The organism is Mesoflavibacter sp. CH_XMU1422-2 (assembly GCF_037029245.1).
Classification (GTDB): domain Bacteria; phylum Bacteroidota; class Bacteroidia; order Flavobacteriales; family Flavobacteriaceae; genus Mesoflavibacter; species Mesoflavibacter zeaxanthinifaciens.
In genome coordinates, this window is record NZ_JAYMEE010000062.1 from 173,015 (window position 1) to 288,357 (window position 115,343).

Sequence of the window (115,343 nt, forward strand, 5' to 3'; positions counted from 1 at the left end):
GCTACAGACGCAGGTGCAGGCGCACAAGGTCAAGCAGCAGACTCTGGTAGTGACGTTGAAGACGTAGACTTCGAAGAAGTGAAATAAGCATAAAGCATAATTATCATAACATTTGAAAAAGCGCAATCAGTCATGGTTGCGCTTTTTTATCCCAAAAAAATATGAAAACACAAATTCCTTATTCTATATTAGAATTGGCTACTGTAGCAGAAAATACTACCATTCAAGATACTTTTGCTAACAGTTTAGATTTAGCACAACAAGCTGAAAAAATGGGATATCATCGTTTTTGGCTTGCCGAACATCATAATATGAAAAGTATTGCAAGTTCAGCAACTTCAGTGTTAATTGCTCACATTGCAGGAGGTACAGAAAAAATACGTGTTGGTTCTGGTGGTATTATGTTGCCTAATCATTCGCCACTAATTGTTGCAGAACAGTTTGGTACTTTAGGTAACTTATATCCTAATCGAATTGATTTGGGTTTAGGTCGTGCTCCAGGAACCGATCAGGAAACAGCTCAAGCTATCAGGTCTGATAGAATGACAGCTGTATATCAATTTCCTGATGAAGTGAGTCGAATTCAGAATTTTTTCACAAGTTCTTACAGAGGTAAAGTTCGTTCATATGTTTCGGAAGGTGTACATGTGCCGTTATATATATTGGGTTCTAGTACAGATAGTGCTTATGTTGCTGCAAAAAAAGGACTGCCTTATGTGTTTGCTAGTCACTTTGCACCAGCACAGTTAAAAGAAGCTCTAAACATTTATCGTCAAAACTTTAAGCCTTCTGCATATTTAAAAACACCCTATACTATGGCAGGAATTGGTGTAATTGCAGCCGAAACTAATGAGATGGCAGATACGTTATCGTCATCAATGTATCAAATGATTTTGGGTGTACTTACAGGAAATATCGATTATGTAAAAGCTCCAAGTCTTATAACACCAGAAATGCGAGATGTTATTAACCATCCTAAAGTACAGCAAATGACACATTATAGCTTTATAGGAGATAAGGATACAGTAAAATCTAAAACAAAGCAATTTTTAGAAGATACCAAAGTAGATGAGTTAATTGCTGTTTCGCATATTTACGACCATCAAGATAGGGTTGCGTCATATCGTATTTTTTCTGAAATCATGCAGGAGTTATAAGGTTTTTATTTTCTGTGTTTATCTATTGAATTTTACGAAACTCAACACATATTATGTAAAAAACAATCATCTGCTTGATTGTTTTTTTTATTTTCAAACACTTACTTTTATATAAAAATTATATATGCCATTTTCACCCAAAATTCAATCAACGTATCAACCTAAACGCCTTGCTGTAAAATTAAATGCAAGAGGAGAACAGTTTGTGGTAAAAGGTCATCCTTGGGTATTTTCTAACAGTATTGTTAAGATTAATGAAGATGCTAAAACTGGTGATTTAGCCATTATATTCAGTAAAAACAAAAACAAAGTTATTGCATTAGGTTTGTTTGATGCTAATTCGCCTATACGTATTAAAATCATTCATAATTCTCAAGAAAAGATTGAAGTCAACTCAGCTTTTTTTCATCATAAAATAGAAAACGCATTTGCATTAAGGCAACCGTTATTGCAAACCAATACTAATAGTTACCGCTTATTGTTTGGCGAAAATGATGGATTTCCTGGGTTAATTGCAGATGTGTATGACAAAGTCTTGGTCGTTAAATTATATTCTGAAATCTGGCTACCTTACATAGAAACTATTATTCCAAGTTTACAACAAATTTCTAATGCAGAAATTGTAGTTGTTAGATTAAGCCGAAGTCTGGAAAATTCATCTAATCACCAATTAAAAGATGGCGATGTTATTTATGGCGAATTACATAATGAAGTGGTAGAATTTGTTGAACACGACGTAAAATTTTCAGCTCACGTTATTAAAGGTCACAAAACAGGTTATTTTTTAGATCATCGTGCTAATAGAAAACAAGTAGGCGAGTGGAGTAAAAACAAAACCGTTTTGGATGTGTTTAGTTATGCTGGCGGATTTTCGGTACATGCATTGTATAATGGCGCAAAAGAAGTAACCAGTTTAGATATAAGTAAACAAGCGCTGGAAGTTGCTGTTCAAAACGGAAAATTAAACGATTATATTGGTACACATAAAACCATTGCAGGTGATGCTTTTGAAGCGCTTAAACAACTTATTAAAGACAAGAAAACGTTTGACGTAGTTGTTATAGATCCTCCAAGTTTTGCAAAACAAGCGTCAGAAATAGATTTAGCTAAAAAGAAATACGCACAATTAGCCCAATTAGGAGAACAACTTACTGCTAAAAAAGGACTATTAGTTTTAGCCTCATGCTCTTCTAGAGTTGTTCCTCAAGCGTTTTTCGATATAAATAAACAAGTGTTATTAGACAGTAATAGAATTTTCAACCTAATTTTAAAAACTGGACATGACATTGATCATCCTGTAACCTTTCCAGAAGGAGAATACCTAAAATGTGGTTACTATAGATTTCAAAACTAAAAAGTGTTATGCGTGCATAATATTTTTGTATATTTAGACTTTCTAAATTATAACAAAATGCAAACTAAACTAACAGAACTACTTAATATAAAACATCCTATTATTATGGCGCCAATGTTTTTGGTGTCTAACGTTGCAATGGTTAAAGAAGCAATGAATTCTGGTATTGCTGGATGTATACCAGCATTAAACTATCGTACTTTAGAGGAATTAAGAGCAGCAATAAAAGAACTTAAAGCTAGTAAGCCTGAAGGTGGCGCATTTGGTTTTAACTTAATTGTAAACAAGTCAAACCCTAAAGCTAAAGCTCAATTAGATGTATTATGCGAAGAAGGTTGTGATTTTATTTTAACGTCTTTAGGTAACCCAAAAGAAACGATAGAACATGCTCACAAAGTCGGTATAAAAGTCTTTTGTGATATTACCGATTTACGTTTTGCCCAAAAAGTAGAAAGTTTAGGTGCAGATGCTGTTGTTGCAGTAAATAATGAAGCTGGCGGACATAGAGGAAATATTTCACCAGAAGAATTAATTTCAACTTTAAAAAATAATTTAAATATACCTGTAATCTCTGCTGGTGGCGTTGGCTGTAAGGCAGATATTGATAAAATGTTAAGTTATGGTGCTGTTGGCGTATCAGTTGGAAGTCCGTTTATAGCCTCAGTAGAAGCTGGTGTTACAGATGAATATAAACAAGCTTGCGTAGATTATGGCGCAAAAGACATAGTAATGACCGAGCGTATTTCAGGTACACCATGTACCGTCATTAATACACCTTATGTTAAAAAGATTGGTACAAAAGCTACTTGGATAGAAAACCTGTTAAACAAGAATAAAAAATTGAAAAAATGGGTAAAAATGATTCGTTTTTCAATAGGAATGAAAGCTACCGAAAAAGCAGCTAAAAAAGCAACTTACAAAACGGTTTGGGTTGCAGGTCCAAGTATAGAACACACAAAAGAAATTTTGCCTGTAAAAGACATTATTGCAAATTTAGTTTAAGATGAAATACTTATGCTTAATCCTAGTTTTAATAGTCTCTTGTGCAAAAAAAGAGACTATAAAAACTGGTGATGTTATTTTTAGAGAACCTATTTCAATTAGTCAACTTTCTGAAGCTATAAATGAAGTCACCCAAACTCAAAAAGTGACTAATTATACGCATATGGGTATTTGTTTTATTGAAAATGATTCGGTAAAAGTCATTCATTCTGATGCCGATTTAGGTGTTGTAATTCAATCGTTACAAGTGTTTTTACAACCAGAAGATTCTACAACGTATTTTGCAGATGTTTACCGTATAAATCAGCTTGAATCTGCTGAAGCTTCAAAAGCTATTAGTAACGCAAAAGCATTGCTTGGTCAGCCATACAATACCACTTACATTTTTGAAGATGAAGGTTATTATTGTTCAGAATTTGTCTACGAAGCTTTCAAGGATCATCAAGTATTTCAACTAGAACCAATGACGTTTAAAGATCCAAAAACCAATAAATTTCACGAAGGTTGGATTAGTCATTATAAAGCATTAAATATCGAAATTCCTGAAGGTAAGTTAGGTTGTAATCCAAACGGAATGGCTAATAACAACCAACTAACTTTGGTAGAAAGTTTTAGAGACTAGTTAATAAAATATTAATTTTCTTGATAGATTCTTTAAGGATTTTTAAGTTTTGTAACTTGTAGAAAACCAACTAAAAATCTTAATGAAACGCTTTTTCTATCTTCTTATCATTGTACTTATAATCTTTATAGGCTTATTGTATTGGTCAACATCTTCTACAGATCAAGTCTTTGAAAAATCAGAATTAATTAATATTAAAAATATCAATTCAGTAGATTTTAAAACTAAAGATTCTGTGTTAGTAGCAGCAAGTGATTTGTATCAAGCAGATAAGGTTAAAAAACTAATGCAAGGCGAGCAATACCGTAAAGCTTGGTCAACACCTGTAAAAGTGCCAGTTATGTATTTAGATACATTATTTGGTGGCGTTACTATAGAAAAAGAAGGTGGCGGTAAGCAAACCCATTCTTTAAAATTAAAAACCAAAAATGATATCGAATTAACGTTACGTAGCGTTAATAAAGATCCAGAAGCATTAATTCCGGAATTTGCAAAAACTTTAGGATTAGAAAATATTGTGGTAGATGGTATTTCGGCACAACATCCTTACGCAGCTATTTTGGTGGCAAAATTAGCAGAACACGCCAAAGTACATCACACAAAACCTAAATTAGTTTTTGTTCCTAAACAGAAAACACTAGATAATTATAATGATAAATACGGAAATAGATTATTCCTTTTAGAATATGAAACCGAAAGCAAAACCAATTGGACAAAAGAAAATAATGTAATTGAAATATTAGATACAGACGATTTACAAGAGCTAAAATTAGAACAACCAGAACAACTTACTGTAGATAAAAAAGCATTGATTCGTGTCCGTCTTTTTGATTTATTAATTGGCGATTGGGACAGACATACCAAACAATGGGGCTGGATTGTAAAACAAGAAAAAAAAGTGCTAAAAGCTATTCCAATTGCAGGAGATAGGGACAATGCTTTTTTTAGTGTAGATGGCGTTTTACCAACCATACTTTCAGATAAAAATGTAGTTCCAGAATTAAGACCATTTACATCAGAAATAAATTTTATGCCAGGATTAGTCTATCCTTTTGATCAATATTTTCTTATAAATACGTCCGAAGAATTATTTGTTGAGCAAGCAAAACAGCTTCAAAAATTATTAACCGATGAGGTTTTAGAACAATCGTTGTCTGTTTGGCCAAAACAAATAGCAGAAATAGATGGAGAAGAAATCATCTCGAAAATAAAATCAAGACGTAACCATTTAATAGAATATGCCAAGCAATTTAAAGCCGAAATTGATAAAAAAGGTTTGGTAAATCAACCATTAAAAGGCTCGGAAGACATTAATTTGCCTGAAAAATTATTACAGTGTTTTGACTGTAATAATTAAAATTCTTCTAAAATAGTTAGTAAATTTACAACTCAAAATTATAACAATGCAATACACAAAAGAAGAAGTGCTAGCACAAGCCAATAAAGCTAGTAAAAATACATTAATGGAAACTTTAGAAATAGAAATGGTAGATTTTGGACCAGATTATTTAGTTGCCAGAATGCCAGTTACTTCAAAGGTACATCAACCAGATGGTGTGTTACATGGTGGCGCAACAGCAGCATTGGCAGAAAGTGTTGGTAGTTTTGCATCGGTTATTTTTACAGACTCTAATTTAATGGTTAGAGGCTTAGAAATTACTGCAAATCACGTGAAAAGTATTAGAGAAGGATTTGTGTTTGCAAAAGCAACATTTTTACACAAAGGTCGTACCACGCAATTGTTGGATATTAGAGTTACCGATCAAGATGAAAACCTAATATCTATCTGTAAATTGTCAACTATTTCTTTACCAAAAAAGAAGTAATTAATGCAGCAATCGTTTTTCAATCAATTACAAAATCGTTTAGAAAATCAGTTACCATTTGTAGCGTATCGTAAGCCAAATGAGACTAGCGTTTATGCTATTTTACAAAAGAATGATGCTTTAAATTATTGTCAAGATTTTACTAATTCTGGTTTTGTGTTTTCACCATTTGAAAATATTGAAAACGCCATTATTTTACCTTTAAATGAAAGTGAAATTATTGAATTTAAAGATGAAATAATTTTAGATGAAACGGAACATTCTCAACCCAATCTCAATCTAGAAAATAGAGAGGAAGCAAAGCAATTTCATATTAATTTAGTTGAAACTGCTGTAAAAGCAATTAAAAACGAAAGTTTTAAAAAAGTAGTCGCTTCCAGAGTTGAAGAATCGCCATTTAATAGTTTAGAAACTATTTCATTATTTAAAAGGTTGCTAAATAACTATAAGACTGCAATGGTGTATTGTTGGTACCATCCAAAAGTAGGTTTATGGTTAGGCGCAACACCAGAAACGTTATTGAAAATTGAAGGTAACCGATTACAAACAATGTCTTTAGCAGGTACACAACCGTATGTAAATACAACCGATGTAACTTGGCAAAATAAAGAAATTGAAGAGCAGCAATTTGTTACCGATTTTATTGTAGATAGCCTAAAACCATTAGTAAATAGTGTAAGCACGACAAAACGACAAACGGTAAAAGCTGGTCAATTATTACACTTACAAACAAAAATTTCGGCAGTTTTTGATAAAGCTAATTTCAACTTTAAAAATGTTTTAAAAGCGTTACATCCAACGCCAGCCGTTTGTGGATTACCAAAAGCACCAGCAAAAGATTTCATTTTAAAAAATGAAAATTATAATCGTGAGTTTTATACCGGTTTTTTAGGCGAACTTAATTTTACGCAAACAAAATCAAGAAATACTAACCGTAAAAATGTAGAAAATAATGCCTACCAAAGCATTAAAACTGTCACTAATTTATTTGTTAATTTACGTTGTCTTCAACTAAAAAATAATCAAGCATTAATCTACGTTGGTGGCGGAATTACCAAAGATTCTAATCCAGAAAAAGAATGGGAAGAAACCGTTGCTAAAAGCTTAACCATAAAAAGCTTACTTTAAGCTAGATTTCTTTTAAAATCAAATTCATTTAGACTTAAAAATTGCGTATTTTTGTAAGTAGAATGAAGTACCCAAAAATTCCTTTAGCACAGACCGTTGTTCAGCTTTGTAAAGCTAAACAGATTCAACATATTATTTTATCACCAGGTAGTCGTAATGCGCCGTTAACCATAGGTTTTACGCATGACGACTATTTTAAATGCTATAGCATTGTAGACGAGCGTTGTGCGGCATTTTTTGCTCTTGGTATTGCACAACAAATTAATGCGCCAGTTGCGGTTGTTTGTACGTCTGGTAGTGCTTTATTAAATTATTATCCAGCAGTTTCAGAAGCTTTTTACAGTCATATTCCTTTAGTGGTTTTAAGTGCAGATCGACCAAAATATTTGGTTGGTATTGGTGACGGACAGACGATTAATCAAGAAGATGTCTATAAAAATCACATTCAATATTCGGCAAACTTAAAATTAGATTTAGACGAAAAAAAATCTAATACACAAGACGATTTACCAATCATGAAAAGTATTGAAAATAGGATAGAAAACTTTTTAGGATTACAACAAAGTATTCAAGACTATAATGAATTGGAAATTAATAAAGCCATAAATATTGCTGTAGAAAATGAAGGTCCAGTACACATTAATATTCCGTTTGACGAGCCACTTTATGATAGAGTAGACGCACTTACGGTTAATCCAAAAGTGATACAACCTAATGTTGAAGATGAAATTGAAAGCGATTACCAAACATTTGCTGAAATTTGGAATAAAGCAGATCGAAAACTGGTTTTAGTAGGTGTTTTAAGCCCAAATTCTGTAGAGCAAAAATTTATCAACCAATTGGCAGAAGATGATAGTGTTTTGATTATGACAGAAACTACATCAAACCTTCATCATTCTAAGATTGTACCAAATATAGATAAATTAATAGCAGCGTTAACACCTGAAGAATTTCAAGTTTTAAAACCAGAAATTGTGTTAACATTTGGCGGTTTAATAGTTTCAAAAAAAATAAAACGCTTTTTAAGAGATTATCAACCAAAACACCATTGGCATGTTGGTAAAAATAAAGCTAACGATACATTTTTTGTTCTAGATAAAGTCTTTAAACAAAATATAAATTCATTTTTTAATGCTTTTTTACCACTAACTATTGCTAATCAAAGTAAATATGCTTCATTTTGGTTATCACAATTAGAAAATCGTAGAAAAAATCATATTGATTACTTAAATAAAATAGAATTTACAGATTTTAAAGCATTTCATTCTATTTTAAATACTGTACCAAATAATTGGCAACTTCAAGTAAGTAACAGCTCTACAATTAGATATTTACAGTTATTTGATGTCAATCCTACTTTAGAAGTATTTTGTAATAGAGGAACAAGTGGTATAGACGGTAGTACAAGTACAGCAATTGGAGCAGCGATAGGTAATACAAAACCAACACTTTTTATTACAGGAGATTTATCTTTCTTTTATGATAGTAATGCCTTGTGGAACAACTACATCCCAAAAAACTTCAGGATTATTGTTATAAATAATGAAGGTGGTGGAATTTTTAGAATTCTTCCAGGTCATAAAAACACTGCTAATTTTGATTATTATTTTGAAACCAAACATCATTTAACAGCAGAACATCTTTGTAAAATGTACAATTTTGAATATGAAAGAACTAAAGATGAATTTGAGTTAAATGAAGCTTTATCAAAATTTTATGAACCATCAAACAAACCAAAGTTGTTAGAAATTTTTACACCATCTACCCAAAATGATGATGTTTTACTTAATTACTTTAAAGCTGTAAAATAATTTTATCGTAAAAAAACACCTTTTATCGTATTTGTTATATTTATTAATAGTAAGTAATTATAGTAAATCAAAAAATTGTACCTTTAAAGTAGCTAAAAACATTAATCTATAAAAAGTTATTATTATGAGTAAACGCGATGAATTAATTACTAAATATGCAGCAGATTTAAAAGATAAATGTGGTGTAAATCCTGATATGGATTTGTTAACAAAAGTAACGATAGGTTGCGGACCATCAATTTACAATGCAGATGCAGCAACTGTTTCTGGATCTGATCAATCTGAATTAGATACAGTAAAAAACAATTTTTTAATTAAAAAATTAGGTTTAAATGATGGGCCAGAATTAGATAAAGCAATAGATGCTGTTATGGAAACTTACGGTAAATCTAACAGAAATAAATATAGAGCTGTTGTATACTACTTATTAACTAAACATTTTAATAAAGAATCTGTATACTAATAGATAAAAAATATTAAAAAAAGCGTTACACATTTCTGTAACGCTTTTTTTATATGCTTACATTTGCAAAATGATACAAATAGGAGAATATAATACACTTGAAATTTTAAGAGACACACAACCAGGATTATTTCTTGGTGATAGTGAAGGTAACGAAGTATTGTTGCCAAACAGATACGTACCAGAACACTTTGAAATAGGAGATAAGATTGAAGTATTTGTTTATCTAGATAATGAAGAACGTATCATAGCAACAACAACAAAACCTTACATTAAAAACGGAGAGTTTGCAATGCTACGTTGTAATGAGGTTTCTAAATATGGTGCTTTTTTAGACTTTGGTTTAGTAAAAGAATTATTCTGTCCGTTTAAAGAACAAGCTTTCCCGATGAAAAAAGGAGGTTGGTATTTAGTAAGGTGTTATATAGATGAAAAAACAGAACGTCTAGTAGCTTCAAGTAAAACCAATAGGTTTTTAGATAATACTAATCTAACGGTAGAACAGTTTGAAGAAGTAGATTTAATAGCATCACATCCGAGTGATATTGGTATGAATGTTATTGTAAATAATATACACTCAGGATTAATTTATAAAGACAATATTTATCAAGATATAAGCGTAGGAGACAAACTAAAAGGAATAGTTAAAAAAATTAGACCAGGTAATAAATTAGATATAGCTTTAGGTCAAATAGGTTACAGAAGTATAGAGCCTAATGCAGACAAAATTTTAGAAGAATTAAAAGATAACTCTGGTTTTTTACCTTATAATGATAAATCTAATCCAGAAGATATTAAAGATGCTTTAGAGATGAGTAAAAAAAGCTTTAAAAAGGCAATAGGAACACTTTATAAGCAAAAACTAATATTAATTAAAGAAGATGGTATATATCTTAACCAACATTAAACTGTCTATACTTACTTTGGTTTCTTAATCTACACCAATTTATAGCTTCATATAAATCATTAAATCTTTCCATCTTAAACCTAAAGAAAAATTTTTCCATTAAAGCACTTTGCCAACTACTTTCAAATTCTGTAACTATAGCATAACCATTTAATTTTAAATTTGCTTTTTGAAATTTTAACCAATCTTGTGGTTTAACAGAGTATTTGTTAACTCTATTAGATATGTAACAAATCTGTTTTCCAGAAGGATAATGTTTTAAAGCTTCATGTATAATTTCTTGGGCTTCGTCCCATGTATAGGTAACACCTTCATTAATTTCAGAAATTATAATTCCGTCTAAAAAATAAAAGATACCACTATCAGATACATAAACATCTTTTATTTGATTGGCTAAGTTTGTGTTTTCAACTTTCATAAAAATTAATAGCGTTAAATTCTTTACGAATCAAAAATATTTCATTGGTAATTAAAACCTTAAATTCAGGGTCACTTAAAATAAACTTTCGATAAAATTCACTTTTATAACGACAAACAAAATTAAAATGAAGAATAAATTATGTGTCTATAACTGTTTGAAAATTAGTTTATTTAACACCTAAAACGTTTTAGATTTGTAAGAATTAAGCAAATTACTTACAAGTTATTTCTTGGTAAAACACACTAAAATTATATAATTACTTATTTTTACATTATAAAAAATAACATCATGAGCCAAATTAATTGGGAAACAGCCAAAGAATATCAAGATATAACTTATAGAAAATGTAATGGTGTTGCACGTATTGCATTTAACAGACCAGATGTACGTAACGCGTTTAGACCGCAAACAACAAAAGAATTATACGACGCTTTTTATGATGCAAATGAAGACACATCAATAGGTGTAGTTCTTTTATCTGCAGAAGGACCATCTTCTAAAGATGGAATTTACAGTTTTTGCTCCGGTGGCGATCAAAAAGCTAGAGGACATCAAGGTTATGTAGGAGAAGATGGTTACCATAGGTTAAATATTTTAGAGGTACAACGTTTAATTAGATTTATGCCAAAAGCTGTAATAGCTGTAGTCCCAGGATGGGCTGTTGGTGGCGGACACAGTTTGCACGTAGTTTGCGACCTTACTTTGGCAAGTAAAGAACATGCCATTTTTAAACAAACCGATGCTGATGTTACTAGTTTTGATGGTGGTTATGGATCTGCATATTTGGCAAAAATGGTAGGACAAAAAAAAGCACGCGAAATTTTCTTTTTAGGAAGAAATTATTCGGCACAAGAAGCATATGAAATGGGAATGGTAAATGCAGTTATACCACATGCAGATTTAGAGGACACTGCTTACGAATGGGCACAAGAAATCTTAGCTAAATCGCCAACATCTATCAAAATGCTAAAGTTTGCAATGAACTTAACAGACGATGGTATGGTTGGACAACAAGTTTTTGCAGGTGAAGCAACACGTTTAGCTTATATGACTGACGAAGCAAAAGAAGGTCGTGATGCCTTTTTGGAAAAACGTAAGCCTAATTTCCCTAAAAAATGGATTCCTTAAGATGAAAAACACTTTAAAATGGATATCTGCAATGCGCTTGCGTACGCTACCATTATCAATATCAGGAATAATTATAGCGTCTTGTTTTGCAGAATATAATGGTGTTTTTGATATAAAAATATTTGTATTAGCTATTTTAACAACACTTAGTTATCAAATCCTATCCAATTTAGCTAACGATTATGGAGATGGTGTAAAAGGCACTGATAATGATGATCGTATTGGACCACAAAGAGCATTACAAAGCGGTGCTATCACTAAGGAAGAAATGTTTAATGCAATAAGAATAAACATATTAATATCTATAGTTTTAATTGTGGGATTGGTCTATTATTCTTTTGGATCGGATAATCTTCTATTAGCTTTACTTTTTTTTGGTTTAGCAGGACTGGCAGTTAGAGCTGCTGTTAAATATACTGTTGGTAAGTCAGCGTATGGCTATCGAGGAAAAGGAGATATTTACGTATTTATATTTTTTGGTTTAGTAAGTGTTATAGGTTGTTATGTGCTTTATGCAAAGCAGATAGACCATGTAGTAATTTTACCAGCTATTAGTGTTGGTATGTTAAGTACAGCAGTATTAAATCTTAATAATATGAGAGATATAATCTCTGATACAAAATCAAATAAAATTACATTAGCGGTCAAATTAGGTAAAGAAAAAGCAAAAAACTACCATTACTTTTTAGTTGGAGGCGCTATGATTTGTGCTCTCGTTTTTAGTGTTTTATATTATACTTCTTCACCTTTTAGTTTATTATTTATCATTTCTTACATACCATTACTTATACATTTGTCTAAGGTAAATAAGGTGTTAAATCCAAAAGACTTTGATCCTGAATTAAAAAAACTTGCTCTTTCAACAGTTTTATTTAGTGTGCTGTTAGGTATAGGTTATTTATTATAAACTACTTTAAATGAAATTATTAAAACTTATTTTCTTAGCATTGTTACTTAGTAGCTGCCAATTCAATCAGTCAGTAAATAAAGACTTTAACACTGATACCTACACCAGAGGAAAAGGTCTTACATGTAACGATGTTTATATGACTATTAATGATGAAAAGGATAATAGAAATGAAATTATTTACGGAGAAAAAATAAAGTTTGTTTTTGATAATATATCAGGATTTAAAGTGGTCGAAGAGAAAGCATATCCTGCTATGTCAATTTATGTTGTTAAAAACCAAAAGGATACAGTTTTAAATATTCCAAATACGATTAAAGATATATCTGTTAATGGTACAGACTTAAAACCATTGCAATTACAAGCTCATATAACTGCAGGATTACCTTATTCTAAAAATGAGACATATAAAGTTTTTGTAGATATATGGGATACAAAAGGTAATGGCACTTACAATCTAGAAATGCCTTTTACGGTTAAAGAAAATGACCTTTTAAGGGTAAAGACTGAAGGGCTAGAATATTCTAATGTTTATTTATGGGACCAAAGCAAAGAGCAAGTATTGACAAGCAAAGATAATTTTAAATTTGGTAAAGAGTATTTATTATTTATTGAAGGTTTAGATGGATTATCAGTTAAGGACAGTCTTGTATATCCAATGTTTTCTTTAGATATTATTGATAATGATAAAGAGGAAATCTTATCAAGCAGTAATTTGTTTAATGTTAGTGAAACTAAAGGAGTATCTTACAATGATATAAAAGAAAAATTTTATGTAAATTTTAGTTTTACAGAAGGTTACTTGTCTAATCCTTGTAAATTAAAATCTGTTGTTAAAGATTTATATTCAGAAAAAGAAATAAGAATCTTAACAGAAATTAATATAGAAACTCAAGAATAACTATTTACCTGACATCACTTTTAATAACTAAACGGTGTAATAGTTTAGGGAAAAATCGTTTTAAATAAACTCCAAAAATTTCCTTTTTACCAATATATACTTCAAATTTTTCCTTTTGTATCGCTTTAATCATACGTTTACTGAATTCAGAAACTGTTAATCCTTTTTCAGTTGCTTGATCTTGTTTATTTTGTAAACTTCCATCACCTATTAAAGCATTTTTTGCAATATTAGTATTGACAAAACCAGGACAAACAATAGTTACTTTTATATTGTCTTTTTGATGTTCCATACGTAAAGCATCAAAAAAACCGTGTAAAGCATGTTTTGCGCCACAATATCCAGATCTGTAAGGAGAACTAAATTTACCCATCAGACTTGTAACCACTGCAAAATGCCCATTTTTATTTTTGATAAAATGTGGTAGTAAAGCTTTACTTAAAGCAACAGTACCTAAATAATCAACGTCTATCAATTTTTTGTCTACACTAATATCTGTATCCATAATTAATGATCGTTGACTAATACCACCATTATTAATTAAAATATCAATATTTCCAAAGCAGTTAACTGCGGTTTCAACAACAGTTTTCATGTTATTAATTTCGGCTAAATCAAAAGGAATAACAGCTACATTTTCAGGCGTTTTACAGGTTAGTTTTATAGCTTCTAATTTGGCTTTATTTCTTGCAGAAATAATTAACTTACAATCCATATTAGATAAATGTTCAACAAGACCTTTTCCTATTCCACTAGAGGCACCAGTTATCCAAACAACTTTATTGTTGAAGTTCATTCTGTCTATTTTTTAACCATTCATTTCTTAAATCATCGCTTAGTTTTCCTGTACCATCATGTTTCCAACCTGGTGGTTTTATTAGATAATTAATTCTATTTTTTAAAGAAATTTTATGTTTAAAAGTATCTTTAAACATAAAAAACCATTCTATAAAAGCAACTTTTACAGGATTATAAGTTTTAATGTTGCTAACTAATCCATAGATCACCTTTTCATCATCTAATTCTTCTTGAAATGTTCCAAAAAGTTTATCCCAAATAATTAAAATACCAGCATGGTTTCTGTCTAAATAAATAGGATTGCTTCCATGATGTACTCTATGATGCGATGGTGTATTAAATATAGCTTCAAACCATTTAGGCATTTTGTTAATAGCTTCTGTATGTATCCAAAATTGATACAGTAAACTTATTGACATTTGAAGTAAAATCATACCAGGATGAAATCCAACTAGAGGTAACCATAACCAAAAAATAAAGGTGTAAAAACCACCAGACCACGTTTGCCTTAAAGCTGTACTTAGGTTATAATGTTGAGAAGAATGATGAACAACATGCGAAGCCCAAAATAAACGACATTGATGAGATATCCTATGAAACCAGTAATAACTAAAATCGTCAGCAAAAAAGATTAAAACAAAACTCCACCAAGTTACAGGAATTGTAAAAAATCTAAAATTATCATACACAAAATAAAAGGCTGCTATAACAATAGCTTTACTTATAAACCCAAGTAAGACATTGCCAATGCCCATACTTAAAGACGTTACAGAGTCTTTAGTTTGATAAGATTTTAAATTTAATCTAACAGTATAGACCACTTCTACAACCATAGCTATTATAAAAAAAGGAATAGCATATAGTATAATATTAGGAAATTGATGCATTATAATTTGGGTTATATATGCACTAAAAATACAAAAATAATTACCTATTTTTGAAACTAACTTTATGAAAGCAACCTACAAAAAACATATTTTAAACTTTAAAGTGCCTAGCGGTACATCTAGAGGTATATTAAAAACCAAAGAAACTTGGTTTATAATCATTGAAAATGAAGATAAAAGAGGTATTGGAGAATGCGGAATTTTAAGAGGCTTAAGTACAGACGATAGACCAGATTACGAAGCACAATTACAATACACTTGCAATAATATTGAAAAAGGTTTAGATGTTCTTTATGCTGAAAATGAAGAATTTCCTAGCATTCAAATTGGATTAGAAATGGCTTTTAAAAGCTTAGAAGCTAAAGACCCTTTTATCTTGTTTCCATCTAATTTTTCAAAAGGTAATGACTCTATTCCGATCAACGGATTAATTTGGATGGGAGATAAGTCTTTTATGAATCAACAAATCCAACAAAAAATAGCAGATGGTTTTGATTGTATAAAGTTGAAAATTGGCGCTATAGATTTTCAAACAGAACTTGATATTTTAAAAGGGATTAGGCAAAATTTCAGCGAAAGCGATATAGAAATAAGAGTAGATGCTAATGGAGCTTTTAATATTGATTCTGCTTTAGAAAAACTTAAACGCTTATCTGACTATAAATTACATTCTATTGAGCAGCCAATAAAACCAAAACAATGGGAAGACATGGCAAAACTTTGTGAAAAAACACCTTTGGCGATAGCTTTAGATGAAGAATTAATAGGTGTTTTTAATGAAGAAAATAAGCAAGAATTATTAAGCACTATCAATCCACAATATATCATCTTAAAACCAAGTTTTATAGGCGGTTTTAAAGGTAGCAACACATGGATTACCCTTGCCGAAAAACAAAATATTGGCTGGTGGATTACCAGTGCTTTAGAAAGTAACGTTGGACTTAACGCTATTGCACAATACACCTATTTAAAAGAAGTCACAATGCCTCAAGGTTTAGGTACAGGTAGCTTATTTACCAACAATATTTCTTCACCATTAACAGTAAAAAATGGTACATTGCAATACAATACAAATTTAAATTGGGATTTTAATTTTTAACCTATGGATTATATAAAACAAGCCTTTTACGCTAAGCATGATGTATGGCGTTATATTGTTGGATTATTAATAATACTAGTTGCTTGGCAGTTTGTTGGCGCTATACCTTTAATGATTGCTTTAGTATTAGCAGTCGTTAAACAAGGAGGCAATTTAAATAATACGCCTACAGATATAGCAGGGTTGGTAGATCTTTTAGGTCAAAATAGCTTTTTGGTATTAATGTTAATCTCGTTTTTAATTGGTCTTATAAGTTTATTTTTAGTTGTTAAATTTATTCATAAACAATCCTTTACTTCATTAACAACAGCTAGAGCAAAAGTAGATTGGAAGCGTGTATTCTTTTCGTTTTTCTTTTGGGGAATTATATCATCTGCTATGGTGATTTTAGATTATCAATTAACACCAGAAGATTATGTGTGGAATTTCGATTTACAAAAATTCTTAGTTTTAGCAGTTATCGGTATCGTGTTGCTACCATTTCAAACCAGTTTTGAAGAATATTTATTTAGAGGCTATTTAATGCAAGGTATTGGTGTTGTTGCAAGAAATAGATGGTTACCACTTGTAATTACTTCAGTAATTTTCGGTGTAATGCACATTGCTAATCCAGAAGTAGAAAAACTAGGTTATGTTATTATGGTATATTATATAGGTACAGGGTTTTTCTTAGGAATCATAACTTTAATGGACGAAGGTATGGAGCTTGCACTTGGTTTTCACGCAGCAAATAACTTGTTTACAGCATTACTGGTAACTGCAGATTGGACAGCTTTACAAACAGATTCTATTTTAAAAGACATTTCAGAACCTGGTGAAATGGCTTTAGGAGAAATCTTTGTTCCGGTGTTTATAGTGTTCCCAATTCTATTATTTATTTTTTCTAAAATGTATAAATGGAATAACTGGAACGAAAGACTATTTGGTAAAGTTGAAGCTCCAGAATTAGATATAACTACAGATATTGGAAATGACACCAACGTATAAAAACATTCATAATCGTTTTAAATTAAACGGTACTCATTACAATTTTGAAGATTTAAAAGAAGTCGCTTATAGTTTTATTAAAGAAGGCTTAGATTTTGAAAAGCAAATAGGAGACTTTTTAAATCATTGGCAAGATGATAGCGAGTTTATCGATGTAAAAACTTCAGGATCTACAGGTCAGCCAAAAACCATTAGTTTAAGTAAGCAAGCTATGGTTAACTCTGCGATAGCTACAGGAGATTATTTTGGGTTAGAACCAGGTAATACAGCCTTAATGTGTCTTCCTGCAAATTATATAGCAGGAAAAATGATGTTAGTCCGTGCACTAATTTTAGGTTTAGAAATTGAAGTAATCGAACCAAAAACAAATCCAGTTTTTGATAACGAAGTGCACTACGATTTTTGTGCAATGATACCTATTCAAGTACAAAAAGCAATACAAAGATTAGATCATATTAACACGTTAATAATTGGTGGCGCTTCGGTAAATTATCAATTAAAAGAAAAGCTTCAAAATTTAAAAGTGAATGCTTATGAAACTTATGGAATGACCGAAACCATTACTCACGTTGCTGTAAAAAAGCTAAATAACTTCAATACAGATAAGGATTATAATACTGTTGAAGCGTCTTATTTTGAGACCTTACCAAATATCAAAATATCGCAAAACAAATCGCAATGTTTAGTTATTGATGCACCAAATATTTTAGAGGAAACAATAGAAACAAACGATGTTGTAAAATTACATTCTGCAACTAGCTTTGAATGGTTAGGACGCAAAGACAATGTGATTAATTCTGGTGGAGTAAAACTGTTTCCAGAACAAATTGAAGCCAAATTACAGTCTCAAATAGCTTCACGATTTTTTATTTCAAAAGAAAATAATGATAAGTTTGGAGAGCAAGTTATACTTGTTGTAGAAGATAAAGATTTCAACTTAAAATCTTCAGATTTAAAAGATTTATCTAAGTTAGAAGTGCCTAAAAATATCTACACTGTAGATAAATTTATAGAAACATCTTCAGGAAAAATAAACAGAGGTAAAACATTACAACTACTTCAAAAGTAGACTTCACTCAACAAAAAACACACTTTACTCAATAGTAGTTTTATAAGTATTGGTTTGATTATAGTTTAGTTTTAAACTTTAAAACCAAGGATTATGAAAACAATTCTATCATTAGTATTATTTCTGTTTTTAACGGTCATTAATGCACAAGAAACAACGCTCACAACTAAATCTTTAAAACTTGATAATCTAATTTCATTTGTAGCAGACAATTTTCCTTTGCAATCAGAAAATAATAACGAAGATGACGAAGATTATGAAGAAGAACAAATCCAATTAAACTATCAAGTCACTTTTTTATTAGAAACAACGACTTCAAATTTTTCTGATGAAGATGAAATTATATTAAAGCAAGCCTTTAAATTTTTATCAAATAGATTAAGTAAAGAAGATAAGCTTTCAATAGTCGTTTATTCTGGTCAAAACGGATTATTATTAGACAACCAATCACCAAAATCACTTAAAAAAATTCTTCATGCATTAAGTGATGTAAAAAAGAATATAATCGAAGAGTATGATGATGGAATTGAAGACGCTTATTCTCATGCAAACTCAAATTTCAACACAGAATCTCATAATATTTTAGTTATGGTAAGAAATCCAGATGCTAAAGTAGAAACTAGTGAAACAGAAGAAATTGTTGAAACCTTAAAAGCAAACGGAGCAAAAACTAAGGATAATAGTATCGTGCTTTTAACAGCTATTTCATTACTACCAGAATTAATCGAAGTTATTAAAAAATAAAACCATCAATTATGAAACTATTTTTAAAATCAATTTTAGTACTTTTTACAATAGTACAAATACAAGCACAAGAAAAAGTAATAAGCGGTGTTGTCTCTGATGAGAATGGGTTACCATTACCATCTGCAACCGTTTTAGTTAAAGGAACATCAAATGGCATTCAAACCGATTTTGACGGAAAATACACTATAAAAGCACAACTTGGAGATTTATTAGTATTTAGTTACGTTGGTTACAATACAAAAGAAGTTACAGTAGGATCTTCTAATACAATAAATGTTAGTATGGTACCAGATAATAATTTAGACGAAGTTATCGTAGTTGGTTATGGTACAACTAGACATCGTGTAAAAAAAGAAAGAATAAAAAATGCTAGTCAATTAGTAAGTAACAAACAGCAAGAACATTCTAATGTCACTCAAGCTTTAACCGGTCAAGTAGCAGGTGTAGCTGTAATAAATTCTTCTGGACAACCTGGTAATACAGCTAATATTAGAATTAGAGGCTATAATTCAATTAATGATAACGAACCTTTATACATAATTGACGGAAAAATTTCTAGCAAAGACGATTTAAATACTATTAAAGCAAGAAAAGTATCAGAAGTTAAAGTTGCTAAAAATTTTGTTGGACAAGCACTTTATGGAGACAAAGGAAAATACGGAGTGGTTTTTGTAAAAACTAAAAATAGCAATTATGTACTACCAGATATAGAAAGTATTGAAAACGAATCTTACACAAAAATTCACGAGAACAAGTTTAAAACTGTAAGTGCATCACCATTATCAACATTTTCAATAGATGTAGATAAAGCAGGTTATAGCAATGTAAGACGCTTAATTAATAACGGTCAATTTGTACCAGCAAATGCTGTGAAAATTGAAGAAATGGTTAATTATTTCAATTATAATTATCCGCAACCAAAAGACGAGCATCCATTTTCTATCCATACAGAAGTCGCAAAAACACCATGGAATCAAGACACAAAATTGGTTAAAATTGGATTACAAGGTAAAATTTATGAAAATGAAAATTTACCAGCAGCCAATCTTACATTTTTAATTGATGTATCTGGTTCTATGGGAAGTCCAAATAAGCTAGGATTATTAAAACAAGCATTTAAATTATTAGTAAATCAGCTTAGAGAAAAAGACAAAGTATCTATCGTGGTTTATGCAGGAGCAGCAGGAGTTGTTTTAAAACCAACATCTGGTAAACATAAAGATATAATTATTGAGGCTTTAGATAATTTAGAATCCGGCGGTTCTACAGCTGGTGGCGCAGGTATACAATTAGCATACAAATTAGCACAAGAAAACTTTAATAAAAAAGGCAATAACAGAGTGATTTTAGCAACCGATGGTGATTTCAATGTTGGCGCATCTTCAGATCAAGATATGGAAGATTTAATTACTGAAAAACGTAAATCTGGCGTATTTCTTTCGGTTTTAGGTTTTGGTTATGGAAATTACAAAGATTCTAAATTAGAAACTTTAGCCGATAAAGGTAACGGTAATCACGCTTACATAGATACAATGCAAGAAGCTAGACGTATTTTTGAAAGTGAATTTGGCGGAACGTTATTTACCATTGCAAAAGATGTAAAATTACAAGTAGAATTTAACCCAAATAAAGTACAAGCTTACCGATTAATTGGTTACGAAAATAGATTGTTAGCAGACGAAGATTTTATTGATGATACTAAAGATGCTGGCGAATTAGGTGCAGGACATACCGTAACAGCACTTTATGAAGTGATTCCTGTTGGTGTAAAAAGCGAATTTATTAAAGATGAAATAGATTTAAAATACACAGACAAAAAAGCAAATAACAATTATTCTGATGAGTTGTTTACAGTAAAATTCAGATACAAAAAACCAGACGAAGATACGAGCATAGAAATGGTTCATGTTCAAAAAGATGAAACAACAGAAGCTTCCGAAAACATGAATTTTGCTAGCGCAGTTGCTTTATTTGGTATGCAATTAAGACAATCTCAGTTTTATAATAACGCATCTCAAGATTTAGTGATACAATTAGCAGAAAAGGGAAGAGGAGAAGATAAAAACGGTTATCGTGCAGAATTTATTAGACTCGCAAAAACACAAACATTTTAATTAATTGTTAATGAATTTAGAACTAGATTGTATTTTTAATTTTTAATCATTTATTTTTACGGTCTAACTTAAAATACAATCTATGAGTTCTAAATTTTACGATTTTAAAAACTTAAAAGGAGATTTAACTGGCGGATTAGTAGCTGGTGTAGTTGCTTTACCTTTAGCATTAGCATTTGGTGTACAATCTGGTTTAGGTGCAATTGCAGGACTTTATGGCGCAATAGCGGTTGGTATTTTTGCTGCTATTTTTGGTGGTACAGCAACACAAGCAAGTGGACCAACTGGTCCAATGACGGTTGTTTCTGCAGCATTAGTTGCTGCTTCCATAGAAATTACCGGTAGTTTGGAAGCTGCAATGCCAATCATAATTCTTACGTTTTTATTAGGTGGAATTTTTCAGATTGTTTTTGGGTTTTTAAACATTGCAGGTTACGTTAAATACTTTCCTTATCCCGTAGTTTCTGGATTTATGAGTGGCGTAGGATTAATAATAATTATCCTTCAGTTGTTTCCATTTGTAGGATTAAGTTCGGCTAAATCTACATGGTTAGTGATGCAGGATTTACCTAGACTGTTTTCAGATTTTAACTGGCAAGCTTTAGTTTTAGGTGTCATAACAATTATTGTTTATTTTGTTTTTCCGTATATAACAAAAGCGATTCCTAGTGCTTTGGTTGCTTTAATTTTTTCATCTGTATTATCATTTTTGTTAAAATGGGACGTACCAATTATTGGCGAAATTCCTTCAGGTTTACCAAGTTTACAAGTTTCTGGACTATTTTCAATAGATGCCAGTGCTTACGCTTTAGTGTTAGAATACGCTCTCGTTTTAGCTGTTTTAGGCTCGATAGATTCGTTATTAACTTCAGTTATTGCAGATAATATGACCAAAACAAAACACAATAGTAATCGCGAATTAATTGGTCAAGGAATTGGTAACTCAATTGCTGCAATTTTTGGTGGTATTCCTGGTGCTGGCGCAACCAAAGGAACAGTGATAAACATAAATTCTGGCGGACGTACAAGATTATCTGGCGCAACACACGGTTTGTTTTTATTAGCGGTTTTATTAGGTTTAGGTAAGTTAGCAGCATTTATTCCGTTATCGGTTTTAGCTGGATTATTAATTCCAATTGCGTTTAAAATTATTGATGTTAAAGGCTTAAAACATTTACTAGTTGTACCAAGAGCAGATGCTGTAGTTTTAATAATTGTTTTATTAATTACAACATTCGGTAGTTTAATACAAGCAGTAGGAATTGGGTTATTATTAGCCTCTTTATTATTTATGAAACGCGCTAGTGACATAGGTGAAAAAGGCATGGAAGTTGGTACTTTGGCTGGTTTTGATGGTGAAAAACCTTGGCAAGACGAAAAAGAATTTTACGAAGCGCATAAGGACAAAGTATACATTAAACACCTTTACGGACCGTTATTTTTTGGATTTACCTCTCATTTTCAAGATGAAATCGCAAACATTCCAGAGCAAGTAAAGGCGTTAATTATTAGATTAGATCGTGTACCATACATTGATCAATCTGGTTTATATGCTTTAGAAAATGCAGTGTTAGAATTAGAACAACGTGGTATACAAGTACTTTTAACAGCTGTACAAGAACAACCAAAAGACAAATTAATATCTATAGATATTGTACCAGATTTAATATCTGAAGAACATATTTTTGAAACTATAGAAGATGCTTACGCGTATTTAAGAACACATTTTAAATTATAGCAGTTACAGTCTGTCTTTGTATACCAAATCTTCGTTTAGGTTATAGGCTTTCCAAAGTCCAATTGGTTTGTCTTTACGGTATTTACCGCTAATTTTTAAAATACCATTTGGATAAAATTCTTGGTATTTACCGTGTTTTAAACCGTCCTTAAGTTCGACTATAATATGAGGTTTTCCGTTAGCGTAGTTTTTGGTGGATGTTTTTGCAGTTAAGTCTGTTGGATATAATTCAGCAACATTAAATACTGTGTTTTTATCTAAATTTTCTTTGGTAATTTCTATAGAATAAGATGAAGTATATTGCTTTTCTTCTTTAAAGGTGAAATTGTTTTTAACAGATTCTAAATCATTGTATTGCATAACAATTTTACTGCTAAAAAACTTGTTTTCTGGTGTTAATTGTAATCCAATTTGAGGAAAACAAATAAAGTAATCTTTGTTAGCTTTTAGTTGTTTTTTGGTATCATTATCTACAAATTGGTAAGCCGAATTATATAAACTTGGCGTGTTAATGTAGGCAAAAACACTTGATCTATTTTCAAATCTATCTTCAAAATCTTTAAAAGCTTCAAAATTAGTAAGCGTTTCTTTGTCAATGTAAGTGTTTATAATACTTTTAAGCGTGTTTGGATGATTGCTAAACACCACATAATCATCAATTATAGTGAAGTAAGGCTTTTCAATATCTTCAAATAATCCGCCTAAAAACAGTTTAAAAAAGCCTTTAATTTGCATGAAATTAATAGCGTAACCTTTGTAGTTTATTTCTTTGAATTTTACAGGACTTCGTTTTCTAATTTGTTCTAAAACAAAACCCAAATTTTCTTTAGCATCATCTTTATGTTTTGCTTTTAAAACTAAAGCGACATCTTGTTTAGATTGCGAAACCGACGAATGTAATTGAAGCAAAGCCACTTCGTCATCAACCCAATTTATAAAGTGTCTTTTTATATTTATTTTAAGGAAACTTTCGACTTGCTCGATACCTTTGCTATAAGATTTAAATTGTTCTGGATTTTCTTTTTGAAGCGTCTCAAAATTTTCATAAAATTCAGAAAAACGACTGAAACCAAAGCTAAGATATAACGCGGTTTGTTTTGGTGCTATTTCGGTAATACTACGTCCGCCTTTACCTGATTTTTGTAAGGCTTTAAGGTAGATACCAGCATTTGGATTAACATTTGTAATTCCATTTGCGGTAATGATATTTTTATTTAAATCGAAACTAAAGCCACTAAACGCTAAACTTTTACTAATTGATGTGGTTAGTGTGTTTGGTTTATTGGAGAATACTTTGACAAATTCATCTAAATAATCATATTGAAAATATAGACGAAACATATCATCACCGTCGACTTCTTTTTTAACCTCTAAAAAATTAAGATTCCTACCAATTTCTGGTTCTAAATATTGATCAATAGAGGCTTCTACTAACGTGTGCACGTAGGACGCAATCATTTGATTTTTAATAAAACTTATGTATAGCGTTTCGTGTGTTTTGTTATCGTAAACTTCAGTGATTTCATGAGTTTTATAATCTCGTTTACTCACTTTGTAATTGTTGTTTACAACAGTATTTAAATGCGACTTTAATACATTTAACCGAGATAGTTTTTGTAGGTCGACTACATAAAAAAAGCCATATTTTTTTGGCGCATACACGTGAGCAGAAACTAAAACATCTCTGTTACCAATACGATTAAAAACCGATTCTTTTTCTTTAAAAATAGAATCGAGTTTATTTAGATTTTTAGCAAGCGTATTAAAATAGTCGTTAGTGTTTAGATGTTGCCAAATTTCACTTTCACTAATGGTAGCCCAATTATCTACAGGTTGATCGGTTTTGATAACATAAACCGCATCTTTTGGTACTAAATATATGGATTGAATGTTATCGTTTGTAGCAAAGTAAAACACATAAACTTGATACAAACAAAAAGCTATAAACAATACTCCTAAAGCAGATAAAATGGGGCGTTTTTTCATTAATTACACTTGTAAAACACCCATATTAAAAGGTTTTTCGATAGGCGAGTGGTTAGCTGCTTCTATACCCATACTTATCCATGTTCTTGTATCTAACGGATCTATAACTGCATCTGTCCAAATACGTGCTGCAGCGTAATAAGGTGATACTTGATTGTCGTATCTCGCTTTTATTTTATTAAATAATTCTTCTTCTTTTTCTTTAGTAATGTCTTCACCTTTTTTCTTTAAAGAAGCAGTTTCTATTTGTAATAAAACTTTTGCAGCACTATTACCACTCATAACTGCTAACTCTGCACTTGGCCAAGCAGCTATTAAAGTAGGGTCATAAGCTTTTCCGCACATAGCGTAGTTACCAGCACCATAACTATTACCAACTACAATTGTAAATTTTGGAACAACGCTGTTACTAACTGCATTAACCATTTTGGCACCATCTTTTATGATACCGCCATGTTCACTTTTGCTACCAACCATAAAACCGGTAACATCTTGTAAAAACACTAACGGAATTTTTTTCTGGTTACAATTAGCAATAAATCTGGTTGCTTTATCTGCGCTATCATTATAGATTACTCCACCAAATTGCATTTCGGTTGGTTTGGTTTTAGAGCCTTTAGTTTTTACCAATGTACGTTGGTTGGCTACAATACCTACAGCCCAACCATCAATACGCGCGTAGGCAGTTATAATGGTTTGTCCGTAACCTTCTTTATATTCATCAAATTCAGAATTATCTACTAATCGTTTGATAATTTCTTTCATATCATATTGATCGGCGCGAGATCTTGGTAAAATCCCATAAATATCTTCTGGATTATCTTTAGGTTTTTTAGCATCTATACGATTATAACCAGCTTTATCATAATCGCCAATTTTATCTACAATTCGCTTAATTTTATCTAAAGCATCTTTATCGTCTGCAGCTTTATAGTCTGTAACGCCACTAATTTCGCAATGCGTAGTTGCGCCGCCAAGAGTTTCGTTATCTATACTTTCGCCAATTGCAGCTTTTACTAAATAACTACCAGCAAGAAATATACTTCCGGTTTTGTCTACAATTAAAGCTTCATCACTCATAATAGGTAAGTAAGCGCCACCAGCAACACAACTTCCCATAACAGCAGCAATTTGTGTAATTCCCATACTACTCATTACCGCGTTGTTTCTAAAGATGCGTCCAAAATGTTCTTTATCTGGGAAAATTTCGTCTTGCATTGGTAAATAAACACCAGCAGAATCTACAAGGTAGATAATTGGTAATCGGTTTTCTATAGCAATTTCTTGCGCACGTAAGTTTTTCTTTCCTGTAATCGGGAACCATGCACCAGCTTTAACTGTAGCATCGTTAGCAACAACAATACATTGTTTACCACTTATGTAACCTATTTTTACAACAACGCCACCAGAAGGACAACCACCATGTTCTTCGTACATGTCTTCTCCTGCAAATGCTCCAATTTCAATAGATTTTCTTTTACTATCTAAAAGATAATCAATACGTTCTCTTGCTGTAAGTTTACCTTTTTCATGATGTTTAGCAATACGCTTTTCTCCGCCACCAAGCTTTACTTTAGCTAATTTTTTCTTTAGTTCTGAGACTAATAATTTATTGTGATCTTCGTTTTTATTGAAGTTTAAATCCATAGAATGTCATTTTTTCACGAATTTACAAAAAGTAAATGCTTTTTAATACAAAAAATGTAATACGTTAATTAATTCATAAAATGTTACCATTGTAAATATATTCCTTGGAATATAAATTTATATTTCCTAATTTTGTATTAACAAACAAAAAGATATTTACAATGAAAAAAATAATAGCTTTTGCAGGAAGTGATAGTAAAACATCTATTAATAAGCAATTAGTAACATATGCTTCTAATCTAATCAATGGTTTTGAGGTTGAAATTTTAGACCTTAATGACTATCCATTACCAACATATAGTGTAAATATTGAAAAGGATTCTGGTTTTCCTGAAAACGCGAAGTTGTTTTTAGAAAAGTTAAAGACTGCAGATGCTTTTATAATTTCTCTTGCAGAGCATAATAACGCTTATACAGCAGTTTTTAAGAGTTTAATGGATTGGTTATCTAGAATAGAGTTAAATTTCTTTTTTAACAAACCTTTACTTTTAATGAGTACTTCACCAGGAGCAAGAGCTGCAATTTCGTCTTTTAGTATGGGTGAAGAAAGGTTTCCAAGACATTCAGCAGAGATTGTTTCAACATTTAATTTACCATCTTTCAATGATAATTTTAAAGATGAAAAAATTATTGATCATGCATTAAATGAAGAATTAAAGCAGGCGGTAGATAAATTAACATCAGTTTTAAATAAATAATATTATGTCAAGTTTTTCAGAAGCTATAAATTCATCTTTTAAAGATAATAGAGTTAAGGCTATGCTTAATATTCTATATACTGCAAATTGGATTTCTAGTCATCAAAATGAATTTTTTAAGCAGTTTGGGTTGTCTCCACAACAATATAATATTTTAAGAATTTTAAGAGGCGCTAAAGAACCAATTAAGGTACAAACTATTAAAGAACGTATGGTAGAACGTGCACCTAACTTAACACGACTTACCGATAAATTATGTGATAAAAATTTAATAGAACGCATTCCTTTTGAAGGTGATAGACGTGTTGTTTTGATTGGTATTACTAAACAAGGATTAGAATTATTAGAAAAAATAGATCCGCAAAGTCCACAATTAAATTTATTAAAAAATTTAAACGAAGAAGAAGCTAACCAACTTAGTGACTTATTAGATAAAATGAGGAATTAATATTGGGAAAATATTGCTAAAAGAAAAGAAAAAAATGAAAACAATTGTACACAAAGCAGAAGATCGTGGATATGCAAACCACGGATGGTTACAAGCTAATCATAGTTTTAGTTTTGCTAATTTTTTTAACCCAGAAAAAGTTCAATTTGGAGCTTTAAGAGTCTTAAATGACGACATTATAGCTCCAAGTATGGGATTTAGTACGCATCCACATGATAATATGGAAATTATTACAATTCCTTTAAAAGGAACTTTAAAACATAAAGATTCTATGGGTAACACATGGGAAATGGTAGAAGCAGGAGAAGTACAAGTAATGAGCGCTGGAAGTGGCGTACAACATTCTGAAATGAATGCAAAAACAGACGAGTATTTAAATTTATTTCAAATTTGGATATTTCCTGATAAAAAAAATGTAAATCCACGTTATGATCAAAAACATTTTAATGCAGAAGATAGGCAAGGTAAATTACAAACCTTAGTATCTTCTATAGATAATAATGATGAAGGTTTAAAAATTCATCAAAATGCCAAATTATCAAGAATTGATTTGTCAAAAGATGAGTCTCTTACTTATAATTTGATAAGTGAAAATCATGGTGTTTACATTATGACCATTTCTGGAAGTTTTTCAGTAGAAAATAATGAATTAGAAACCAGAGATGCAATAGGTGTTTATGAAACTAAAGATTTTTCCTTAAAGACTAAGGAAGACACTCAGCTTCTGTTCATAGAAGTACCGATGAGCTAATACATTTTTAAAGTATAATTTATAAAAAAAGCACTCTAAAAAGAGTGCTTTTTTTATTTAATGTTTTCTAATTAGAATAATGATTCCCGCAAGAATAATTCCTGTACCAGCCATAGCAGCTCCAACCCAATCTGCAGAGGTATAACCGTAACCCATTGCAATTGGTAGTCCTGCAAAATACGCACCAGATGCATTACCAATATTAAATGCACTTTGATTTAAAGAAGAGCCTAAGGTTTCAGAGCCTTTTGATGCTTTTATTATCAATAATTGTATAGGTGTTGAAATTGAAAAAGCTACAACACCGATAATAAAAGTCATTACTAAAACCATTATTTTATCATGTGCCGCATACGTATTGATAATTAAACAAATAACCATTAAAATTAAGACAATAGTAACAGCATAAAGGGATGAGAATTTTTCAGCTAATTTTGCACCAACAAAATTACCTATAACCATACCTAAACCTGCCAATATCATTGCATATGTAACAATATCTTCTGTGTGATGAGCAACTTCAGTAATTAACGGAGCAATGTAACTATACCAAGCAAAGAATCCGCCAGTTCCAATAGTTGTTAAAAGAACGATTAACCAAAGTTCGGCACGTTTAAAGATTTTAAATTCTTCTAAAAAGCTTTTATCAGAAGAATTTTTTAAAAGTGGCATCCAAAATTTAACACCTAAAACAGCCATAACACCAACCAAACCAACAAGCAAGAAAGACACATTCCAAGAGAAATTTTTACCTAAATAAGTACCTAGTGGTACGCCTAATAGATTGGCAAATGTTAGTCCGCTAAACATTATAGCTATGCCTTGTGCTTCTTTACCAGGTTTAGATAATTTACCAGCAACAACAGCACCAATACCAAAAAAAGCACCATGTGGTAAACCAGATAAAAAACGTAATATAATGAAAGAATTATAGCCAGTTGCAAAAGCAGATAAGGTGTTAAACACCGTAAACCAAACCATTAAACCCAAAAGCATTTTGTTTGACGGAAATTTGCTTCCAAAAGCTGTTATAGTTGGAGCACCAACAACAACACCTAATGCATAAGCAGATATAAAATGACCTGCAATAGGAATACTTACATTAAAAGCAGTTGCTACATCTGGTAGAATTCCCATAATAACAAATTCAGTAAGTCCAATTCCAAATCCGCCAATTGCTAAAGATAGTAAGGCTTTATTCATATAAAGAGGTAGTTTAAGGATAAAACAAGTTACAAATGTAATTTGTACAATTAACTTTAGAATCCTTAATTTTTATAATAATATGTTAATTGAAAACTCTTTAAAATAACCCCTAAAAAATTACTAAATAAAGAAAAAAAGAGAATCACTTTAATTAATTTATAATAGATAAATTGGTAACTCTTGTAATTAAATTTGTGTGTTAGAATTGTAAAAAAGCACTTAAATTATCTGCTTTTTTTACAAAATAAACGATATTTGTTTTTACTAAACTATAAAAGGATTTAAAATGGCAATTAATAAAAATACAGTCTTAGCATGGGCAACAACAATAATGATAATAGTAGGATTAGCGCTAATAGCACTTGGTGCTTTTAGGTATGATGATGTTGCTGGTTGGGGATTTGCTTCTGTAGGAATTGGTTTTTTTGCAATCGCATGGGTATTTAACGCACTTAAAGGTCGCGTATAATTGTAATAAATAATAAAAAATAAGATATAAAATATGTCAGACGATAAAAAAGTAATATTCTCAATGTCTGGTGTTACCAAAACGTTTCAAAGCGCTAATACACCAGTACTTAAAAATATATATTTAAGCTTCTTTTACGGAGCAAAAATTGGTATTCTTGGACTTAACGGTTCGGGTAAATCTACCTTGTTAAAAATCATAGCAGGTGTAGATAAAAACTATCAAGGTGATGTTGTGTTCTCTCCAGGTTATTCTGTTGGTTATTTAGAACAAGAACCACAATTAGACGAAGAAAAAACAGTATTAGAAGTTGTTAAAGAAGGTGCTGCAGAAACAGTTGCAATTCTTGATGAATACAACAAAATTAACGATATGTTTGGTTTAGAAGAAGTCTATAGTGATCCAGATAAAATGGAAAAGCTAATGAACCGTCAAGCTGAACTTCAAGATCAAATCGATGCTTCTAATGCTTGGGAATTAGACACTAAATTAGAAATCGCTATGGATGCACTACGTACTCCTGAAGGCGATAAAAAAATAGGTGTTTTATCTGGTGGAGAAAGACGTCGTGTGGCACTTTGTAGATTATTATTAAAAGAACCAGACGTGTTATTGTTAGATGAGCCAACTAACCACTTGGATGCAGAATCTGTACATTGGTTGGAGCATCACTTAGCACAATATAAAGGAACTGTAATTGCAGTAACGCACGACCGTTATTTCTTAGATAACATTGCTGGTTGGATTTTAGAATTAGATAGAGGAGAAGGTATCCCGTGGAAAGGAAACTATTCGTCTTGGTTAGATCAAAAATCTAAACGAATGGCTCAAGAAGGTAAAGCAGCTTCTAAGCGTCAAAAAACATTAGAACGAGAGTTAGAATGGGTTAGACAAGGTGCTAAAGGAAGACAAACAAAGCAAAAAGCACGTTTGAAGAATTATGACAAGTTAATGAGTCAAGATCAAAAACAATTAGACGAAAAACTTGAAATCTATATTCCTAACGGACCACGTTTAGGAACAAACGTTATTGAAGCTAGCGGAGTAAGTAAAGCTTACGGAGATAAATTATTATACGAAGACTTAAACTTTAATTTACCACAAGCAGGTATTGTTGGTGTTATTGGTCCTAACGGAGCTGGTAAAACCACAATTTTTAGAATGATTATGGGTGAAGAAACACCAGATAAAGGCGAATTTAAAGTTGGTGAAACAGCAAAGATTGCTTACGTAGACCAAAGCCATTCTAATATAGATCCTGAAAAAACAATTTGGCAAAACTTTAGTGACGAGCAGGAATTGGTCATGATGGGAGGAAGAGAAGTAAACTCTCGTGCGTATTTAAGCCGATTCAATTTTTCTGGTAGCGAGCAAAACAAAAAGGTAAAATTATTGTCTGGTGGAGAACGTAACAGACTTCATTTAGCAATGACGCTAAAAGAAGAAGGAAACGTATTACTATTGGATGAGCCAACAAACGATTTAGATGTAAACACATTAAGAGCGCTTGAAGAAGGTTTAGAAAACTTTGCAGGTTGTGCAGTGGTAATTAGTCACGACCGTTGGTTTTTAGACCGTATTTGTACGCATATTTTAGCTTTTGAAGGCGATAGTCAAGTATACTTCTTCGAAGGTGGATTTAGTGATTATGAAGAAAATAAGAAAAAACGTCTTGGTGGCGATTTAATGCCAAAACGAATTAAGTATAAAAAACTAGTAAGATAGTTTAAAAAAGCCTTCCAAACTGGAAGGCTTTTTTATGAATTAAACTTTATTCTTTAACGTTTTAATTTCTTTCTTCAATTTAAAAATTTTGTAAATACTGATTATTAGTAAACAAAATACTATTAGTAAAGAATAAGACAATATGTCCGCTAGCTTTTCTAACCAAGTTACATCAGTAGTTTCTTGAAATAAAAGAAAAATAGTTAAAATCATTTGAGCATTCATTTTAATAGTTGAGGATATAAATATAATATTTTTCTCTAAATTTCATTTTTGAGGAATTTTTAATTTTGCTAACTGCTAACTGCTAACTGCTAACTGCTAACTGCTAACTGCTAACTGCTAACTGCTAACTGCTAACTGCTAACTGCTAACTGTTTACTGATTTGGATACCATTCCAAAAGCTCTACATTAATATCAGGATTACCTTCATTTACAATAGATTTAAATTTTTCTACATCGCTCAAACCTTCAGTACCTCTAAAATGGTAAGGATAAACGGTTTTAGGTTTAAAATCTAATACAGCACTAGCTGCACTTTCAACAGGCATTGTGTAAGGTAAATTCATACAAACAAAAGCTTTATCAATGTTTTTAAGATTTCTCATTTCTGGGATATCTTCGGTATCACCAGAGATGTAAACACGTTCGTCTCCAAAGGTTAATACATAACCATTTCCTCTTCCTTTTTCATGAAATTTTAAAGCTTCTTCACGTAAATTATACATTGGTATAGCCTCAATATTAATGTCTTTAACAACTGCTGTTTGTCCATTATTTAACACTTTAAACATTGGTTTAAAGTCTTCAGGAAACTTATCTACTACAGCTTGTGGCGCTACTATTATTGTGCCATTAAGATTTAGTTCTTTTAAAGTATTAATACTTAAATGGTCGCCATGTATATCTGTAATTAAAACAATTGTAGGTTGTTTAAAATCAGCAAATGCTGCTTTGCCACCAGTTGGATCTACGTAAATAGTTTCGTCACCATAATTCATTACCATGGTTGCGTGTGTGATTGGTGTAAAATCTAAGCTAGCTTTTGTTTTTGTTTGTTCAATAACTTCAGTGTTAGTCATTTCAGAAGTCGTTTCTTGTTTCGTATTCTCTTTACAACTAGTCAATAAAACAGACATTGAAAGAGTAATAAATAGTAGTTTTTTCATTTTTTATGGTTTTCTTTTAAAGATAAGTATCAATCGATAGAAAAAATAATTTGTAACATTTTTATAACAAATAATACCAATATTATGAGCATTAAATATTTCTTCAACTAATATTTTTTAACGAAATTGCTTACAGAAAATTTGTCCAACCTTAAAATAAAGTATATATGTCTGATGATTTTGACTTATTAGAAACCAACTCTCAAGAAAAAAACGAAAAAGTAGACGTTAATTGGGGAAAAGCAATTGACACCATGAAGTCTAAACTAGCACAAGAAGACGATCCTGAAAGTCGTCATAAAATTCTTAACGCGACCTTAGATGATGTTGTTCACATGGCAGAAAAAGACCGTACAACACTTTTAGATGCAATTAAAGACTTAACCGATTATCAAGATGAAGTTGGTATACTTTTCGAGCGTTTTTCGTCTTTAAATGAAGACGAGCAAAAAGTTATAGACGATGCACAAAAAGCTTTAGAACGTGCTAAAATCGAACTAGAAGACGCACAAAACAAACCAGATACGTGGTGGAATAACCTTTGGGGAAGAAAAAGCAAAATCAAAAAAGCCGAAGATACTTTAAAAGAAGCCGAAAAAACACGTGCAGCTGCAGATAACAAAGCAAAAGCAATGTTCCAAGAGCGTATAGAAAGTGCAGATGTACAAACCTTATTAAGCGAACTGTCTTACAAATCTCAAGCTGCAATTACACGATTAAAAAACCGTGAGGTAGAAATTAAAGAAGTAGAGGATAAGTTACAAGATGCCATAGTAGAAGCATCTAAAAACCATACTAAAGCATTAGAGAAAAAAGCCGAAACCGAATCTAAATTAGAAGAGCAATACGCATTATTAAAACAAGCACGTCAAGCTTTAGAAGAAGTAGCGGACAAACAATCTACAGAATACTCAGAAGCGTTAGCTAAAGTCACAAAACTTGAGCAAAAAGTAGAAGAATTAGAAGGTCTTAAAAACGCTTACACAACTTTAGCTGCATCAAAAGATAGCTTTGTTCACAAGCATAATTTAACGATTAAAGTTTTAACGTCTTTACGCAGTAATTTACAGACGCATCGTGCAAAATTAAAGTCAGATACAGACGAGCGTTTAAAGTACTACGATGGTTACGTAGTAGCGCTTAAAGCACGTACAGACCAAGAGTTTGCGTCTATTTTAGAACATTTAGGAGTAAAAACAGACGAGCATATTGGTGAGACGTTAGCAGCAATGCACACAGCAAGTGCAAGAGCACGTCAAGAGATGATGGATAATATACCAGTTCACGAAAAAGTAATGCAAGGTGTTTACAGTAGTTACGCAGAAGCGTTACAAGAAATCCGCGCTAAAGACGTAGATATTCAAAAGAATTTTGCCGAGCGTTACGGAATCGATATGAAAGAAATTTTTGAAGACTATTACAAAGCAGATGCTAATCAACCTACTGAAGATAATTCTGGAGGCGTTGGTAATGGTGCTCCAAAACAAGACACCGAAGACGATTTATTAGGTTAAAATTGTCACTTCGAGTGATTTTGAGGAACGAGAAATTGTATCGAGAAGATGGGCGTTACCTACTTTTGCTTTTAATGGCAAAAGTAGGTCAGGCTTTCCGCTATATCTTTTTTGCGAATGGTCACTGAGCGTAGTCGAAGTGAAAGTAGCAAAAAAGGATGTCGCTTCAATCCTTAACGCATCACTTAGCCAAGTAAAAGTAAAACGTAAAAGTTAGTCAATATTTACAGTGTAAAATGGATAACTTCATTCAATTTATTAAAGACAACGGATTATCAATAATCATAGTTATTGTTGGTATTTTCATTATAAAAACAACAAGTTCAGACATTGGATTAATCATTGGTAGTGTTAATGTATTAGTCTTTGGCGGATTAACATTAAAGGCATTGATTCAATATTTAAAAAAATAAAAGCTAAAGCATAAAGCTAACAGCAAAAACATGTCAATACATCATATTACAACACCATTAGATTCGGCTATCTTAGATAGTAAAGCGCAATATGTATTTTATCATAAAAAAGTAGATTTTGCTCTTAAAGAATTGATTGTTGCAGTACAGCAAAACAACTTGTGTACACAGCAAGAAATTGTGTTTTTTAAGCAATATGCAGATTTGTTGTTGTATTCTATCGAGGCTATGCGTATTAAATACATGTACGATGAGGAAGATAACATGAAAGTTGATGTAACGGATTCTGGATTTCCTAATTATTTAGAGTTTAGATACCTATATAATGATTTATCATTACGTCATAATTACATTAATAAATTAAAAGATGTATCACAATTACAGGAAGAGTTTTTAGACCAATTATTAAGGGTAAAAGAACCAGTCAGACGTGATAAATTATTTCAAGCAGCGTCAATAGTTTATTATACCTCTGTAGAACAAAAATATATTTTCAACCGCTTTGTTCAAGGTAAAATCATAAAAGCACCAAAAGGTAGTCAAGCAGAATATATGACCAGTTGGAGTTTTTATGACGTGTCTTTAAATAGACCATTTATTTGTTACATGTATTTTGATTACGATGGTAAAGATCCTTTAAAAGACAAAGAAGATATCTACGAGGTTTTAAACAAAGTAGCAGATCGCCAAATGGATTTAGATACTATGGCTTATGGTATAGATAGACGTTTAAAACGTGTATTACCAAAACATATTAAGCGGTTAGATGTTGGTGCATTTCATAATGTGTTTGCAAAAGACGAAAACGAATTAACACATACTATTTTAGAAGCAATAGCAAAAAAAGAAGTGCCTTTAGAAGCTTACGCATTGTCTTTTAAAGTACATGAGGTTATGTCTGGAAGCACATTTCAAGAAGGCGGATTTTTTAATAAGCAAGTGTTACAAAATTGGAGTCCAGTTATCAAACAAAAATACGTCTTTGCGCCTCATAGAATCATACAGCTATTATACAACAAAAACCCTGAAATAATGAATAAACTGGCTAAACCGCCATTTCAAATTTCAGATTTAAAAATTGATAAGGTTTAGTTTGCAGTAAGCAGTATTCAGTAGGCAGTAAAAGATAACAAATTATGAGTTTTAAGTCATTATTAGCATATCAAAAAGGATTCGAACTAGCAATGGAAGTTTATGAGTTAAGCAAAACGTTTCCTAAATCAGAATTATTTGGCTTGACTTCTCAAATGGTTAGATCTAGTCGTTCAGTTTGTTCAAATATTGCTGAAGGTTATAGAAAAAGACAATATGAAAAGCATTTTAAAAGTAAAATGTCTGATACTGATAGCGAAAACTCTGAAACACAACTTTGGTTAGATTTTGCATTAGCATGTAATTATATTTCTGAAAAAGAAAGAACAGAATTACAATTTAAAAGTGAAGAAATAGGAAAATTTATTAATTATATGATGAATAATCCTAATAAATTTAGATAAAAACAAACTCATGTAGTTTAATAAAGTAGTAGCCTAAGACAGCAAACTGCTTACTGTAAACTGCATACTTAAATAAAAGATAATGGAACACAATTCCACATTTCCTATAAAAAAATCAGAACTAGATGTGTTACGTGATGAAGCGTCATCTTACTTAAAAAGTGTAAGTTGGGAGCAAGGCGCGCGTGCAAAAAACAGAGATAAAGATGCTAAAGACGAGTCTATTTTATTGTATCTGTCTCGTGCTAATAATGGTTCTTCGGTTTCTGTAACATCTGTTTCAAAAACCATATTAGCGCTAAAAAAACGTTTGTTGCCAGATAGTATTGCAATTCCAATTCATCTTAACCAGACGTTATATGCCGTTCAAGAAGGAATTACTTTAGGTACGTGGATAAAAGATAGCTATTATGATGCATCGGGTTTATCAAGTTTAAACGAGCGTAAATCGGCATTAGACAGTAGCGGAAAACGCGAATACGAAAGCAAAATGCAAACCGCAACAGCGTTTATGTTATTTGCAACGTCTTATTATATTCTGCATCAAATAAAACCTTATGCGTCAGACGATTTAAGTGTGATGAAACAGAAGTTTGCAGGTATTCCAGAAGTGTCTTTACTATCACCTTTAAAAGGGATTTCGTGTACGTTATTTTACTATGACAAGTATTTAGCGCATCCAGATATAATCAAATCTGATAAAGATGTAGCCGATTTTACAGCGGTCTTTTTTGAAGCTGTAATTGACGAAATTAATTTAAGAAGAAGCAGTTTAGAATACACCGAAACTATTGTAGATAGAACATACAAACTAGAAAACAGTGATTTTGCAATTTCTGGTTGGGAAAACACGTTTCAAGGTACTGCTAAAAGTGTCGAGTTTAATAAAATTAAATTCGAGCAAATTGTAGGTAACAGAGATGCTAAACACTTTGCACGTCGTTTAACGGAAAGAATGTTAAGCTACGATTTTCAAGCACAGAAAAATCCGTTTCAAGAATTAGGCGGATTCATGCCAGTCTTTATGGGTTACGGTATTCCTGGAACAGGAAAAAGTATGCTTATCGCTGCTATAGCAACGCGTTTAAAAGAACATTGTGATAATTTAGATATTCCGTTTTTGTTTCATCCAATGCCAGATACGTTAATTAGTACGTTTCAAGGTGGATCTGCAGAAAAAATGGTTGATTGGATGAAACCTTTACAAGATCCAACAAAATTAATTTTTGCACCAATTGATGATGCCGAAAATAACTTACAAGAGCGTACAGCACAAGGTGTTTCGGCTGGTGTAAAAGAAGTTATTGGTGTCTTTTTACGTTATACAGAAGGTGCTTATGCGGTTAATTATGGTAACAGTTCTATAGGTTTGTTTACCAACTTACCAGAAATGCTGGATAAAGCAGTAATCTCTCGTGTGCAAGGACGTTTTAAAATTGACGGAGCACGTACAGAACACGACTTTTTAGATCAAGATCACTTATGGTGGCGTAAATTTGAAAAGACAATGCCAGACTTTGTAAACATGCAAAACCCTGCAAATTATAACTATTTACAAGATCAAGGTTTGGCTAAAAATATGGGTGAAATTTTAAACGTGTCTAACAAACCAACAGAACAACGTGTTTTAGAAGCTTATGATATTGCCGAAAAGCAACACAAAACAACAGATCATTTGTTTTATGCAACGTTGTATAAAGAAATACAGAAGATATTTCCGTTCTTCTCTTCTAGAGATGTTAGGAATATACAGAGCGCAATTTCATTACGTTTAACCGATTTTGATTTAGAAGAAAGCTGGTTTGAAAATCCAGAGATTTATTTCAAAAAAGATTACGATACCAAGTTTGCGATGCTTCAAGAATTAATGAAAGCCAATATGAAAGGTTTAGATTTTTCTGAAATTAGACGACAAGAAGTTGTACGTTATTTAGATAATGTTGCGACTATTGCAGATACCGATTTTAAACGTCAAGTAGAAGGTAGAGTTAATCAATTAAATATTGAAATGGAAGCAAGAAAACAGTTTGATAAATCTTAATTAATCATGGAAACAGCTAACATTGAAACAACAGAGCAAAGTGTAACTAATTACAGTATTCAAGACTATATGTCTATTGGATATTTGTTTTTATTAGTTTTAGGTGTAGCCAATCAAGCCATATTTTATGGTTTGTTAGGTGTAAATATTTTTGAATATACTTCGGTTTTAGATGTGTTATTAAGTCCGTTGGCTGTGATAAGTTCGCATTGGCTTATGCCAGTAGTATTAGCAGTACTTATACCATTAATGATAGGATACTTTAAACTTTTAAATTGGTATTATACAAAGCTTTCAAAAAAGGAAAAGTACCAATCAGGAAAAAAGAAAGAAAAAATAGATAAAATATTAAAGAGTTTTAATAGAAAACACGCAGTTATTCCATTTATTTTATTGATGCTAATTTGTATGTTTTTAGGTTTTGGTTTAGGAGGTGGATTTAAAAGAAAGGAAAAATTAGAAAGCCAAGATTACCAATACACGCATCAAATTGTGTATGAAGATGGAGAAGCTAAAGAAGTGAAAATTTTAGGTAAAAATAGCTTGTATGTTTTTTATGCTACAAAAGATAATAATGAGGTACAGATTTCACCAGTAGAAGGAAATATAAAAACTATAAAAAAACTACCATCAAAAGATAAAGAAGAGTAATTTGAAAATTTTTGATTCAGATTAAAATGCAAAAACTAAAACAAGCCAATTTATATAGAAGTGAATTAATTCCCGTTAGCGGAAAGTTAGTAGAGCGTTATAATAAATGCTTAGTTAAGCTTGGTTTTACGCCAACAAAATTAACTTCATTTTTTATTGATGGCGTTGGTTACAGTCCAGAAATAGCTGAAGAAAAAGGCTCTACTATGTATCTAAATAACGGAGAAGCTAATCCGCATGCCATCATCATTTCGCCTTTACAAAAGGGTAAACCTGTATATTCTCCATTTCATAGTTTTGATAAAGAAATGATGCAGCAAGTATTTAGAATTCACGGTGATAAAATAAATGATATTACTCGCGATAGTGCCATTTGCTTAGACTTTGATCAAAATATAGATGCGTTTTATGAGCCATTAGATGTTTTAAAATATGATAAAGTAAGTATCAACTTTCATCTAATAGATAATTTAAATAAAGCTCAAAAAGAACAAGAGCGACTTATTGAAATTTTTAAAAAAGGCAATAATTTTATAGATGAAAGTATTCATGAGCAATTGTTAGAATCTGCTAAAACATATGGAGACTTACGTCATAGAGATTTAAGTTTACACAGTCTTCAGCATCAGTCAGAATCTTTTTACACCAAAGCTTTTGGTGGTGTTTATGTACTAAGAGATTTTATATCTCCAATCGTGGTTTTTGAAGATTTAAAATGGTATAAAGAAGCTATAAAAGATACTATACACGATGTGTTGATTTATCATATTAATCAACCAGAGTTAATGGAAAAATTGCGAGATCATATTATTGTAGAATATGATTTAGAAGCTGCGTTAAATACAGATCGATACCAACGTATTAAAAAAATGGAATTTGCAATGTCTTTAAAAGCGACACAACATCCAATACAGCAAATACTTAATGATAATGTACTTTTTAAAAGTTATTTAAATAAATTGGATATTGATACAAGAAAAAAGATTATGGGTGTAGAATTGTATCTTGAAAAGCTTGAAGTAAGTAATCAATACAAAATACATGATTTAGTAGATATAGGTATTTTTAATGCATTACATACACCACATTCGTCATTACATGTTTCTCAACAAGATTTAATATGGAAGTTGTTAATCAATATTTCACCAAGAGATGTTTTATTTTTGTTTTGGTATGATAAAGACGAATTTTACAAACAATATGCTACTTGGGATGAATCTTTTCAAGATTGGGTTGTAGAAACTATATTAAAAAATATATAAAAAAAACAGGTCTAAACGACCTGTTTTTTTGTTTCATTAAGATTATTAATCTATTTTTTTATAAACTTTTCTAAAGATTTTAAACTGTTAGAGTTAATCTCTAAAAAGTACATTCCTTGTGATAAATTTGTAATATTTATTTGATAATTAAGCGTATTATTTTCAAGAGATATTGTACTTATTAATCTTCCATTTATATCGTAAATGGTTAATTTTTCAATATTTGTGTTAGACGAAATATTTAAAATGTTTAACGCAGGATTTGGATAAACTTTATAGTTTTTAATCTCAAACTCTTCATTAGATAGAGCAGCTGCAGGAGCAAAGCTATATATTCCATCAATACCAGTAAAGTCTCCGGTTAAGGTTACTCCGCCATTATAACTACCAATAGTAGCCATAACGTTTTCAACAGTGCCAGAAGTACTTTCTCTATTAATAACTAAGTCGTTTCTTGTATATGTGCCAGCAACAGCAGTTTCCCAACCAGCAACTTCAGCTTCGGTAAAATAAAAGGTCATAGTATTATTTCCAGATTGAGTAGCTTGAGTAGCAGTAACTTCAAACTGCTTATCCATAGCTAGTAAAGGAGCTACACTACCATTAATTGGTTGTCCAGCAGTTCCATCTCTATAAACACTTACATTAACACAGTTGTAATTAAAATTATCATTGTTTTCTAAACTAGCAATAATGTTACCATTACTAGAGTCGTAAGCATAAACTAACCCAGAACTAGCTAAAGGTACAATTGCATTTGTTGTTCCGTTATTAACACTAGTTTGTATGTTTGCATTACCTTGACTGGTTACAGTAAAATTATCAATAGCTAAACCATAAGCCCAATTTCCTAAATCATTATATAAGAAAGAAATTAATACGTTAGATTGTCCAGCATAAGCAGAAAGGTCTACATCTACATTGGTCCATTCTGAATACGAAATAAGTTCTGGTCCTACATTTTGCCAAGTTAAACCATTATCTGTAGATGCTTGTATAAAACTATCTGAAGCATATTGATCATTACTATCTGTATAAATAATATCAAAATTTAAATTAGCTGTACTGTAAGCAGAAAAATCAAATGGAGTAGTGTACATTAAGCGTTCTTGATTCATGTTACAATTACAAGCATCATCATTAACATAAGCAAAGTTAGTTGAGTTACCAACTGTACTCCAAGAGCTAGATGAAGATGATGCAGCATCACCTATTGAGAAAGTAGGAAAACCATTTCCTGTAACAGTCCAATTAGTTAATCCAGATTCAAAATCATCCGAAGCTAAAGTTACATTACTACCTATTGAAGGAGCATAATCATCGTCAATTATAGTAAAAGTTTTTGTATCTATAGTACCTAATTGAGCGTCACCACCATTTGCATTTAAAGATAGGTTTAAAGAAAAGGTTTCATCTCCTTCAATAAAAGCATCATTATATACTCTAACAGTAAAAGTTTGGTCAGTATCATCTCCTGCTAAAAATGTTATAGGATTAGGTGTTATAACTTCAAAATCTTCAAGGTTTGTAGCCGTTTCATTAATGATATTAACCGTAACATCTGCATTGTTAGATGCAGGCATAGCAATTCTTAAATTAAAATCTATATCTTGATAATCGCAACCAGTAGCTTCATTTACAGTAGAAGTAGCACTAGAAAAAGTTACGTAAGGTGCTTCAGGGTTAGGGTCATCAACTCCACAGTTAGGCATATTAGCACCTATTGCAGCAATTAAATTATCACTTCTTCCGTAAGCACCATTTGGGCAACCGCCAGTATTATGGATTGCAACCACTAAATGATCAGAATAGCGTATTACTGGAGACCCAGAACTACCACCTTCTGTATCACATTGATATTCTACACGATTAGGAAAATCTCCTTGGTTTGTAATCATAGCAAATCCGTTTGCATCGCCACCAACATCTGTATTTACAGCTATTTCTTTTCTTCTTCCTGCTGGATGTTGAGGTATATAAATTCTTTCTCCTACAGGTGCTATTGTAGATGATAAACTTAAGTATCCATAAGTAGAAGTTGGGTTAACAGGTAGCATAACAAGCGTAAAGTCTAAATTTGCATCTGTTTGGATAAAAGTAGAAGATGTAGCTACTAGGTCTTGTAAAGCAAAAGTTGTTTCGGCACAATCAGCATATTTATAATTAAATAAAAATTCTGTATTTAATGCGTCAGTTGAGTTTTCGATACAATGGTTATTGGTCATTAAGTTTCCGTCACAACCTAATAACCAACCTGTACATAATCCACTACCACCAATAAGTAATCTACACACAGCTTCAGATTTTCTACCCATTTCTGTACCATCGTAGCAAACAATAGCTTCTTTATCATCAAAACCACATACAGTTTCTGTGTCTTGAGGTGTCAAAATTTCAAAAGCACTACTTATTTTATCAACACTATACCCATAGGCTACAGTATCAATATCAAATCCGTAATGGTTATTATTTCCGTTTTGACTGTATAATTCAACAATTATATGATCGCTCCATATAGTTGTAGACCAAAAAGTATCAATCATTTGGTCTTCATTACCAATTAATTTACCTTGGTTGTAATAGAAAAACTCTTCAGAAGTTTTTGGGCTATATACCTTTACATAATCTCCAGAGTTTAAATCAAAATTCTTAAAATGTACTTTTACATAGCCAGAACCAGTAGATCTAAATTCTTTCTGAAAAACTATACCTGTTTGATTATTAGAGTAATATGGGTTTGAGGATATGTCTACACTATATTCATCCCCAATTTTTAAACGACCACTATTGTCTTGAGCAATTATTATATTAAAACAAAAAAGAAATAAAAAGAGAAGTTTTAGTTTCATTAGTTAATTAGTTAAGGGTTACAAAGTTGTAAATATATACGAAAAAAATTAATTATGGTTTATATAATTAACTAATTAAAAGAATATATCTCAAAAAAAATACTTGTTTACCTGTAACTATTGCTATAAATTTACTACAAATAAATAAAAAGGAATGACACTAGAACTTATCATATTTGTAGCCTCAATTTTATTCGGAATTTTATTGTATTGGAGAGAATCTAAAAGCAATAAAGTCTATCGATTTTTTAATAAACTAATGTATTCTAAAGAGTTACAAATGAAATCTGATAGTAAAAAAGGATTCATTTTTCAACAAAATTTTCTGCTTAGGTTAGTTTATATAACCGTTTTGTTTTTAGTAGCAATAGTAGTTGTTCAATTTATTTTACCAATTTCAGCTTCATTAGTACAATGGTTTGTGTCTGCAATTGTAGGTACATTAATTGGTACATATCTAGCTAATTTTATACTTAAATCTAGCGATGTTATTGGTGAAAAGAGTGAATCTTTTGAAGACGTTTTAAACGAAAGTATAAACAAAGGAAAAGAGTTTATAGACGACTTAAAAACCAAAGACACTAAAGTTGTAGAAGAAGCTAAAAAAGAAATAAAAGAAGAACCTAAAAAAGAAGAAAAAAGTGCACGCCAACGTCTTAAAGACAAAGGATTAATGTAATTGCTTTAAGTTTTTTTTAAATTAGAATACAATATTTATGATAAAAAATTACTGGAATAAAGGCAGAAAACAAAAAACAATAGTCATAACAATAAGCTTGGTAGTAGTAGGTCTTTTATTCTTTTTAAGAGACGATTATCAACCTGCATTATTATTTTTTAGAAAATACATCTTCATAATAATATTAAGTGCAATTGTTTTATTTTTTGGGTTAAAAAAATTCCGAAACTCACCATCAACAGGAACACGTTTAGGTATTCTAGGTATTTTGGTAGCTTTTTTTGGATTGCTTTACGTGTTAGGTTGGCACTTAAAACTTTATGATTATATGAAAACGTATAATGTTTTTAATAATTTAAATAGAGTTGAAATTAATGAGTTGCCTCTTACACAAAACGAACGTATACAACCATTACGTAACATTTTTTCTATGGCTAATGAAAGTGTTGGCGAAACCAAAGATGTATCCTTACCGCATTTAGTTAGAGTAGATGGCGAAAATAAATGGACTATGGCAATTCAGCCAACCGAAAAGTACGTATGGCAAGGCATAAGTGATAATACAGAAGAAGTGTTTGCAGTACCAAGCACAACTCCATTTCCTCGTTTTTCTAATGAAAACCGAATTCCAGTAACATTCTCAATAGGAGAATCTTTAAAATTTAGTCGCAACACATACAACGCTGTAGTACAACGTTTTAATCCTTGGATGTTATTTAATTACGAACCAAGTGATACGTATTACATGAAAGATGATAGTGGACATTGGGTAGAAGTAGTTAGCTTGATTAAATGGAAAGGATTTTTCTTCCCGTATCCAACCTTTGGTGGCGTTATGATTATTGAAAACGGAGAACATGATTTTAATGATTATTTAGAGCGTGTATTTATAGGAAAAGGAACTTTTGTAGCTCCAGATCAAATGAAAAACTATCCATTTTTAACACGTCAAAATACACTTGCCGAAAGAGTATCGCGTTTACAAGCAGAATCTTTAAAATTTCTTGGTGGATTTAGTGATCCTTTACCATGGAATATGGAAACTGCTGTAAAAATTCCTGTTTTACCAGATGATCAAAACCAGCAACCATTTGTTACCGATTTTGATTTTTCTGAAAGTAATAAAGATGCGTATAGTGGATTATATCATTGGTTTGGTTTAGAGCCAGTAGGCGATGAGCGTACTAGTTTAACGTACAGTGTTTTTGTGCCTGCAGACGGAACAGAAAAACTATTTTATTACGATCATGCTAGTAAAAAACAAGGTTATGCAGGTGTTTCTGCAATGCCTTTAAAAGTGATAGAATCTAGAAAAGAATACGATTGGTCTGTAAATAAACCAGTAGAGTTTAGACCATATATAAAAGAAATAGCTGGTAAAAAACGTATGTTTTTTCTAGGTACTATTTCTTCAATTAAAAAGGATAATGCGCAGTTTGATGGTTCTGCAACACCAGATTTAGCATTAATTGATAGCGAATATCGTGATGTAGTTTGGATTGATGCAAAACATCCTAGTCAATGGAATAAAATAGTTTATGATCAGTTAAATGAAGCTTGGCGTGCTAGTGAAGGTATTGGTAACTTTTTTCAAGAAGATAATACTATGTTAGATGCTATAAGTGGCATGGAAGACAAAGTAATTGAAATAGATTCCACATTAACTAATTCTACAAACAAAGATTTAACTGTTGAAGAATTAAAAGCACAAATTGATTCAATTAAAAATGCTAGAAAACAAAGTGAAGTAGAACGTTTACAACGCGAACTAGATTCATTAAAAGCTTTAGAAAACTAACTAAATTGTTTAAAAATATCGTTTACAACGGTTTCAATTTTTAGGTTTTTTTGTTCTTTTTCTAAGATTTTAGCTGGTACCATTCGCTCTTTACAATCTTTGATCGCACAACGCTCGCAAGTAACACCAACATTAAAGGTTTCAATTTTTTTGTCCTCTAAAAAGTTAAGCTTTCTTTTTAATTGTTGGTTAATTAATAATCCTATACTAACGCTTCTATATTGGTCGGTTTTAAACGGATCTTTTGTTGCAGAAGACAATACTAAATACGATTGGTTACTATCTGGATAATTAGAGATTTGTAAATTAAACACATGTTTATCGTTTGTATTTACAATGTCTTTTAACACCTTTAAAGACATCCAACGTCTGCAATAATGCTCGTTTGTTTCGTTAGCATGAGGCGAATGTTGATGTGATAAATGCAGCTCTTTGGTTAAGTAAAAGTTTGGACTATTTTTTTTATGAATAAAACGTAAGAAAAATAAATTCTGAATATTAAAATCTTTAGGCAAAATATTGGTTAAACGCTGGTAAAAAGATTCTGGAGAAGCGTTAAACGATTGTGCAATTTGCACAAATTGCTTATCGTCAAAGGTTTTTTTCTTAAATAGTTTGTCAACTTGATTGGTAAGTAATTCCTGAGGTAAAATTAACGAACCAGCAAAATAAGACGCGTAAAAATTATTTAATACTTGATCAAAATTTTCGAATTTAATCCAGGAAAATGTATATAATCGTTCTTTATAATTCAAATAATTATACGCAATTTCTTTAGCATAAATAAACGTACGTTGGGCTTCATCAATATGATTAGCCACTAACAACGTTTTTGTTTTAGGAATAAAAATAGATCTTAAACTATCTAATTCTTTATAATTTTCTAATTCTTTATTATTAATAGTGTAGCCATATTCTTCAACTAAAATTTCTTCTAATTCTAAAGACGAAATATTAGCTTTTAAATCTAATTGATAAGCTTCTGCAAACTTAATTACGCTTTGTTCCAAAGCTTCAAAATAGTTATTATTTGCTTCTTGAAAAGATCTTACAGAAGCCAAATAAAAACTTTCTTTACTAAAGCTGTAATGCTGCGCTATTTCTATAATTGTACTTATAAAAGCATTAACTTTTGCTGGAGCATTGGCAATAATTTCTATTAAGTTGCTTTCTTTTATTCCAAATAAATCTAACGGAATTTCCTTTAAAATCTTTGACTTTAAGATGTCACCAATAGGCGCCAAATTTTTATCCAATTTTAAGGATACAAATTGATCGTAAGGCACATCTAATTTTTCAGATAATATTGCAATTTTATCAGGTTTAGGATATTTTTTTCCTTTTTCAATTTCGTTTAAATACGATTTTGATAACCCAGATAATTTAGATAATCCAAATAAGGATAAATTTCTGTCAGTTCTTATCTGCTTTAGCTTTAAGCCAAAAATTAACTTAATATAATCTTCTTCCATAATAGCAAATATAATCAATTTTGCGAATATTATTTTTTAGCGAATAAATAAAAACAGCGAACGTTCGCTTGTTTTTTTCAAAAGTTTGTTTTAATATTGCTTTATAAATACAAAACGTCATGGAATACAGCACATTAAAATTACCAACAGTACAATTTTCTAAAGCGGTAAAACAGTATTACCCAGAAATTTTAACCGATGAAGCTTTAGAGTTTCTTTCTGCTTTACACGAAAAGTTTAATTCTAATAGATTACAATTATTATCAAGACGTGTAGAGCAACAAAAGGTGTTTGATCAAGGTAAATTTCCAGAATTTCCTAGAGAGACAAAAGCCATTAGAGAAGGTGATTGGACAGCAAATGCAATTCCGGAAGATTTACAAGATAGACGTGTAGAAATTACTGGTCCAGTAGATAGAAAGATGATTATTAATGCATTAAACTCTGGTGCAAAAACCTTTATGGCAGATTTAGAAGATAGTAACGCGCCAAGTTGGAAAAACTCTATCGAAGGTCAGCAAAACTTATTAGATGCTAATAATAAGACTATTATTTTACACGATAGCAAACGCGATAAAACCTATAAATTAAACGATAAAACAGCAGTATTATTAGTGCGTCCAAGAGGCTTGCATTTAAACGAAAGACATTTATTATTCAATACAGAAGAAGCGTCTGGAAGTTTAGTAGATTTTGGGTTGTATGTGTTTCATAACACCAAAACCATGCTAGAACATGGTACTGCGCCATATTTTTATTTACCAAAATTAGAACATTACCTAGAAGCACGATGGTGGAACGAGGTATTTACCTTTGCCGAAAACTATTTAAATGTTCCTGTTGGCACATTTAAAGCAACGGTTTTAATCGAAACTATTACGGCTAGTTTTCAATTAGATGAAATTATTTACGAATTAAAAGATCATATTGTCGGACTTAATTGCGGACGTTGGGATTACATCTTTTCATATATTAAAAAGTTTAGAAATCACCCAAATTTTGTTGTACCAAATCGCGATCAAGTAACAATGACGTCGCCATTTATGGACGCCTATTCAAAATTAGTAATCCAAAGATGTCATAAAAGAGGCATTTTAGCAATTGGCGGAATGGCGGCACAAATTCCTATAAAAAATAACGAAACAGCTAATAAAGCAGCGTTAGAAAAAGTAAGAAAAGACAAAGAACGCGAAGTAATAAATGGTCACGATGGGACATGGGTAGCACATCCAGCATTGGTAGAAGTAGCAATGAATGAATTTGATAAGCACATGAAAACGCCAAATCAACTTCACGTAACAAGAGATGATATTACTATAACAGAAGAAGATTTAGTAGAAATCCCAAAAGGAACTGTTACCGAAGCAGGAATAAGAAAAAACATAAACGTCGGTATTCTTTATATCGAAGCATGGCTACGTGGTTTTGGCGCAGTTGCGCTATATAATTTAATGGAAGATGCAGCTACAGCAGAAATCTCGAGAACTCAAGTTTGGCAATGGTTAAAAAATAAAGTAACTCTTGAAGATGGACGTGTATTTAACAACCAATTATTTACTGATATTTTTGATGATGAAGTTGAAAAATTGATCACAGAAATAGGAGACGATGCTATTAAAAATACAAAATTTGAATTAGCGATATCGTTATTTAAATCTTTGGTAACTGCTACCGAATTTGAAGAGTTTTTAACATTACCAGCTTATAAATACTTATAAAAAAATGATCCTGCGATTGCGGCAACAATCAACAGGATCCAATTATTAATAATAAATAACTATTACAAAATTATGAAAAATTTATTTGATACTAATTACAATTCTGCTTTACAAACAATACAAGATTTAAAAGCAAAATTTGGTACAACTTGGGAAGCAATTTCGGCACAAAATGGCGCAAGAATGAGGTTTCAAAACCAATTTAAAACAGGTATAGATATAGCAAAATATACTGCAGCTATTATGCGAAAAGATATGGCAGAATATGATGCAGATGCTTCAAATTATACACAGTCTTTAGGTTGTTGGCATGGTTTTGTGGCACAACAAAAAATGATTGCTGTGAAAAAACATCACAATACAACAAATAAAAGATACTTATACTTATCGGGTTGGATGGTAGCTGCGTTACGTTCAGAATTTGGACCATTACCAGATCAATCTATGCACGAAAAAACAGCAGTTCCTGCTTTAATTGCAGAGATTTATGATTTTTTACGTCAAGCAGATGCAATAGAATTAAACGATTTATTTAGACGTTTAGAATTAGGCGAAGATGTACAAGATCAAATAGATAATTTTCAAACACATATCGTACCAATTATAGCAGATATAGATGCTGGTTTTGGTAACGAAGAAGCGACGTATTTATTAGCAAAAAAAATGATTCAAGCTGGTGCATGTGCGATACAGATTGAAAACCAAGTGTCTGATGCCAAACAATGCGGTCATCAAGATGGTAAAGTAACTGTACCACATGAAGATTTTATAGCAAAATTAAATGCAGTTAGATATGCATTTTTAGAACTTGGAGTTGATGACGGAATTATAGTAGCAAGAACAGATTCTGAAGGTGCAGGATTAACACAAAAGCTTCCGGTAAGTAAAACTAAAGGCGATTTGGCATCTAAATATTTAGAGTTTGTAGATGCAAATCCAGTTAATATTGAAGACGTAACCGAAAATGAAGTGTTATTAAAACGAAACGGACAATTAGTAAAACCTGTACGATTAGCTAACGGATTGTATAAATTTAAAGAAGGCTCTAATATAGATAGAGTAGTGCTAGATTGCATTACTAGCTTACAAAATGGTGCAGATCTTTTATGGATAGAAACGCCAACACCAAATGTAAAGCAAATAGCACATATGGTAAATCGTGTAAAAGATGTTGTGCCTAATGCTAAATTAGTTTACAATAATTCACCATCGTTTAATTGGACGTTAAACTTTAGAAATCAAGTCTATGAAGAGATGTTAGCCGAAGGTGAAAACATGACTGCTTATGACCGTAATAATTTAATGGATGCAGAATATGATAATACCGAATTATCGTTTAGAGCAGATCAAAAAATTAAAACATTTCAGATGGATGCAGCTCGAGAAGCAGGCGTTTTTCATCATTTAATAACATTACCAACATATCACACTACTGCGTTACATATGAATGATTTAACCAAAGGATATTTTGGTAAAGATGGTATGTTAGCTTATGTTAAAGACGTGCAAAGACAAGAAATACGCAAAGGTGTAGCTTGTGTAAAACACCAACGTATGGCAGGATCTGATTTAGGAGACGACCATAAAACATTTTTTGCAGGAGATAATGCTTTAAAAGCTGGTGGCGCAAAAAATACTTCAAATCAATTTGAAACTAAAAAACAGGTTAAAAATGAGGAAAATACTATAAGCGTTGTTGCTTAATTAATTTGTTAGTTTTAATTGAAAAAGCACTCTAAAAGTAGAGTGCTTTTTTTGTAACAATTATTTTGATTTTCAGACTTATAAGTAAAGCAGATTATGGGATACATGGGTTTTGGTATGTTAAGTTGAGTTTATAATATGAAACCTCGTAAACCTTTTTCTGTTGAAAGAAAACCGTCTTTTACAGCTATTCCAGTTTATAAAAGAAAATTTAAGCTTCAGCATTCTAAATCTTCATCTAAAAAAGTTGCTTTAATTGCATTAATAATCTTATTGATTGTTACACCAATTTCATTTTCTATGGTAAATCAGTTTTTAAAACATTCAAAAACTATAACTACAGCTAAGCAAAAGTTAGAAAAAAAAGAAGATAAAATTGCGTTTAATTTTTTATTAGAATCAGGTATAAATCGACTGTATTCTAAAGATTATAAAGGTGCTTTTTCAGAGTTTAAATTAGCATATAAAATCAATCCTAAACATTTACAAACGCAAACATTAATTATTGAAACCTTAACTATATTATGTGTTAACAACAATGATTATTGCAGTTATTTAGATAAGTTTTTAAATGAAATTAATTCATTTTGAATTCCATTTTAATATCTGCTCTTTTGTAAGGTGTATTTGGTTCTAATTTTACTTCTTTAAAACCATTTTTTTTATACAAATAAATGGCATTTTCTAAAGATCTGTTAGAATAAAGTAATAAGTTTTTAAACTTATTTTCTTTAGCAAAATTTATAGCATGTTCTAATAATTTGTGTCCTATTTTTTGACCTCGCATTTCAGGTAAAACAGCCATTTTTGTAAGTTCAAAACCTTCTTTATCTTTTAATGGCATAAACGCATAGGTGCCAACTATAGTATCGTTTAATTTTGCAAAAAAGATGTAACCACCTTTGTTAATAATATACTTTTCAGGTTGACTTAAAACGTCTTCATCTAAAGGTTCTACGTAAAAATAGCTTTCTAACCATTCTTTATTTAGTTTATAAAAATCTTTACTGTAAAGTTTATTAAATGCTATAATATTAATTGTTCCAGTCATTAATTTAAATATATAAAGGCAAATCCAAAAAGTAGTAAACTTATAAATGAAATGAAAAAGGTTAAATTAAGAATTGATTTATCTGCAATATTTTTTTTTACCAAATCAATAATCATCCAAATAGGTATTGCGATAATTAAAATCAAACTAGGTATAGTAAATAATTCTGCTAACGCTTGAAACCATTGTGAATTAATACGATTTATGTATAAAAATAAATGAGTGACTATATAAACAAAAACTAAAAAAGCTAAAGCTAATCTTATATATTCAATTTTTAGTTTATTCATTTTTGGTGTTTTTAGCTTTAATAAAATCGGTTATTAAATAAGTAATTAATTTACCTACTTGATTGGCTGTTTTTTTTGTTGGTGCAGCTTCGCAAATATGCAAATATTTTACGTGTTTTCTTTTAGCAAAATAATGTAAAAATTGTCTTGTTTTTTTAACGCTAAACCCACTTGGTGTTTTTGCACTACTTGGTATATTAATGATAGCATCGCAATCTATTTCGATACCAAATTCATTTTTACAAATATGATCCTTACCTCGTTTTAAAGCGTTTTTAAATGATGTTTTTTGTTTTACTTCTATGTCTTCATAGGTTATGTAGTCTAGCTTTTTATCAGTGTCTAAATTCTCGAAAATAGGAGTAGATGTGTAGTTTTCATGTAAACCAAAAATAAAATACTTTTTTAAAAAACCTTCATTGTATGCGTAGCTAAAACCATTTCCGCTATGTCTTCCTTCTAAGTTTCTAAAATCGGTATGGGCATCAAAATTAATTGCATTAATCGGTTTTTTTAAGCCCAAAGATGTACCTTTAATCATTCCGTAAGCATTATTGTGTCCACCACCAATAGCAATAGGTGTTTTACCAGCGCTAATAATTGTACAAACTAAGTCTGTAACGTGTTTATCAATTTCGGTAACCAATTTTCTTGCACTTTGTAAATGTTTTTTATCGTTTTGCTTAAGTTTTGTTAGTTGTTCTAACTCTTCAGTAAAATCTAAATGTCCTAATATCAAAACTCTATTGGCTGCTGTAAAAGGGTTACTTTGTATATTTAACAAAACTTTAATTGTGGCATTCCAAGCGTTGTAAGTGCCAGTATTTCCTAGGTTTGCGAATACACCAACATCTTCTGGTAAACCAAAAATAACGTAGTCAACGTCTAAAGATTTAATTGCGTCGTATATATTAGAAACGTTGGATAATAACTTGATTTGTTCACCAAATTTTATTTCTCCATCACGAGTATTAAGTAAATTGTTTACTTCTAATTTTTCTAATAAAATTAGTTTTTCCATTTGCTTTTTATAAGTTTTGTAGAATAAAATTAAGGTTTTTAAATCAAAGTTTATCCAAAATAAAGAATTAACGTTTCACCCTTAAAAAAAATTAAATATTATGGCAAACAACACTGCAAGCACAGGATTAAAAGTAGCATTAGGTATAGCTTTAGTGTTATTTATTGGTACAGCTGTTTATACTGGATCTTTATATAGCGAAAAACAAGAAACAGAGCAGCAATTAAAAACAGAAAAAAATGATGTATTAGCCAACTTAAATGCAATGAAGTCTAAGTACGACTTGGCATTAAGCGAAAACGAAGTGACTAATCAAAATTTAGTAGATGCAAGAGAAAGAATACAAGGTCTTATAGATTCTTTACAAACTGCAGAAACTAACGTAAAAAGTTTATGGAGGTACAAACAAAAGTATCTTGCATTACAAGAAGAAATGGATGTTCTATTAACAGAAAATGACCGTTTAAAAGTAGAGAATATGCAGCTTGCAACGACTTTAGATAGTACAAAAGTACAACTTGAAGAAAGAGCAATGTTTAATGACTCTTTAATGATACAAAATACAGCATTAGCTGAAGTTATGGAAAATGCAGCTGTTTTAAATACAGTAAACCTTAAAGGATATGGTGTTTTAGTGCGTAATAATGGTAAGTTAGTGCCTATGGAAAGAGCTAGACGTGTAGATAAAATTAGAGTATGCTATACTGTTGCTAAAAACAAGTTAGTACAATCTGGAGATAAAGAGCTATACGTGCAAGTTATTGATCCTAAAAACAATATTTTAGGAGCAAATCAACAGGTAACTTTTGGAGAACAAACATTAAATTATAGCGTTATAAGTAAGTTTAACTACGAAAGCGGAAACTTAGATATTTGCGAGTTTGTAAGTAATAACACAGATGATAAGTTTGAGGATGGTCGCTATCAAGTAAACGTATTTAACGGAAACGAATTGGTATCTAGCTCTGAATTTACACTTAAATAATATTCAGTAACAATGTAGATATTGTTAATTATTCCATTAAAGTCCAAATTAATTTTTGGACTTTTTTTATGCTATAATTTGACCGTTAATAATTACAGTTTCTATATTATTTTCTCCAAAAGAATACGGTAAATAATAGTAACTAGGTATTTGTTTAGTAATAATAACATTTGCTTTTTTACCTCTGGTGATACTTCCGTATTGTTTGTCTATACCCATAGCGTAAGCACCATTAATGGTTGCTGCATTAATAGCTTCTTCTGGTGTCATTTTCATTTTTATGCAAGCTGTACTTACGACAAAATTCATATTACCACTTGGTGTCGATCCAGGATTATAATCTGTAGCTAAAGCTAAAGGTAAACCTGCATCAATCATTTTTCTTGCAGGAGTATACGGAATACTTAAAAAGTAGGAGCAAGACGGTAACGCAACCGGCATGGTATTACTACCTTTTAAAACTTCAATGTCTTCATCATTCATTTCTTCTAAATGATCTACGCTTAAAGCATTGTTTTCTACAGCTAACGCTACGCCTCCAAAAGCATTAAATTGATTTACGTGTATTTTTGAAGCCATATGATGTTTTTTACCAGCTTCTATGATTTGTTTAGTATCATCTAAATCAAAATATCCTTTTTCGCAAAAAATATCAATGTAGTCTGCTAATTGCTCTTTTTCAATTTGCGGTAGCATTTCATTTATAATTTCATCTAAATAACCTTGTTTGTTGTTTTTATAATGTTGTGGTAGTGCATGTGCACCTAAAAACGTGGCTCTTACTTTTACAGGAAATTCTTTTTTTATGCGTTTAATTACACGAAGCATTTTAAGTTCTGCTTCTGGAGTTAGTCCGTAACCAGATTTAATTTCTAATGCGCCTGTACCTAACTTCATAACGGTTTTAACGCGTGCAATAGATTGATTGTAAAGTTCTTCTTCAGAAGTGTTTTGAAGTGTTTTAGCACTGTTTAAAATTCCGCCACCACGATTGGCAATTTCTTCGTAAGTCAACCCATTAATACGGTCTACAAACTCTAATTCACGATTACCAGCGTAAACAATGTGCGTATGAGAATCGCACCAAGTCGGTAGCACAAATTTACCAGTTGCATCAATAGTGGTTTCTGCTTCTATGGAAGCAGCATCTTCCATTGGTCCATAACTTATAATGGTATCATCTTCTATTAAGAGATATGCATCTTCTATTGTAGGTAGCGTTTTCATGTCATTACCTGAAATAAACGATGGACAATTTTCTCTAACTTGAAGTAATGATTTTATGTTGGTAATTAATATGGACATATGGTTATTTTTAGATGAAATTCAAAGATAGATATTTTAATAAAAATTTATAATTGAAATATTCGTTCTTTTCAATAATAATGCAGTTTGTCGAATATTTAAATCTAAGTCAAATTTTTCAAAAACTTTTTTGTACTATGTCAAGATTAACTAATTTTAATCAAACATCCCTTAAAATATCAAATGATAACACCTGACTTAATACAAGCATTTAAAGATAATGTAAGTGAGTTTTATGATATTTCTTATGAGTCTTTGCACCTTTTAAAAGAAATAACAGAAGTTAGAGAGCTTAAAGCTGGAACAATTTTAGAAAATGTTGGAGATATACCTAACAGCGTTTATGTTATTATTGATGGGTATTGTAGATCTTATTTTGTAAATGAAAAAGGTAAAGAATTTACAAAAGCAATTTATAAACCTTTAGATATTTTTACTTCTTTTAATGCTATTATCAAACAAATACCGGCAGATTGTTATTATGCAACATTAACAAAATGTACTGTAATAGTTACAAATTATAACGAATACATTAATTTAAGAGAACAACATCCTGATATATTAAAGTTTCATTTTAGTTATTTAGAAAATGTAATATGTCAAAACGATGTAAGACATAAAGAGCTTTTAAGTATGAATGCTACAGAGCGATATTTGAGTTTAAGAAAACAAATACCAAATATCGATAATTTAATACCTCAATATCAAATAGCAACTTATTTAAGTATTACACCTGTGCAATTAAGCAGAATAAGAAATAAGTTAAATCATTAACATATGTTAATGCATAAACTTGATGTTTTAAGTATAATTGTATTGTTATAATACTACACACATATTAATAACTAACTCACACACAAAAAAACCGTTAAAAAGTTAATTTTTAACGGTTTCCTTTTTTAAAGTATATAAAGTTATTATTTAAGACTTCCAACCATGTCTTCTGGTTTTACCCATTCGTCATAATCTTCTGCGCTTACATAACCTAAATTAATTGCTTCTTCTTTTAAAGTAGTACCGTTTTTGTGTGCTGTGTTAGCAATTTCGGCAGCTTTGTAGTAACCTATTTTTGTATTTAAAGCAGTCACTAACATTAAAGAATTGTTTAATAATTCTTTAATCACTGCGTGGTTTGGCTCTATACCAGATGCACAATTTACATCAAAACTTACACAAGCATCTCCAATTAATTGTGCAGACTCTAAAATATTAGCCGCCATAACTGGTTTAAACACGTTAAGCTCGTAATGTCCTTGTGTACCACCAACAGTTATCGCCACATCATTACCCATAACTTGCGCACAAACCATGGTTAAAGCTTCGCATTGTGTTGGGTTTACTTTTCCTGGCATGATAGAACTACCTGGTTCATTAGCAGGAATAATAATCTCTCCAATTCCAGATCTTGGTCCAGACGCCATCATACGTATATCGTTAGCAATTTTATTTAAAGACACAGCAATTTGTTTTAAAGCGCCATGACTTTCTACAATTGCATCATGTGCAGCTAACGCTTCAAACTTATTTGGTGCAGTTATAAATGGTAAACCTGTAAATTCAGCAATATATTCTGCTACACGTTTATCGTAACCTTTCGGTGTGTTTAGACCTGTACCAACAGCTGTACCACCTAACGCTAATTCTTTTAAGTGGTCTAACGTGTTTTCTAGTGCTTTTAAACCGTGATCTAACTGAGATACGTATCCAGAAAACTCTTGTCCTAACGTTAATGGAGTTGCATCCATTAAGTGTGTACGACCAATTTTTACAACGTTTTTAAATTCTTCAGATTTCTTTTTTAAAGTATTGCGTAATTGTTTAACACCAGGTATGGTTGTTTTTACAATTTTTGAGTAAGCTGCAATGTGCATTCCTGTAGGGAAGGTATCGTTAGACGACTGCGATTTGTTAACATCATCATTTGGTTGGATGGTTTTATCACCTTCACCAATAGTTTTACCAGCTAATTGATGCGCACGGTTAGCGATAACCTCGTTAACATTCATGTTAGATTGTGTACCAGAACCAGTTTGCCAAATCACTAACGGAAACTGATCATCATGTTTACCTACTAAAATCTCGTCACAAACCTTAGCAATAAGGTCGCGTTTTTCTACCGGTAACACGCCAAGCTCGCAGTTAGTGTAAGCAGCAGCTTTTTTAAGGTAAGCAAAACCGTAAACAATTTCTAAAGGCATAGATGCTGGCGCACCAATTTTAAAATTGTTACGAGAGCGTTCTGTTTGTGCGCCCCAAAGTTTGTCTGCAGGCACTTTAACCTCGCCCATTGTATCTTTTTCTATTCTGTATTCCATGGTATAGTTGATTATAAAAATAAGACTACAAATTTATAAAAAATTGAGGTCTTAATTAAGTGAATGTTAATAAGAAATAAATACTTTTTAGGGTTTGTATTTGAGATGTTGAATAATTTGTCGAAATTGTGGTTTAATAATAATTTATTTTAATATCATGAATTTAAATAGGTCAATCTTCTTTATCTTTTTGTTTTGCTCCACCATTAGTTTTGCTCAAAAAAAAGACAATCCTAATATAAGTATATTATTAAAACAATGGGAATTAGTAGATTTTGAAACTGTTGATAGTTCTTCAGATAAAATGATAGTAACTTTAACAAAGTATGCAGATAAGGTTAGATTTAATTTTAGAGAAGATTTTTATTTACAGGTTGTTTATTCTGAAACTAAAAAAGAAATTTATAAATGGAAGTTTAAACGAAAATTTACAATTGAAATAACACCATTAGATATTAATAGTTTTAATAAAGATATTGTGGGAGAATTCGTAATAACAGACTTAAGTAATATTTCCTCTATATTTTTAGGGCATAAGGGACAACCTCATAATGGTATAATGCTCAAACTTTCTGAGAATTAATCAACATTCTTAACAACTTTGTTAATAATTTTTAGGATAGTGTTGTTTAAAAAAAAGGTAATAAGTATCTTTGCGGTAACAATAAACAAGTAATTAGACGTAATCATGTTCGAATTTGACCAATATTTAGGCTTTTTAGCATTTTTAACTATCTTAACCATAGGCTTTTGGTTAATGATTTTTTTAATCACATTTGTAGTTCCTTATTGGATTGGAGGAAGCTTAATAGAGCGTTTAAAAGAAATTAAAGAAGAGAAAAAAGCAAAAAGACAACAGGCTTAAGCTTTTTATTAATCATATTTAAAAAGGGAAATTCTAAATTAGTTTTAGAATTTCCCTTTTTTTATGCTGTTAATTATAGACGATTTTGTTATTCAGAGCTGTTTCATAGAGCGCAGTCAAAATGAAAGCAAAGAATCTATTTATTTAAGATTATGAGATTCCTCAATTCTTCGGAATGACAGTTGATTGATATTTTAGGATATAAAAAAAGGGTTTATTACAATTTAATAAACCCTTTTTTATAGTTTGCTAACTGCTAACTGCTAACTGCTAACTGCTAACTGAAAAACTATCCTTCAAATTCGTCATCACCGTTGTAGTCATTATTTCTGTTACCTCTATTACGGTCTTTTTTCTGATTAAATCTGTAAATCATAGATAAGGTAATTTGACGTTGTCTCCATTGAAATTCTGAAGTTACACGTTCTGTAGCTGTTGTTGTAACAGAGTTTCTTTTTCTTGAGTTAAATAAGTCTCTTACGTTTAAAGATAAAGTAGCTTTATCTTTAAAAATCTCTTTACTAAATGCTAAATCCATAGAGAAAATACCGTCTGTATCAGATTGTGCATCAGATCTTGCACCTCTATAAAATGCATTTGTTTGCCAATCTATTTTTGCTGGTAAAGTTACTTTACTACTAAATCTAGCAAACCAACTTGTGTTTTTTGCGCTGTAATCTACACCGTTAAATTCTCCTTCTGTATTAAATTGAAAGAAGTTAATACTAGAGTTTAAACGTAACCATTTTTCTGGGTTGTATAACACACCAAGTTCGGCTCCAGTACGTTTGTTTGTAGATAAGTTAACAGGAATTGTTCTAATAATATTAATACCATCTGTTGTTACACTACCGGTGTTTTCTTGTACACGCTCAAAAGAATCTGTTTCGTGTTGGTAGTACACAGATGTAGTTAATGTTAATTTATCCCAACGCTTTAAATATCCTAAATCAAAGGTGCTAGAAAATGCTGGGTCTAAGTTTGGATTACCTTGAAAAACTCTTGTTCTACTTGATCTGGTAGGAAAAGGGTTGATAAACCAACCACGTGGTCTGTTTATACGTCTGTTGTAACCTAGTGTTATACTTTCTTCTTTCTGATCTTCTTTTGCTAGATTATAAATTAAGTTTACTGTTGGGAATAAACCTAAATAGTTTTTATCAAAATCTGTATCAATCGGAAAGCCAAAAGCGTCGTTTAATTCTTGATCTGATAATCTTGAGTCAATTTTTCCTTTTAATTGTGTATGCTCTAATCTAAGACCTAATAAAAAAGAGAATTTACCTAATTTGGTACCGTATTGCGTGTAAAGTGCATTTACGTTTTCTGAATAATCAAAAACGTTTGTAATAGTATCGTTTACAAATAAAGATCCATCTGTAATGTTTTCTTGTTCTAAAAGATAGTCTGTTACTTCATTTTGAAAACTACCTCGGTAACCAGCTTCGAATCTAGAATCTTCACCAATTGGTAATACATAATCTGCCTGTACTAAATATTCTTTTTGATCTTCTGTTTGATAAATTTGTTCTCTTTGAAATGGTTCTGGGTTAGCATCTTCGGTAAAATCATAATTTTCATCTAAAAATGTAAATTGCTCTTCTTTATCAATTACATATTGAAAATCTGCAGTTAATTGATGACCTTTATCATCAAATTTAGTGATGTAATTTAATGCGAATTGGTAGCTATTATCTTCTTCATTTTGACGCTCGTATCTTGTAGTTTGTTCTACTAAACCACCATTATAACGTTCTGAAATATTTGTTGATAAATCTGCATCTTCACCATATCTATAGAAAAAACTTCCTGTTAAAGAGGTTTTATCTGATAAGAAGTATTCCATACCAATGTTACCGTTATAATTACGATTAAGTCTAGTAACATCTTGGTCTTCTATAATTTGTCTATATTCTGGTGTTTGTAAAATACCGTCTTCATCTAAATAATCAAAATAATAGGTGTCACTATCACTTGTTCTTGGTGCATCAAAATATCTAAAACCTATGTTTGAAAATAGGTTGAATTTTTCTGTTCTGTAGTTTAATGTTGTAGCAACACCAACTAAATCTGGGTTACCAGCATTTAAATTAATAGATCCATTAAACCCTAAAGTTTCCTTTTGACGTAGTATAATGTTTAAAATACCAGCAGTACCTTCGGCATCATATCTAGCAGAAGGCGATGTAATAACCTCTACACGCTCTATCGCTTCTGCAGGAAGCTGACTTAACACATTGCTGTCTCCAAAACCAGCAAGAGCAGATGGTTTACCGTTGATTAAAATTCTAACATTTTCGTTACCTCTTAAACTAATACCACCTTCTATATCTACAGAAACTGAAGGGACATTATTTAAAGCATCACTTACAGTTCCTCCAGCTGTCGTTAAATCTTTACCAATGTTGTAGATTTTTTTATCAAGTCTAATGTCTACAGTAGTTTTTTCGGCAACGATTTCAATTTCATCTAAAGTTTCAGCATCTACAGATAGGGAAGTGGTACCTAAGTTTGTATTGCTAGTAATTGATTTGTTATTGATTGTTAGCTTTTTAAAGCCTATATATTCGTATGAAATGTTATAAGTTCCTGCTGCAACTTTAATGTTGTAATTACCTTTGGTATCTGTTATTCCTCCGGTAACATCACTTGCATCTGTTGTGCTAGTAAATACAATTGTTGCGTATTCTAATGGTGTTTGAGTGCTAGCGTCTACAATTTTACCTTTTACTGTAATTTCTTTTTCGTTCTGAGCAAAAATTAGCGTTGTAAATAAAAGAATAAAACTGGTTAGTATTTTTTTAGTCATAATTAGGTTTTTGTTCTAAGACGCCAAAAATACTTACAGGTTTAACCTGACTTGGTTAAAGCTTTGTTAAATAAAAATGAATAGTGTTAACGTACGTTAATTAGTCTGGAATTATATCAAAAATACGTTTTGCAGGTTTTCCTATTACGGCTTTTTCTCCGTTAATAATTATTGGTCTTTCAATAATTTCTTGATACTCAACCATTAGATCCAAAAGCTCTTCGTTATTAAACTTATGATCATCTTGATGCAAGTGATCAAAATTTTCTTTCCAGACTTTACTTTCTTTCCTAATTAGTTCTTCTGGATTAATTTTAAGAAGCTTTATTATTTTTTGAAGTTTTATTTTATCTAAAGGTTTATCCTGATATTTGATAGCTTCTTGATCATGTTTACTTGTCTCTAAAATTTCTAAACACTTATTTGAGTTTGGAGAGTCTGGGTTGTGATATATTACTATCATTATCGTTTAAGGGGAAATTTTATTACTCTATAATTATTTATGATTTTAAATATTAATGATTAATAGCGATACAATTTAAATAATTTTTTTAATATTTTCAGGTGGTCTTCCAACAATAGCTTTATCTTTATTTACAACAATTGGTCGTTCTATTAACTTAGGATTTTCAATCATTGCTGTAATAATTTCATTATCAGACAATTGTTTGTTTTTGTAGTTTTCTTTCCAAATAGATTCGTTTTTTCTAACTAAGTCAATTGGTTTAATACCTAGTAGTTTTATGATATCAGAAAGTTCTTCTTTTGTAGGCGTATTTTCTAAATATTTAACAATTTCAAAATCTTTACCTGATTCTTCAAGAATTTGTAATCCTTCTCTAGATTTTCTACATCTTGGGTTGTGATATATTTTAATCATATTAATTTTTTAAAGATTATTATTGTCTTCGGTTTGTTGCCCCATCATCATTAAATAAGACTTTAAAAATGGTTCTATGTGACCATCCATTACAGCGTCTACATTTCCAGTTTCGTGACCAGAACGTACGTCTTTAACTAACTTATATGGATGCATAACATAGTTACGTATTTGGCTTCCCCATTCAATTTTCATTTTACCAGCTTCAATATCATCACGTTGTGCCATTTGTTTTTGAAGTTCAATTTCATAAAGCTGAGATTTTAGCATTTGTAAGGCACGAGCACGATTATCGTGTTGCGATCGTGTTTCTGAGCATGAAATTTGAATTCCGGTAGGTTTGTGTGTTAACTGCACTTTAGTTTCAACTTTATTTACATTTTGTCCTCCGGCACCACTTGATCTAGCAGTAGTAATTTCAATATCTGCTGGGTTAATTTCGATTTCAATAGTATCATCAACCAAAGGATAAACATAAACAGAAGCAAAACTTGTATGTCGTTTTGCGTTACTATCAAATGGCGAAATTCTTACTAATCTATGGACACCGTTTTCTCCTTTTAACCATCCAAAAGCAAAGTCGCCTTCAATTTCTAAAGTCACTGTTTTTATACCTGCAACATCACCTTCTTGAAAGTTAAGTTCTTTTACCTTAAAACCATTTTTTTCTGCGTACATTAAATACATACGCATAAGCATACTTGCCCAATCGCAGCTTTCTGTACCACCAGCACCAGCTGTTATTTGTAAAACAGCGCTTAGGCTATCACCTTCTTCAGAAAGCATATTTTTAAATTCAAGATTTTCTATAGCAGTTTCTGCTTTTTCAAACCTTGATTCTACATCTTCTAAGCTAGCTTCCTCTTCTTTAAAAAACTCGTATATAACTTCTAAATCTTCAATATAAGTTTTAGCATTGTCATAGTCTTCTATCCATTTTTTCTTTTCTCTGATGGATTTCATGACTTGCTCTGCAGCTTTAGAATCATTCCAAAAATTCGGGTCAAATGTTTTTTCTTCTTCGTTACGAAGCTCTATTGTCTTTGCATCTAAGTCAAAGATATTGCCTTAAAGACTTAAGGCGTTTATTAAGATCTTTAATTTGATCTGTTGTAATCATATAATATATTGTTTGAAACAAAAATAAAATTATTAGTAAGATTCTAAAATTTATTAAAACAATATTTATAGTTTTATCTCTAAAAAAATATACTAATGATTATAGATTTAAGAAGTGATACGGTAACTAAACCAACACCAAAAATGCTTGAGGCAATGATGCAGGCTAAAGTTGGTGATGATGTGTATAATGAAGATGAAACTGTTAACGCTTTAGAAGAAAAAATAGCTAATCTTTTTGGAAAAGAAAAAGCATTGTTTTTTCCTAGTGGGACTATGGCTAATCAAACTGCTATTAAATTACACACCAATCCTGGTGACCAAGTAATTTGCGATAAATATGCTCATATTTTTAATTATGAAGGTGGTGGAGCATCTTTTAATAGTGGTGTTTCTTGTAAATTAATAGATGGTAATCGAGGAATGTTTACTGCAAAACAGGTTGAAGAAGCAATAAATCCACCAGATTTTTATCATAGCCCGTTAACCAGATTAGTCGAAATTGAAAATACCACAAACAAAGGTGGCGGCGCATGTTGGGATTTTGACGAAATATTAAAAATAAAATCACTTTGTAAAACACATAACTTAGGATTTCATTTAGATGGTGCAAGATTATGGAATGCTTTAGTAGCAAAAGAAGAAACTACAGAACAATACGGTAAAGCTTTTGATACCATATCTGTTTGCTTAAGTAAAGGTTTAGGTTGTCCTGTTGGATCCGTTTTAGTAGGTGATAAAGCAATTATGGAAAACGCAATACGAATTAGAAAGATATTAGGTGGAGGCATGCGACAAGTAGGTTTTCTTGCTGCTGCAGGTTTGTATGCTTTAGATAATAATATTGAAAGATTATCTGAAGACCATAAAAAAGCAAAGTATATAGCAGAATTATTACAACAATCTAATTACATTAAAAATGTAGAGTCAGTAGAAACAAACATCGTTATTTTTGAATTGTATGAAGAAACAAGCGAAAAGTTTTTGAAATCGCTTTCTGACAATAAAATTCTTATCACCAATATGGGAAATAACAAACTAAGAATGGTAACGCATTTGGAAATTACTGATAATGAAGTTGATATGTTAGAAAATGTAATTAAGTCATTTTTTTAAAAATAAATTTAATATAATTTAGAAGTTGTTTATGTCGTTTTTTTATGCATTTTATCGATTTTTTAGTTTTTCTTAACAGTTAATGTTAAAATAAGTTTGAATAGTGCTTTTTTTGTCTGAAATTAGTTGTAAGATGCTAATTTACAGTCTTTTATTAATCTATTTATAAACTTAAATTAACAAAAAATGAAAAAAGTATTACTAACGATTTTGTCTTTTGTAGCCTGTACAGCAGTATTTGCACAAGACTTACCAACAAATCCTGAACCAGGAAAATGTTACGTTCGTTGTGTTACTCCAGATGTATGGGTAAACCAAGATGTAACAGTACAAGTGGCACCAGCTTATAAAAAGCTATCTGTTGTGCCAGCTAGTTACAACACGGTAACAGAAGAAGTTATTGTGCAAAAAGCAGGAACAGAATTATCAGTAGTTCCAGCAAAGTACGAAACTCAAAATTTTGATGTAGTAGTACAAGAGGCAAGTCAAAAATTAGAAATCATACCATCATCAGTTTCTTACGAAGAGGAAACAGTTGTTGTACAAGAAGCTAGCCAAAGATTAGAAGTAGTTCCTGCTGTTTACGAAACTCGTACTTTTGAAGTAGTAACTCAACCAGCAACGCAACGTTTAGAGGTTATTCCTGCTAAATACGAAACAAGAGAAGAAACAGTAGTTGTTCAATCTGCAAGTCAAAAATTAGAAGTAATTCCTGCTGTTTGGGGAACACAAACTATTACATATAAGAAAAGAGAATTTGGTAACACTTTAAAAGTTGTACCAGCTAAATTTACTTCTAGTTACCAAGTTATAGAGGTTAAACCTGCAACTGCAAAGTGGGAAATGAGCGATACACCAGCTGCAGAGTGTCAATCAAGTGACCCTAACGATTGTAGATATTGGTGTTATAAAAGTGTACCAGCACAAAACATTACAATCAATACTACTGAATTAGCTTCAGATGCTTCTGTAATAACTACTCCAGGATGTGATAATTCTAATGGAGGAGCAGATGATTGTGGTATGGCTACTTATACTCAAAAAGTTATAGAAACTCCTGCAACAACAAGAGTTATTGATATTCCTGCTGTTACAAAAACAGTTAAGAAAACAGTAATGGTTACTCCTCCAACGACAAGAGTTATCGAAGTGCCTGCAGTAACTAAAACTATGGAGCGTGTTGTAATGGTAACTCCTCCTACAACAAGAGTTATTGATATTCCTGCTGTTACAAAAACAGTTAAGAAAAAAATCATTACTCCAGAAACAACTCGTGTAGTAGCTATTCCAGAAGTTACTCAAACAATGAAGCGTGTGGTTATGTCTACACCTCCAACTACAAGAACTATTGATATAGCAGAGAAACGTTCTACAATCAAGAAAACTGTTTTAGCTTCAGATGCTAGAGTAGAAGAGTCTGTTGTACCTGCTGTTAATAAAACAGTTACAAAAGAAGTTTTACAAACTAAAGGAGGTTTAACAACTTGGAAAGAAGTTGACTGTAAGTTAGTAGAGTATAATGACCTTAACATAAACTGGAATTTAGGTTCTGCAACTTTAACACCTGCAGCAAAAGCAGAAATAGATGCTAAATTATTACCAGTATTAGCAGATGGTGTATCTGTAGAGATTGCTTCTCATACAGACTCTAGAGGATCTAAAGAATCTAACAGATTATTATCAGAGAGAAGAGCACAAGCTGTAACTAATTATTTAATTTCTAAAGGAATTAATTCTTCAAGAATTACTTCTAACGGTTATGGTGAGTCAAGATTAACTAACAGATGTTCTGATGGTGTATCTTGTACAGAAAGAGAACACTTAGCAAACAGACGTACTCAGTTTAGAGTTATCAACTCTAAATAAGAGTAGAACGACATAATAAAAAAGGAAGCCATTTGGCTTCCTTTTTTTATTTACACTATTATTTAAACATATCCATACCAGGTATATTTGGCATACCATCTTTAGCAACAGCTGCTACTTCTGTTTCATGTACTTCTGTAGCTTTTGTAATAGCTTTATTTAAAGTTAAAATTAAATAGTCTTCTAATTGCTCTTTGTCTTTTAGTAAAGCATCATCAATATTTATTGATTTTATTTCTCTATTGGCAGTTAAAGTAACTTGCAATAAGTTGTCATTACTTTTTTCATCAACTAAAACAGTATTTAAACGCTTTTTAGTTTCTTCAACTTTTTTTTGGGTTTCTTTAAGCTTACCCATCATTCCCATTAGGTCTCCAAACATCTTTATTAGTTTTTAAATTATAACTGCAAATTTATTAATTTCAATAGATAAATTTCAACTCAATTATTCATTAAATGATTTAGCTGTTTTGTTATTTAACTTTACATTTGCTTTTTCCTAAAAAAATGAACTTAAAATGACAGATTTTAATTCTGAATTAATAGCTCCAAAAGCAAAAAAAATAAAAAAAGAGCTTACCATACATAATGATGTAAGAGTAGATAATTATTATTGGTTAAACCAAAGAGAAGATAAAAATGTTTTAGACTATTTACATGCCGAAAATGACTATACAGATGCTGTTTTAAAGTCTACAGAAGATTTTCAGAAATCTCTTTTTGAAGAGATGAAATCTCGTATAAAAGAAGATGACCAAAGTGTACCTTATAAATTTAACGGATACTGGTATATCACCAAATTTGAGCTAGGAAAAGATTACCCAATTTACACCAGAAAAAAAGAAACCTTAGACGCTGAAGAAGAAATTTTGTTTGATTGTAACCAAATGGCTAAAGGCTATTCTTACTTTAAATTAGGTGGTTTTTCTGTAAGTGAGGATAATACGTTAGTATCATTTTCAATAGATACTGTTAGTCGTAGACAATATACCATAAAAATTAAAAATTTAATTACTGGAGAGATTTTAGATGATACTATAGAAAATACGACGGGAAGTTCTACTTGGGCTAGTGATAATAAAACTATTTTCTATGCTAAAAAAGATGAAGTTACTTTAAGATCGGATAAAATTTTCAGTCATAAAATAGGAGAAAAGGTTGCAGATGATAGATTGGTTTTTGTTGAAGAAGATGATACGTTTCATACTTATATATATAAATCAAAATCAAGAAAATACTTAATTATTGGTAGTTCTAGTACACAGACTTCAGAATATAGAATTTTATCGGCTAATAATCCTGAAGGCGACTTTAAAGTATTTCAAACTAGAGAGCGAGATTTAGAGTATTCTATAGCACACTATAACGATAGTTTTTACATTATCACCAATAAAGATGGAGCGACTAATTTTAAGGTTCAAAAAACGCCAGAAACAGCTACAACAAAAGAAAATTGGACAGATGTACTATCGCACAGAGAAGACGTTTTAGTAGAAGATATTGAGATTTTTAAAAATTATCTGGTCGTTAACGAGCGTAAAAACGGATTAAACCTTTTACGTATAATGAGTTGGGATAATAAAGAAGACTATTATCTTGATTTTGAAAGTGAAACTTATACAGCAAGTATAGGTAACAACCCAGATTTTAATAGTAATGTGTTAAGGTATTCTTTTAATGCATTGACACAGCCAAGCTCTGTAATCGATTATAATTTCAAGTCAAAAACTAAAGAAATTAAAAAGGAACAAGAAGTTTTAGATAAAAATTTTGATAAAGATAATTACACTTCTGAAAGAGTTTGGGCAAGAGCTAGAGACGGTAAAAAAATACCAATGTCTGTTGTTTATAAAAAAGGTATCAAATTAGATGGTACAAACCCTTTACTTCAATATGCTTACGGAAGTTACGGCTCTACTATAGATCCTTATTTCTCTACGATTAGATTAAGTTTGTTAGACAGAGGTTTTATATATGTAATTTCACATATTAGAGGTAGTGAATATTTAGGAAGACCGTGGTACGAAGACGGAAAACTTCTTAAAAAAATGAACACTTTTACAGATTTTATAGACTGTTCTAAATATTTAATAGAGCAAAATTATACATCTTCAGAGCATTTATATGCTATGGGAGGAAGTGCTGGTGGATTATTAATGGGAGCAGTCATCAATTTAAATCCAGAATTATATAAAGGTGTTATTGCAGCAGTACCATTTGTAGATGTCGTAACTACGATGTTAGACGATAGTATTCCATTAACAACAGGAGAATATGACGAATGGGGTAACCCAAACAATAAAGATTACTATCATTACATGAAATCCTACTCACCATATGATAATGTAGAAGCAAAACAATATCCTAATTTGTTAGTTACTACAGGATTACATGACTCTCAAGTACAATATTGGGAACCAGCAAAATGGGTAGCAAAATTACGAGAGTTAAAAACAGATAATAATTTATTATTATTAAAAACAGATATGGATGCAGGTCATGGCGGTGCTTCTGGAAGGTTTGAAGCATTAAAAGAAGTTGCATTAGAGTATGCCTTTTTATTCTATTTAGAAGGAATTACTGATTAATCAAAAAAAATGCTTATTTTTGTCAGGTTTTAGTAATTAAAACTGAAAAATAAGTAGCTTTTAAACAGCATTTATGGAACAAAGTAAACAAGTTTTTAATAGCGCATTAGACCTAATCGGTAATACACCGCTAATAAAACTAAACAAAATGACGTCTGAGTTTAAAGGAAACTACCACGCTAAGGTAGAGGCTTTTAACCCAGGACACTCCTCAAAAGATCGTATAGCTTTATACATTATTGAACAAGCAGAAAAGCAAGGTATAATTAAACCAGGTGATACTATTATCGAAACTACTTCTGGTAACACAGGATTTAGTTTAGCAATGGTAAGTGTTATTAAAGGTTACGATTGTATTTTAGCTGTAAGCTCTAAGTCTTCAGCAGACAAAATAGACATGCTTAAAACTATGGGTGCAAAAGTTTATGTTTGCCCAGCAAACGTAAGTGCAGATGACCCAAGAAGCTATTATGAGGTAGCAAAACGCTTACATAGTGAGATTAAAGGATCGGTTTACATTAACCAATATTTTAATCAATTAAATTTAGATGCGCATTATCATTCAACAGGTCCAGAAATTTGGAACCAAACTGAAGGTCAAATCACGCATTTAGTAGCTTGTAGTGGTACAGGAGGAACAATTTCTGGTACTGCAAAGTATTTAAAAGAACAAAATCCAAATATCAAAGTTATAGGTGTTGATGCATACGGTTCGGTATTAAAAAAATATCATGAAACGCGTGAGTTTGATAAAGATGAAATCTATCCTTATCGTATTGAAGGGTTAGGTAAAAACTTAATACCAACAGCAACAGATTTTGATGTAATCGATCAGTTTGTAAAAGTAACAGACGAAGAAAGTGCACACACAGCAAGAGAGATTGCAACAACAGAAGGATTATTTGTAGGTTACACATCTGGAGCAGCAATGCAAGCTATAAAACAATTAAACGAAGAGGATTACTTTAAGCCAACAGATAAGGTTGTTGTAATTTTTCCAGATCATGGATCAAGATACATGAGCAAAGTTTATAGTGACAAATGGATGAGTGATCAAGGCTTTTTTGATAGTCAAAATGAAGAAGCAGCTCAAAGCATTCAATACGTTAAATAACGCATAAAATCATAAAATAAAAGTTAGCCTTAATGAGATTTCATTTTGGTTAACTTTTTTGTTAATAATAGTTGGAAGATTAATTATGCAAGAATTATAAAAATGCCTAATTTTGTCCAATCTAACTAAATACTAATAGCTTAAGCCATAGGCTTAATAATCATTTAAAGATGAAAGACTTATTTGAGAAAATATACAAAGACAAAGGACCGTTAGGAAAATGGGCGTCGCAAGCAGAAGGTTACTTTGTATTCCCTAAATTAGAAGGGCAAATTTCAAATCGTATGAAATTTCAAGGAAAAGAAGTTATTACTTGGAGTATCAACGATTACTTAGGTTTGGCTAATCACCCAGAAGTAAGAAAAGTAGATGCAGAAGCTGCTGCAAAATACGGTTCTGCTTACCCTATGGGAGCACGTATGATGTCTGGTCACACAGATTTACACGAAAAACTACAAAATGAGTTAGCAGAATTTGTTAATAAAGAAGCAGCTTACTTATTAAACTTTGGTTACCAAGGAATGGTATCTACAGTAGATGCTTTAGTATCTAAAGACGATATTATTGTTTACGATGTAGATGCACATGCATGTATCATTGACGGTGTAAGATTACACCACGGTAAGCGTTTTACATACAAGCACAATGATATTGAAAGTTTAGAAAAAAACTTAGAGCGTGCTACAAAAATGGCAGAACAAACAGGTGGAGGAATTTTAGTAATTTCTGAAGGTGTTTTTGGAATGCGTGGTGAGCAAGGACGTTTAAAAGAGATTGTAGCGTTAAAAGAAAAATTCAACTTTAGATTATTTGTAGATGATGCTCATGGATTTGGTACTTTAGGAGCTACAGGAGCAGGAGCAGGAGAAGAGCAAGGTGTACAAGATGGTATTGATGTGTACTTTGCAACCTTTGCAAAATCTATGGCTAGTACAGGAGCATTTATTGCTGCTGATCAAGAGATTATAGATTATTTAAAATATAATCTACGTTCTCAAATGTTTGCAAAGTCTCTACAAATGCAATTAGTAGAAGGAGCTTTAAAGCGTTTAGATATGTTACGCACAATGCCTGAGTTAAAACAAAACTTATGGAAAATTGTAGACGCTTTACAATCTGGGTTAAAAGAGCGTGGTTTTGATATTGGTACTACACAAAGTTGTGTAACTCCTGTTTATCTTAACGGAAGTATTCCAGAAGCTATGGCGTTAGTTAAAGATTTAAGAGAAAATTATGGTATTTTCTGTTCTATAGTTGTTTATCCAGTAATACCAAAAGGATTAATCTTATTACGTATGATTCCTACTGCGACTCATACTTTAGAAGATGTAAATGAAACATTAGATGCTTTTGATGCAATTAGAGAACGTCTTGTAAATGGAACTTACAAGCGTATGTCTGCAGCATTAATAAAAGCAATGGGCGAATAATTTTCCCTTACATACAAAACAAAAAATCCGATTTAAATATTTAAATCGGATTTTTTTATCTATAATGTTTTTCGGTAAGTACTTCGTTTTTTTATAATTTTTGGATCAAAGTTTTTCCAGATTTTATGTATAGCTTCATTGTTTTCTAATTCTGGCGTGCGGTAACAATCTTCTATACCCTTTTCTTTAAAAATAGGGTAGTATTCGTTAAAAATAATACCGTGTACACCTTTGTTTTGATAATCAGGATGTACACCAATTAAATAAAAGTTTACGCTCTTACTTTCTTTTTTAGCTTTTAAAAGTTTTAAAAATCCAAAAGGAAATAATTTACCATTCATTTCTTTTAATGCTTCAGTAAACCTAGGCATAACAATAGCAAAAGCTACTAGATTATTTTCTTGATCTACAACAAATTTGATGTATTCTGGATTAATAAAATTGATGTATTTTTTCTTAAAATATTCTTTTTGAATATCAGTAATTTCAACAAAAGAAGATAGTTTAGAATAAGACAGATTAAACAAGTCAAACATCTTATCTGCGTAAGGCATTATCTCTTTAGTCTTAGTAAAATTAAGTGGTTTTAATTTATAACGTCTTTTAACTAAATCTTGAATTTTAGCAAAAGATTCAGGATTTACATTACTAAATTTAAAGGTGCTTTCTATATAAGTTTTTTCAATATTAAAGCCTAATGTTTCATAATGCTTTTGGTAATAAGGATAGTTATACCAAGTAATCATATCGTTAGGATAATCAAATCCTTCAGTTAAAACACCAACTTTATCTAAGTTAGAGAAACCTACAGGACCTTCAACAAACTCTAAATTATTGTTCTTTCCTATCTTGATTACTTCTTCTATTAATGCTTTACTAACCTCTAAGTCATCAATAAAATCAAACCAGCCAAAGCGCATTTTTTTATCGCCTTGTTTGTTTACTTCTAACCAATTAATAATCGCAGCTACACGACCAACTATTTTACCATCTTTGTAAGCTAATAATAATGTTGCATCTGCATCATTAAACACAGGGTTTTTTTCAGTGTTAAAAACCTCTAGTTCTTGACTTATTATTGGCGGAATCCAATACTTACACTCGTTATAGATTTTAAAAGGAAATTTTACAAAAGCTTTATAATCTGCTTTAGATTTTACTTCTTTAATAGTTATCATAGATTATAAAATAGGATTATTCGTCGTCAAAATTGATGACTTGTGTTTCTTTCTTGCGTTTTCCATCGTTAGCATTATTGTCATCACCTTTTTTCTTTTTCTTATTTCTGTTTCTGTTAGCTTTTCTTTCGTATTCATCCATTACATTGGTACCATTGTCTACTTGAGGATCTTTATGAAAATCAAGCCTGTAAGATGCACCAAAGTTTAAACTAAATACAGAAGGTGTATCTTTAGTATTAAATGTAAGTGCTGTATCTAACTGAAAATCTTTTCCGAAAAGGTAAGCTCCACCAAATCTAAATAAATTATCTGCATAATAATCTCCGCTAATACCTTGAGTTTCTCCGAATAGAACAAATTTTTCGTTTAGAGCTTTTGTTAGTGTTAAAATGTATTGAAAGCTAGAAAAATCTGTGCCTAACCTTTCCATAGAAAAGTTAGTAACAAATACCCAACCGCTACTAAAGTTATTTTGCGTAGCAACCATAGCTTTAAAATTAACGCCACCTTCATAAGCAGGACTTGTAAATGGGTTAGAATAAGGAACGTAAATATTGTCTTTTGCATCCAAATTAACGCCACCGTAAATAGCTACTGCAGGAATTAAACTACTCCATTTAAATTTTCTATTAGCATGATAACTATATAAATTAGGTTTTTCTTCGTCTTTATTTTTATAAGGATCATAGACTAAATACTTAGCTCCTAAAGCAAAGTTTCTAAAGTTAGATCGGTTTGTTTCATTTGAAGAAAGTGAAGATCTATTATCTGTAAAAGTATCGTTTTGATAAGTTCCTTCAAGGTTAATTTCTAACTCTTCCCAAAGTAAACCGTAGCGTAACGCAAAGTCAATTCCAAAACCTTTAGCTTCATTCTTTAAAGGTGTATGTTTTTCGTTTACAGTATAAGGTCCAGTTTCAATCTGACCAACATTTACACCAACAGCAAAAGCGCTTTTAGACTCGCCAGGTCTATTAGAGTTTATTACTTCTGTATACTGAGAAAATGCTGAAATACTGAAGAAAAATAATATGTATTTACAATAGAATTTTGGGTTAAGCATAGCTATTTGTTTAAAGTCAAATATAGAGATTTTATATTTTTTTTAGCTATTAAATAACGAAATTAAAATTAGAGAATTGTATTTTTGTAATTATAGAATAAAATTTGAATTATGGGTTTATTAAGAACCATTTTAATAATATTATTAATCTACTACGGATTTAAAATCTTATCAAGAATTTTTGCGCCTGTCTTATTTAAATACGCTGCCAAAAAAGCTGAAGAACGTTTTGGTGGTGCATTTAATCAACAACGTCAAGAACCAATTAATAAAGAAGGTGAAGTGACTATAGACAAAATGCCAGAAAATAAATCTTCAAATAAAAATGTAGGTGAATATGTAGATTACGAAGAAATTGACTAATTTTCAACCTCATTGAATTTATAATTATTTATGCCGTTTTCTTTTAAAAAGTTGTTGCCACACATTATTGTGTTGGTAAGTTTTATTGTTTGTGCCTTATTGTATTTTAATCCTGTTTTGCAAGGAAAAACTATTTTCCAAAGTGATATTGTCCATTACCAAGGTATGGCAAAACAGCAAAAAGATTTTAAAGCTGAAACTGGAGAAGAAACTTATTGGACAAATAGTGCATTTGGCGGTATGCCAACCTATCAATTAGGTGCAAAATACCCAAATAATTATATCAAAAAATTAGATTTATCATTACGCTTTTTACCTAGACCAGCAGATTATTTATTTCTTTACTTTTTAGGGTTTTATATTCTGCTTTTAGTGCTAAAAGTAGACTGGAAATTGGCTGGATTAGGCGCGTTAGCATTTGGTTTTTCAACTTATCTCATCATTATACTTGGCGTTGGTCATAATAGTAAAGCACATGCTATTGCTTATATGCCTTTAGTGTTAAGCGGTATTATCCTCACCTTCAGAAAAAAATATATCGCTGGTTTTTTACTAACAGCTGTTGCAATGGGATTAGAGTTGGTTGCAAATCACTATCAAATGACCTATTATTTACTATTGCTAGTCATAGTTTTAGGTATAGTGTATTTAATAGACGCTTATAAAAAACAAGAATTACCGCATTATTTTAAGTCTATTGGTATTTTAGTTGTTGCTGTAATTTTGTCTATAGGTCTTAATGCTACAAATATTTTAGCCACAAAAGAATATGTTAATGAAAGTACACGCGGAAAATCTGAATTAACCATTAATCCAGACGGTACAAATCGAGAAAATACAAACGGTTTAAGTAAAGAGTACATCACAGAATATAGTTACGGTATAATTGAAAGTTTTAATCTATTTATTCCAAGATTTTATGGTGGCGGAAGCGGTGAAGATGTCGGCGAAAACTCTGCAATGTACAAGTTTTTTACAGATAGAGGCGTATCACTTGCAGAAGCTAAAGAATACGCAAAAAGCACACCAACGTATTGGGGCGATCAAACCATTGTAGAAGCACCAGCCTATGTTGGAGCAGTTGTGATTTTTCTATTTGTTTTAGGATTGTTTTTAGTAAAAGGTCGTATAAAATGGTGGCTTGTTGGAGGCTCAGTTTTATCACTTCTTTTATCCTACGGAAAGAACCTAGAATTTCTAACCGATTTCTTTATAAACGTCGTACCGTTATACAATAAATTTAGAGCAGTAAGTTCAATTCAAGTTATTTTAGAATTGTGTATTCCTATTTTGGCAATAATTGCAATAAAAAAATTATTTGATAATACTTCTAATGAAGAAAAGCTAAACGCACTAAAGAAAACAACAATGATAACTGCAGGATTTGCAATACTAATTTTGTTAGGAAAACTATTTGGAGTATTTGATTTTGTTGGTGGTAACGACGGGTATTATCGTCAAAATTACGGTCAAGAATTTGTAGATGCTTTACGCGAAGACAGAGCAAGCTTCTTAACAATGGATACGTTTAGAACGTTAATTTTCGTGTTACTTTCCGCAGGAATTATTTATTTATTCTTAAAGAAGAAATTCAACGAAACTAAAGTTATTCTTGCGTTTGCTGTTCTTATTGTAGTAGACTTAGTAAGTGTTGATAGACGTTATGTTAACAATGACGATTTTGTTTCTAAAATTAAAATGGAACGTCCATATCAAGCCAATATAGCCGACTTACAAATCCTAAAAGACGATTCTAATTATAGAGTGTATGATTTAACTTCTGGTGGCGCAAAAGCAAGTTATTTCCACAACGCTTTAGGTGGTTATCACGCTGCAAAACCGAAGCGTTATCAAGATTTATACGAATTTTACCTATCAAAAAATAACATTAATGTTCTTAATATGCTTAATGCTAAGTATATTATTGGACAAGGTGAAAACGGAGAGCCTTTCCCATATCTAAATAATGACGCTAACGGAAATGCATGGTTTGTAAAACAACTTAAAAACGTTGAAAATGCAGATCAAGAAATTAAAATATTAGATAGTTTAGATAATAAAAATGTAGCTGTTTTTAGTATAACAGATCTTAAAGCAAAAACTTTCAAAGTAGATTCTACAGCATCTATAAAAGTTGAAACTTATAAACCTAACTACATTAAATACAGTTCAAATAATTCAAATGATGGTTTTGCAGTATTTTCAGAAATGTATTATGCCAATGGTTGGAATGCTTATATCGATGGAAACTTAAAGCCACATTACAAAGTCAATTATGCGCTAAGAGGTTTACAAATACCAAAAGGTAATCATACTATTGAGTTTAAATTTGAGCCAAAAGTAGTTAAAACTGGTAGTCAGATTGCTTTAACAAGTTCGGTAATATTATTCCTTTTAATAATAGGAGGATTATTTTATCTGTTTAAAACTAACAAACCAGAATAATATGCCTAAACGTGTTCTTATAGTGACTTACTATTGGCCACCAGCTGGTGGACCAGGTGTACAACGTTGGTTAAAATTTGTAAAATACTTACCAGAACACGATATAGAACCTATAGTTTATTGTCCTTCTAATGCTAATTACCCAATAATTGATGAGTCTTTGAAGGGTGAAATCCCTGAAAGTGCAATCATTTTAAAACAGCCCATAAAAGAGCCATATAAATTTGCTAATTTGTTTTCTAAACAAACCAAAACCATTAGTAAAGGGATTATAAAAGAAAAAAACAAGCAAAGCATACCAGAACGTTTGTTGTTATTTATTAGAGGTAACTTTTTTATTCCAGACGCCAGAAAACAATGGGTAAAACCATCAACTAATTTTTTAACAACTTATATTCAAGATTTTAATATAGATACTGTAATTACAACTGGTCCGCCACATAGTTTACATTTAATTGGTTTAAAAATTAAACAAAAATTAGATGTTAATTGGATTGCAGATTTTAGAGATCCTTGGACAAGTATAGGTTACCATAAGCAGCTTAAATTAACCAATTATGCAAAAAAGCAACACAAGCAATTAGAAAGAAAAGTGCTTAATCAAGCAGATCAGATTGTGGTAACAAGTCCAAGTACAAAAACTGAATTTGAAACTATTACAGATAAGCCAATTAGCGTGATAACAAACGGTTACGATAAAGAAAAAGTAATAGTTAACGATTTAGATGAAAAATTTACCATATCTCACATTGGTTCTTTATTATCTAAAAGAAATCCTGAGATTTTATGGCAAGCACTTTCTGAATTTGTTAACGAAGATGAAAATTTCGCAAAACATTTTCAGTTAAATTTAGTAGGTGAAGTAGGAGAGAACGTGTTAAACTCTTTAAAAGATTACGGTTTAACTAGCTATGTAAATAAAGTTGGGTATGTTTCACATAGTGAAGCTGTTAAGTTTCAAAAAAAATCACAAATATTATTGCTTATTGAAATAAATTCTGAAGACACAAAAGCTATTATTCCTGGTAAATTATTTGAATATATGGTATCTAACAGACCAATATTAGCAGTCGGACCTAAAGGTGCGGATATTGAAACAATTATCAAGCAAACAAATACAGGACAGTTTTTTGATTACTCAGAATTTTCAGCTTTAAAAACAGCTATAAAACAACTTTTTGAAGATTATCAAAATAATTCTTTAAAGGTTAATGCTATTGGTTTGCAACGTTTTTCGCGACAAGCGTTAACAAAACAATTAGTAGATTTGATTAATAATCTATAAATTTCAACCACAAAATTTAATTTGTAAACTTAATGGGTATAGTCGTTAATCAATCCATAAAAAACACGGTAATTACTTACCTTGGTTTTGGTATTGGTGCTATTAATGTAGTGTTTTTATACACTAAATTTTTATCCGACGACTATTTTGGGTTAATTACTTTTATACTCTCTACAGCCAATATTTTAATGCCTTTAATGGCTTTTGGTACACATAATACGATAATTAAATTCTTTTCGTCTTTTAAGACTAGACAATCTCAAAATGGGTTTTTAACCTTAATGTTATTTTTACCTTTAATTGTCATTATTCCGTTAGGTTTTATAGGTGTTTTTGCATATGATATCATTGGAAATTGGCTAGCAAAAGAAAACCCAATCATCAAAGATTACAGTTGGTTAATTTACGTTTGCGCTATTGCTTTTGCTTACTTTGAGGTGTTTTATGCGTGGAGTAAAGTACATTTACATAGTGTGTTTGGTAATTTTATGAAAGAGGTTTTTCATAGACTTTGTATTTCTATTTTGTTGTTAGCACTTCATTTTGGATATTTAAATGTACAGCAGCTTATTTACGGTATAGTTATCGTTTATATTGTAAGAATGGTTGTGATGAAACTTTATGCATTCAATTTAAAATTACCAGTATTTAAATTTGTTAAAATTCCTAAATTATCAAGTGTTTTAAAATACTCTTCATTAATAATTATTGCAGGATCTATTGCAAATATCATTCTTGAAATTGATAAGTTTATGATTGGTCAGTTTGAAGCCTTAAATAATGTAGCTTATTATGGCGTAGCTATTTATATTGCTACGGTTATTGGTGTGCCATCACGATCTATGCACCAGATTACAAACCCATTAACAGCACAGTTTTTAAATGAAAAAAACAAAGTTGAACTTAAAAAACTATACCAAAAAAGCTCGTTAAATTTATTCATAATTAGCGGATTTATCTTTTTAGTAATTATAGTCAATATCAATCAGTTATACACAATGATTCCTGATAATTACTCAGAAGGTTTTTTAGTAGTTCTAGTTATTGGTTTAGCTAAGCTATTTGATAACCTTTTAGGAAATAATAACGCCATTCTTTTTAATAGTGATTATTATAGAATGGTACTAGTCTTTGGAGTGATGTTGGCTATTTTAACCATAATTTTAAATCTAGTTTTTATTCCCGTTTACGGTATTAATGGTGCAGCTTACGCAAGTTGTATAACCATTTTTGTGTACAATACTGTAAAGTTGTTATTTGTTTATAGTAAATTTAAAATTCAACCGTTTACTAGGGAAACATTAAACTCTGCGTTACTAATTTTAGTTTGTGCTTTTGGTTTATTCTCTTGGGAATTTCCTTTTCATTCAATAATTAACATCGGTTTAAAATCATTACTTCTTGTATTAATTTATGGATTAAGCGTTTATAAGCTTAATTTATCTTCAGAAATTACAGGAATTTTAAATTCATTTTTAAAGAAATAAAAAAGCCCTATAACTTGAGGTTTTATAAACCATTGTTATAGGACTTATAGTAAGTGTTATAAATTATTATCCTCTTCTTCCTGATCTTGAAGACGATCTAGATGTACTTCTTGATTTAGAACTTGATTTACTTGAAGATGCTTTTGATCTTGAGTTAGATCTACTTGTAGTTGCTTTAGTAGATGTTTTTGGTCTACTAGTGTTAGCTCTAGTTTGTGTTCTAGTTCTAGGCTTAGAAGTAACAGTGTTATTTCTAACTGCTCTTGGTTTAGAAGCATTACTATTACTGCGTGTTCTAGGTTTTGTAATATTATTTGAATTACCTCTAGTTTTTGGAGCGCTAATAGAGTTATTTCCTCGTGTTCTAGGTTGCGTAGCAGAACTATTCCCTCTAGTTCTTGGTCTAGAAGCTACAGCGTTTCCTCTGGTTCTAGGAGAAGAAGTAATTGCATTACTACGTGTTCTAGGCACATTATTTCTTGAAATATTTCTTACAGCTCTACCATTACCACGAGTAGCTAAACTTCTGTTTCTTGATATTGTATTACCACGTCTTGTTGCTACAGCAGTTGTACGTCTGTAATTGTTTACAAAAGGTCTTGAATATGCATATCTAACAGGTCTATAATGTCTTCTATATGGAGTAGTATAAACAACTCTGTATAATGGAGCAGGTACTACATAATATGAATGCCAAGGTCTATATACATAAACTCTATTGTAAATATTTATAAATCCTGTACAGTGAGAAAAGCGGTTGTAACGATTATAATGAACATAAAGTCCGCCAACTCTAGTAACAAAACCGCGATTATTATAGTTAATCCTAACGTTACCAATTTGATTTACACGTCCATAATAATCATAAAATATTGGTGTGTTTTCAACTTGTATAATAGCACCATACTCATCATATTGTACATATGGGTTATAATCATAACCAGTATTAAAACTAATAGAAGCATTAGGTGTGTTTACCGAAACATTTACGTTAGGACCGTAATTTGGTATATAAAAATCAAATTGCCCATCTGCAAAAACCGAAAACTCAATTCCTTCTTCTGTAAAAATGAAAGAATTGCCATAACCTCGGTTATAAGATTCGTTTATAGTTAAACTTTCGGCGTTTTTTGTTGTGTCTGCATTAACAGCAAAAATACTTAAAGTAAATGCTGATAATAAAAGGAATAATTTCTTCATAACTAATTGTTTTATGATTGAACATTTAAATATTTACAAGCATCATGCCAAAAACCAAAACTACTGTAATTGTTATTAGGTTGTAAAATGAAAAAACCTCGTAAATAAAGACTTACGAGGTTTTTTTGTTTTGATTGAAATTATTTTTTCAATTTAGGCTTTTGGGTTTTTACACCATTTTTGTAGTAGTAAAAATCGTCATTATTATAATTGTAATCATGATTATTATCTATTGGTGACCCGTATGGATTTCCGTAGTTATTATCTAACACAAAAGACGTATTGTATCTATTTACATGACCAATTGTTCTAATTAACCTTCCGTGTCTGTTATAAATTAAACGCATTGCGCCAATGCGACTTACCAAGCCTTGTCTATTATAACTTACATAAACAGACCCCAATCGTTTAACCTGTCCTTGTCTATTATAATTTAAAAACACATAGCCAACACGTCTTACTTTACCAGATCTATCGTGTAAAACAATGGTACCGTTGTTTGTTGGTCCATAGTAGGTATTGTAAGTGCCTGGTGCTCCATAAGTACGATTTATACTGCTACGTCTTGTGTTTACATTTACATTGCTACGTCTGTAATAATTATCACCTTGTGTATAATCTAATTGAGTGTTAAAATCAAAGCTTCCGTCAGGAAAGATTAAAAATTCTACACCACGTTCTACAAACATAATAGGTTGTACAAAACGGTTTGGGTTAACAACTAAATCTTCACCTTGCGATGCAGACTTATTTTCTGCTGTTACAGTGGTTAATCCCATTAACACACCTGTAATTAATAGTACTAGTTTTTTCATAGTATTAAGGATTTAGATTTTGCCTACTGTTTAGCGTTTCGGCAATCGCTATTTGATAAATTAGTTTCAATAGCTGTGCCAAACTTGAAACACGTTGGTTTTACTGGTGTTTTGATACGATATTGGATTTCTACTATTTCAATTTTAAAAAAGAAATTAGGCATCTTTTAAAGTTTATTTTTACATTTACCTAAAGAATCAACCAACATGTCACTTCAATATAAAGTTTGTGAAAACTGTGAAACAGAATTTAAAGATAGCTTTAAATTTAGCCCGTCTTGTGGCATGAAAAATAGAGAAGAGTTAACAGTTAGAAGTCTTTTTTATAATACTATTAATAACTATTTACTATGGGATTCTAAATTTTTAAAGAGCTTTTTGCCTTTAATGACAAAACCTGGGTTTTTACCAAAAAAGTTTCTACAAGGTAAACGTTTAACATATTTGCATCCTGCACAGTTTTATTTATTTGTTTCGGTAGTTTTTTTCTTCATCTTCTCATTTTATATTAGAGAAACTAGAACAAAATTAGATAAAGCTATACAGGAAGAATTAGCAGTAAAAAAGGAAAAAGAATATCGTGAAGCTTTTGAAAGAGTAGCAGATTCTATAAAGTTAGATTCTTTAGTAAATGAAAAAATTGATACAAAAAACCAAAATACTAACGCTAGTTTTTTAGGAACTTCTTTTACTTATGATGAAAAAGAAATAGATTCTTTAATTGATGCAGGAGCAGACAAAAAAATTATCTTAAAAAAAATGGGAATGCCTGAAGATGCAGGTTATTTAAAACGAAAGTTTTTTGAGCAAATGTTTAAATTTCAGAAAGATAAAGGTGTCGGGTCTATTTATCAAACCATTACAGACAGTTTTCCTATAGCTATGTTTTTTTTACTACCAATTTTTGCGTTGCTTTTAAAGGTTTTCTATTTTAATAAAGGAAGATACGCCTTCCATTTGGTATTTAGCTTTTATTTTTTCTCTTTTATATTTGCGGTAATGGCTATAGATTTAGGCATAAACTGGTTTTATGATATGCCCGATTGGTTAGACTTTTTATTGGTTTTATCTACTTATTTCTACTTTTTTATAGCAGTCAAAAAGTTTTACGATCAAGGCTGGTTTTTAAGTTTTATAAAAAGCGGAGCTATAACTACAATTTTTATGGGCATGATTATTCCTTTTGCTTCAATATTAATTGCAGTGTTAGCCTTTATGATTTATTAGATCTTATCTTTTAAGTATTTAGCAGTTGCACTTTCTTTAACTTTTGCAACTTCTTCAGGTGTACCAAATGCTACTAATTGTCCACCATTTTCACCACCTTCAGGACCAAGGTCTACAATGTGATCTGCACATTTAATCAAATCTAAATTATGCTCGACAACAATAATAGAGTGTCCTTTTTCAATTAAAGCATAAAACGATTTTAGTAATTTTTGAATGTCATGAAAATGCAAACCTGTTGTAGGCTCATCAAAAATAAATAAGGCTTTGTCTTTAGTATTTCCTTTACCTAAAAATGTAGCTAGTTTTATACGCTGTGCCTCACCACCAGAAAGGGTAGAACTACTTTGACCTAGTGTTACATAACCTAAACCAACATCTTGTAAAGGCTGAAGTTTGTTTTTGATTTTATTTTGTTTGTGTTTTTCGAAGAAAGAAATAGCGTCGTCAATGGTCATATTTAACACATCATCAATGCTTTTATTTTCAAAAGTAACTTCTAAAACTTCTTTTTTAAAACGTTTACCGTTACAGGTTTCGCAAACTAAATGGACATCTGCCATAAATTGCATTTCTATTGTAACTTCGCCTTCACCTTTACAAGTTTCGCAACGTCCACCATCTACATTAAAACTAAAATGTTTAGCAGCAAAATTTCTTATTTTACTTAGTTTTTGTTTGGCAAACAAAGCCCTAATATCGTCATAAGCTTTGATGTAAGTTACCGGATTAGAACGTGATGAACGACCAATTGGGTTTTGGTCAATAAACTCAATATGTTTGATGTTGCTGAAATTTCCTTTTAATTCTGAAAATTGACCAGCTTTATCACTAAATCCAGTTAGTTTTTTTTGAATGGCAGGAAATAAAATTTTTTTAACCAATGTACTTTTTCCGCTTCCTGAAACACCTGTAATAACGGTTAACATTTCTAAAGGAAAAGTAACATCAATATTTTTTAAATTATTTTCTCTTGCACCAACAATTTCTACGTTATACTTACTTGTGCGACGTTTTTTAGGGACTTCAATTTTTAAAGTTTCGTTTAAATATTGAGCAGTTAGTGACTTTGATTTTAAGATGTCTTTAAACGTTCCTGTTGCGACAACTTCACCACCAAAAGTACCAGCTTCGGGACCAATATCTATGATAGTGTCGGCTTGTTTCATGATATCTTCATCATGCTCTACAACAATTACTGTATTACCTAAATCGCGTAACGATTTTAATACCGATATTAGTTTTTCTGAATCTTTTGGATGTAAGCCAATACTAGGCTCGTCTAATATATACATAGAACCAACTAAGCTACTTCCTAGTGATGTTGCTAAATTAATACGCTGACTTTCTCCTCCTGAAAGTGTGTTAGATCGTCTGTTTAAGGTTAAATAATCTAAACCAACGTTGCTTAAAAAGTTTAAACGATTTTTTATTTCTATAAGTAAACGTTCGGCAATTTTAGTGTCATAATCATTCAATTCTAATTGGTTGAAAAAATTAGACAATTTATTTAATGGCATTTCTACTAAATCTGTAATTGTAGCGTTTCCTACTTTTACATAACTAGCTTCTTTACGAAGACGTTTACCGCCGCAAACGTTACATTTTGTTTTTCCGCGATAGCGCGATAACATCACACGATTTTGAATTTTATAAGCTTTGCTTTCTAGTTCTTCAAAAAAGCTATTTAAACCTTCAAAATACTGATTACCTTCCCAAATTAAATTTTTATGTTCTTGACTTAATTGAAAATAGGGTTTGTGTATAGGAAAATCGAATTTATGCGAATTGTTTACCAATTGATCACGGTACCAACTCATACTTTCTCCTCGCCAAGGGAAAATAGCCTCTTCATAAACCGAAAGCGCAGTATTTGGAATTACTAAATCCTCATCAATACCAATAACATCACCGTAACCTTCACATTTTGGACATGCACCGTAAGGGTTATTAAAGCTGAATAGATGCACATTTGGCTCTAAAAACTGCATGTTATCTAATTCAAATTTATTACTAAAATGTCTTATGGAATTATCTTTTAAGGTTTCAATGTAACAATTCCCTTTACCTTCAAAAAAAGCAGTTTGAATGGCATCTGCTAATCGGTTATAAAAATCTTCATCGTCTTTTGTTACAATTCTATCAACAACTAAAAACACATCTTCTGTAGATGTTAAATCTTTTGCTTGATCAATTCTTACAACTTCATCTTTTACTTTAATTCTAGAATACCCTTGTGCATTTAAGGCGCTAAGTTTATCCTGAAGTGCTCTACCTTCTTCTAAATAAATAGGAGCTAGAAGTAAAAGTTTTTCTTTTAAATCAATAGTTTTTATAAATTCTAAAACATCTGTAACAGTGTCTTTTTTGACTTCGTTACCAGAAATAGGAGAGTAGGTACGACCAATACGCGCAAAAAGTAGTTTTAAATAGTCGTAAATCTCGGTTGTAGTTCCGACAGTAGAGCGTGGATTAGTAGAATTAACTTTTTGCTCAATAGCAATTGCAGGCGCAATACCTTTAATATAGTCTACTTTAGGTTTGTTAAGTCTACCTAAAAATTGTCGTGCATAACTACTAAGACTTTCTACATAACGACGTTGTCCTTCTGCATACAACGTATCAAATGCTAAACTAGATTTACCAGAACCTGATAGACCTGTTATAACAACTAATTTACGTCTAGGTATAACAACATCTATATTCTTAAGGTTATGTAATTTAGCACCTTTAATTATGATGTTCTCTTTAGGGTTTACTGCAGAAAGCGTAGTCTTCATAGTCAATTTTCGTATAGATTTGCAAAGATAACACAACAATTTCAGCTTAAAAAATAGATTATTGTGCATTAAAATGTTAAAACTTGAAATTATGTTTGCATTTTTGGAATAATTGTTGTTACATTTGAAACATATCAATTAACCCACAAACACTTTTGCCTATAGCAAAACATTACTTTTTTAATTTATAAACCCCAAGCCCGAAACACGTTTTCTGTGCAAAAAAAGTAATGATTATGCAAAAAGAATTAATCTCTGATGCTCAATTAGTGAGTAATTATATAAGAGGCGAAGAATCTGCTCTAGAAGTTTTAATTACAAGACATAAACAAAGAATTTACAGTTTTATATACTCTAAAGTTTTTGATAGAGATATATCTGAAGATATTTTTCAGGATACCTTTATCAAAGTAATAAGAACTTTAAAAAGAGGTAAATATAACGAAGAAGGTAAGTTTTTACCATGGGTAATGCGTATTGCTCATAATTTGGTTATAGATCATTTTAGAAAAAACAGTCGTATGCCTAAGTTTGACAACTCAGGAGATTTTAATATTTTTTCTGTAATAAGTGATAATGCTTTAAATGCAGAAAAAACAATTATTAAAGGTCAAGTAGAAGCAGATGTAAGACGTTTGATTGACGAGTTACCAGAAGACCAAAAAGAAGTTTTGGTAATGCGTATGTATAAAGATATGAGTTTTAAAGAAATCTCAGAACGCACAGGAGTAAGTATAAATACTGCTTTAGGACGTATGAGATATGCATTAATTAACATGAGAAAAGTAATAGAAAAACACAATATTGTTTTAACAAATTAGGATAAACAATAAAGTTAAATCTTATCCGTTATAATGTAGTAACAAACTAAAAATCTACATTAAATGGCAAAACTTTACTCTAAAAAACCTAAATCAGATTTTAAATTGAACCCAAAAGATGAAACAATAAGTTTTATCCTTAATTACTCTAAGGCTTTAAGTGTTATAAATTATAAAAGCATGAAGTTTGAATCACTTCAAAATTAAAAGAAAAACGTCCTAAAACATTAGGACGTTTTTTTATGATATTCTTTTAAAACTGTAGCTCTTCCAATGGTTTTTGTAATAATATCTTTATCTAAATCCCAACCACGAGCTGGAGAATATTCTCTTCCATACCAAATGATTTGCAGATGTAAATCGTTCCATAGTTCTTTAGGAAATAGGCGTTTAGCGTCTTTTTCGGTTTGAGCTACGCTTTTTCCGTTAGATAAATTCCAGCGATACATCAAACGATGGATATGTGTGTCTACAGGAAAAGCAGGTACACCAAATGCTTGACTCATTACAACACTAGCTGTTTTGTGTCCAACTGCAGGTAACTCTTCTAAAGCTTCAAAAGATTGCGGGACTTCACCGTTATGTTTTTCTATTAAAATTTTTGAAAGACCGTAAATGCCTTTACTTTTCATTGGTGATAAACCACAAGGTTTTATTATCTCTTTAATTTCTTCTACAGATAATTTAACCATATCATAAGGGTTATCTGCTTCTGCAAATAATAAAGGCGTTATTTGGTTAACTCTAACATCTGTGCATTGAGCAGATAATAAAACAGCAACTAAAAGAGTGTATGGATCTTTATGATCTAAAGGAATAGGAATTTCAGGATATAACTTATTTAACGTATTTATAACAAAATGTACCTTTTCTTGCTTAGTCATTAATTCGTATTTTTGAATAAATCAAAATTACAACTATGAATACATTAAAACAAGGTGATAAAGTACCAAATTTTACAGTTAATGACCAAGATGGTAATGCTGTATCTTTATCTGACTATAAAGGAAAAAAATTAATTGTTTTTTTCTATCCAAAAGCAAGTACGCCAGGTTGTACTGCAGAAGCATGTAACTTAAGAGATAATTATAAAGTTTTACAAGATAAAGGTTTTGAGTTATTAGGTGTTAGTGCAGATTCTGAAAAAAGACAAAGCAATTTTAAGAACAAATATGAGTTTCCTTTTCCTTTATTAGCTGATGAAGAAAAAGAAGTCATTAATGCATTTGGTGTTTGGGGATTAAAAAAGTTTATGGGTAGAGAGTATGATGGTATACATCGTAAAACTTTTTTAGTTGATGAAGATGGAGTAGTAGCGCATGTTATTGATAAAGTAAAAACTAAAGATCATACAGCTCAAATTTTAGAGTTAATTTAATTGAATTTAATCTTTTAAAAATAAAAAAGGCGCTAATTTATAATTAGCGCCTTTTTTTTATTTATTGTAAACTGTATTATTTATTCTGAATTTCTTCGGTTTCGCAACCAAACAGACTTTGTTCTGCAATTAATTTAGAGACACCTTCAGGTAACATAGGTTGCCAACCATCTTCACCTTGGGCAATCATTTTTAAGACTTTTCTAGAGAAAACATTTAATGTTGATGGGTCGTAGTCTGCAATATCAACAACTTTACCATTGTATTTAAAGAATTTATAAAGCTCTTTCATACGTGGATGTACTTTTAAATTATCACTTGTGGTAATGGTTCCATCTTCATTTTCCATAGGGTAAAGATATACACGTAAATCTTTAAAGAATAACTTACCAAAAGCCTCTAAAATACCACCACTTAAATGACGATAATACTTCTCGTCAAAGATATCTACAAGATTATTTACACCCATTGCTAATCCCATACGGTTTTTAGTGTATTGAGAGAAATATTCTACTAATTTATAGTACTCTTGGAAGTTAGATATTAATACGGTTTGTCCTAAAGAACATAGTAAACGTGCTCTATCCATAAAGTCTTGCTCGTCTATTTCTCCTTCTGCTCTTAGGTTTGATAAAGTGATTTCAAAAATTACTTGTGTTCTTTCTTCGTCAACTTTATTTTCTTTAATAAACATATCTAAAGACTTCTGGTACATGTCCATATTTACCTTTGTTACAGGTCTAAAACTACCACGAAGTGCTAAAATGTTTTTCTTATATAAAACTCTTGCAGGAAGTACGTTATTACCATCTGGAGCAAACATTACAGCATCAGTCATTCCATTTTTAACTAGCTGTAAACTCATTAAACGGTTATCTACGTTTTTAAATACAGGACCAGAAAAGTTAATTGTATCAATTTCTAATTGGTCTTTATCTAAATGGTCGTATAAATATCTTAATAATTTTTTAGGTTCGTTGTATTTATAGAATGCGCCGTAAATTAAGTTAGTACCTAATATACCAAGAGTTTCTTGTTGTAATCTTGCGTCATTTTCTTTAAAACGAATATGTAGAATAATTTCGTTAACTTCTTTATCTTCAGGATCGATTTGGTATTTAATACCAACCCAACCATGTCCTTTATATTTTTTTGCAAAATCTATTGTAGCAACAGTGTTAGCAAAACTAAAAAACATTCTATGTGGGTTACTTTCTCTACCTATACGCTCTTCAATTAATCTATATTCATGATGAAGCATTTTGCGTAACCTGGCTTCGGTTACGTAGCGTCTATCATCTTCAATACCATAAATAGCATCGCTGAAACTTTTATCATAAGCAGACATTGCTTTTGCGATAGTACCAGATGCGCCACCAGCTCTAAAAAAATGTCTTACAGTTTCTTGTCCAGCACCAATCTCGGCAAAAGTACCGTAAATGTTTTCGTTTAAGTTAATACGAAGCGCTTTATCTTTTAAGGATGGAATATTTTCAAATTCTTTATCTCCTTTTAGCGTAATTTCCATAAAAAAATCCCTATAAATTTAGTGTTACAAAGGTACCAAATAACTATAGTAAACAAAAAAATTAACTTATTTTTGTTTTCAAATTTTATAGATTTTGAAAATTACTTTTTTAGGTACTGGTACATCTCAAGGAATTCCTATTATAGGAAGTACACATCCAGTGTGTTTAAGTAAAAATCCTAAAGATAAACGTTTGCGTGTTTCAATTTTGGTAGAATGGGATGATTATACCTATGTTATTGACTGTGGACCAGATTTTAGACAGCAAATGCTTAGAGCTAATGTAAATAAAATTGACGGAATCATTTTTACGCACGAACATGCAGACCATACCGCTGGTTTAGATGATATTAGACCCTTCTTTTTTAGACAAGGAGATATACCTATTTACGCACATAAAAGAGTAGTAGAGCAACTTAAGCAACGTTTTGCTTATATATTTGCTACAGAAAATAAATATCCTGGCGTACCAAACTTACAGGTAAATGAAATTGAAAACAAACCTTTTAAATTGAATAATTTAGAAATACTTCCTGTAGAAGTTTTTCATCATAAATTGCAAGTATTTGGATTTAGATTTAACAACTTTGCTTATTTGACAGATGTTAAAACCATACCTGATGAAGAAATGGAAAAACTAAAAAACTTAGATGTTTTAGTAATTAATGCCTTAAGAGAAGAGACTCATATTTCGCATTTAAATCTAGAAGAAGCATTACAAATTATAAATACATTACAACCTAAAAAGGCTTATTTGACACACATAAGTCATTTATTAGGTTTTCATGAAGAAGTCCAACAAAAGCTACCTAAAAATGTGTTTTTAGCTTACGATGAGCTTCAAATTAAACTTTAAAATCAAATATTATAATGAAGAATAAAATTTTTATGTACTTGTTTATCTTTACGTTACTTGTTGTTTTGTTTCAGTACGTAAACACTAAAAACTATGTAAAAGCTAATGATAGTCAGTTTAAAAGCTTAAAAGAAAAAAATATAAGAATGAAAGATTCTTTAGCGCTTTTAAACAATCAGCTAAATGATTTTATCATGTTTGATTTTAGGTATAATCAAGAAGCTAAAGATTATTTTTATGATAGAGGTATTGATACTGATAAGCTTACAATACTTATAGAAAATGAATTATACGATTTAACAGACGTGCTAGGAGAAGAGCATCCACTAATTCCTTACGCTGCTTCAGGTGGCAAAAAAATGCAATTTAATTCTATAAAAATACTAAACCATAAATGGGTTATAGCAGATTTTTCTGATGGTGTTTTTTGGGGAGAATTACTAATTAAATATGAAATTACTCCTGATAATCAGTTAAACTTTAAAGTCTTAGATCACTTATTGTATCCTACAAATTAGAGTTTGCTTTCAACCATTCTCTAAACTCATAAAAATTCTGTGGCGCAACACCATGTCCAACAGGAAACTCGCTATACTTATAGTTTGCGCCTAATTGTTCCATAAATGGTTTGGTTTGTCTTGCCCAATCCACTGGTATAACTTGGTCTACACTTCCGTGAGAACAGTAAAAATTAAGATTTTTATAAGTTTCTGGTGCTTTTAATTCGAATAAATCAGGATTTACATAACCGCTTAAAGCAATAACATTTTTAACTTTTTCAGGATATGTAAATGCTACAGCATAACTTAAAATAGCGCCTTGACTAAAGCCTAAAAGCGTTACATTATTGCTATCTGCGTTGTATTTAGCTAAAATTTCATCTATAAAATTAGCAATCAAATCTCTAGATTGTTTGGCTTGCTCGTTATCACTCCATTTTCCTTTTTCAGCATCAAAATTTATGGCATACCATGCATTACCAAAAGGCTGCATTGGGTAAGGTGCTTTAGCAGAAATTATTAAAAATTCTTCAGGTAATTCTGATGCAAAACTAAATAAGTCGTTTTCATCACTTCCATAACCATGAAAGAGTAGAAGTAATGGTGCGTTTTCTTTTAAAGTAGAAGGTCTTGATATATATTCTAAGCTTAAATCTGTCATGTTTCTATTTTCCTAATGATGAAAAAATTTTTTGAAAAAAAGGTCCTACTAGAGGAACAGCTTGCATTTTACCGCTAATAGCATTTATAATTCCGTAGAAAAATAATAAACCCATTCCTACCCAAAAAGCGACAGAGATTTGCATGTTATCAAATTGACTAATAAAATATCCAATAATCATATACATTAAACAAAGTCCTAAACCTTGACGGTTATGAAATGCTGTAAACTCATTTTTCTTTTCGTTATTCATTATGATAGCAATAACACTACCTATGATGGTTAAGTAGCTTACTACTGCTAATGTTTTTCCTTCTTCAGCTGTATTTTGATTCATTATAAAACTATTTTTTTGTTGGCATAAATACCATATACATTTCCTTTTAATTCTTGTCCTAAAAAGGCACTATTTTTTGATTTTGATAGAATGTCTGACTTACCAAATACGTATTTTTCATTTGGGTTAAATAACGTAATGTTTGCAACTTCTCCTTCTTCAATTTTAGAAGTTACAGTACCAAAACGTTCTTTTCCTTTAGTTAATAGTTGAATAGATTTTTTAGTAGAAAATATCTGGTTTAAAGCACCAAAAGCACTTTCTAATCCAATAGTACCGTAGTTGGCGTGGTCAAATTCTACTTTCTTTTCTTCTATGGTTTGAGGATTATGATCACTGGTTACCATATCTATCGTACCGTCTTTTATACCTTCAATTAAAGCATCTATATCGTCTTGAGTACGTAATGGCGGATTGACTTTGTAACGTGTATCAAATTCGTTTAAAATATCGTCAGTCAAAAACAAATTATGTACGGCAACACTACAAGTAACGTCTAATTTTTTTTGTTTGGCTTCTCTAATTAGCTTTACACTTTCTTTAGTTGAAATGGTAGGAATATGAAGTTTACCACCAGCATATTCTAATATGTATAAATCTCGAGCCACTTGTAAAGATTCGGCTAAATTTGGACTTCCTTTTAGACCTAACATAGTGCTAGAAACATGTTCGTTAACAATACCTTTACCAGCAATTTTTTGTTCTAAAGGAAAACTACACACCAAGCCATCAAAATTACTAGCATATTGTAAAGCAATCTTTAATAGATTAGGGTTAGTAATTGGTTTTTTATAATCACTAAACGCTACTGCGCCAGCGTTTTTCATATCGAAAAGTTCAGCTAAATCAACACTTTCGCTATTTTTTGTTAATGCGCCAATTGGTAACAAATCAACGGGTTGTGATTGTGCTTTTGATAAGACAAAAGTAACGTCAGAGCTAGTGTCGATAATCGGATTTGTGTTAGCTTGCAATGCAATGCTTGTAAACCCAGATTTTGCAGCTGTTTTTAAACCGTTTTCTATAGTTTCTCTATCTTCAAAACCAGGTTCGCCAAAGCAAACGCTAGAGTCAAACCATCCTTGAGAGATGTGTAAATTATCTAACTCAATTTCTTTATAATTGCTAGTGTTTTTAATAGATTTAGCAATTTCTGAAATCTTTCCTTTTTCAATTAAAACATCAACAATTTGGTTATGAAACTTGCTTGATGTATCAATTACTGTTGCCGATTTGATTAAGACGTTCATTTAAAATATTTTAAGATGAGCATTTCTATGATTAAAAGCACTAAAGCCAAAATTACAAACCATTTCCATAACTCATTAACTTTAGTGTCATTTTTTATTGTGTTAAAAGCTTCTTTAACAGAGTTTGAAACATTGATGCCTTCTATGTTTTCAAGGTTTTGATAGGTTAAATCACTTTCGTTTCTGTTGTAATTAAAGCTTACGTATTCTAAAATTTCATTTTTATTCTTTACTTCATAAACACCAGCGTTTTCTGGTAAATCGTTAGTTTTTATAACCACTTTATTGTTGTAATATTGCTGTTCTGGTATTAAAGACTCGTCATTATTAACAAGAGTTAATACAGTATCTGGTTTTAAATTTACAGACACATCAAATTGATTGTTTTGACCGATTGTATAATAAAGTTGGGCAGTATTTAAGCTTTGTTTTGCAATGTTATAAAATGTAGGTACAATTAGATTTATATTTTTAAAGTTTGAATTGTCTTCATTAATTGCAGCGCTAAAAACAAACACGTTATTACGTTGTGATAAAAATGGTTTGTTATCTTCAAATTGAAGGATAGCAGTGCTTTGAGATGTATTTTGAGGAAAATACAGATTAACCTTTGGATACTGAAAGTTATCTATACGTTTTTCAAAAACACCATTAGCGTAAATTGGATGTGCATAATTTATGGATGTAATGCGCTTTTCTTGCTCTAAAATTGAATTAAAAACACTAAAGTTAAATTGCTGTAAAAACCTATTGTAGTCTGATAAATTTCCTTTTATATTAGGTATAAATGCAACGACGCCACCTTTGTCTGTAAAGACTTTAAGAGCAGTAATTAAAGTATTTGGTAGGTTTTCAATTTCGTTTAATATTACTAGGTTTTGTGTATCAAAAAGGGCATAATCTAATGTGTTTGGTGTTTTTTTTGTAAAATTAAACTCGTCTTCAGTAAAAATTCCATTTAAATAGTTGGCATCATCGTTAGACACTGCTAAAACATTAATTTTTGAAGGCGTATTTATACTAAAATATAAGGTGTTATCAAATTGAAGTTGCGCCTCATCAATAGTAATTTTACCTTTTGTAGTTTGATTGTTAGGTATTGTAAAAATAGCTTTGTTTTCGTCTTTAATTTCAACTGAAACTTTTGAGACTAATTGATCATTATTATATAAAGAAACAGGTAAATTAATAGTAGTAGTTTGATTACTTTTTAATAAAGCAGTCAACTCATAATTAGTTGCGTTTTGTTTAGAAATATACAAACTGTCAATAAACGCATTTGTTTTACTTACAGGGTTTAACTGAATAGCACTTAAAGTAATACTTGAATCCTTTTCAATACTAAATTCTTGTGTTTTTTGCTGAAAATCTGACACAAAAATCAAGTTTTTAATGCTATTTGCTTTATTAGAAAATAGCTTTTTAGCTTTCAATAACGCAGCGTCATAACTTAATTGATTTGAAGAATATTCAAGTTGAAGTAATTCGTTTTTAATTGCCTTTATAGTTGTGTTTCTATAACTATCAGTATTGGTAATTAGTGAGAATTTTTCATTCTCATCAATAGAAGTAATGATATCTTGTATTGCACGTTTTAAAAGTGGACCATTATTACCTTTAGCTTGCATACTAAACGAGTTGTCTAGGTATATAACGGTTTCCTTTTCTGTGTTAAAACTATTAGTTTTTGAAAAATAGGGCTGAGTAAAAGCAATGATAATAGCAGTTAAAAGTAGTAACCTAGTTAATAAGACTAGCCACTTTTTAATTAGTTGACTTTTACGTGTTTGTAATTGTACCTTTTTTAAAATAGCAACGTTTGTAAAGTATTCTTTTTGAAACTTTCTTAGTTGAAATAAGTGAACAATAATAGGAATTAGCAGTAAGAAAAGCGCGTAAAGAAGTTCTGGGTTTTTAAACTGCATGTGTTATTAAAAGTTTGTCAAAGATAATAATTGAACAATTAAAAACAGCAATAAGAAATTAACATTTTAACAAAATCTTAATCTTTACGATTGTAACAAATTTTACTTTTGAGCGTCTTGTTACCAAGACCATTAACAAATAATATTTAAATATGAAAAAACTCCTATTATCAACACTTGCTTCAGGACTTTTACTAGTAGGTTGCGGTGGATCTAAAACCACTACAAGTCTTTTAGCAACACAAACACCTATTGAAACTTCAATAGACTTATCTAAAGTAACAAATGATAAAGTACCAGTAACGATTAACCCTGGTCGTTTTACTACAGAAACAGTAACGTATAGACTGCCAAGAGTTGTACAAGGAACATACTCGGTAAGCGACTTTGGTAAATATATTGATAGTTTTAAAGCTTTTAATTATAAAGGAGAAGAGTTATCTACAAGTAAGGTAGACACAAATACCTGGACAATTACTAATGCTAAAGACTTAGATTATATTACCTATTATGTAAATGATACTTTTGATCAAGAAGTTGAAGGAGGAATAGGAGGCGAGCAACCTTTTTCGCCAGCAGGAACAAACATAGAGCCAACAAATTATGTAATGAATTTACATGGATTTATAGGGTATTTTGATAGTTTAAAAAACAGTCAATATAAATTAGATGTAACTGCGCCAGCAAACTTTAAACGTACATCTGCTTTGCAGGAAACTTCAAATAAAACAAGCGAGGACGGAAGCTTAATCACATCAAGCTACTTTGCACCAAGATATTTTGACATTACAGATAACCCAATGTTTTATGGAGAATTAGATGTAGAAGAATTTCAAGTAGGAGACATTAAAATTGTATTAAGTGTTTACTCTCCTAACAAAGTACATTCAGCTACAGAAATTAAAGGTGTTGTTGAAAAAATGATGCAAGCTCAAAAAACATATTTAGGCGATATAAACAGTACACCTCGTTACGATATCTATTTATACTTATCTGATGGATCAGAAGGTTCTCCTAAAGGATTTGGAGCTTTAGAGCATCATACGTCTACAGTAGTTGTTTTACAAGAAGATATGCCATTTGATGCTTTAGCAGAAAGTATGATAGATGTCGTGTCTCATGAGTTTTTTCACATCGTAACACCATTAAGTGTACATTCAGAAGATGTACATTATTTTGATTACAACCAGCCAACATTTTCTAAGCATTTATGGATGTATGAAGGCGTAACAGAGTATTTTGCAACGTTATTTCAAGTAGATCAAGGTTTAGTGGATAACCAAGAATTTTACGGTGATATTTTACAAAAAATACAAACCGCTAAAAACATGAATGACTCAATGAGTTTTACCGAAATGAGTGAAAATGTTTTAGATGAGCCTTACGCACCACAATATTATAACGTTTATATGAAAGGTGCTTTAATCGGTATGTGTATTGATATCATTATGCGTGAAGAAAGTAATGGACAGCGTGGTATTTTATCTTTAATGAAAGAATTATCTAATAAATACGGAAAAAACAAACCATTTGAAGACGATAAATTAATAGACGAAATCACTGCAATGACTTACCCAAGCGTTGGAGAGTTTTTAAATACACATGTAGTTGGAGGAACACCAATAGACTATAATGTATATTTTGAAAAAGTAGGCTTAATGATGAGTGAAGGAAAAGTAAAAACTAACTACATCCAGAATGGCGGTGAGTTAATTTTTGCTCCTAATCAAGAAACTATGAAACTTCCATTTTCTGAAGCTGTAAAAAAAAACAGTTTTTGGGCAGATAATGGTGTACAACCTGGTGATGTAATGAAAACTGTAAACGGTGAAGCTTTTTCTTTTATGACTGCACAAAAAATCTTAACAGATATGTATATGTGGAAACCAGGACAAGAAGTAGAAGTTGTTATTGATAGAAATGGTAAAGAATATACTGTAAAAACAAAACTAACACAGTCTTATACTACAGGAAAAACTATTACCGAAAACCCAGAAGCAACACAAAAGCAAAAAGAAATTAGACAAGCTTGGCTAAAAGGTTAATCTTGTAGTAAATTATTTATAAGAACTTGAAAAGCTTGGTTTTGTACCAAGCTTTTTATTTTGGTATAATAAGTGAATAATAAGTTAAATGTAAAATCAAACAGTAAAAAATTAGTATATTTATTATATAAAAATAAAAACAAGATGAAACAAATATTCCTTTTTGTATTTGCTCTATTTATAACAACTGGAGCAGTTATGGCTCAAGATAAAATGCAGGTAGAAGACGCCAATTATGTTATTTTACTAAATGAAAAAGTTTATCATTATACACAGAGTGGAGTAGAGTTGCTTAAATCTGATTTAAAATTAAATAACGGAACAGTTGTTAAAACTGATGGAAGTTATATTACAAAAGATGGAAACAAAATGATGCTTAAAGATGGGCAGTGTTTAGGCATGAGTGGTAAATTATACAAGGATCAAGCTACATTATCCAAAAAGCTTAAAAAAGAAATGAAATAAATAAAACATTATAATATTGTGAAAAAGCCTGATAATAATATCAGGCTTTTTTTATTTTTCTACAGAAAAACTAAAAGTCGTTCCTTCATTAACTTTCGATGTTAGACTAACTTCACCACCTAATTTTTTAACTAAAGTTTTTACAGTATACAATCCAATTCCTGTACCTTTATTTCCATATTTATCTGCATCATGAGCTGTATTAAACAGGTCAAATAAAGATTCTTTTTTATTATCAGGAATACCATTACCATTATCTGAAACAGAAAAGTGATGGTGCGTTTCATTTTCCTTATAATCTAAAACAACTAATGGATTATTGTTTGTGTTATATTTAACTGCATTATCTACCAAATTAAGAATAATTTGAGTTATAGCAGATTTATTGATATCTCCTAAATTTGGATTGTTTTTTAACTTAAACTGAGTATCTTTTAAGCTAAGCATCTGTTTTACATCATTAAAAATATTAGACAAATCTATTGTTTGTTTCTTATCTTGTAGTAACGCTTCAGATTTATAATGTTTTAAAATTCCGTCTATGTATGCTCTTAACGTATCTGCAGACTCTTCAATAAAGTCTAAATATTCTAAATTTATTTCAGGATTAGACGCTTTTAATTCATCTTTAAATAATTGAGATAATGATGTAATATTTGCTAAAGGCGATTTTAAATCATGAGACACTTTTCCTGCAAAAGTTTTTAAGGATTGGTGTCTTTCATCTAACAAATAATATGCGTTGGTTAATTGATTGTTTTTTAATCTTAACTCAAATAGATTAACAACTTGTTTAGCTAAAATAACCATAGCTTCTTGTTGTTGTTTAGTAAGTTGTTTGGGTTTTACATCATAAACGCATAATGTACCTAAAGGAAAACCTTCTGGATTGATTAATGGTACACCTGCATAAAATTTAACGTCGTGATCTTTTATTAAAGGATTGTCGTAGAAACGTTGATCTTTAGTAGCGTCTTCAACAATAAAAATAGAATTGCTTTCTAAAATAGCATGACCACAAAAAGATATATTTCTTGGTGACTCATTAAAAGGTATGCCATAATGAGATTTTAAAAAATTTCTGTCAGCGTCTATAAGTGTAATTAAAGAGATTGGTACATCGCAAATATTAGCTACAAGGTTAGTTATATTATCAAAATCTTCTTCTGGTAATGTGTCTAGTAGTTTATATTCTTTTACTGCTTTTAAACGTTGTTTTTCGTTTTTTGGTAATTTGGGTGCAATCATTATTTGTGTAGGTAAGCTTGGTTTGTGATAAGCTTACGTAAATATAAGAGTCTAGGTTTTGAATTATGTTAAAACTTTTCGAAAACTCCTAAACCAAATAAAGCAAAGTCATATTTAACAGGATCTATAGGGTTTAATAGTCTTAAATTTTTATCTAATTCTTGTAAAGCTTTAGCGTCATTTTGTTTTCTACTTAAAAGCCCAAGTTTTCTAGCTACATTGCCAGAGTGGACGTCTAAAGGACAAGATAATTCTGAAGGTTTAATACTTTTCCAAATGCCAAAATCTACACCAGTATTATTAGGTCTTACCATCCAACGTAAAAACATGTTAATACGTTTTGCTGCACTATTTTTTAAGGGATCACTAATATGCTTTTGAGTTCTTGGTAGGTGATTAATCTCAAAAAAAATCTGTTTAAATTGAGAAATAGAATGTTGTAAATTTTCATTTCTACCTTTACTGAAAACAGCTTCTAAACCATTGTGATTATTATAAATATTTTGAAGTGCTTTTATAAAAGTAATACAGTCTACACTATTAAAAGTGCGATGTACAAAGTTGTCAAAGCGTTGTAAGTCTTCTTCTTTATGGTTTAAAATAAAATCGTGTGGTGAATAATCTAATAAATCCATTAATTTATTAGCGTTATTGATGATACTTTTACGGTTTCCCCAAGCAATTGTAGCGGTTAAAAAACCTGCTATTTCAATATCTTCTTTTTTAGAAAATTTATGCGGAATTTGAATTGGGTCACTATCAATAAACTTAGGATTATTATAAAGAATAACTTTTTCGTCTAAAAACTCTTTGAGATTATCTATAGTCTTCAATTTTTATTTTTTGATAGAAAATTTAAAAGTACTACCAACACCAACTTTAGAGTTAACAGTTATATTTCCGCCTAAATTGGTAACTAATTTTTTAACTGTAGATAAGCCAATACCATGACCTTTTTGGCCAAATCTATCTGTTTCTTCAACGGTAGAAAATAACTTAAATATTTTTTTCTGCTTTTTTTTAGGTATACCAATACCGTTATCTTTTACCGTTATAAAGTTAAGATCTTCTTGGGTTGTGTCTAACTCTACATCTATTATAGTTTCTTCTTTATCGTTGTATTTTAGACTGTTGGTAATTAAATTAAGTAAAATAAGCTCTAAAGCAGCTCTGTTACTTGTAATATCAAAGTCTTTTTCGGGTAAATTAATGGTGCAGTCTACTTTGATATTTATAATATCTATGACTTCTTCTAGTAAATGATTAAAAGAAAAAGTATCTACAGAAGTTGAAGATGTATTACTATTTTCGTAATAGTTTAAGAGGTTATTTATATAGCTACTTAAAGATAAAGATAAAGATGAAGATTTAATGTTTTGTAAATAATTAATACCAGTATCATCTATATGTTTTTTATATTTAGATTTTAATATGTCTGTAGTTAAAATCATATTAGCTAAAGGCATCTTCATATCATGTGCTACCTGAGATGCAAATCCTTTTAGCATTTTATTTTTTTTAGTTAGTTTTTTCTTAGTTTGTTTAAGATTAATATTGCTTTTATTAAGCTCTATTAATTTTACAACTTGTTGTGCTAGTAGTTTTAGTGCTTCTTTTTGATCTTTATTTATTGTATTAGGTTTATGATCTATCACACATAAAGTACCAAGTTTATGGTTGTTTTTATCTGTTAGACATACACCTGCATAAAAAGCTATAGATTTATCTCCGTTTTTAGTATAAGGATGGTTTACAAAACGTAAATCTTTCTTTGTGTTTTCTACTATGTAAACATCATCATCACTAGCTATAGCATAACTACAAAAGGATAATTCTTTTTCAGAGCTGCTAATTTGCATGCCTTTTGCAGATTTAAACCAAACTTCGTCCTTATCTACTATCGAAATTAAAGAGACAGGCATATTGGTTATTTTTGTAGCCAGTGCAGTTATATTGTTAAAACTAATGTCTTTTTGACATCTGTTTAGCTTATAACTTTTTACAGCTAAAAGCCTTTCTTTATCATTTTTAGGAATCGTGTTTAGCTGCATTATTTTGAGAGTCAGAAATTTTGTTTAACTAAATTAGTAAAAATATAAACACGGATAAGAAAAAAGTTAAACAATTTTTCCATCAACCATTGTAAGTTTTCTATCTGCTAGATTGGCTAACTCTTCGTTATGTGTTACAATCACAAAGGTTTGCCCAAATTCATCACGAAGTTTAAAGAATAGATTATGAAGGTTTTCTGCACTTTCGCTATCTAAATTACCAGAAGGTTCGTCTGCAAAGATTAGTTCTGGGTTGTTAACTAGTGCTCTTGCTACAGCAACACGTTGTTGTTCTCCTCCAGAAAGCTCGTTAGGTTTATGGTTGTACCTGTGTGACAAACCTAAAAAGTCTAATAATTCTTTAGCGCGTTTGTTAGCTTCTGTTTTATTAGTTCCTTTTATAAATGCAGGAATACATACGTTTTCTAAAGCTGTAAACTCTGGTAATAATTGATGAAACTGAAAAATAAAACCTATGTGCTTGTTTCTAAATTCAGCTAATTGTTTTTCGTTTAATTCTGTAATATTTTTATCATTAATAATTAGCTCTGTTTCTGAGCTTTTATCAATAAAATCTAAGGTGCCTAATATTTGAAGTAAGGTGGTTTTTCCTGCGCCAGAAGCACCAACTATAGAGACAATTTCACCTTTTTTAATAGTAACGTCTACACCTTTTAAGACATGTAAATCGTCATAATATTTATGAATGTTTTTTGCTTTAATCATAGGCTTATATAAAGCTTGAAAATTACTACTTTAAATTAGCTTTAGCAAGGTTAGATTAAGTTACTTTTTTTAGTAAATACCTTTTTTAAATCGTTATAATCTATAAAATAAACCATTCTTAAAGATACAGTGTTACGCTGCTTTTGCTTAAATAAATCGTCTAAAGTATCAAAATAACTATCTTCTGAGTTAGAAGATTGATTAAAAATCTGATTACGGTATAATGCGGTTAATTGACTACCAGGTGCAAATTGCCAAGTATAGCTTAAGTCTAAATTCCATGTATTAAAATTAATATCTGGATTAAAATTAGGATTGTAACTTATGTTATCTTTAGTATAAACTTCAGACTGTACAAGACTACCGTTGTTTTGTAATACATACATTTTAGAGTCATAGGTTACAGTACTAACATAGTTTCTAAAACTTAGTGTTAATGCGTTAAAAGAGTTAAAATTGTAGCTGCCGGATATATTTGAGGTTATTTGCTTTCTGTCGCGTTGACCAAATATTATACGATCATAAATTTGTTGTCCGTTTACATAACCTCTATCTGCTGTGTAATCGTCATAATCAAAACCTAGTAATAGTAAAAACTTATCATTAAACTTAAACCTTGGATTGATACCAAACCAATAATTATTAAAATTATCACGCTCTTTATCAAAAAATCGTCCATAACCAAAGTTAGCATCTATTGCAAAAAAATTGTTGTAATTGGAAGAAATCCACATGTTTGCTTGAGCGTAATTTTTGGTTGTAAAGAAGCTATTAAAACCATTACGAGGCTCGAAGTAGTCATGTTGCTCGCCAATATTCCAATTACCATTAATACCAAAACTGTGTAGTTTTTTATTGGTAGCATTAAAGTTAAAACCAGTGTTTTTTCCTGTATACACGCTTGGCGTAGCTAGCATGTTATAATTAAACCATGTGCCTAAATACATGTTATTTAGGTGTTTTGTTGGCTCAAAAATACGGTAACTAGCGTCAAAGCTATAGTTACTGTAGTTATTCCTAAATTGAATACCTAAATCGTTTGGATCAAAATTAACATCTGCATAGTTATAGTCTAAAGCCACACGATATTTACCACTAATTTTTCCAATTCCTGCTTCTACAGCATAGCCATTTTGTTTGTTAGATACATCATTAAACGTGCTCATCTTTCCGTTAGCATAGACGCCATAGGTATTCTTTTTATTGACTAAATTGGTTAAAAAACCAGTAACGTTAGCATCTCTAAAATCGCCATTTCTTATAACATTGGTGTTGATTAAAGTTACAGACGAGTTTTTATTAAACTGCTGGTCTAAAACCATGATATTGTAGTTTGCTAATGGCTCTACTACAGCACGTCTATTAGATTTTCTAATTTCTTCAGCTTCAGAATTTGGGTTTAAAACTTCAGTTTTTTTAATATCTACATAGGTTTTTTCTGTAATAGCATTAAAAAAACCAATACCTAAACCGTTTTTTGTGCGTCCGGAAATTTTAACTGCATTTAATAGCTGAACTTTTTCAGGATATTCGACAATATCTTCATCTTCATCTAAAATAGGAAATCCGCTAGGCGCATCACCAATACGTCTAGAGTAGAATAGGTTACCTTTACTAAATAAATCAATACCTTCTGTAAAAAACTGGCGTCTTTCTGAAAATTGTTGTTCAAAAGGACCAAGGTTTAATATGACATTGTCAAAACCAGCTTGACTAAAATCTGGTATTAAAGTAGCATCTAAAGTAATGTTTTCTGTAATCCCATATTTTACATCCATACCTGCAGCAAGTTCGGTTTCTGTTTCTCCGTCAAAAGAGCTTGTTAAGCCAGATGCGTAAGGAAAAAAACTAAGTCTTGTTGGAGGCGTAATGTTTTTTAATCCCTTTAATTCTGCATGGTATAGTCCATTATTACCTTTTGTTGGGTCTAAAGGATTCCATGTCATTTGCTCTCTTGTATTGCGATAATGTCTATGAAATTGTATGCCCCAAGTTGAGTTTTCTTGTTGTGTAAAACGTAAAGCTCTATATGGTATTTTTACTTCTACTATCCATCCGTTATTTTGCATTTTTACACTACTTTCCCAAACGGCGTTCCATCCAAAATCTTCTCCGTTATTAGGACTTTCTACAGCATCGGCTTGCGTACCAGAGCTAAATACAAAAAAATTAGTGTTGTTTTGCGCATCATTATTTGGATTAAAAATAATAGCAAAAAAATCTGATTGTCCAAAATTATCACGTTGTGTAAACTGCGTCATTATATCTTCTGGATTATCATAGCAGTAAGCAGCAATGTAGATTCCAGAATCATCATAAGTCATTTTAACTTCTGTTCTTTTCTCTTTGCTAGGTAAGTCGCCTAAATCAGGTCTAAACTCGGTAAAATTTGTAGCAATTTGTGCGTCATTCCACGCTTTATCATCTAAAATACCATCTATTTTTGGAGCTATATCAGTACGTTTGATTTGATAAGTTTTTTTGTCTTGAGCTTGTAATTGACAACTTATAAAAATGAAAAATAGCGCTTTAAATAAAATTTTCATGATGGTTTAAAAATTTCGGTATTCTCAATAAAGAGTATACAAAACTAAAAATGTTACACTTACGGACACAAAACTAACTTTGTTGTTATACTTTTCTCATAATATAACGTTAAAATCTTTTCAGAAATTATAGAGAATCAATGGTTAATTAATAGAAAACACTATTTTTATTGTGAAGTAATTAAACTATTATGCCATACAAGAAATTTGAAGAATATAACATGCAAGTTACCGACGATGTAAAAGACCGTTACAAAAGTATTATTACAGAACTTGGTGAAGACACCAAACGCGAAGGTTTGCTAAAAACTCCAGAACGCGCCGCAAAAGCCATGCAGTTTTTAACGCAAGGTTATAATCAAGATGCTGCCGAAATCCTTAAAGGCGCCATGTTTAAAGAAGATTATCATGATATGGTTATTGTTAAGGATATTGAATTGTATTCGCTTTGCGAGCATCATATTTTGCCATTTTTTGGTAAAGCACATATTGCTTATATCCCAAACGGACATATTGTCGGACTAAGTAAATTACCTCGTGTTGTAGATATTTTTGCCAGACGCTTGCAGGTACAAGAACGTTTAACACATCAAATTTTAGATTGTATAAACGATACTTTAAAACCTGCTGGTGTTGCTGTAGTGATTGAAGCTAGTCATATGTGTATGATGATGCGTGGCGTGCAAAAACAAAACTCGGTAACCACAACATCGGGTTTTAGAGGCGCTTTTCAAAATATTGAAACACGTACTGAGTTTTTAAATCTGATTAATGCGGATTTGAGTTAGCTTAAAAGTTAAAAGTTAAAAGTTAAAAGTTTGAAAGTTTGAGTGATTTTGAGTGATTGCTGATCGTAGTCGAAGTAAAACGAAAAATTGTATTTAGACAAGTTCAATAAAGCTATCGAGAAAAGGTTAATAGGCTAAAATTCTATATTCTCGATACAAATTTTACTCATTACTATCGTAAAATTCACTCGAATTGACAGAATTTTATTAAAAAGAACAATTTGTAAAGACTAATAACTTACTACTAAACACCAAACACCAAACACCAAACACCAAACACCAAACACCAAATACGTATTACTCTTTCATTTTTGGAATACTATTTGCCATTAACTTTATAGAATTCAAAATATTATAAATGAACAACAACACAAACAAATACACCAAACTGTTTTTAGGTTTGCTTTTTGATGCTTTAGGATATGTTACTTTTATTATTCCTGGTATTGGCGAATTTGGAGACATTATTTGGGCACCAGCATCTGCATGGTTAATGACCAAACTTTATAAAGGTAAAACGGGTAGAGTAGCAGCGGTAGTGTCTTTTATAGAAGAGGCATTACCTGGTTTTGACGTTATACCAACCTTTACCATTATGTGGTTATACACTTATGTGTTTTCAGGTAAAAAACAAGATAAAACTATTGAAGTGAAATAGGATTGATTTTACTTTTTAATTGTTTTCTTTTTGTTTAATAATGGTTCTGTGTATTGATTATACAAGTCAAACAAATATTCTATCCTAGCAGTTTCATTAGTAAACGCTTGCGGTCTATAACATAAATCAACTGCTTTGTCTAACTCTAAATGGGCTTTTACCAATTTTGGTGGCATTGTTAGAGGATGATACAAATCTGCCAAACTACTATCAGGAAATTCTGCTCTTGCGTCTAAAACTTTTTGGGCTTTTTCCTCAACTTTTTGTTTGTTTTTTTCGCTGACTTCTTTTGGCCAAGGGTAGTTGTTATAAACTAAGTTATTAGAATATCTAAAATCACTTTTAAGTTTACCAGCTACGGTTCGAATCCATACATTATGCATAAGTGATTGCAAAATTCCAAATTGATATTTTGTAGCATTAGGAAGACCATAAGCACTATCAGCTAAAATTGTTTCTTTAGATATATAACCTATTGGTAAATAGTTTCTTTTATGTGATGAAACTCTTGGAATTAAAAGATAATCGTTTTCAGGTTGTCTTATATCTCCAAAAAGGTAAGGCGTAAAAGCTTTTGAATTCACTGACTTAGACTTAGCAGACTCACGAAAGGATTTACATTTATTTATTCTTCCTATTAGAAAACTTGATTTTTGTATTAAACTTGGACTAACATCTTTAAGCCAAAAACAATATCTCCATTTTTCATTAAGCATTTCAAAAGAGCCTCCATATCTTTTTATTAAAATATTTAGCTCTGGATTAGTTTTTATTAATTCATCCTTTTCATTTAGAGATAATAATAAATTGCCATCATCATATGGTATATTACCTCTAATCATTTTTTGAGTATTACATATTGGAATTCTAGTTTTATCAATAAAAACGTTATTACCATTAACTAAATATGGATTGATGTTACGAGCAATGAGTTCATCAGGTTCTCCATTAATGTCATAATAATCGAAGAGTTTTTTCTGTTTTTCCTTAAGAGAAAATCCAATAATTACACAATGCACAGCTGCTTTTCCTTTTGCATCATTTTTCCAATTAAATGTTCTATGAGCGAAATTAATTATCAAACCTAAATTAACTAAAATTTCATGCCACAAAATCGAAACTTGTTCTCCTTGTGATACAGAATTAGTAGAAACAAAAGCTGCTTCAATGTTTGTGTTACTAATATACTTAGCAGCTAAATAATACCAAGCAGCTACATAGTCTAATTTTCCGTAATTAATTGTTTTATCAAAAACAATACTCATATCTTCAATTTGAGTTTTGTTTTTCATTGCTGCACCAATAAATGGTGGATTGCCAATGATGTACGAAAGTTCTTTTTTAGAAACTACATCTTCCCATTCAATACGTAAAGAGTTTGCGTGTACAATTTTAGCCGCTTTTTTTAATGGTAAACGCGCAAAATATTGTCCAAATTCTTCAGAAACTTTCATATTCATTTGGTGGTCTATTAACCACATAGCAACTTCGGCTATTTTTGCTGCAAATTCGTCATATTCAATACCGTAAAATTGGTCAACATCTAACCAAAGAATAGAGGAAACATCTAAAACTTGCTCTCCTTTTTTAAATAGCTCACGTAAAATATCAATTTCTAAAAGTCTTAATTCTCTGTAAGTAATGATTAAGAAATTACCACTTCCACAAGCTGGATCCAAAAATTTTAAAGTAGAAAGTTTATGATGAAACTCTTTAAGTTTTTTAATGTTTGATTTTACCTTTTCAAATTCTGCTCTTAACTCATCAAGAAAAAGAGGTTTAATAAGTTTAAATATATTTTTCTCAGAAGTATAATGAGCTCCTAAATTTCTTCTCTCTTCTGGGTTCATCACACTTTGGAATAGTGAACCAAAGATTGCAGGTGATATTTTTCCCCAATCTAAACCAGATGCTTCTAATAAAATGTTACGCATTTTGGTATTGAAAGAAGCAATAGGTAAAAACTCTTCAAATAATTTACCATTTACATATGGAAATTGATTTAAATGGTCATCTAAGTTTTTAAGTCTTTTTTCTTTTGGTGTATTTAAAACTTGGAAAAATTGAGCCATTAGAGCTCCTAAATCACTTCCGTCTTCGTTTGTTTTTTGGTCTAAAAATTCTTTAAAAGTATCTTTTTCAAAAATACTTGTATCGTCAGCAAAAAGTATGAACAGTAAACGAACTAAATAAACCTCTAAATGATGCCCTTTATAACCAAACTCTTCAAGTTGGTCGTGAAGTTTACCCATTAACTCAGCAGCTTTTATATTTACTGGGTCTTCTTCTTTAAAAGTTCTTTTTTGATAACCAGCAATAAAGCCAAAGAGTTTTACATTTTTGTAAAGTTCTGAAACGTGAAATTCGTGTTCAGTTTTTTCGTCAAGGTCAAAAAGTTTGATTTTGTCAAAATCTGAAACTAAAATGTATTTTGGTAATTCGTGTTCTTTTAGTCCAGGAAAATAATCAGTTGCTTGCTCAAAAGCTTTGTCTAAACTTCTCCCTTTTGATTTATGCTCAACAAGTAAAGTACCTTTCCAAAAAAGGTCAATAAATCCTTGATTTCCACTTAATTTTTTGACAGGTTCTTCAAATGTTGCCACTCGTCTGCGTGATATTCCAAAAACGTTGAAAAAATCATTCCAAAAACTATCTTTTTCAGCTCGTTCCTTTGTTTCTTCTGCCCATTCATTTGAGAACTTTAACGCTCGATCTTTTATTTCATTCCAGCTTAATGCCATTAATATATTTTGTTAATTAGTTTTTAAATATTCAAATATCTAAATATAAAAAAATCCCAACGCTAAGTCGGGATTTTTTTGAAGTAATCTTCACTATGTTATTAACAGTTATAAGGTATAATTTAAACCAAAACTAATATTGCGTCCCATATTAGCAATACCATCTGTTTTTAAGCGTGATAAATGGTTAATGTACACTTTGTCGGTTAAGTTAGTACCTGCAATGCTTATATCTAAAGGATTTTTAAATAATGTAACCGTTGTGCCAACACCAGCGCTTAAAAGGTTGTAGCTTGGTGTTGTGGTTTCAAACTGGCTAACATTGTTTTGTGCAAACGTGGTGCGTAGTTTTACAAATGCATAACTTTTTTTTAGGGTATTGGTATTAAACTCTGCACGTAACGTATTGGTTAAACTGTTAGCAGGTATTAATGGTAAATAATCATCATTATCTTGTTGTCCTGTTACGGTTTCAAAACTAGACTCTAAATGTAACCAATCTAAAGGATGCGGATGTAAGTGTACACCAAACTCGCCACCATATAAACGCGCATTACTTTGTAAATAGTTATATACAGGTGTGTTGTCTATAAAATTTCCGTTAGGCGCTAAATAGATGTAATTATTAATGTGGTTATAAAAACCGTTGGCAAAAATTTCAAAATGCTCGTTAGCATATTCTAAGGCTAAATCGGTTTGAAAGTTTTGCTCATTTTTAAGGTTTAAATTTCCTACTTCGTATCTATTTGTTCCGTGGTGAGTCCCATCAGACACTAACTCAGATAAATTTGGTGCTCTAAATCCAGTAGCTAGGTTTAATCGTGCTACGATAGCTTTAGTCACATTAGCTTTGATACCAGCAGCACCATTAAAGCTGTTAAATTGTTTAGTAATAGCATTGTCTATATCTATATTTCTGTGATCAAAACGTGCACCTAATTGCACATCAAAAGTTTCAAAATGAATATGTGATGTAGCTAACACACCAACATCATTAGTTGTTGCGTCTGGTATTAATTGTTCTTCGCCATAATTGCTGTTATTTTGAAGCATACCTTGTACACCAACAATAGTTTCAAATTTACCCATAGTAGGTAAGTTGTATTTAATGTTGTAGTTAAAGGTTTTTAGCTTCATGTGTAGTGCTGGCGCTTCGTCTTCGTGGTGCGCATCTTCGTCATGATCATGGTCGTCTTCATCTTCGTCATGGTGTTCTTCACCGTGTTCTTCGTGATGATGGTCTTCAAATTCTTGTCTATCGTTGTAGATATAACCTAAGTTAATATCTAAGCTAGAATTGTCAAAAAACCACGTACTTTTTGAACTTAAAATATGGTTGGTTAAGCTTTGGTAAGGATCTAAAGGTGTTTTTAAATCAGACTGAATTCCAATTTCCTCAGGAATACCAAGTTTAGAAAGGTTAACATTGTATCTAAAATCGGTTTTAAAATTGGTGCTTTGGTAACCTAAACCAGCCTTTAAATCTTGTTCTCTAAAACGTGTATTGGTTACTCTATAATCTTGGGTTTGATAGTCGCTATGTTCTGCTTGACCTAATCTAATTAAGAATTTAAATTTATCTGCAGATGCTTTATGCCCAAAATTAACATTGTAACCATCTGTATTTGTAAAATATCTAGTGTTTATATTAGTTACAGTACTATTTGGATCTGCAAAACGCTCAGGATTTAGATATAAAACGCCACCAAGTGCATCACTACCGTAAAGTAAAGATGCTGGACCTTTTATCACTTCGACGCTTTCTATACCAGCATCGCTAATGCCTAAACCGTGTTCTGCACCAAACTGTTGGTTTTCTAGTCGTACACCTTGCGCGTAAACTAACACACGATTACTACTTAAACCTCTAATAACAGGTTTACCAATTCCCATACCAGTTGTAATGCTTTCTACACCAGCGATATTAGTGATTCCGTCAGATAAAGTTACAGCACCTTTTGCTTTTAAAGTGCTTATTTTTTCTTGTTCAACCTTCATTACATTATCTTTTTGAAGCTTATGAAATGGCGTTGAAAGTATAACTTCACTCATTTCTATAGCAGAAGGTTTTAATTGAAATTGAAACGGACTTGTTGCTGGTAGCGTAATGTTTTCTGAAAAGGTCTCAAAACCAATCACCGAAATGGTTATTTTTTGAGCACCAGAAGGTAAATTATTAATAGTGAAATTTCCGTTGTCATCGGTAGTTGTTCCTTTTTCTAACTGCGGAAAATAAATATTTGCATAAGGAATAGGCTCTGAAGAATCATTAATGGTGACTTGTCCAGATATATAGTTTTGTGCAATTGTTACGGTAGATACCATAGCAATTAGCATAAATAAAAATTGTTTCATGTTTTTAAATATGAATTTGTATAAAGTGTTTTAAATAATAAATTTGATATCGCGAAAGCGAAATCTATAACTGCGTTTATACAAATTGTGGCGGACCACGAAGTACAATACCTAATCTCTGGTAAGAGCTAATAAATTGGTATTGAGAATGAATAGGTTTGTGATTATTTTTAACCTCTAAAAGTGCGTAACTAAATACAGAAAATGATAGCGAATTGTTGAGTTTTATTTTATAAAAGTCACAATCTACATCTAGTTGGTGTAAGTGATGATCGCTAGTTTTATCTGTACACACCTCATGTTTGTGGTTTTCAAACACATGCAATGCTTTTACTGTCGCAGGTAGTAATACCGTAACAACAAGTAAAGTATAAGCGCTAAGCTTTTTGATATGATATGTTTAATAGTGTACATTTATTCGTTTAAAAAACGTCCTAAACCAAAACGTTTTAGCATTTTCTTTTCAAAGTTCCAAAAAAAATGAAATTGACCAAATAACCAACCATAAAATACTAGTAAAACTTGGTAAAAAATGAGGCCAATAATAATATATAAAATCCAATAAATAAAAGGGTTTAAGTTTTCTTTAGTAATTCCTATATATTTTATTAAAGGTCTTCCAATAAACACAGAGGAAGATCCTGTAATAGCAAATACTATAAAGATAGCTATTAATTCCCATCTATAAGTTACTTTCCATTTATCTTCTAATTTGCTAAACAAGAATAAAGTAACCTTTAATAATAGGTATGTTATAATAATAGTAAAGCTAATTTTGAAGTAAATATTTTCAAAAAATAAATTAGCTAGTTTATATCCAGAATAAAGTAAACCTAATAAGCCTAAAATAGGAAATAGAAGCTGCCAATTTTTTTGAATTTGCCAGCGTTGTTTAAATACTTTCATAGCTGTTTTTTAAGTCTGCAAAAGTACAAAACGATTTAAAAAGGAGGCACACGACCACCTAAAAGATTTTGATTATATTTATTTTGGAAGTAAATAAAGTAATTATACAATTTATAATTAAGCTCATAACCATAATCAATATTCTGTCTATAGTCAATTTGCATTTCGTACAAATTTGGATTGTAACGTTGTGGTTGCAAAACTCTGTTATTCCATGCTTGTACATAGAAAATATTTTTATTTTCTAAATAAGTTTGGTTGTAAAACCCTTCTGGTCTTGCAGTTGTATTTAACCAAACATTAAAACCTGGTTCTATTATGATTATTTCGTATTCTGTTTTATCACTAGTTATTTTAATAGTATCTCCAATTTGTGCAGAGCTATTATCTGCTTTTACAGTTTTTTTAGATGCAGTACAGCTATAAACAATTAAAATAATGCAAGCAGCTAAAGCTAAATTTTTCATCGTTCTGTTTTTACTAAAGTTACTAAAATTATAGGATAAAAAAAGCCAAACATTTTGTTTGGCTTTTTCTTGAAATATTTAATAATAATTATTTTCCAAATAATCCTCCTAAAAGTCCGCCAAGACCGCCTTTTTTCTTAGCTCCTCCTAAAACCATACCAGCTACGTCATCTACAACGCTACCATCGCCATCTGCATCTAATATTTTTTCTAAAAAGCTTTGTTCTTCTTTAGCTTCACTACCGCCAAGTAAACCACCAAGTAAACCTCCTAAGTCGTTAGTAGAACTAACGTTGTTTTGTCTTGCTTGTTTACCTAAAACACCCATTAAAATAGGTGCAGCTACTTTAAGTATGTTATCAACAGAACCAGCATCTAAACCAGCTTTTTGGCCTATTATTTGTTCTACACCTTGCTTTTTTGCACCTAAAACATGACCTAAAATTTTATCACCATCAGTTTTTACAGACTCATCAACACCACCATTAAATAATCCACCAAGGTTATCTAAAATACTACCATCATGTTTGTCCATTATAGCTCCAAGTAATCCTTGTGCGTCTTCTGGAGATGCAGAAGCGTTACGCTCCATAGCTTTCATTAATACAGGTAAAGCCATAGTTAATACGCTTCCTGTTCTGTTTTCGTCTGTTCCTGTAGATCCAGAAACACCACTAATAATTGTTTTTCCTAAATCTGAATTTAATAAGTCTAAAATACCTGCCATTTTATTATGTTTTAAAGTTTGTTTAAATTTTGTGATTGTAAATTACAAAAAAAAAGTCCCAAGCTATTCTTGAGACTTTAATTAATAATTTTTTTAAAAGAAATCCGATAAAAGGTAAATTTTAATCGTTTAAAAGCAAGCTTTTAATCTGGTCTGCTAACTCAACTCCAATTCTGTCTTGTGCTTCGTTAGTTGCTGCACCAGTATGCGGAGTTAAAGATAAGCTACTATTCATTAATAATTGAATTTCTGGTTGAGGCTCTTTTTCAAAAACGTCTAGTGCTGCTCTTGCTACTTTTCCGCTTTCAATAGCATTAACTAGAGCGATTTCGTCTAAAACGCCACCACGAGCTGCATTTACAATAATAACACCTTCTTTCATTTTATCAAATTCGTCTTTACCAATCACGTAATCTTTTTGTGCCGGTACATGAAGTGTTAAAAAGTCTGAGTTTTTGATAACTTCTTCTTTAGATACTGTTTTAATATCGAAATTTAGTTTTTGACCATCAAAAAACTCTAATTCTAAATCAGCCTTTTCAATAAATGGATCAAAAGCAATTACTTTCATTCCTGCACCAATAGCTACTTTTGCTGTAGCTTGTCCAATACGACCAAAACCAATAATACCTAGTGTTTTTCCTTTTAATTCGGTTCCTTTAGCATATGCTTTTTTAAGCTCTTTAAATTTAGAATCTCCATCTAAAGGCATATCTCTGTTGGCATTGTGTAAAAATCTTGCTAAACCATAAAGATGAGCAAAAACTAGTTCGGCAACAGAATGTGAAGATGCAGCAGGTGTATTAATTACATGGATACCTTTTTGACGTGCATAGTCTACATCGATATTATCCATACCAACGCCACCACGACCTATTATTTTTAGTTCTGGACAAGCGTCAATTATGTCTTTTCTAACTTTTGTTGCGCTTCTTACTAAAAGTACAGTTATATTATTGTTATTAATATAATTTATTAATTGTTCTTGTGCTACAGTAGTGGTATTAACTTCAAATCCAGCAGCTTCTAAAGCTTCGATTCCGCTATTTGATATACCATCGTTTGCTAATACTTTCATTATTATATTTTCTTTTTCTGTTTAAAAATGATTAAGCTTTACTTTCTAATTCGCTCATAACTTCAACTAATACTTTAACACTGTCTAGTGATAAAGCATTATACATACTTGCACGGTAACCACCAACACTTCTGTGTCCGTTAAGTCCGTTAATACCAGCTTCTTTCCACATAGTATCAAAAGTTTCTTTTAAATCGTCGTTTGTTAATGTAAAAGTTGCATTCATGTAAGAACGATCTTCTTTAGCAGCAAATCCTTTAAATAGAGGATTTAAATCTATTTCAGAATAAATTAAACGTGCTTTCTTTTCGTTTTCTTCTTCAATTGCTTTAATACCTCCTAAATCTTTTAACCATTGTAATGTTAACATGCTAGTATATACTGCAAATACTGGAGGCGTATTAAACATTGAACTTTTTTCAATATGCACTTTGTAGTCTAACATAGAAGGTATTTTGCGTGACACTTTACCTAAAACATCTTCTTTTACTATAACTAGAGTAGTACCAGCAGGACCCATATTTTTTTGAGCACCAGCATAAATAATGTCAAATTTTGAAAAATCTAAGGTTCTTGAAAATATGTCAGAACTCATATCACAAACCATTGGTATTGGTGAGTTTGGAAACTCTTTTATTTGTGTTCCAAAAATGGTATTGTTAGATGTACAGTGAAAATAATCGTAATCTTCTGGGATTTCGTATCCTTTAGGGATATAATTGTAATTAGCATTTTTAGAAGACGCAACTTCAATAATGTCATCAAAGATTTTAGCTTCTTTAATAGCTTTGTCAGACCAAGTTCCTGTGTTTAAATATGCCGCTCTTTTTTCTAACATATTTTGAGCAACCATTAAAAATTGCATACTTGCACCACCTTGTAAAAATAAAGCTTTATAACCTTTGCCTTCTAAACCAAGTAATTCTAAAGCCAAAGATCTTGCTTGCTCCATAATATCTACAAAGGATTTACTTCTATGAGAAATTTCAATTAAAGATAATCCGTTGTCATAGTCTAAAACCGCTTGAGAGGCTTTTTGTAATACTTCTTGAGGCAATACGCATGGTCCTGCGCTAAAATTGTGTCTTTGCATTTTTTAATATTTTATGCATACACTGTAAAAGATTTACAGTATATATAGTTTGTTTAGCATTACAAAGGTGCTAATTAATACTGTAAAAAATGTTATTAATATGATAATTTATCAACTATATTTTTAACAAAAACTCAATAGTATTAATATCATCTGCGTAGTCCCAAAGTTGTGGTTTTTGGGTCATACCAAAATCTACATCGTTTTCGGTTAGCCCTTTAGACACAACACATTGAATTAAATCTTTATCAATGTTTAGTTTGTTTTGAAGTTGTTCTAAACTATCATAGTATTCATAAAAAACAGTTGCGATAGGAGATGCGTAGCTTTGGTCTTCTTTAATCATTAAAAAACCATTTTCTAGCATGTCAAATTCGCTCATTAAATAGACTGCTTTATTATAATCATAATTATTAGTGTATTTAGCCTCTTCAATTATAGGATGCCATTTATACATCGCGTTAAAAAAGCTATCAAAATTATAGTCTTTTGGTACAAATAGTTTTGAAACGTTGCGACAGCCTAACCCATAATATCTAAAAATATCTTCTGATAAGGCATTAAGTTGATCTTCAGTTTCATCACCAGTTAAAACTGCTACCGAGTTTCTGTTTTGCCTAATTATTGATGGTTTATTTTTAAAATAATACTCAAAATATCTAGCAGTATTGTTGCTACCTGTTGCTATCACAGCATCAAAATCTTGAAGTTTGTCTTCGGTAAATGTTATTTTTCCTTTTAATTCAGGAGAAACATATTCTAAATATTTAGCTAAAAAAGGTAAAAGGTGTTTATCGTTAGACGATTGCTTTACCAACACATCATGTCCA

Annotated in this window: 105 protein-coding genes (2 of these 105 running past the window's edge); 60 read left to right on the forward strand and 45 right to left on the reverse strand. The window is 30.9% G+C overall.

What is annotated here, in order from left to right:
- The 11 genes from dnaK to WA340_RS10170 form a co-directional block, all read left to right on the forward strand.
- Nucleotides 1-87, forward strand: the final stretch of a protein-coding gene (dnaK, locus tag WA340_RS10120) for a molecular chaperone DnaK (RefSeq protein ID WP_336128868.1). Its footprint begins 1,824 nt before the window's first position; 87 of the gene's 1,911 nt are visible here — the last part of the coding sequence; the start codon falls outside the window, past its left edge; its stop codon occupies nucleotides 85-87.
- A gap of 74 nt (nucleotides 88-161) precedes the next feature.
- Nucleotides 162-1,157 carry an LLM class flavin-dependent oxidoreductase gene (locus WA340_RS10125; protein ID WP_336128870.1) on the forward strand — a complete coding sequence of 332 codons (996 nt, stop codon included), beginning with the start codon at nucleotides 162-164 and terminating at the stop codon, nucleotides 1,155-1,157.
- Nucleotides 1,158-1,281: 124 nt separating this feature from the next.
- Nucleotides 1,282-2,511: a class I SAM-dependent rRNA methyltransferase gene (locus WA340_RS10130; RefSeq protein ID WP_336128872.1), complete on the forward strand. Its 1,230-nt coding sequence runs from the start codon at nucleotides 1,282-1,284 to the stop codon at nucleotides 2,509-2,511.
- Between the two features lie 57 nt (nucleotides 2,512-2,568).
- On the forward strand, nucleotides 2,569-3,513 hold the full coding sequence (locus WA340_RS10135) for an NAD(P)H-dependent flavin oxidoreductase (protein ID WP_336128874.1): 945 nt from the start codon (nucleotides 2,569-2,571) through the stop codon (nucleotides 3,511-3,513).
- Nucleotide 3,514: 1 nt separating this feature from the next.
- Nucleotides 3,515-4,135, forward strand: coding sequence for a YiiX/YebB-like N1pC/P60 family cysteine hydrolase (locus tag WA340_RS10140; protein ID WP_336128876.1), 621 nt, complete (start codon nucleotides 3,515-3,517; stop codon nucleotides 4,133-4,135).
- 82 nt (nucleotides 4,136-4,217) lie between these two features.
- On the forward strand, nucleotides 4,218-5,492 hold the full coding sequence (locus tag WA340_RS10145; protein WP_336128877.1) for a hypothetical protein: 1,275 nt from the start codon (nucleotides 4,218-4,220) through the stop codon (nucleotides 5,490-5,492).
- A 46-nt stretch (nucleotides 5,493-5,538) separates the two neighbouring features.
- Nucleotides 5,539-5,961 (forward strand): PaaI family thioesterase, encoded by a 423-nt coding sequence (locus WA340_RS10150; protein ID WP_270005168.1) that lies wholly within the window; start codon nucleotides 5,539-5,541, stop codon nucleotides 5,959-5,961.
- Between the two features lie 3 nt (nucleotides 5,962-5,964).
- Nucleotides 5,965-7,089 carry a chorismate-binding protein gene (locus WA340_RS10155; RefSeq protein ID WP_336128880.1) on the forward strand — a complete coding sequence of 375 codons (1,125 nt, stop codon included), beginning with the start codon at nucleotides 5,965-5,967 and terminating at the stop codon, nucleotides 7,087-7,089.
- A gap of 62 nt (nucleotides 7,090-7,151) precedes the next feature.
- Entirely contained in the window at nucleotides 7,152-8,900 is a 1,749-nt protein-coding gene (menD, locus tag WA340_RS10160) for a 2-succinyl-5-enolpyruvyl-6-hydroxy-3-cyclohexene-1-carboxylic-acid synthase (protein WP_336128882.1), read from the forward strand.
- A 124-nt stretch (nucleotides 8,901-9,024) separates the two neighbouring features.
- Nucleotides 9,025-9,363, forward strand: a complete 339-nt coding sequence (locus WA340_RS10165; protein WP_106678042.1) for a DUF2853 family protein — start codon at nucleotides 9,025-9,027, stop codon at nucleotides 9,361-9,363.
- A 70-nt stretch (nucleotides 9,364-9,433) separates the two neighbouring features.
- Entirely contained in the window at nucleotides 9,434-10,270 is an 837-nt protein-coding gene (locus WA340_RS10170; RefSeq protein ID WP_336128884.1) for a CvfB family protein, read from the forward strand.
- Here the strand turns inward: WA340_RS10170 and WA340_RS10175 are convergent.
- Nucleotides 10,257-10,688 (reverse strand): hypothetical protein, encoded by a 432-nt coding sequence (locus WA340_RS10175; protein ID WP_336128886.1) that lies wholly within the window; start codon nucleotides 10,686-10,688, stop codon nucleotides 10,257-10,259. The two genes, WA340_RS10170 and WA340_RS10175, sit on opposite strands and share 14 nt — an antisense overlap.
- Nucleotides 10,689-10,979: 291 nt before the next feature.
- Here WA340_RS10175 and WA340_RS10180 point away from each other — a divergent pair, with 291 nt between their 5' ends.
- From WA340_RS10180 to WA340_RS10190, 3 genes are read left to right on the forward strand one after another with little or no spacing between them, the layout of a single operon-like run.
- Entirely contained in the window at nucleotides 10,980-11,819 is an 840-nt protein-coding gene (locus WA340_RS10180) for a 1,4-dihydroxy-2-naphthoyl-CoA synthase (protein WP_027878857.1), read from the forward strand.
- 1 nt (nucleotide 11,820) lies between these two features.
- Nucleotides 11,821-12,726 (forward strand): 1,4-dihydroxy-2-naphthoate octaprenyltransferase, encoded by a 906-nt coding sequence (gene menA, locus WA340_RS10185; protein ID WP_336128888.1) that lies wholly within the window; start codon nucleotides 11,821-11,823, stop codon nucleotides 12,724-12,726.
- 10 nt (nucleotides 12,727-12,736) lie between these two features.
- Nucleotides 12,737-13,627, forward strand: coding sequence for a hypothetical protein (locus WA340_RS10190; RefSeq protein ID WP_336128889.1), 891 nt, complete (start codon nucleotides 12,737-12,739; stop codon nucleotides 13,625-13,627).
- A 4-nt stretch (nucleotides 13,628-13,631) separates the two neighbouring features.
- On the opposite strand, the gene WA340_RS10195 is transcribed toward WA340_RS10190, so the two are convergent.
- Nucleotides 13,632-14,423, reverse strand: a complete 792-nt coding sequence (locus WA340_RS10195) for an SDR family oxidoreductase (protein ID WP_336128890.1) — start codon at nucleotides 14,421-14,423, stop codon at nucleotides 13,632-13,634.
- Complete coding sequence (locus WA340_RS10200; RefSeq protein ID WP_336128892.1) at nucleotides 14,407-15,312, reverse strand: sterol desaturase family protein; 906 nt, start codon at nucleotides 15,310-15,312, stop codon at nucleotides 14,407-14,409. Before WA340_RS10200 ends, WA340_RS10195 begins: the two co-directional genes overlap by 17 nt.
- Nucleotides 15,313-15,376: 64 nt before the next feature.
- Between WA340_RS10200 and WA340_RS10205 the strand changes: the two genes are divergently transcribed.
- The 6 genes from WA340_RS10205 (at nucleotide 15,377) to WA340_RS10230 (ending at nucleotide 23,066) form a co-directional block, all read left to right on the forward strand.
- On the forward strand, nucleotides 15,377-16,411 hold the full coding sequence (locus WA340_RS10205; RefSeq protein WP_336128893.1) for an o-succinylbenzoate synthase: 1,035 nt from the start codon (nucleotides 15,377-15,379) through the stop codon (nucleotides 16,409-16,411).
- 3 nt (nucleotides 16,412-16,414) lie between these two features.
- Nucleotides 16,415-17,398, forward strand: a complete 984-nt coding sequence (locus WA340_RS10210; protein ID WP_336128894.1) for a CPBP family intramembrane glutamic endopeptidase — start codon at nucleotides 16,415-16,417, stop codon at nucleotides 17,396-17,398.
- Nucleotides 17,382-18,467: an AMP-binding protein gene (locus WA340_RS10215; RefSeq protein WP_336128896.1), complete on the forward strand. Its 1,086-nt coding sequence runs from the start codon at nucleotides 17,382-17,384 to the stop codon at nucleotides 18,465-18,467. Before WA340_RS10210 ends, WA340_RS10215 begins: the two co-directional genes overlap by 17 nt.
- Nucleotides 18,468-18,560: 93 nt before the next feature.
- Nucleotides 18,561-19,211, forward strand: a complete 651-nt coding sequence (locus WA340_RS10220) for a hypothetical protein (RefSeq protein ID WP_336128898.1) — start codon at nucleotides 18,561-18,563, stop codon at nucleotides 19,209-19,211.
- Between the two features lie 11 nt (nucleotides 19,212-19,222).
- Entirely contained in the window at nucleotides 19,223-21,328 is a 2,106-nt protein-coding gene (locus tag WA340_RS10225) for a YfbK domain-containing protein (RefSeq protein WP_336128900.1), read from the forward strand.
- An 82-nt stretch (nucleotides 21,329-21,410) separates the two neighbouring features.
- Nucleotides 21,411-23,066 (forward strand): SulP family inorganic anion transporter, encoded by a 1,656-nt coding sequence (locus WA340_RS10230; RefSeq protein ID WP_336128902.1) that lies wholly within the window; start codon nucleotides 21,411-21,413, stop codon nucleotides 23,064-23,066.
- Between the two features lie 3 nt (nucleotides 23,067-23,069).
- Here WA340_RS10230 and WA340_RS10235 read toward each other — a convergent pair whose 3' ends face one another.
- Entirely contained in the window at nucleotides 23,070-25,052 is a 1,983-nt protein-coding gene (locus WA340_RS10235; RefSeq protein WP_336128903.1) for a DUF3352 domain-containing protein, read from the reverse strand.
- 3 nt (nucleotides 25,053-25,055) lie between these two features.
- Nucleotides 25,056-26,699: an acyl-CoA carboxylase subunit beta gene (locus tag WA340_RS10240; protein ID WP_336128905.1), complete on the reverse strand. Its 1,644-nt coding sequence runs from the start codon at nucleotides 26,697-26,699 to the stop codon at nucleotides 25,056-25,058.
- A 161-nt stretch (nucleotides 26,700-26,860) separates the two neighbouring features.
- Here WA340_RS10240 and WA340_RS10245 point away from each other — a divergent pair, with 161 nt between their 5' ends.
- From WA340_RS10245 to WA340_RS10255, 3 genes are read left to right on the forward strand one after another with little or no spacing between them, the layout of a single operon-like run.
- Nucleotides 26,861-27,397: an NADPH-dependent FMN reductase gene (locus WA340_RS10245; RefSeq protein ID WP_336128907.1), complete on the forward strand. Its 537-nt coding sequence runs from the start codon at nucleotides 26,861-26,863 to the stop codon at nucleotides 27,395-27,397.
- Nucleotides 27,398-27,401: 4 nt separating this feature from the next.
- Nucleotides 27,402-27,845: a MarR family winged helix-turn-helix transcriptional regulator gene (locus tag WA340_RS10250; RefSeq protein ID WP_336128909.1), complete on the forward strand. Its 444-nt coding sequence runs from the start codon at nucleotides 27,402-27,404 to the stop codon at nucleotides 27,843-27,845.
- Nucleotides 27,846-27,879: 34 nt separating this feature from the next.
- Nucleotides 27,880-28,596 carry a pirin family protein gene (locus WA340_RS10255; protein WP_336128911.1) on the forward strand — a complete coding sequence of 239 codons (717 nt, stop codon included), beginning with the start codon at nucleotides 27,880-27,882 and terminating at the stop codon, nucleotides 28,594-28,596.
- A gap of 57 nt (nucleotides 28,597-28,653) precedes the next feature.
- Here WA340_RS10255 and WA340_RS10260 read toward each other — a convergent pair whose 3' ends face one another.
- Nucleotides 28,654-29,799 carry an MFS transporter gene (locus tag WA340_RS10260; RefSeq protein WP_336128913.1) on the reverse strand — a complete coding sequence of 382 codons (1,146 nt, stop codon included), beginning with the start codon at nucleotides 29,797-29,799 and terminating at the stop codon, nucleotides 28,654-28,656.
- A 289-nt stretch (nucleotides 29,800-30,088) separates the two neighbouring features.
- Between WA340_RS10260 and WA340_RS10265 the strand changes: the two genes are divergently transcribed.
- Nucleotides 30,089-30,271 carry a CAL67264 family membrane protein gene (locus WA340_RS10265; RefSeq protein ID WP_336128914.1) on the forward strand — a complete coding sequence of 61 codons (183 nt, stop codon included), beginning with the start codon at nucleotides 30,089-30,091 and terminating at the stop codon, nucleotides 30,269-30,271.
- Nucleotides 30,272-30,304: 33 nt separating this feature from the next.
- Nucleotides 30,305-31,996 carry an energy-dependent translational throttle protein EttA gene (gene ettA / locus WA340_RS10270; protein ID WP_336128916.1) on the forward strand — a complete coding sequence of 564 codons (1,692 nt, stop codon included), beginning with the start codon at nucleotides 30,305-30,307 and terminating at the stop codon, nucleotides 31,994-31,996.
- A 378-nt stretch (nucleotides 31,997-32,374) separates the two neighbouring features.
- Here ettA and WA340_RS10275 read toward each other — a convergent pair whose 3' ends face one another.
- On the reverse strand, nucleotides 32,375-33,166 hold the full coding sequence (locus tag WA340_RS10275) for an MBL fold metallo-hydrolase (protein WP_336128917.1): 792 nt from the start codon (nucleotides 33,164-33,166) through the stop codon (nucleotides 32,375-32,377).
- A gap of 167 nt (nucleotides 33,167-33,333) precedes the next feature.
- Between WA340_RS10275 and WA340_RS10280 the strand changes: the two genes are divergently transcribed.
- The 7 genes from WA340_RS10280 (at nucleotide 33,334) to WA340_RS10310 (ending at nucleotide 40,543) form a co-directional block, all read left to right on the forward strand.
- The gene (locus tag WA340_RS10280; protein ID WP_336128919.1) at nucleotides 33,334-34,680 is read left to right on the forward strand and encodes a coiled-coil domain-containing protein; all 1,347 of its coding nucleotides are present in this window, start codon (nucleotides 33,334-33,336) and stop codon (nucleotides 34,678-34,680) included.
- Nucleotides 34,681-34,916: 236 nt separating this feature from the next.
- Entirely contained in the window at nucleotides 34,917-35,093 is a 177-nt protein-coding gene (locus tag WA340_RS10285) for a hypothetical protein (protein WP_155912552.1), read from the forward strand.
- 30 nt (nucleotides 35,094-35,123) lie between these two features.
- Nucleotides 35,124-36,185, forward strand: coding sequence for a hypothetical protein (locus WA340_RS10290; protein ID WP_336128922.1), 1,062 nt, complete (start codon nucleotides 35,124-35,126; stop codon nucleotides 36,183-36,185).
- Nucleotides 36,186-36,229: 44 nt separating this feature from the next.
- Nucleotides 36,230-36,589 (forward strand): four helix bundle protein, encoded by a 360-nt coding sequence (locus tag WA340_RS10295; protein ID WP_336128923.1) that lies wholly within the window; start codon nucleotides 36,230-36,232, stop codon nucleotides 36,587-36,589.
- Between the two features lie 82 nt (nucleotides 36,590-36,671).
- The gene (locus WA340_RS10300) at nucleotides 36,672-38,630 is read left to right on the forward strand and encodes an AAA family ATPase (protein ID WP_336128925.1); all 1,959 of its coding nucleotides are present in this window, start codon (nucleotides 36,672-36,674) and stop codon (nucleotides 38,628-38,630) included.
- Between the two features lie 6 nt (nucleotides 38,631-38,636).
- Nucleotides 38,637-39,281 carry a hypothetical protein gene (locus WA340_RS10305; protein ID WP_336128927.1) on the forward strand — a complete coding sequence of 215 codons (645 nt, stop codon included), beginning with the start codon at nucleotides 38,637-38,639 and terminating at the stop codon, nucleotides 39,279-39,281.
- A 26-nt stretch (nucleotides 39,282-39,307) separates the two neighbouring features.
- Entirely contained in the window at nucleotides 39,308-40,543 is a 1,236-nt protein-coding gene (locus WA340_RS10310) for a DUF6638 family protein (RefSeq protein ID WP_336128928.1), read from the forward strand.
- 50 nt (nucleotides 40,544-40,593) lie between these two features.
- Here WA340_RS10310 and WA340_RS10315 read toward each other — a convergent pair whose 3' ends face one another.
- Nucleotides 40,594-43,392, reverse strand: a complete 2,799-nt coding sequence (locus WA340_RS10315) for a trypsin-like peptidase domain-containing protein (RefSeq protein ID WP_336128929.1) — start codon at nucleotides 43,390-43,392, stop codon at nucleotides 40,594-40,596.
- A 154-nt stretch (nucleotides 43,393-43,546) separates the two neighbouring features.
- On the opposite strand from WA340_RS10315, the gene WA340_RS10320 reads away from it, so the two are divergent.
- Together WA340_RS10320 and WA340_RS10325 are read left to right on the forward strand one after the other, a co-directional pair.
- A complete protein-coding gene (locus tag WA340_RS10320; protein WP_106677983.1) occupies nucleotides 43,547-44,071 on the forward strand; it encodes a hypothetical protein in 525 nt (174 codons plus the stop codon).
- Nucleotides 44,072-44,108: 37 nt separating this feature from the next.
- A complete protein-coding gene (locus WA340_RS10325) occupies nucleotides 44,109-45,869 on the forward strand; it encodes a hypothetical protein (RefSeq protein ID WP_336128931.1) in 1,761 nt (586 codons plus the stop codon).
- On the opposite strand, the gene WA340_RS10330 is transcribed toward WA340_RS10325, so the two are convergent.
- Complete coding sequence (locus WA340_RS10330) at nucleotides 45,866-47,341, reverse strand: helix-turn-helix domain-containing protein (protein ID WP_336128932.1); 1,476 nt, start codon at nucleotides 47,339-47,341, stop codon at nucleotides 45,866-45,868. The two genes, WA340_RS10325 and WA340_RS10330, sit on opposite strands and share 4 nt — an antisense overlap.
- A gap of 119 nt (nucleotides 47,342-47,460) precedes the next feature.
- Here WA340_RS10330 and aceB point away from each other — a divergent pair, with 119 nt between their 5' ends.
- From aceB to WA340_RS10345, 3 genes are all read left to right on the forward strand, one after another.
- On the forward strand, nucleotides 47,461-49,059 hold the full coding sequence (gene aceB / locus WA340_RS10335) for a malate synthase A (RefSeq protein WP_336128934.1): 1,599 nt from the start codon (nucleotides 47,461-47,463) through the stop codon (nucleotides 49,057-49,059).
- Nucleotides 49,060-49,131: 72 nt separating this feature from the next.
- Complete coding sequence (locus WA340_RS10340) at nucleotides 49,132-50,763, forward strand: isocitrate lyase (protein WP_336128935.1); 1,632 nt, start codon at nucleotides 49,132-49,134, stop codon at nucleotides 50,761-50,763.
- A 138-nt stretch (nucleotides 50,764-50,901) separates the two neighbouring features.
- Entirely contained in the window at nucleotides 50,902-51,354 is a 453-nt protein-coding gene (locus WA340_RS10345) for a hypothetical protein (protein WP_336128936.1), read from the forward strand.
- On the opposite strand, the gene WA340_RS10350 is transcribed toward WA340_RS10345, so the two are convergent.
- The 3 genes from WA340_RS10350 to WA340_RS10360 are packed head-to-tail and all read right to left on the reverse strand — an operon-like array spanning nucleotide 51,341 to nucleotide 53,125.
- The gene (locus WA340_RS10350) at nucleotides 51,341-51,814 is read right to left on the reverse strand and encodes a GNAT family N-acetyltransferase (protein WP_336128937.1); all 474 of its coding nucleotides are present in this window, start codon (nucleotides 51,812-51,814) and stop codon (nucleotides 51,341-51,343) included. The genes WA340_RS10345 and WA340_RS10350 overlap by 14 nt on opposite strands.
- Complete coding sequence (locus tag WA340_RS10355) at nucleotides 51,814-52,104, reverse strand: hypothetical protein (protein ID WP_336128939.1); 291 nt, start codon at nucleotides 52,102-52,104, stop codon at nucleotides 51,814-51,816. Before WA340_RS10355 ends, WA340_RS10350 begins: the two co-directional genes overlap by 1 nt.
- The gene (locus WA340_RS10360; protein WP_336128941.1) at nucleotides 52,097-53,125 is read right to left on the reverse strand and encodes a formimidoylglutamase; all 1,029 of its coding nucleotides are present in this window, start codon (nucleotides 53,123-53,125) and stop codon (nucleotides 52,097-52,099) included. The genes WA340_RS10355 and WA340_RS10360 overlap by 8 nt, the downstream gene beginning before the upstream one ends.
- Nucleotides 53,126-53,225: 100 nt before the next feature.
- Between WA340_RS10360 and WA340_RS10365 the strand changes: the two genes are divergently transcribed.
- Nucleotides 53,226-54,110, forward strand: coding sequence for a chromosome partitioning protein ParA (locus tag WA340_RS10365; RefSeq protein ID WP_336128943.1), 885 nt, complete (start codon nucleotides 53,226-53,228; stop codon nucleotides 54,108-54,110).
- Nucleotides 54,111-54,176: 66 nt separating this feature from the next.
- Here WA340_RS10365 and hutI read toward each other — a convergent pair whose 3' ends face one another.
- Nucleotides 54,177-55,415, reverse strand: coding sequence for an imidazolonepropionase (gene hutI, locus WA340_RS10370; RefSeq protein WP_336128945.1), 1,239 nt, complete (start codon nucleotides 55,413-55,415; stop codon nucleotides 54,177-54,179).
- Between the two features lie 183 nt (nucleotides 55,416-55,598).
- Between hutI and WA340_RS10375 the strand changes: the two genes are divergently transcribed.
- Nucleotides 55,599-56,189, forward strand: a complete 591-nt coding sequence (locus WA340_RS10375) for a Crp/Fnr family transcriptional regulator (protein ID WP_336128947.1) — start codon at nucleotides 55,599-55,601, stop codon at nucleotides 56,187-56,189.
- Nucleotides 56,190-56,332: 143 nt separating this feature from the next.
- On the opposite strand, the gene fumC is transcribed toward WA340_RS10375, so the two are convergent.
- Entirely contained in the window at nucleotides 56,333-57,730 is a 1,398-nt protein-coding gene (gene fumC, locus WA340_RS10380; protein ID WP_336128949.1) for a class II fumarate hydratase, read from the reverse strand.
- A gap of 190 nt (nucleotides 57,731-57,920) precedes the next feature.
- On the opposite strand from fumC, the gene WA340_RS10385 reads away from it, so the two are divergent.
- Together WA340_RS10385 and WA340_RS10390 are read left to right on the forward strand one after the other, a co-directional pair.
- Nucleotides 57,921-58,313, forward strand: a complete 393-nt coding sequence (locus tag WA340_RS10385) for a hypothetical protein (protein ID WP_336128951.1) — start codon at nucleotides 57,921-57,923, stop codon at nucleotides 58,311-58,313.
- A 105-nt stretch (nucleotides 58,314-58,418) separates the two neighbouring features.
- Nucleotides 58,419-58,595, forward strand: a complete 177-nt coding sequence (locus WA340_RS10390; protein WP_027878899.1) for a hypothetical protein — start codon at nucleotides 58,419-58,421, stop codon at nucleotides 58,593-58,595.
- 289 nt (nucleotides 58,596-58,884) lie between these two features.
- Here WA340_RS10390 and WA340_RS10395 read toward each other — a convergent pair whose 3' ends face one another.
- The 4 genes from WA340_RS10395 to prfB all read right to left on the reverse strand — a co-directional run bounded on the left by WA340_RS10395 (nucleotide 58,885) and on the right by prfB (nucleotide 63,404).
- Nucleotides 58,885-61,404 carry a TonB-dependent receptor domain-containing protein gene (locus WA340_RS10395; RefSeq protein ID WP_336128953.1) on the reverse strand — a complete coding sequence of 840 codons (2,520 nt, stop codon included), beginning with the start codon at nucleotides 61,402-61,404 and terminating at the stop codon, nucleotides 58,885-58,887.
- A 100-nt stretch (nucleotides 61,405-61,504) separates the two neighbouring features.
- Complete coding sequence (locus WA340_RS10400; RefSeq protein WP_336128955.1) at nucleotides 61,505-61,867, reverse strand: ArsC/Spx/MgsR family protein; 363 nt, start codon at nucleotides 61,865-61,867, stop codon at nucleotides 61,505-61,507.
- A gap of 75 nt (nucleotides 61,868-61,942) precedes the next feature.
- Nucleotides 61,943-62,284 (reverse strand): arsenate reductase (glutaredoxin), encoded by a 342-nt coding sequence (arsC, locus tag WA340_RS10405; RefSeq protein WP_336128956.1) that lies wholly within the window; start codon nucleotides 62,282-62,284, stop codon nucleotides 61,943-61,945.
- A gap of 9 nt (nucleotides 62,285-62,293) precedes the next feature.
- A protein-coding gene (gene prfB, locus WA340_RS10410) for a peptide chain release factor 2 (RefSeq protein ID WP_146131294.1) occupies nucleotides 62,294-63,404 on the reverse strand; the annotation gives its coding sequence in 2 pieces (ribosomal slippage) (nucleotides 62,294-63,340 and nucleotides 63,342-63,404; 1,110 coding nt in all).
- 95 nt (nucleotides 63,405-63,499) lie between these two features.
- Between prfB and WA340_RS10415 the strand changes: the two genes are divergently transcribed.
- Both WA340_RS10415 and WA340_RS10420 read left to right on the forward strand, forming a co-directional pair.
- A complete protein-coding gene (locus WA340_RS10415) occupies nucleotides 63,500-64,519 on the forward strand; it encodes a threonine aldolase family protein (protein WP_336128958.1) in 1,020 nt (339 codons plus the stop codon).
- 186 nt (nucleotides 64,520-64,705) lie between these two features.
- Nucleotides 64,706-66,385: an OmpA family protein gene (locus WA340_RS10420; RefSeq protein ID WP_336128960.1), complete on the forward strand. Its 1,680-nt coding sequence runs from the start codon at nucleotides 64,706-64,708 to the stop codon at nucleotides 66,383-66,385.
- Between the two features lie 58 nt (nucleotides 66,386-66,443).
- Here WA340_RS10420 and WA340_RS10425 read toward each other — a convergent pair whose 3' ends face one another.
- Nucleotides 66,444-66,767 (reverse strand): YbaB/EbfC family nucleoid-associated protein, encoded by a 324-nt coding sequence (locus WA340_RS10425; RefSeq protein ID WP_106677936.1) that lies wholly within the window; start codon nucleotides 66,765-66,767, stop codon nucleotides 66,444-66,446.
- A gap of 136 nt (nucleotides 66,768-66,903) precedes the next feature.
- Between WA340_RS10425 and WA340_RS10430 the strand changes: the two genes are divergently transcribed.
- The 3 genes from WA340_RS10430 to WA340_RS10440 all read left to right on the forward strand — a co-directional run bounded on the left by WA340_RS10430 (nucleotide 66,904) and on the right by WA340_RS10440 (nucleotide 71,517).
- Nucleotides 66,904-68,973 carry a S9 family peptidase gene (locus tag WA340_RS10430; protein WP_336128963.1) on the forward strand — a complete coding sequence of 690 codons (2,070 nt, stop codon included), beginning with the start codon at nucleotides 66,904-66,906 and terminating at the stop codon, nucleotides 68,971-68,973.
- A gap of 73 nt (nucleotides 68,974-69,046) precedes the next feature.
- A complete protein-coding gene (locus WA340_RS10435) occupies nucleotides 69,047-70,087 on the forward strand; it encodes a PLP-dependent cysteine synthase family protein (RefSeq protein ID WP_336128965.1) in 1,041 nt (346 codons plus the stop codon).
- 170 nt (nucleotides 70,088-70,257) lie between these two features.
- Nucleotides 70,258-71,517, forward strand: a complete 1,260-nt coding sequence (locus tag WA340_RS10440) for an aminotransferase class I/II-fold pyridoxal phosphate-dependent enzyme (RefSeq protein WP_336128967.1) — start codon at nucleotides 70,258-70,260, stop codon at nucleotides 71,515-71,517.
- A 59-nt stretch (nucleotides 71,518-71,576) separates the two neighbouring features.
- Here WA340_RS10440 and WA340_RS10445 read toward each other — a convergent pair whose 3' ends face one another.
- A complete protein-coding gene (locus tag WA340_RS10445) occupies nucleotides 71,577-72,695 on the reverse strand; it encodes a GTP cyclohydrolase (RefSeq protein WP_336128969.1) in 1,119 nt (372 codons plus the stop codon).
- 16 nt (nucleotides 72,696-72,711) lie between these two features.
- Nucleotides 72,712-73,761 carry a transporter gene (locus WA340_RS10450; protein ID WP_336128971.1) on the reverse strand — a complete coding sequence of 350 codons (1,050 nt, stop codon included), beginning with the start codon at nucleotides 73,759-73,761 and terminating at the stop codon, nucleotides 72,712-72,714.
- 111 nt (nucleotides 73,762-73,872) lie between these two features.
- Here WA340_RS10450 and WA340_RS10455 point away from each other — a divergent pair, with 111 nt between their 5' ends.
- The 4 genes from WA340_RS10455 to WA340_RS10470 are packed head-to-tail and all read left to right on the forward strand — an operon-like array spanning nucleotide 73,873 to nucleotide 79,341.
- Complete coding sequence (locus WA340_RS10455; protein ID WP_304141731.1) at nucleotides 73,873-74,124, forward strand: DUF4834 family protein; 252 nt, start codon at nucleotides 73,873-73,875, stop codon at nucleotides 74,122-74,124.
- A gap of 30 nt (nucleotides 74,125-74,154) precedes the next feature.
- Nucleotides 74,155-76,569, forward strand: coding sequence for a YfhO family protein (locus WA340_RS10460; RefSeq protein ID WP_336128974.1), 2,415 nt, complete (start codon nucleotides 74,155-74,157; stop codon nucleotides 76,567-76,569).
- A gap of 1 nt (nucleotide 76,570) precedes the next feature.
- A complete protein-coding gene (locus WA340_RS10465) occupies nucleotides 76,571-77,854 on the forward strand; it encodes a glycosyltransferase family 4 protein (RefSeq protein ID WP_336128976.1) in 1,284 nt (427 codons plus the stop codon).
- A gap of 32 nt (nucleotides 77,855-77,886) precedes the next feature.
- Nucleotides 77,887-79,341, forward strand: coding sequence for a lipopolysaccharide biosynthesis protein (locus WA340_RS10470; RefSeq protein ID WP_336128978.1), 1,455 nt, complete (start codon nucleotides 77,887-77,889; stop codon nucleotides 79,339-79,341).
- Between the two features lie 66 nt (nucleotides 79,342-79,407).
- Here the strand turns inward: WA340_RS10470 and WA340_RS10475 are convergent, their stop codons facing one another.
- The 3 genes from WA340_RS10475 to WA340_RS10485 form a co-directional block, all read right to left on the reverse strand.
- Nucleotides 79,408-80,541 (reverse strand): hypothetical protein, encoded by a 1,134-nt coding sequence (locus WA340_RS10475; RefSeq protein WP_336128979.1) that lies wholly within the window; start codon nucleotides 80,539-80,541, stop codon nucleotides 79,408-79,410.
- 140 nt (nucleotides 80,542-80,681) lie between these two features.
- Nucleotides 80,682-81,356, reverse strand: a complete 675-nt coding sequence (locus WA340_RS10480) for a hypothetical protein (RefSeq protein ID WP_336128980.1) — start codon at nucleotides 81,354-81,356, stop codon at nucleotides 80,682-80,684.
- 23 nt (nucleotides 81,357-81,379) lie between these two features.
- Nucleotides 81,380-81,520 (reverse strand): hypothetical protein, encoded by a 141-nt coding sequence (locus WA340_RS10485; protein WP_336128981.1) that lies wholly within the window; start codon nucleotides 81,518-81,520, stop codon nucleotides 81,380-81,382.
- A 43-nt stretch (nucleotides 81,521-81,563) separates the two neighbouring features.
- Between WA340_RS10485 and WA340_RS10490 the strand changes: the two genes are divergently transcribed.
- Nucleotides 81,564-82,583 (forward strand): DUF3667 domain-containing protein, encoded by a 1,020-nt coding sequence (locus WA340_RS10490; RefSeq protein ID WP_336128983.1) that lies wholly within the window; start codon nucleotides 81,564-81,566, stop codon nucleotides 82,581-82,583.
- On the opposite strand, the gene uvrA is transcribed toward WA340_RS10490, so the two are convergent.
- Nucleotides 82,580-85,363 carry an excinuclease ABC subunit UvrA gene (uvrA, locus tag WA340_RS10495; RefSeq protein ID WP_336128984.1) on the reverse strand — a complete coding sequence of 928 codons (2,784 nt, stop codon included), beginning with the start codon at nucleotides 85,361-85,363 and terminating at the stop codon, nucleotides 82,580-82,582. The two genes, WA340_RS10490 and uvrA, sit on opposite strands and share 4 nt — an antisense overlap.
- A 236-nt stretch (nucleotides 85,364-85,599) precedes the next feature.
- Between uvrA and WA340_RS10500 the strand changes: the two genes are divergently transcribed.
- Entirely contained in the window at nucleotides 85,600-86,184 is a 585-nt protein-coding gene (locus WA340_RS10500; RefSeq protein WP_027878920.1) for an RNA polymerase sigma factor, read from the forward strand.
- A gap of 63 nt (nucleotides 86,185-86,247) precedes the next feature.
- Nucleotides 86,248-86,391 (forward strand): hypothetical protein, encoded by a 144-nt coding sequence (locus WA340_RS10505; RefSeq protein ID WP_181256112.1) that lies wholly within the window; start codon nucleotides 86,248-86,250, stop codon nucleotides 86,389-86,391.
- Between the two features lie 20 nt (nucleotides 86,392-86,411).
- Here WA340_RS10505 and WA340_RS10510 read toward each other — a convergent pair whose 3' ends face one another.
- Nucleotides 86,412-87,068 (reverse strand): endonuclease III domain-containing protein, encoded by a 657-nt coding sequence (locus tag WA340_RS10510; RefSeq protein ID WP_027878921.1) that lies wholly within the window; start codon nucleotides 87,066-87,068, stop codon nucleotides 86,412-86,414.
- A gap of 35 nt (nucleotides 87,069-87,103) precedes the next feature.
- On the opposite strand from WA340_RS10510, the gene bcp reads away from it, so the two are divergent.
- Nucleotides 87,104-87,562 carry a thioredoxin-dependent thiol peroxidase gene (bcp, locus tag WA340_RS10515; RefSeq protein WP_336128987.1) on the forward strand — a complete coding sequence of 153 codons (459 nt, stop codon included), beginning with the start codon at nucleotides 87,104-87,106 and terminating at the stop codon, nucleotides 87,560-87,562.
- A 76-nt stretch (nucleotides 87,563-87,638) separates the two neighbouring features.
- Here bcp and WA340_RS10520 read toward each other — a convergent pair whose 3' ends face one another.
- Nucleotides 87,639-89,090 carry a hypothetical protein gene (locus WA340_RS10520; protein ID WP_027878923.1) on the reverse strand — a complete coding sequence of 484 codons (1,452 nt, stop codon included), beginning with the start codon at nucleotides 89,088-89,090 and terminating at the stop codon, nucleotides 87,639-87,641.
- A gap of 94 nt (nucleotides 89,091-89,184) precedes the next feature.
- On the opposite strand from WA340_RS10520, the gene WA340_RS10525 reads away from it, so the two are divergent.
- Both WA340_RS10525 and WA340_RS10530 read left to right on the forward strand, forming a co-directional pair.
- Nucleotides 89,185-89,946, forward strand: coding sequence for an MBL fold metallo-hydrolase (locus WA340_RS10525; protein WP_336128989.1), 762 nt, complete (start codon nucleotides 89,185-89,187; stop codon nucleotides 89,944-89,946).
- Nucleotides 89,947-89,960: 14 nt separating this feature from the next.
- Nucleotides 89,961-90,464: a hydrolase gene (locus WA340_RS10530; RefSeq protein WP_336128991.1), complete on the forward strand. Its 504-nt coding sequence runs from the start codon at nucleotides 89,961-89,963 to the stop codon at nucleotides 90,462-90,464.
- Here WA340_RS10530 and WA340_RS10535 read toward each other — a convergent pair.
- From WA340_RS10535 to WA340_RS10550, 4 genes are read right to left on the reverse strand one after another with little or no spacing between them, the layout of a single operon-like run.
- Nucleotides 90,454-91,107: an alpha/beta hydrolase gene (locus WA340_RS10535; RefSeq protein ID WP_336128992.1), complete on the reverse strand. Its 654-nt coding sequence runs from the start codon at nucleotides 91,105-91,107 to the stop codon at nucleotides 90,454-90,456. The genes WA340_RS10530 and WA340_RS10535 overlap by 11 nt on opposite strands.
- Nucleotides 91,108-91,111: 4 nt before the next feature.
- Nucleotides 91,112-91,444, reverse strand: a complete 333-nt coding sequence (locus WA340_RS10540; RefSeq protein WP_336128994.1) for a hypothetical protein — start codon at nucleotides 91,442-91,444, stop codon at nucleotides 91,112-91,114.
- Complete coding sequence (locus WA340_RS10545) at nucleotides 91,444-92,694, reverse strand: dihydroorotase (protein WP_336128995.1); 1,251 nt, start codon at nucleotides 92,692-92,694, stop codon at nucleotides 91,444-91,446. The genes WA340_RS10540 and WA340_RS10545 overlap by 1 nt, the downstream gene beginning before the upstream one ends.
- Complete coding sequence (locus WA340_RS10550; protein ID WP_336128996.1) at nucleotides 92,691-94,619, reverse strand: vWA domain-containing protein; 1,929 nt, start codon at nucleotides 94,617-94,619, stop codon at nucleotides 92,691-92,693. The genes WA340_RS10545 and WA340_RS10550 overlap by 4 nt, the downstream gene beginning before the upstream one ends.
- Before the next feature lie 152 nt (nucleotides 94,620-94,771).
- Between WA340_RS10550 and WA340_RS10555 the strand changes: the two genes are divergently transcribed.
- Both WA340_RS10555 and WA340_RS10560 read left to right on the forward strand, forming a co-directional pair.
- A complete protein-coding gene (locus WA340_RS10555; protein WP_336069404.1) occupies nucleotides 94,772-96,664 on the forward strand; it encodes a M61 family metallopeptidase in 1,893 nt (630 codons plus the stop codon).
- Nucleotides 96,665-96,808: 144 nt separating this feature from the next.
- Nucleotides 96,809-97,129: a DUF6799 domain-containing protein gene (locus WA340_RS10560; RefSeq protein WP_336128998.1), complete on the forward strand. Its 321-nt coding sequence runs from the start codon at nucleotides 96,809-96,811 to the stop codon at nucleotides 97,127-97,129.
- Nucleotides 97,130-97,180: 51 nt separating this feature from the next.
- Here the strand turns inward: WA340_RS10560 and WA340_RS10565 are convergent, their stop codons facing one another.
- The 5 genes from WA340_RS10565 to WA340_RS10585 all read right to left on the reverse strand — a co-directional run bounded on the left by WA340_RS10565 (nucleotide 97,181) and on the right by WA340_RS10585 (nucleotide 103,700).
- On the reverse strand, nucleotides 97,181-98,377 hold the full coding sequence (locus WA340_RS10565; protein WP_336129000.1) for a GAF domain-containing sensor histidine kinase: 1,197 nt from the start codon (nucleotides 98,375-98,377) through the stop codon (nucleotides 97,181-97,183).
- A gap of 68 nt (nucleotides 98,378-98,445) precedes the next feature.
- Nucleotides 98,446-99,210 carry a TIGR02757 family protein gene (locus WA340_RS10570; protein WP_336129002.1) on the reverse strand — a complete coding sequence of 255 codons (765 nt, stop codon included), beginning with the start codon at nucleotides 99,208-99,210 and terminating at the stop codon, nucleotides 98,446-98,448.
- 3 nt (nucleotides 99,211-99,213) lie between these two features.
- Nucleotides 99,214-100,428, reverse strand: coding sequence for a GAF domain-containing sensor histidine kinase (locus WA340_RS10575; protein ID WP_336129003.1), 1,215 nt, complete (start codon nucleotides 100,426-100,428; stop codon nucleotides 99,214-99,216).
- A gap of 66 nt (nucleotides 100,429-100,494) precedes the next feature.
- Entirely contained in the window at nucleotides 100,495-101,154 is a 660-nt protein-coding gene (locus tag WA340_RS10580) for an ABC transporter ATP-binding protein (protein ID WP_336129005.1), read from the reverse strand.
- A gap of 50 nt (nucleotides 101,155-101,204) precedes the next feature.
- Entirely contained in the window at nucleotides 101,205-103,700 is a 2,496-nt protein-coding gene (locus WA340_RS10585; RefSeq protein ID WP_336129007.1) for a DUF5916 domain-containing protein, read from the reverse strand.
- 191 nt (nucleotides 103,701-103,891) lie between these two features.
- On the opposite strand from WA340_RS10585, the gene folE reads away from it, so the two are divergent.
- Together folE and WA340_RS10595 are read left to right on the forward strand one after the other, a co-directional pair.
- The gene (gene folE / locus WA340_RS10590; protein ID WP_336129008.1) at nucleotides 103,892-104,488 is read left to right on the forward strand and encodes a GTP cyclohydrolase I FolE; all 597 of its coding nucleotides are present in this window, start codon (nucleotides 103,892-103,894) and stop codon (nucleotides 104,486-104,488) included.
- Between the two features lie 358 nt (nucleotides 104,489-104,846).
- The gene (locus tag WA340_RS10595; RefSeq protein WP_027878937.1) at nucleotides 104,847-105,146 is read left to right on the forward strand and encodes a hypothetical protein; all 300 of its coding nucleotides are present in this window, start codon (nucleotides 104,847-104,849) and stop codon (nucleotides 105,144-105,146) included.
- Nucleotides 105,147-105,154: 8 nt separating this feature from the next.
- On the opposite strand, the gene WA340_RS10600 is transcribed toward WA340_RS10595, so the two are convergent.
- From WA340_RS10600 to WA340_RS10640, 9 genes are all read right to left on the reverse strand, one after another.
- The gene (locus WA340_RS10600; protein ID WP_336129010.1) at nucleotides 105,155-107,887 is read right to left on the reverse strand and encodes a class I SAM-dependent DNA methyltransferase; all 2,733 of its coding nucleotides are present in this window, start codon (nucleotides 107,885-107,887) and stop codon (nucleotides 105,155-105,157) included.
- Nucleotides 107,888-107,995: 108 nt separating this feature from the next.
- Nucleotides 107,996-110,242, reverse strand: coding sequence for a TonB-dependent receptor (locus WA340_RS10605; protein ID WP_336129012.1), 2,247 nt, complete (start codon nucleotides 110,240-110,242; stop codon nucleotides 107,996-107,998).
- 76 nt (nucleotides 110,243-110,318) lie between these two features.
- Nucleotides 110,319-110,561, reverse strand: coding sequence for a hypothetical protein (locus tag WA340_RS10610; protein ID WP_336129014.1), 243 nt, complete (start codon nucleotides 110,559-110,561; stop codon nucleotides 110,319-110,321).
- Nucleotides 110,562-110,656: 95 nt separating this feature from the next.
- Nucleotides 110,657-111,148 (reverse strand): DUF6787 family protein, encoded by a 492-nt coding sequence (locus tag WA340_RS10615; RefSeq protein WP_336129016.1) that lies wholly within the window; start codon nucleotides 111,146-111,148, stop codon nucleotides 110,657-110,659.
- 35 nt (nucleotides 111,149-111,183) lie between these two features.
- On the reverse strand, nucleotides 111,184-111,615 hold the full coding sequence (locus WA340_RS10620; RefSeq protein ID WP_336129018.1) for a DUF6146 family protein: 432 nt from the start codon (nucleotides 111,613-111,615) through the stop codon (nucleotides 111,184-111,186).
- Between the two features lie 88 nt (nucleotides 111,616-111,703).
- Nucleotides 111,704-112,342: a DUF937 domain-containing protein gene (locus WA340_RS10625; RefSeq protein ID WP_336129020.1), complete on the reverse strand. Its 639-nt coding sequence runs from the start codon at nucleotides 112,340-112,342 to the stop codon at nucleotides 111,704-111,706.
- 121 nt (nucleotides 112,343-112,463) lie between these two features.
- On the reverse strand, nucleotides 112,464-113,420 hold the full coding sequence (locus tag WA340_RS10630) for a D-2-hydroxyacid dehydrogenase (protein WP_336129021.1): 957 nt from the start codon (nucleotides 113,418-113,420) through the stop codon (nucleotides 112,464-112,466).
- 31 nt (nucleotides 113,421-113,451) lie between these two features.
- Nucleotides 113,452-114,513 carry a 3-phosphoserine/phosphohydroxythreonine transaminase gene (gene serC / locus WA340_RS10635; protein WP_027878946.1) on the reverse strand — a complete coding sequence of 354 codons (1,062 nt, stop codon included), beginning with the start codon at nucleotides 114,511-114,513 and terminating at the stop codon, nucleotides 113,452-113,454.
- 115 nt (nucleotides 114,514-114,628) lie between these two features.
- Nucleotides 114,629-115,343, reverse strand: the 3' portion of a protein-coding gene (locus tag WA340_RS10640) for an acyl-CoA reductase (RefSeq protein ID WP_336069436.1). Its footprint extends 347 nt past the window's final position; only the last 715 of its 1,062 coding nucleotides appear in the window; its start codon lies off the right edge, out of view — the gene reads right to left on this strand; its stop codon occupies nucleotides 114,629-114,631.

Excerpts from the sequence above, each read along its gene's own strand:
- WA340_RS10345 (WP_336128936.1), top strand. The coding sequence starts at position 50,902 with ATGAAACCTCGTAAACCTTTTTCTGTTGAAAGAAAACCGTCTTTTACA.
- WA340_RS10435 (WP_336128965.1), top strand. The coding sequence starts at position 69,047 with ATGGAACAAAGTAAACAAGTTTTTAATAGCGCATTAGACCTAATCGGT.
- WA340_RS10560 (WP_336128998.1), top strand. The coding sequence starts at position 96,809 with ATGAAACAAATATTCCTTTTTGTATTTGCTCTATTTATAACAACTGGA.
- WA340_RS10155 (WP_336128880.1), top strand. The coding sequence starts at position 5,965 with ATGCAGCAATCGTTTTTCAATCAATTACAAAATCGTTTAGAAAATCAG.
- WA340_RS10135 (WP_336128874.1), top strand. The coding sequence starts at position 2,569 with ATGCAAACTAAACTAACAGAACTACTTAATATAAAACATCCTATTATT.
- WA340_RS10285 (WP_155912552.1), top strand. The coding sequence starts at position 34,917 with ATGGATAACTTCATTCAATTTATTAAAGACAACGGATTATCAATAATC.
- WA340_RS10475 (WP_336128979.1), bottom strand. The coding sequence starts at position 80,541 with ATGAAGAAATTATTCCTTTTATTATCAGCATTTACTTTAAGTATTTTT.
- arsC (WP_336128956.1), bottom strand. The coding sequence starts at position 62,284 with ATGATTAAAATATATCACAACCCAAGATGTAGAAAATCTAGAGAAGGA.
- WA340_RS10205 (WP_336128893.1), top strand. The coding sequence starts at position 15,377 with ATGAAAGCAACCTACAAAAAACATATTTTAAACTTTAAAGTGCCTAGC.
- menD (WP_336128882.1), top strand. The coding sequence starts at position 7,152 with ATGAAGTACCCAAAAATTCCTTTAGCACAGACCGTTGTTCAGCTTTGT.
- WA340_RS10420 (WP_336128960.1), top strand. The coding sequence starts at position 64,706 with ATGAAAAAAGTATTACTAACGATTTTGTCTTTTGTAGCCTGTACAGCA.
- WA340_RS10305 (WP_336128927.1), top strand. The coding sequence starts at position 38,637 with ATGGAAACAGCTAACATTGAAACAACAGAGCAAAGTGTAACTAATTAC.
- WA340_RS10245 (WP_336128907.1), top strand. The coding sequence starts at position 26,861 with ATGAAAAAAATAATAGCTTTTGCAGGAAGTGATAGTAAAACATCTATT.
- WA340_RS10290 (WP_336128922.1), top strand. The coding sequence starts at position 35,124 with ATGTCAATACATCATATTACAACACCATTAGATTCGGCTATCTTAGAT.
- WA340_RS10400 (WP_336128955.1), bottom strand. The coding sequence starts at position 61,867 with ATGATAGTAATATATCACAACCCAGACTCTCCAAACTCAAATAAGTGT.
- WA340_RS10550 (WP_336128996.1), bottom strand. The coding sequence starts at position 94,619 with ATGCAGTTTAAAAACCCAGAACTTCTTTACGCGCTTTTCTTACTGCTA.
- WA340_RS10280 (WP_336128919.1), top strand. The coding sequence starts at position 33,334 with ATGTCTGATGATTTTGACTTATTAGAAACCAACTCTCAAGAAAAAAAC.
- WA340_RS10175 (WP_336128886.1), bottom strand. The coding sequence starts at position 10,688 with ATGAAAGTTGAAAACACAAACTTAGCCAATCAAATAAAAGATGTTTAT.
- WA340_RS10460 (WP_336128974.1), top strand. The coding sequence starts at position 74,155 with ATGCCGTTTTCTTTTAAAAAGTTGTTGCCACACATTATTGTGTTGGTA.
- WA340_RS10490 (WP_336128983.1), top strand. The coding sequence starts at position 81,564 with ATGTCACTTCAATATAAAGTTTGTGAAAACTGTGAAACAGAATTTAAA.
- WA340_RS10275 (WP_336128917.1), bottom strand. The coding sequence starts at position 33,166 with ATGAAAAAACTACTATTTATTACTCTTTCAATGTCTGTTTTATTGACT.
- WA340_RS10580 (WP_336129005.1), bottom strand. The coding sequence starts at position 101,154 with ATGATTAAAGCAAAAAACATTCATAAATATTATGACGATTTACATGTC.
- WA340_RS10325 (WP_336128931.1), top strand. The coding sequence starts at position 44,109 with ATGATAAAAAATTACTGGAATAAAGGCAGAAAACAAAAAACAATAGTC.
- serC (WP_027878946.1), bottom strand. The coding sequence starts at position 114,513 with ATGCAAAGACACAATTTTAGCGCAGGACCATGCGTATTGCCTCAAGAA.
- WA340_RS10140 (WP_336128876.1), top strand. The coding sequence starts at position 3,515 with ATGAAATACTTATGCTTAATCCTAGTTTTAATAGTCTCTTGTGCAAAA.
- WA340_RS10240 (WP_336128905.1), bottom strand. The coding sequence starts at position 26,699 with ATGGATTTAAACTTCAATAAAAACGAAGATCACAATAAATTATTAGTC.
- WA340_RS10340 (WP_336128935.1), top strand. The coding sequence starts at position 49,132 with ATGAAAAATTTATTTGATACTAATTACAATTCTGCTTTACAAACAATA.
- WA340_RS10465 (WP_336128976.1), top strand. The coding sequence starts at position 76,571 with ATGCCTAAACGTGTTCTTATAGTGACTTACTATTGGCCACCAGCTGGT.
- WA340_RS10310 (WP_336128928.1), top strand. The coding sequence starts at position 39,308 with ATGCAAAAACTAAAACAAGCCAATTTATATAGAAGTGAATTAATTCCC.
- WA340_RS10260 (WP_336128913.1), bottom strand. The coding sequence starts at position 29,799 with ATGAATAAAGCCTTACTATCTTTAGCAATTGGCGGATTTGGAATTGGA.
- WA340_RS10265 (WP_336128914.1), top strand. The coding sequence starts at position 30,089 with ATGGCAATTAATAAAAATACAGTCTTAGCATGGGCAACAACAATAATG.
- aceB (WP_336128934.1), top strand. The coding sequence starts at position 47,461 with ATGGAATACAGCACATTAAAATTACCAACAGTACAATTTTCTAAAGCG.
- WA340_RS10365 (WP_336128943.1), top strand. The coding sequence starts at position 53,226 with ATGGCAAACAACACTGCAAGCACAGGATTAAAAGTAGCATTAGGTATA.
- WA340_RS10535 (WP_336128992.1), bottom strand. The coding sequence starts at position 91,107 with ATGACAGATTTAAGCTTAGAATATATATCAAGACCTTCTACTTTAAAA.
- WA340_RS10600 (WP_336129010.1), bottom strand. The coding sequence starts at position 107,887 with ATGGCATTAAGCTGGAATGAAATAAAAGATCGAGCGTTAAAGTTCTCA.
- WA340_RS10190 (WP_336128889.1), top strand. The coding sequence starts at position 12,737 with ATGAAATTATTAAAACTTATTTTCTTAGCATTGTTACTTAGTAGCTGC.
- WA340_RS10390 (WP_027878899.1), top strand. The coding sequence starts at position 58,419 with ATGTTCGAATTTGACCAATATTTAGGCTTTTTAGCATTTTTAACTATC.
- WA340_RS10625 (WP_336129020.1), bottom strand. The coding sequence starts at position 112,342 with ATGGCAGGTATTTTAGACTTATTAAATTCAGATTTAGGAAAAACAATT.
- WA340_RS10130 (WP_336128872.1), top strand. The coding sequence starts at position 1,282 with ATGCCATTTTCACCCAAAATTCAATCAACGTATCAACCTAAACGCCTT.
- WA340_RS10530 (WP_336128991.1), top strand. The coding sequence starts at position 89,961 with ATGAAGAATAAAATTTTTATGTACTTGTTTATCTTTACGTTACTTGTT.
- WA340_RS10620 (WP_336129018.1), bottom strand. The coding sequence starts at position 111,615 with ATGAAAAATTTAGCTTTAGCTGCTTGCATTATTTTAATTGTTTATAGC.
- hutI (WP_336128945.1), bottom strand. The coding sequence starts at position 55,415 with ATGTCCATATTAATTACCAACATAAAATCATTACTTCAAGTTAGAGAA.
- WA340_RS10450 (WP_336128971.1), bottom strand. The coding sequence starts at position 73,761 with ATGCTTAACCCAAAATTCTATTGTAAATACATATTATTTTTCTTCAGT.
- menA (WP_336128888.1), top strand. The coding sequence starts at position 11,821 with ATGAAAAACACTTTAAAATGGATATCTGCAATGCGCTTGCGTACGCTA.
- uvrA (WP_336128984.1), bottom strand. The coding sequence starts at position 85,363 with ATGAAGACTACGCTTTCTGCAGTAAACCCTAAAGAGAACATCATAATT.
- WA340_RS10395 (WP_336128953.1), bottom strand. The coding sequence starts at position 61,404 with ATGACTAAAAAAATACTAACCAGTTTTATTCTTTTATTTACAACGCTA.
- WA340_RS10295 (WP_336128923.1), top strand. The coding sequence starts at position 36,230 with ATGAGTTTTAAGTCATTATTAGCATATCAAAAAGGATTCGAACTAGCA.
- WA340_RS10250 (WP_336128909.1), top strand. The coding sequence starts at position 27,402 with ATGTCAAGTTTTTCAGAAGCTATAAATTCATCTTTTAAAGATAATAGA.
- folE (WP_336129008.1), top strand. The coding sequence starts at position 103,892 with ATGCCATACAAGAAATTTGAAGAATATAACATGCAAGTTACCGACGAT.
- WA340_RS10440 (WP_336128967.1), top strand. The coding sequence starts at position 70,258 with ATGAAAGACTTATTTGAGAAAATATACAAAGACAAAGGACCGTTAGGA.
- WA340_RS10630 (WP_336129021.1), bottom strand. The coding sequence starts at position 113,420 with ATGAAAGTATTAGCAAACGATGGTATATCAAATAGCGGAATCGAAGCT.
- WA340_RS10455 (WP_304141731.1), top strand. The coding sequence starts at position 73,873 with ATGGGTTTATTAAGAACCATTTTAATAATATTATTAATCTACTACGGA.
- WA340_RS10510 (WP_027878921.1), bottom strand. The coding sequence starts at position 87,068 with ATGACTAAGCAAGAAAAGGTACATTTTGTTATAAATACGTTAAATAAG.
- WA340_RS10415 (WP_336128958.1), top strand. The coding sequence starts at position 63,500 with ATGATTATAGATTTAAGAAGTGATACGGTAACTAAACCAACACCAAAA.
- WA340_RS10210 (WP_336128894.1), top strand. The coding sequence starts at position 16,415 with ATGGATTATATAAAACAAGCCTTTTACGCTAAGCATGATGTATGGCGT.
- WA340_RS10445 (WP_336128969.1), bottom strand. The coding sequence starts at position 72,695 with ATGATAACTATTAAAGAAGTAAAATCTAAAGCAGATTATAAAGCTTTT.
- bcp (WP_336128987.1), top strand. The coding sequence starts at position 87,104 with ATGAATACATTAAAACAAGGTGATAAAGTACCAAATTTTACAGTTAAT.
- WA340_RS10470 (WP_336128978.1), top strand. The coding sequence starts at position 77,887 with ATGGGTATAGTCGTTAATCAATCCATAAAAAACACGGTAATTACTTAC.
- WA340_RS10125 (WP_336128870.1), top strand. The coding sequence starts at position 162 with ATGAAAACACAAATTCCTTATTCTATATTAGAATTGGCTACTGTAGCA.
- ettA (WP_336128916.1), top strand. The coding sequence starts at position 30,305 with ATGTCAGACGATAAAAAAGTAATATTCTCAATGTCTGGTGTTACCAAA.
- WA340_RS10575 (WP_336129003.1), bottom strand. The coding sequence starts at position 100,428 with ATGCAGCTAAACACGATTCCTAAAAATGATAAAGAAAGGCTTTTAGCT.
- WA340_RS10485 (WP_336128981.1), bottom strand. The coding sequence starts at position 81,520 with ATGCCTAATTTCTTTTTTAAAATTGAAATAGTAGAAATCCAATATCGT.
- WA340_RS10215 (WP_336128896.1), top strand. The coding sequence starts at position 17,382 with ATGACACCAACGTATAAAAACATTCATAATCGTTTTAAATTAAACGGT.
- WA340_RS10320 (WP_106677983.1), top strand. The coding sequence starts at position 43,547 with ATGACACTAGAACTTATCATATTTGTAGCCTCAATTTTATTCGGAATT.
- WA340_RS10330 (WP_336128932.1), bottom strand. The coding sequence starts at position 47,341 with ATGGAAGAAGATTATATTAAGTTAATTTTTGGCTTAAAGCTAAAGCAG.
- WA340_RS10430 (WP_336128963.1), top strand. The coding sequence starts at position 66,904 with ATGACAGATTTTAATTCTGAATTAATAGCTCCAAAAGCAAAAAAAATA.
- WA340_RS10225 (WP_336128900.1), top strand. The coding sequence starts at position 19,223 with ATGAAACTATTTTTAAAATCAATTTTAGTACTTTTTACAATAGTACAA.
- WA340_RS10350 (WP_336128937.1), bottom strand. The coding sequence starts at position 51,814 with ATGACTGGAACAATTAATATTATAGCATTTAATAAACTTTACAGTAAA.
- WA340_RS10315 (WP_336128929.1), bottom strand. The coding sequence starts at position 43,392 with ATGAAACTAAAACTTCTCTTTTTATTTCTTTTTTGTTTTAATATAATA.
- WA340_RS10355 (WP_336128939.1), bottom strand. The coding sequence starts at position 52,104 with ATGAATAAACTAAAAATTGAATATATAAGATTAGCTTTAGCTTTTTTA.
- WA340_RS10360 (WP_336128941.1), bottom strand. The coding sequence starts at position 53,125 with ATGGAAAAACTAATTTTATTAGAAAAATTAGAAGTAAACAATTTACTT.
- WA340_RS10605 (WP_336129012.1), bottom strand. The coding sequence starts at position 110,242 with ATGAAACAATTTTTATTTATGCTAATTGCTATGGTATCTACCGTAACA.
- WA340_RS10565 (WP_336129000.1), bottom strand. The coding sequence starts at position 98,377 with ATGATTGCACCCAAATTACCAAAAAACGAAAAACAACGTTTAAAAGCA.
- WA340_RS10505 (WP_181256112.1), top strand. The coding sequence starts at position 86,248 with ATGGCAAAACTTTACTCTAAAAAACCTAAATCAGATTTTAAATTGAAC.
- WA340_RS10235 (WP_336128903.1), bottom strand. The coding sequence starts at position 25,052 with ATGAAAAAACGCCCCATTTTATCTGCTTTAGGAGTATTGTTTATAGCT.
- WA340_RS10425 (WP_106677936.1), bottom strand. The coding sequence starts at position 66,767 with ATGTTTGGAGACCTAATGGGAATGATGGGTAAGCTTAAAGAAACCCAA.
- WA340_RS10595 (WP_027878937.1), top strand. The coding sequence starts at position 104,847 with ATGAACAACAACACAAACAAATACACCAAACTGTTTTTAGGTTTGCTT.
- WA340_RS10375 (WP_336128947.1), top strand. The coding sequence starts at position 55,599 with ATGATAACACCTGACTTAATACAAGCATTTAAAGATAATGTAAGTGAG.
- WA340_RS10170 (WP_336128884.1), top strand. The coding sequence starts at position 9,434 with ATGATACAAATAGGAGAATATAATACACTTGAAATTTTAAGAGACACA.
- WA340_RS10585 (WP_336129007.1), bottom strand. The coding sequence starts at position 103,700 with ATGAAAATTTTATTTAAAGCGCTATTTTTCATTTTTATAAGTTGTCAA.
- WA340_RS10255 (WP_336128911.1), top strand. The coding sequence starts at position 27,880 with ATGAAAACAATTGTACACAAAGCAGAAGATCGTGGATATGCAAACCAC.
- WA340_RS10200 (WP_336128892.1), bottom strand. The coding sequence starts at position 15,312 with ATGCATCAATTTCCTAATATTATACTATATGCTATTCCTTTTTTTATA.
- WA340_RS10150 (WP_270005168.1), top strand. The coding sequence starts at position 5,539 with ATGCAATACACAAAAGAAGAAGTGCTAGCACAAGCCAATAAAGCTAGT.
- WA340_RS10180 (WP_027878857.1), top strand. The coding sequence starts at position 10,980 with ATGAGCCAAATTAATTGGGAAACAGCCAAAGAATATCAAGATATAACT.
- WA340_RS10545 (WP_336128995.1), bottom strand. The coding sequence starts at position 92,694 with ATGAACGTCTTAATCAAATCGGCAACAGTAATTGATACATCAAGCAAG.
- WA340_RS10230 (WP_336128902.1), top strand. The coding sequence starts at position 21,411 with ATGAGTTCTAAATTTTACGATTTTAAAAACTTAAAAGGAGATTTAACT.
- WA340_RS10500 (WP_027878920.1), top strand. The coding sequence starts at position 85,600 with ATGCAAAAAGAATTAATCTCTGATGCTCAATTAGTGAGTAATTATATA.
- WA340_RS10195 (WP_336128890.1), bottom strand. The coding sequence starts at position 14,423 with ATGAACTTCAACAATAAAGTTGTTTGGATAACTGGTGCCTCTAGTGGA.
- WA340_RS10540 (WP_336128994.1), bottom strand. The coding sequence starts at position 91,444 with ATGAATCAAAATACAGCTGAAGAAGGAAAAACATTAGCAGTAGTAAGC.
- WA340_RS10615 (WP_336129016.1), bottom strand. The coding sequence starts at position 111,148 with ATGAAAGTATTTAAACAACGCTGGCAAATTCAAAAAAATTGGCAGCTT.
- WA340_RS10145 (WP_336128877.1), top strand. The coding sequence starts at position 4,218 with ATGAAACGCTTTTTCTATCTTCTTATCATTGTACTTATAATCTTTATA.
- fumC (WP_336128949.1), bottom strand. The coding sequence starts at position 57,730 with ATGGAATACAGAATAGAAAAAGATACAATGGGCGAGGTTAAAGTGCCT.
- WA340_RS10165 (WP_106678042.1), top strand. The coding sequence starts at position 9,025 with ATGAGTAAACGCGATGAATTAATTACTAAATATGCAGCAGATTTAAAA.
- WA340_RS10555 (WP_336069404.1), top strand. The coding sequence starts at position 94,772 with ATGAAAAAACTCCTATTATCAACACTTGCTTCAGGACTTTTACTAGTA.
- WA340_RS10220 (WP_336128898.1), top strand. The coding sequence starts at position 18,561 with ATGAAAACAATTCTATCATTAGTATTATTTCTGTTTTTAACGGTCATT.
- WA340_RS10520 (WP_027878923.1), bottom strand. The coding sequence starts at position 89,090 with ATGGAAATTACGCTAAAAGGAGATAAAGAATTTGAAAATATTCCATCC.
- WA340_RS10300 (WP_336128925.1), top strand. The coding sequence starts at position 36,672 with ATGGAACACAATTCCACATTTCCTATAAAAAAATCAGAACTAGATGTG.
- WA340_RS10480 (WP_336128980.1), bottom strand. The coding sequence starts at position 81,356 with ATGAAAAAACTAGTACTATTAATTACAGGTGTGTTAATGGGATTAACC.